The organism is Pantoea sp. RG18 (genome assembly GCF_025910075.1).
Taxonomy (GTDB): domain Bacteria; phylum Pseudomonadota; class Gammaproteobacteria; order Enterobacterales; family Enterobacteriaceae; genus Pantoea; species Pantoea agglomerans.
On record NZ_JAPCIL010000009.1, the window covers coordinates 57672 to 173014 of the forward strand.

The 115343-nt window shown below is 53.1% G+C and carries 85 protein-coding genes, 3 tRNA genes and 4 pseudogenes (2 of these 92 cut by a window edge); 50 read left to right on the forward strand and 42 right to left on the reverse strand.

Features of this window, described 5'->3' with window-relative positions:
• Positions 1-642 carry the 3' portion of an MDR efflux pump AcrAB transcriptional activator RobA gene (robA, locus tag OK409_RS11415; RefSeq protein ID WP_033756504.1) on the forward strand. 240 nt of this gene lie to the left of the window's left edge, so only the last 642 of its 882 coding nucleotides appear in the window; the start codon falls outside the window, past its left edge; it ends in the stop codon at positions 640-642.
• Between the two features lie 40 nt (positions 643-682).
• On the opposite strand, the gene gpmB is transcribed toward robA, so the two are convergent.
• Positions 683-1330 carry a 2,3-diphosphoglycerate-dependent phosphoglycerate mutase GpmB gene (gene gpmB / locus OK409_RS11420; RefSeq protein ID WP_010253664.1) on the reverse strand — a complete coding sequence of 216 codons (648 nt, stop codon included), beginning with the start codon at positions 1328-1330 and terminating at the stop codon, positions 683-685.
• Positions 1331-1536: 206 nt separating this feature from the next.
• On the opposite strand from gpmB, the gene yjjX reads away from it, so the two are divergent.
• Positions 1537-2055, forward strand: a complete 519-nt coding sequence (gene yjjX, locus OK409_RS11425; RefSeq protein WP_010253660.1) for an inosine/xanthosine triphosphatase — start codon at positions 1537-1539, stop codon at positions 2053-2055.
• On the opposite strand, the gene trpR is transcribed toward yjjX, so the two are convergent.
• Both trpR and sltY read right to left on the reverse strand, forming a co-directional pair.
• A complete protein-coding gene (gene trpR, locus OK409_RS11430) occupies positions 2056-2373 on the reverse strand; it encodes a trp operon repressor (RefSeq protein WP_010671698.1) in 318 nt (105 codons plus the stop codon). It abuts the gene before it with no gap.
• Positions 2374-2418: 45 nt separating this feature from the next.
• Positions 2419-4338 (reverse strand): murein transglycosylase, encoded by a 1920-nt coding sequence (gene sltY, locus OK409_RS11435; protein ID WP_033756501.1) that lies wholly within the window; start codon positions 4336-4338, stop codon positions 2419-2421.
• Positions 4339-4607: 269 nt separating this feature from the next.
• Here sltY and atzF point away from each other — a divergent pair, with 269 nt between their 5' ends.
• From atzF to urtE, 8 genes are all read left to right on the forward strand, one after another.
• Positions 4608-6404 carry an allophanate hydrolase gene (gene atzF, locus OK409_RS11440; protein ID WP_264367069.1) on the forward strand — a complete coding sequence of 599 codons (1797 nt, stop codon included), beginning with the start codon at positions 4608-4610 and terminating at the stop codon, positions 6402-6404.
• A gap of 2 nt (positions 6405-6406) precedes the next feature.
• Complete coding sequence (gene uca / locus OK409_RS11445; RefSeq protein ID WP_264367070.1) at positions 6407-10024, forward strand: urea carboxylase; 3618 nt, start codon at positions 6407-6409, stop codon at positions 10022-10024.
• A 9-nt stretch (positions 10025-10033) separates the two neighbouring features.
• A complete protein-coding gene (locus tag OK409_RS11450; RefSeq protein ID WP_010253646.1) occupies positions 10034-10735 on the forward strand; it encodes a GntR family transcriptional regulator in 702 nt (233 codons plus the stop codon).
• A gap of 28 nt (positions 10736-10763) precedes the next feature.
• Positions 10764-12032 carry an urea ABC transporter substrate-binding protein gene (urtA, locus tag OK409_RS11455; protein WP_033756912.1) on the forward strand — a complete coding sequence of 423 codons (1269 nt, stop codon included), beginning with the start codon at positions 10764-10766 and terminating at the stop codon, positions 12030-12032.
• A 92-nt stretch (positions 12033-12124) separates the two neighbouring features.
• The gene (urtB, locus tag OK409_RS11460; protein ID WP_182504655.1) at positions 12125-13690 is read left to right on the forward strand and encodes an urea ABC transporter permease subunit UrtB; all 1566 of its coding nucleotides are present in this window, start codon (positions 12125-12127) and stop codon (positions 13688-13690) included.
• A complete protein-coding gene (urtC, locus tag OK409_RS11465; protein ID WP_010671704.1) occupies positions 13690-14763 on the forward strand; it encodes an urea ABC transporter permease subunit UrtC in 1074 nt (357 codons plus the stop codon). Before urtB ends, urtC begins: the two co-directional genes overlap by 1 nt.
• Positions 14760-15551 carry an urea ABC transporter ATP-binding protein UrtD gene (urtD, locus tag OK409_RS11470; RefSeq protein ID WP_010671705.1) on the forward strand — a complete coding sequence of 264 codons (792 nt, stop codon included), beginning with the start codon at positions 14760-14762 and terminating at the stop codon, positions 15549-15551. The genes urtC and urtD overlap by 4 nt, the downstream gene beginning before the upstream one ends.
• A 1-nt stretch (position 15552) precedes the next feature.
• Positions 15553-16251, forward strand: coding sequence for an urea ABC transporter ATP-binding subunit UrtE (urtE, locus tag OK409_RS11475; protein ID WP_264367071.1), 699 nt, complete (start codon positions 15553-15555; stop codon positions 16249-16251).
• Positions 16252-16258: 7 nt separating this feature from the next.
• On the opposite strand, the gene OK409_RS11480 is transcribed toward urtE, so the two are convergent.
• Genes OK409_RS11480 through rbsK form a run of 3 tightly spaced genes read right to left on the reverse strand, consistent with a single transcriptional unit; the run spans position 16259 to position 19521 of the window.
• Positions 16259-17272, reverse strand: coding sequence for an aldose 1-epimerase family protein (locus OK409_RS11480; protein ID WP_062759467.1), 1014 nt, complete (start codon positions 17270-17272; stop codon positions 16259-16261).
• The gene (gene fucP / locus OK409_RS11485; RefSeq protein WP_122459301.1) at positions 17269-18594 is read right to left on the reverse strand and encodes an L-fucose:H+ symporter permease; all 1326 of its coding nucleotides are present in this window, start codon (positions 18592-18594) and stop codon (positions 17269-17271) included. The genes OK409_RS11480 and fucP overlap by 4 nt, the downstream gene beginning before the upstream one ends.
• Positions 18595-18603: 9 nt before the next feature.
• The gene (gene rbsK, locus OK409_RS11490; RefSeq protein ID WP_033787409.1) at positions 18604-19521 is read right to left on the reverse strand and encodes a ribokinase; all 918 of its coding nucleotides are present in this window, start codon (positions 19519-19521) and stop codon (positions 18604-18606) included.
• A gap of 392 nt (positions 19522-19913) precedes the next feature.
• On the opposite strand from rbsK, the gene deoR reads away from it, so the two are divergent.
• The 4 genes from deoR to OK409_RS11510 all read left to right on the forward strand — a co-directional run bounded on the left by deoR (position 19914) and on the right by OK409_RS11510 (position 23380).
• On the forward strand, positions 19914-20678 hold the full coding sequence (deoR, locus tag OK409_RS11495) for a DNA-binding transcriptional repressor DeoR (RefSeq protein WP_010253621.1): 765 nt from the start codon (positions 19914-19916) through the stop codon (positions 20676-20678).
• 190 nt (positions 20679-20868) lie between these two features.
• Positions 20869-22536, forward strand: coding sequence for an energy-dependent translational throttle protein EttA (gene ettA / locus OK409_RS11500; RefSeq protein ID WP_264367072.1), 1668 nt, complete (start codon positions 20869-20871; stop codon positions 22534-22536).
• Positions 22537-22600: 64 nt separating this feature from the next.
• Positions 22601-22765, forward strand: a complete 165-nt coding sequence (locus OK409_RS11505) for a YhfG family protein (RefSeq protein WP_109652447.1) — start codon at positions 22601-22603, stop codon at positions 22763-22765.
• 12 nt (positions 22766-22777) lie between these two features.
• Positions 22778-23380 carry a putative adenosine monophosphate-protein transferase Fic gene (locus OK409_RS11510; RefSeq protein ID WP_264367073.1) on the forward strand — a complete coding sequence of 201 codons (603 nt, stop codon included), beginning with the start codon at positions 22778-22780 and terminating at the stop codon, positions 23378-23380.
• On the opposite strand, the gene OK409_RS11515 is transcribed toward OK409_RS11510, so the two are convergent.
• The gene (locus tag OK409_RS11515) at positions 23361-24257 is read right to left on the reverse strand and encodes a LysR family transcriptional regulator (RefSeq protein WP_264367074.1); all 897 of its coding nucleotides are present in this window, start codon (positions 24255-24257) and stop codon (positions 23361-23363) included. The genes OK409_RS11510 and OK409_RS11515 overlap by 20 nt on opposite strands.
• 204 nt (positions 24258-24461) lie before the next feature.
• Here OK409_RS11515 and OK409_RS11520 point away from each other — a divergent pair, with 204 nt between their 5' ends.
• Entirely contained in the window at positions 24462-25463 is a 1002-nt protein-coding gene (locus OK409_RS11520; protein WP_045140797.1) for a zinc-binding alcohol dehydrogenase family protein, read from the forward strand.
• A gap of 45 nt (positions 25464-25508) precedes the next feature.
• On the opposite strand, the gene nadR is transcribed toward OK409_RS11520, so the two are convergent.
• The 3 genes from nadR to serB form a co-directional block, all read right to left on the reverse strand.
• Positions 25509-26750, reverse strand: a complete 1242-nt coding sequence (gene nadR, locus OK409_RS11525) for a multifunctional transcriptional regulator/nicotinamide-nucleotide adenylyltransferase/ribosylnicotinamide kinase NadR (protein ID WP_010253612.1) — start codon at positions 26748-26750, stop codon at positions 25509-25511.
• A 75-nt stretch (positions 26751-26825) separates the two neighbouring features.
• The gene (gene radA / locus OK409_RS11530; protein ID WP_010253610.1) at positions 26826-28208 is read right to left on the reverse strand and encodes a DNA repair protein RadA; all 1383 of its coding nucleotides are present in this window, start codon (positions 28206-28208) and stop codon (positions 26826-26828) included.
• 13 nt (positions 28209-28221) lie between these two features.
• Positions 28222-29199 carry a phosphoserine phosphatase gene (gene serB / locus OK409_RS11535; protein WP_010253608.1) on the reverse strand — a complete coding sequence of 326 codons (978 nt, stop codon included), beginning with the start codon at positions 29197-29199 and terminating at the stop codon, positions 28222-28224.
• A gap of 107 nt (positions 29200-29306) precedes the next feature.
• Between serB and OK409_RS11540 the strand changes: the two genes are divergently transcribed.
• Positions 29307-29957, forward strand: a complete 651-nt coding sequence (locus OK409_RS11540; RefSeq protein WP_010253606.1) for a YtjB family periplasmic protein — start codon at positions 29307-29309, stop codon at positions 29955-29957.
• Between the two features lie 664 nt (positions 29958-30621).
• On the opposite strand, the gene yjjG is transcribed toward OK409_RS11540, so the two are convergent.
• Genes yjjG through OK409_RS11555 form a run of 3 tightly spaced genes read right to left on the reverse strand, consistent with a single transcriptional unit; the run spans position 30622 to position 32143 of the window.
• Positions 30622-31302, reverse strand: coding sequence for a pyrimidine 5'-nucleotidase (gene yjjG / locus OK409_RS11545; protein ID WP_050680029.1), 681 nt, complete (start codon positions 31300-31302; stop codon positions 30622-30624).
• 18 nt (positions 31303-31320) lie between these two features.
• The gene (gene rimI / locus OK409_RS11550; RefSeq protein WP_010671713.1) at positions 31321-31761 is read right to left on the reverse strand and encodes a ribosomal protein S18-alanine N-acetyltransferase; all 441 of its coding nucleotides are present in this window, start codon (positions 31759-31761) and stop codon (positions 31321-31323) included.
• Positions 31733-32143 carry a DNA polymerase III subunit psi gene (locus tag OK409_RS11555; RefSeq protein ID WP_264367075.1) on the reverse strand — a complete coding sequence of 137 codons (411 nt, stop codon included), beginning with the start codon at positions 32141-32143 and terminating at the stop codon, positions 31733-31735. The genes rimI and OK409_RS11555 overlap by 29 nt, the downstream gene beginning before the upstream one ends.
• Before the next feature lie 106 nt (positions 32144-32249).
• Between OK409_RS11555 and rsmC the strand changes: the two genes are divergently transcribed.
• The 4 genes from rsmC to OK409_RS11575 all read left to right on the forward strand — a co-directional run bounded on the left by rsmC (position 32250) and on the right by OK409_RS11575 (position 33751).
• Positions 32250-33281, forward strand: coding sequence for a 16S rRNA (guanine(1207)-N(2))-methyltransferase RsmC (gene rsmC, locus OK409_RS11560; protein ID WP_010253598.1), 1032 nt, complete (start codon positions 32250-32252; stop codon positions 33279-33281).
• Between the two features lie 151 nt (positions 33282-33432).
• Positions 33433-33519 (forward strand) — tRNA-Leu (locus OK409_RS11565).
• 30 nt (positions 33520-33549) lie between these two features.
• Positions 33550-33636: transfer RNA gene (locus OK409_RS11570), tRNA-Leu, on the forward strand.
• A 28-nt stretch (positions 33637-33664) separates the two neighbouring features.
• A tRNA-Leu gene (locus tag OK409_RS11575) sits at positions 33665-33751 on the forward strand.
• A 162-nt stretch (positions 33752-33913) separates the two neighbouring features.
• Here OK409_RS11575 and OK409_RS11580 read toward each other — a convergent pair.
• Positions 33914-34198, reverse strand: a complete 285-nt coding sequence (locus OK409_RS11580) for a DUF1435 domain-containing protein (RefSeq protein ID WP_010251467.1) — start codon at positions 34196-34198, stop codon at positions 33914-33916.
• A gap of 231 nt (positions 34199-34429) precedes the next feature.
• Between OK409_RS11580 and OK409_RS11585 the strand changes: the two genes are divergently transcribed.
• From OK409_RS11585 to OK409_RS11595, 3 genes are all read left to right on the forward strand, one after another.
• The gene (locus OK409_RS11585) at positions 34430-35527 is read left to right on the forward strand and encodes a diguanylate cyclase (protein WP_064690539.1); all 1098 of its coding nucleotides are present in this window, start codon (positions 34430-34432) and stop codon (positions 35525-35527) included.
• 193 nt (positions 35528-35720) lie between these two features.
• Complete coding sequence (gene fhuF, locus OK409_RS11590) at positions 35721-36515, forward strand: siderophore-iron reductase FhuF (protein WP_264367076.1); 795 nt, start codon at positions 35721-35723, stop codon at positions 36513-36515.
• A 94-nt stretch (positions 36516-36609) separates the two neighbouring features.
• On the forward strand, positions 36610-37074 hold the full coding sequence (locus OK409_RS11595; protein WP_010251476.1) for a YbaK/EbsC family protein: 465 nt from the start codon (positions 36610-36612) through the stop codon (positions 37072-37074).
• A gap of 155 nt (positions 37075-37229) precedes the next feature.
• Here the strand turns inward: OK409_RS11595 and OK409_RS11600 are convergent, their stop codons facing one another.
• From OK409_RS11600 to OK409_RS11610, 3 genes are all read right to left on the reverse strand, one after another.
• Positions 37230-38216 carry a nucleoside hydrolase gene (locus tag OK409_RS11600; RefSeq protein WP_010251479.1) on the reverse strand — a complete coding sequence of 329 codons (987 nt, stop codon included), beginning with the start codon at positions 38214-38216 and terminating at the stop codon, positions 37230-37232.
• A gap of 11 nt (positions 38217-38227) precedes the next feature.
• Positions 38228-39250, reverse strand: a complete 1023-nt coding sequence (locus OK409_RS11605; protein ID WP_264367077.1) for a LacI family DNA-binding transcriptional regulator — start codon at positions 39248-39250, stop codon at positions 38228-38230.
• Between the two features lie 86 nt (positions 39251-39336).
• Positions 39337-40725 carry an MFS transporter gene (locus OK409_RS11610; RefSeq protein WP_010251485.1) on the reverse strand — a complete coding sequence of 463 codons (1389 nt, stop codon included), beginning with the start codon at positions 40723-40725 and terminating at the stop codon, positions 39337-39339.
• Positions 40726-41305: 580 nt separating this feature from the next.
• Here OK409_RS11610 and OK409_RS11615 point away from each other — a divergent pair.
• The gene (locus OK409_RS11615; RefSeq protein WP_010251487.1) at positions 41306-41860 is read left to right on the forward strand and encodes a histidine phosphatase family protein; all 555 of its coding nucleotides are present in this window, start codon (positions 41306-41308) and stop codon (positions 41858-41860) included.
• Here the strand turns inward: OK409_RS11615 and OK409_RS11620 are convergent.
• Positions 41842-42807, reverse strand: a complete 966-nt coding sequence (locus tag OK409_RS11620) for a hypothetical protein (protein WP_010251490.1) — start codon at positions 42805-42807, stop codon at positions 41842-41844. The two genes, OK409_RS11615 and OK409_RS11620, sit on opposite strands and share 19 nt — an antisense overlap.
• 504 nt (positions 42808-43311) lie before the next feature.
• Between OK409_RS11620 and OK409_RS11625 the strand changes: the two genes are divergently transcribed.
• On the forward strand, positions 43312-44325 hold the full coding sequence (locus tag OK409_RS11625) for a glycosyltransferase family 32 protein (protein WP_033759797.1): 1014 nt from the start codon (positions 43312-43314) through the stop codon (positions 44323-44325).
• On the opposite strand, the gene OK409_RS11630 is transcribed toward OK409_RS11625, so the two are convergent.
• Positions 44302-45219 (reverse strand): LysR family transcriptional regulator, encoded by a 918-nt coding sequence (locus tag OK409_RS11630; protein WP_033759795.1) that lies wholly within the window; start codon positions 45217-45219, stop codon positions 44302-44304. The two genes, OK409_RS11625 and OK409_RS11630, sit on opposite strands and share 24 nt — an antisense overlap.
• A gap of 102 nt (positions 45220-45321) precedes the next feature.
• Between OK409_RS11630 and OK409_RS11635 the strand changes: the two genes are divergently transcribed.
• The 3 genes from OK409_RS11635 to OK409_RS11645 all read left to right on the forward strand — a co-directional run bounded on the left by OK409_RS11635 (position 45322) and on the right by OK409_RS11645 (position 49367).
• Positions 45322-45711, forward strand: coding sequence for a tautomerase family protein (locus OK409_RS11635; protein WP_010251498.1), 390 nt, complete (start codon positions 45322-45324; stop codon positions 45709-45711).
• Positions 45712-45932: 221 nt separating this feature from the next.
• Positions 45933-48224, forward strand: coding sequence for a phosphatidylglycerol--membrane-oligosaccharide glycerophosphotransferase (gene opgB / locus OK409_RS11640; protein WP_089414594.1), 2292 nt, complete (start codon positions 45933-45935; stop codon positions 48222-48224).
• A 219-nt stretch (positions 48225-48443) separates the two neighbouring features.
• Positions 48444-49367: a tropomyosin gene (locus OK409_RS11645; RefSeq protein WP_264367078.1), complete on the forward strand. Its 924-nt coding sequence runs from the start codon at positions 48444-48446 to the stop codon at positions 49365-49367.
• A gap of 16 nt (positions 49368-49383) precedes the next feature.
• Here OK409_RS11645 and OK409_RS11650 read toward each other — a convergent pair whose 3' ends face one another.
• Both OK409_RS11650 and OK409_RS11655 read right to left on the reverse strand, forming a co-directional pair.
• Entirely contained in the window at positions 49384-50097 is a 714-nt protein-coding gene (locus OK409_RS11650; RefSeq protein WP_250488906.1) for a GNAT family N-acetyltransferase, read from the reverse strand.
• Positions 50098-50244: 147 nt separating this feature from the next.
• Complete coding sequence (locus OK409_RS11655) at positions 50245-51330, reverse strand: LacI family DNA-binding transcriptional regulator (RefSeq protein ID WP_050680040.1); 1086 nt, start codon at positions 51328-51330, stop codon at positions 50245-50247.
• 193 nt (positions 51331-51523) lie between these two features.
• Here OK409_RS11655 and OK409_RS11660 point away from each other — a divergent pair, with 193 nt between their 5' ends.
• The 4 genes from OK409_RS11660 (at position 51524) to OK409_RS11675 (ending at position 55090) form a co-directional block, all read left to right on the forward strand.
• Entirely contained in the window at positions 51524-52336 is an 813-nt protein-coding gene (locus OK409_RS11660) for an ABC transporter substrate-binding protein (protein WP_031593265.1), read from the forward strand.
• Positions 52337-52397: 61 nt separating this feature from the next.
• Positions 52398-53204, forward strand: coding sequence for an amino acid ABC transporter permease (locus OK409_RS11665; protein ID WP_010671730.1), 807 nt, complete (start codon positions 52398-52400; stop codon positions 53202-53204).
• Positions 53197-53958 (forward strand): amino acid ABC transporter ATP-binding protein, encoded by a 762-nt coding sequence (locus tag OK409_RS11670; RefSeq protein WP_052271138.1) that lies wholly within the window; start codon positions 53197-53199, stop codon positions 53956-53958. Before OK409_RS11665 ends, OK409_RS11670 begins: the two co-directional genes overlap by 8 nt.
• 19 nt (positions 53959-53977) lie before the next feature.
• Positions 53978-55090 (forward strand): NAD(P)/FAD-dependent oxidoreductase, encoded by a 1113-nt coding sequence (locus OK409_RS11675; RefSeq protein ID WP_031593263.1) that lies wholly within the window; start codon positions 53978-53980, stop codon positions 55088-55090.
• A gap of 58 nt (positions 55091-55148) precedes the next feature.
• Here the strand turns inward: OK409_RS11675 and OK409_RS11680 are convergent, their stop codons facing one another.
• Both OK409_RS11680 and OK409_RS11685 read right to left on the reverse strand, forming a co-directional pair.
• The gene (locus OK409_RS11680; RefSeq protein WP_033759783.1) at positions 55149-55655 is read right to left on the reverse strand and encodes an RcnB family protein; all 507 of its coding nucleotides are present in this window, start codon (positions 55653-55655) and stop codon (positions 55149-55151) included.
• Positions 55656-55787: 132 nt separating this feature from the next.
• Positions 55788-57041: a serine hydrolase domain-containing protein gene (locus tag OK409_RS11685; protein ID WP_264367079.1), complete on the reverse strand. Its 1254-nt coding sequence runs from the start codon at positions 57039-57041 to the stop codon at positions 55788-55790.
• A 240-nt stretch (positions 57042-57281) separates the two neighbouring features.
• Here OK409_RS11685 and OK409_RS11690 point away from each other — a divergent pair, with 240 nt between their 5' ends.
• From OK409_RS11690 to OK409_RS11735, 10 genes and pseudogenes are all read left to right on the forward strand, one after another.
• On the forward strand, positions 57282-57950 hold the full coding sequence (locus OK409_RS11690) for a YecA family protein (protein ID WP_033769584.1): 669 nt from the start codon (positions 57282-57284) through the stop codon (positions 57948-57950).
• 181 nt (positions 57951-58131) lie between these two features.
• Entirely contained in the window at positions 58132-58725 is a 594-nt protein-coding gene (gene uhpA, locus OK409_RS11695; RefSeq protein ID WP_010251517.1) for a transcriptional regulator UhpA, read from the forward strand.
• Entirely contained in the window at positions 58722-60221 is a 1500-nt protein-coding gene (gene uhpB, locus OK409_RS11700) for a signal transduction histidine-protein kinase/phosphatase UhpB (RefSeq protein WP_264367080.1), read from the forward strand. The genes uhpA and uhpB overlap by 4 nt, the downstream gene beginning before the upstream one ends.
• Positions 60222-60230: 9 nt before the next feature.
• Positions 60231-61559 carry an MFS transporter gene (locus tag OK409_RS11705; RefSeq protein ID WP_050679764.1) on the forward strand — a complete coding sequence of 443 codons (1329 nt, stop codon included), beginning with the start codon at positions 60231-60233 and terminating at the stop codon, positions 61557-61559.
• 152 nt (positions 61560-61711) lie between these two features.
• Complete coding sequence (uhpT, locus tag OK409_RS11710) at positions 61712-63103, forward strand: hexose-6-phosphate:phosphate antiporter (RefSeq protein WP_264367081.1); 1392 nt, start codon at positions 61712-61714, stop codon at positions 63101-63103.
• Positions 63104-63418: 315 nt separating this feature from the next.
• Positions 63419-63814: pseudogene (locus tag OK409_RS11715) on the forward strand (HTH domain-containing protein); the annotation flags it as partial.
• 51 nt (positions 63815-63865) lie between these two features.
• Positions 63866-64897, forward strand: a complete 1032-nt coding sequence (locus OK409_RS11720) for a BglG family transcription antiterminator (protein WP_230873606.1) — start codon at positions 63866-63868, stop codon at positions 64895-64897.
• 18 nt (positions 64898-64915) lie between these two features.
• The gene (locus OK409_RS11725; protein WP_050498581.1) at positions 64916-65389 is read left to right on the forward strand and encodes a PTS sugar transporter subunit IIA; all 474 of its coding nucleotides are present in this window, start codon (positions 64916-64918) and stop codon (positions 65387-65389) included.
• 106 nt (positions 65390-65495) lie between these two features.
• Entirely contained in the window at positions 65496-66920 is a 1425-nt protein-coding gene (locus tag OK409_RS11730; protein WP_264367082.1) for a PTS fructose transporter subunit IIC, read from the forward strand.
• 5 nt (positions 66921-66925) lie between these two features.
• A complete protein-coding gene (locus OK409_RS11735; protein WP_010671740.1) occupies positions 66926-67786 on the forward strand; it encodes a ketose-bisphosphate aldolase in 861 nt (286 codons plus the stop codon).
• 230 nt (positions 67787-68016) lie between these two features.
• On the opposite strand, the gene OK409_RS11740 is transcribed toward OK409_RS11735, so the two are convergent.
• Genes OK409_RS11740 through OK409_RS11750 form a run of 3 tightly spaced genes read right to left on the reverse strand, consistent with a single transcriptional unit; the run spans position 68017 to position 69521 of the window.
• Entirely contained in the window at positions 68017-68502 is a 486-nt protein-coding gene (locus OK409_RS11740; protein WP_010671741.1) for an Hcp family type VI secretion system effector, read from the reverse strand.
• 1 nt (position 68503) lies between these two features.
• Positions 68504-69025 (reverse strand): hypothetical protein, encoded by a 522-nt coding sequence (locus OK409_RS11745; protein WP_022625343.1) that lies wholly within the window; start codon positions 69023-69025, stop codon positions 68504-68506.
• A complete protein-coding gene (locus OK409_RS11750) occupies positions 69006-69521 on the reverse strand; it encodes a DUF2778 domain-containing protein (RefSeq protein WP_264367135.1) in 516 nt (171 codons plus the stop codon). The genes OK409_RS11745 and OK409_RS11750 overlap by 20 nt, the downstream gene beginning before the upstream one ends.
• 241 nt (positions 69522-69762) lie before the next feature.
• Here OK409_RS11750 and OK409_RS11755 point away from each other — a divergent pair.
• A pseudogene (locus OK409_RS11755) lies at positions 69763-70047 on the forward strand (class II fructose-bisphosphate aldolase); the annotation flags it as partial.
• On the opposite strand, the gene OK409_RS11760 reads toward OK409_RS11755, so the two are convergent.
• Positions 70048-70824 carry a CDP-diacylglycerol diphosphatase gene (locus OK409_RS11760; RefSeq protein ID WP_413629586.1) on the reverse strand — a complete coding sequence of 259 codons (777 nt, stop codon included), beginning with the start codon at positions 70822-70824 and terminating at the stop codon, positions 70048-70050.
• Positions 70825-71013: 189 nt separating this feature from the next.
• Positions 71014-71370, reverse strand: coding sequence for a putative T6SS immunity periplasmic lipoprotein (locus OK409_RS11765; protein WP_264367084.1), 357 nt, complete (start codon positions 71368-71370; stop codon positions 71014-71016).
• Between the two features lie 754 nt (positions 71371-72124).
• On the opposite strand from OK409_RS11765, the gene OK409_RS11770 reads away from it, so the two are divergent.
• Positions 72125-72817 carry a helix-turn-helix transcriptional regulator gene (locus tag OK409_RS11770; protein ID WP_264367085.1) on the forward strand — a complete coding sequence of 231 codons (693 nt, stop codon included), beginning with the start codon at positions 72125-72127 and terminating at the stop codon, positions 72815-72817.
• Between the two features lie 14 nt (positions 72818-72831).
• Here OK409_RS11770 and OK409_RS11775 read toward each other — a convergent pair whose 3' ends face one another.
• The 5 genes and pseudogenes from OK409_RS11775 to OK409_RS11795 form a co-directional block, all read right to left on the reverse strand.
• A complete protein-coding gene (locus OK409_RS11775) occupies positions 72832-73470 on the reverse strand; it encodes an acyl-homoserine-lactone synthase (protein WP_052271148.1) in 639 nt (212 codons plus the stop codon).
• 395 nt (positions 73471-73865) lie between these two features.
• Positions 73866-73973, reverse strand: a pseudogene (locus OK409_RS11780) (hypothetical protein); the annotation flags it as partial.
• Positions 73974-74076: 103 nt separating this feature from the next.
• Positions 74077-74406 (reverse strand): endoribonuclease SymE, encoded by a 330-nt coding sequence (symE, locus tag OK409_RS11785; RefSeq protein ID WP_264367087.1) that lies wholly within the window; start codon positions 74404-74406, stop codon positions 74077-74079.
• Positions 74407-74788: 382 nt separating this feature from the next.
• Positions 74789-75112, reverse strand: a complete 324-nt coding sequence (locus OK409_RS11790) for a helix-turn-helix domain-containing protein (protein WP_264367088.1) — start codon at positions 75110-75112, stop codon at positions 74789-74791.
• Positions 75096-75453, reverse strand: a pseudogene (locus OK409_RS11795) (type II toxin-antitoxin system RelE/ParE family toxin). Before OK409_RS11795 ends, OK409_RS11790 begins: the two are co-directional and overlap by 17 nt.
• A gap of 169 nt (positions 75454-75622) precedes the next feature.
• On the opposite strand from OK409_RS11795, the gene OK409_RS22540 reads away from it, so the two are divergent.
• The 5 genes from OK409_RS22540 (at position 75623) to OK409_RS11815 (ending at position 82061) form a co-directional block, all read left to right on the forward strand.
• Positions 75623-75925: a sulfatase-like hydrolase/transferase gene (locus OK409_RS22540; protein WP_413629588.1), complete on the forward strand. Its 303-nt coding sequence runs from the start codon at positions 75623-75625 to the stop codon at positions 75923-75925.
• Between the two features lie 368 nt (positions 75926-76293).
• Positions 76294-77202: a helix-turn-helix transcriptional regulator gene (locus tag OK409_RS11800; RefSeq protein WP_264367089.1), complete on the forward strand. Its 909-nt coding sequence runs from the start codon at positions 76294-76296 to the stop codon at positions 77200-77202.
• Between the two features lie 3 nt (positions 77203-77205).
• Positions 77206-78051 (forward strand): hypothetical protein, encoded by an 846-nt coding sequence (locus tag OK409_RS11805; RefSeq protein ID WP_050946000.1) that lies wholly within the window; start codon positions 77206-77208, stop codon positions 78049-78051.
• Positions 78051-79502 (forward strand): hypothetical protein, encoded by a 1452-nt coding sequence (locus OK409_RS11810; RefSeq protein ID WP_264367090.1) that lies wholly within the window; start codon positions 78051-78053, stop codon positions 79500-79502. The genes OK409_RS11805 and OK409_RS11810 overlap by 1 nt, the downstream gene beginning before the upstream one ends.
• A 39-nt stretch (positions 79503-79541) precedes the next feature.
• Positions 79542-82061 (forward strand): hypothetical protein, encoded by a 2520-nt coding sequence (locus tag OK409_RS11815; protein ID WP_264367091.1) that lies wholly within the window; start codon positions 79542-79544, stop codon positions 82059-82061.
• 149 nt (positions 82062-82210) lie between these two features.
• Here OK409_RS11815 and OK409_RS11820 read toward each other — a convergent pair whose 3' ends face one another.
• From OK409_RS11820 to OK409_RS11860, 9 genes are all read right to left on the reverse strand, one after another.
• Complete coding sequence (locus OK409_RS11820; protein ID WP_264367092.1) at positions 82211-84868, reverse strand: DEAD/DEAH box helicase; 2658 nt, start codon at positions 84866-84868, stop codon at positions 82211-82213.
• Positions 84858-86759, reverse strand: coding sequence for a hypothetical protein (locus OK409_RS11825; protein WP_264367093.1), 1902 nt, complete (start codon positions 86757-86759; stop codon positions 84858-84860). The genes OK409_RS11820 and OK409_RS11825 overlap by 11 nt, the downstream gene beginning before the upstream one ends.
• Positions 86756-88144 (reverse strand): hypothetical protein, encoded by a 1389-nt coding sequence (locus OK409_RS11830; RefSeq protein WP_264367094.1) that lies wholly within the window; start codon positions 88142-88144, stop codon positions 86756-86758. The genes OK409_RS11825 and OK409_RS11830 overlap by 4 nt, the downstream gene beginning before the upstream one ends.
• Before the next feature lie 188 nt (positions 88145-88332).
• The gene (locus OK409_RS11835; protein WP_264367095.1) at positions 88333-90456 is read right to left on the reverse strand and encodes an ATP-dependent helicase; all 2124 of its coding nucleotides are present in this window, start codon (positions 90454-90456) and stop codon (positions 88333-88335) included.
• Entirely contained in the window at positions 90453-96800 is a 6348-nt protein-coding gene (locus OK409_RS11840; RefSeq protein ID WP_264367096.1) for a DEAD/DEAH box helicase, read from the reverse strand. Before OK409_RS11840 ends, OK409_RS11835 begins: the two co-directional genes overlap by 4 nt.
• On the reverse strand, positions 96800-101722 hold the full coding sequence (locus OK409_RS11845; RefSeq protein WP_264367097.1) for a class I SAM-dependent DNA methyltransferase: 4923 nt from the start codon (positions 101720-101722) through the stop codon (positions 96800-96802). Before OK409_RS11845 ends, OK409_RS11840 begins: the two co-directional genes overlap by 1 nt.
• A 2-nt stretch (positions 101723-101724) precedes the next feature.
• Complete coding sequence (locus tag OK409_RS11850) at positions 101725-104589, reverse strand: DEAD/DEAH box helicase (RefSeq protein ID WP_264367098.1); 2865 nt, start codon at positions 104587-104589, stop codon at positions 101725-101727.
• Between the two features lie 223 nt (positions 104590-104812).
• On the reverse strand, positions 104813-111142 hold the full coding sequence (locus OK409_RS11855) for a DEAD/DEAH box helicase (protein WP_264367137.1): 6330 nt from the start codon (positions 111140-111142) through the stop codon (positions 104813-104815).
• Positions 111142-114501 carry an STY4851/ECs_5259 family protein gene (locus tag OK409_RS11860; RefSeq protein WP_264367099.1) on the reverse strand — a complete coding sequence of 1120 codons (3360 nt, stop codon included), beginning with the start codon at positions 114499-114501 and terminating at the stop codon, positions 111142-111144. Before OK409_RS11860 ends, OK409_RS11855 begins: the two co-directional genes overlap by 1 nt.
• A 214-nt stretch (positions 114502-114715) precedes the next feature.
• On the opposite strand from OK409_RS11860, the gene zorA2 reads away from it, so the two are divergent.
• A protein-coding gene (gene zorA2 / locus OK409_RS11865) for a type II Zorya anti-phage system protein ZorA2 (RefSeq protein ID WP_264367100.1) crosses the window boundary here: on the forward strand, positions 114716-115343 show its 5' end (the start). Its footprint extends 1025 nt past the window's final position; 628 of the gene's 1653 nt are visible here — the first part of the coding sequence; the start codon lies at positions 114716-114718; the stop codon falls past the right edge of the window.

Here is a 115343-nt window from a genome sequence, read left to right on the forward strand (position 1 = left end):
CGTTTTGATTCACAACAGACTTTTACTCGCGCATTCAAGAAGCAGTTTGCTCAGACACCGGCGTGGTATCGCCGCTCTTCCGACTGGAACTCATTCGGTATTCGCCCCCCTATTCGCCTGGACGATGAGACGCAGCCGGAACCGGCTTTCGTCACCTTACCGGAGACGGTGCTGGTAGGACAAACCCAGAACTACACCTGTATTCTGGAGCAGATTTCCAGCTACCGCGACGAAATGCGTATTCATTTCTGGAAGCAGTTCCTGCTGGAAACCGACACGGTGCCGCCGGTACTGTATGGCCTGCATCAGGTGCGCGCCAGCCAGGACAAAGATGATGAGCAGGAGATTCTCTACACCACGGCGGTGCCTGCTGACAGCGCGGTTAACCTGCACTCCGGCCAGAACGTGATTCTGGAAGCGGGCGACTACGTGCAGTTCACCTATACCGGCCCGCGCGTCAATCTGCAGGAATTTATCCTGCTGCTCTATGGTACCTGCATGCCGACGCTGGGGCTGACCCGCCGTCAGGGACAGGACATCGAACGCTTTTACACCGATGGCGGTAAAAAACGCGCTGAGCCACCGACCGAGATCCGTTGCGAATATCTGATTCCCATTCGCCGCCAGACCGTAGCCAGCTGACGTTAAGGCTGCCGTCATCGCGACGGCAGCCTTAAGTAAATCAGCGTTGAAGCTCGTCGAGTGCAGGCGCATCCAGATGGGAAATATCCCCCGCCGTCTCGACAATCCAGCCTTCTGCCAGCCAGGCGCTCTGCTGATAATCAACACGTGAGAGTGAGCAGTTACGCAGACGCAGACGACGTTCCGCATAGGCGGGCAGACCGAGGATCGTGCTAACCAGCGCCCCCAGCGCCATACCGTGACTGACGAGCAGTGGACGGCTTCCGGCTGGAAGATCAAGACAGGCATTCAGCGCGGCGTGCATGCGCGTCGCCATCTCAGTCATCGACTCCCCTTCAGGAATACGGCCCCCTTCGGTACCGTTGACCAGCGTGGCGCGCCACTGCTCTTCTTCCGCGGTTAAGCCATCCAGCGGACGCTTCTCCAGCACCCCCATATTCAGCTCACGCAACCGCGGATCAAGCGTGACTGAGCAACCGCAGGCATCCGCAATAATCTCCGCGGTGCGGCGCGTACGCCCCAGATCGCTGGCAATAATGTGCGTAATGCCCAGATGTTTCACGCGCTCACCCACCTGCCAGGCTTGCTGCTCACCTTTTTCCGTCAGCGGACTGTCGGACTGACCCTGAATGCGACGCTCCGCATTCCATACCGTTTCACCGTGACGAACAAGATAGACCTGTAGCATGTTAGTTTCCGTTATACTGCGACAAAAATCGCTTTAGAGCTTACCCCATCAGGCGTCATTGTTGCAGTCAGTCTGCACACGGAGAGCGCGAAACAACCGGCGCGTACGGAAAGTACGTGAGGATTGTGAGCACTGCCCGGGTTCAGAATGACAAATCAAACAGCCCGATGGGCCAGGCGCTTAATCACCTGAGGGTTCAACCAATTATGTACCATGTTGTCGCAGCCACCACCAATCCAGCGAAAATTCATGCGATTGCTCAGGCATTCAACGACGTTTTCGGCGAGGGATCCTGCCATATTGAAGGGGTCGAGGTCGATAGCGGCGTAGCAGCACAACCGTTAACCCATCTCGAAACGCGAACTGGCGCACGTCAGCGCGTGATGAATGCCCGGCAGGTCCGGCCAGAAGCGGCGTTCTGGGTAGCGATTGAGGCGGGCATTGAAGATGACAGCGCGTTTGCCTGGATGGTGGTAGAAAATCAGAAGCAGCGCGGCGAATCGCGCTCGGCCAGTTTCACCCTGCCGCCGGTGGTGCTGGCGGGTCTGCGTGAAGGCCGGGAGCTGGGTGAAGAGATGGCTCGGTTAACCGGCATCGAAAATATCAAACACCAGGGTGGCGCTATCGGGGCGTTCACAAACGGCCTGCTCAGCCGCTCCAGTGTCTATCATCAGGCACTGATTCTGGCGCTCTGCCCGTTCATCCATCCGCTTTACCAGCAGTGATCAGGCGCGTCCCAGACGCGCTTCCAGCCAGCGTTTCAGCTCCGGCGGCGCCTCTTTCAGGCTGTTCGAGCCACGGGTAATGGTCGCAATGCCAACGCCGAGCTCATTTTTCAGTTCGCGCTGGCTCATCTCGCCGTTCATTAACTCTTCGATAATCCGCAGACGGGTGCCGAACGCTTCCCGCTCGTCGGGCGTCATCATCAGTTGCATCAGTGGCAGCGCATGACCATCAGCAAAGGCCTGCTGCATCAGCACGACAAAGCGCTGCCAGCTATCTTGTGCCGGATGCGCATCGGTGGGGGAATCAGAATGGGTCATGAAGAGGCTTCCGTACTCGCTAAAGAGTACGGAAGCTTAGCACAGCTAGTAACGGCGATTCCACTCAGCATCTGACAGGATCTTGTCAGGCTTGCCCATGAAGTGACGATAGTAGGCGTCGTACGCCAGCACATTCTTCACATAGCCACGCGTTTCAGAGAACGGGATGGTCTCGATAAACGCGACGGCATCAAGATTGCCTGCACTGGTTTTCTGCCAGCTTCGCACCCGGCCCGGCCCGGCATTGTAGGCCGCCGAGGCGAAAATCCGGTTCTGATTGAACTGCTGATAGACATATTCCAGATACTGGGTGCCGATCTGAATATTGGTTTCCGGATCGAGCAGCTGGCTGGTGTTGCTGTAGCCAGGGATGTTGTACATCTTCACGGTATGCGCCGCCGTGGCAGGCATAATCTGCATCAGACCGCTGGCGCCGACCGGTGAACGCGCTTTCGGATTCCAGGCGCTCTCCTGACGCGAAATCGCCATCGCATAGCTCGGCGGGATCTGCTTCACCGCGGTGTTGCGCTCATAGACGCTCTGCCACGCCAGCGGGAAACGCTCTTTCAGGCTGTCCCACATTTTGGCCGTGATGGTCGCCTGCACGCTGAGATCCCACCAGTCCTGCTCATTGGCGTAGCGCGCCAGCATCTGCTGCTGCGTGTGCGTGCGGCTGCCGATCAGATTGCTCCACTCGCTGCGCGCCAGGTTATCCAGACCCCAGTACATCAGCTCGCGAACGCGGGCCAGCTCCGGTCCCTGCACCGTGGCACTGTCAGGCTTCGGCGCTTCATCCACCTGCAACGGGTAGTCAACGCCCAGCCGCTGTGCGGCCACCATTGGATAGAAGCCACGCGCCTGCATCAGTTTGCGCAGGATCTCTTCCGCTTCCTCTTTGCGATCTTTCTCAAACAGCAGATCGGCCTGCCAGTACTGCCATTCATCTTTCTCTTTGGCTTCCAGCGGCAGACGGGCGATCCAGGTGTTAAGGCCGCGTCGGTCATGCTGAGAGAGTGCCAGTCGTACCCGGCGTTCTACCAGCGCGGTAGACTCGCTGTTCATCACCACCGCATCGCGCCAGCGTGCCTGCTCAGAGGTGAGATCGCTGCCCATCATGCGCCAGACCACAATCTCCTTCAGCGCCTGCTCATCCTCCGGCCCCATCTTCTGCGCCCGGACCAGGATCGGAATCAGGCTGCGGGCATTTTCCATGTCCTGCCGCGCCACACGCGTAAAGGCGTAAATCGTCGCCTGGCGGGTAAAGTCGGTTGGCCCGACGGCGCTGGCGAAGGTACTGACCGTTAACGGGTCCTGCTGCAGGGCCTGTATCGCGTCAGACATGGTCTGATAGTCAGTTGGCAACGTTTTCGCCAGATAGCTCACCAGGCTGTCGTTGCCTGCTTTCATCGCCAGCCGGATACGCTCCAGGATCGTAATTGGCGAAATCTGACCGGACGCCTGCCAGACCGAAAAGAGCTTATCGCAGTCCGCGGGCAGCGCCGTGCCACGCAGCCAGATCTGCTTCGCGCCGTCAAACGCGGCCTGCTGCTGACCGGTGGCCCATTTGGCGTAATACCAGTTACAGCGTGCCTGCACCGGCTTAGGTTCGGTCGGACTGAAGTTCAGCACACCCTGCCAGTCCTGTCGGTAAGCCAGCACATTAATAAAGCGGGTGCTGAGCGAACGCGCGGGTGGCAACGTAGGATACTGGCGAATAAAGTTCTGTACCGCCAGGGTGGTCTCCTGATCGAGATCCTGTGCCAGCAGGCGATATTGCAGATAAGGATAGAGCGGATAATCCTGTAGCGTGGGCAACAGCTGATCCACGGTGGCCATCTGATTGCTGTCCCAGGCCTGTTTAATTTGTTGATAACGTTGCCGTTGTTGATCAAGCGAATCGGCCCATGCGCTGCTGGCCGTGCCGGCCATGCAGATCCCTATTATCCAGTTACGCCACTTCACCACGTAAATCTCCTCTGTTGCTGGGGCCGGCGAGTTGCCAGACAGTCTTCATGCTAACCAGGCCACCGGACTCTTGCCATGTTCTTCACAAAATTTACGCACACGAAAGGTAAACGCACCGTCATCGCTCAGCGTGCGCGCCGTAATTGTGCAAATTATCATCAGAAAATCTTATCACTGCACGCATTAAACTGTTGAATCATTGCGTTAAAAAAGTGGCACAGCCTTTGCTCTGTTGAATTCCATCTTGTATACCAGCTGGAATTCTTCGTATGACTTCAACCTTTGGCCTGACGCTTCACGCCTGGCAGCAGCGCTATCAGCAGGCGCCGCAACAGATTACTTCGCTGCTGAGCGCCCACCTGGCGGCTCTCGACACGCACGATAATGCCTGGATCTATCTGGCGACACCGGAGCAGTTAGCGGCTCAGATTGAGCCACTGCTGGCGCACTATCAGCGCGATCCCGGATCGCTGCCGCTGTTTGGTGTTCCCTTCGCCGTCAAAGACAACATTGATGTGGCGGGCTGGCCGACCAGCGCCGCCTGCCCCGCCTTTACCTATACCGCCAGCGAAGACGCGGTAGCGGTCGCCCGGCTGAAAGCCGCCGGCGCGATAGTCATCGGCAAAACCAACCTCGATCAGTTCGCTACCGGCCTGGTGGGCACCCGCTCCCCGTTTGGCGCGGTCAGTAACACCTTTGATGCCGATTACGTCAGTGGCGGCTCCAGCTCCGGCTCCGCGTCGGTGCTGGCGCGCGGGCTGGTCGCCTTTTCACTGGGCACCGATACTGCGGGATCGGGCCGCGTTCCGGCGGGCTTTAACAATATTGTCGGACTAAAACCGACCAAGGGCTGGTTCTCTGCACGCGGCGTGGTGCCCGCCTGCCGCCTCAACGACACGATTTCCGTGTTTGCGCTGACGGCAGAAGATGCCTTTAGCGTCGCCAGCGTCATGGGTGGCTATGATGCCGGTGACGCCTATTCGCGCATTAATCCGCGCACCGCCCCGGCCAGCCTGCCCGTCCATCCCCATTTTGCTGTACCTTTGAACCCGGAGTTTTTTGATGATGCCGCCGCAGAAGCCGCCTGGGACCAGGCGCTGGAGGCGTTGCAGGCGGGTGGCGTGACGCTGCACCCCATCGACTTCACCCCGTTCCGGAAGCTGGCTGAACAGCTTTACTACGGTGCCTGGGTCGCCGAACGCACGGCGGCGGTGGGCGGGATGCTCGATCGCCCGGCGGAGATGGATCCGGTGGTACACGAGATTATTGCCAGCGGCCTGAAATACAGCGCAGTCGATGCCTATAAGGCGGAGTATCTGCGGGCCGAACTGACGCGTCAGATTCAGCAGACGCTGGCACAGTTTGACGCGCTGGTGGTGCCGACCTCGCCCACGATTCATACCCTGGAGGAGATGAAGCAGGAGCCGATTCACTACAACTCGCAGTTTGGCACCTATACCAACTTTACCAACCTTGCCGACCTCGCCGCGCTGGCGCTGCCCGCACCGTTCCGCAATGACGATCTCCCGGCAGGCATCACGCTGATTGCGCCCGCCTGGCACGATCGGGCGCTGGCTGAGTTTGGCATTCGCTGGCAGCAGCAGCTTGCTCTGCCGCTGGGCGCGACCGGCCAGCCCTGCCCTGCCTGGCGCACCAGCCTGCCCGCCTCCGCCGACCATGTCCGGCTGGCGGTAGTGGGCGCACATCTCACCGGAATGCCGCTTAATTTCCAGCTCACCGATCGCCATGCCGTCTGGGTGGAAGAGACGAAGACCGCGCCACACTATCGCCTGTTTGCCCTGCTGGAGGGCGCGATCAAAAAACCCGGCCTGATGCGTGACGAACAGGGCGCCGCTATCACCGTGGAGCTGTGGGATATCCCGCTGGCGCGCTTTGGTGAGTTTGTGGCCGAGATTCCCGCACCGCTGGGCATCGGCAGTCTGACGCTGGCGGATGGGCGGATGGTGAAAGGCTTTATCTGCGAAGGCGCGGCGCTGAACAACGCGCTGGAGATTACTGAGACGGGCGGCTGGCGCAACTGGCTGGCATCACAGGGGAGTCACTGATCATGTTCACCACCGTACTGATTGCCAATCGCGGCGAAATCGCCTGCCGCGCCATTCGGACGCTGAAGCGCCTTGGCGTCAAAAGTGTCGCGGTCTATTCAGATACTGACCGCAACGCGCAGCACGTTAAGCAGGCGGATATCGCTATCGCGCTGGGCGGCGATAAAGCCAGCGACAGCTATCTGCGCATCGACAAAATTCTGGCGGCGGCTCAGCAGAGCGGCGCCCAGGCTATCTGGCCGGGCTACGGTTTTCTTTCAGAAAGCCAGCCGTTTGCCGAAGCCTGTGAAGCGGCAGGGATCGCCTTTGTCGGCCCCACCGCGCAGCAGATTGGTGAGTTCGGCCTTAAGCACCGTGCCCGTGAGCTGGCAGCCAGTGCAGGTGTACCAATGACGCCCGGCACACCGCTGCTTGCGTCGCTGGAGGAGGCGATACAGGCGGCCGATAAGATCGGCTATCCGGTGATGCTGAAAAGCACGGCGGGCGGCGGCGGTATTGGCCTGACGCGCTGCGCCGACGCCGCAGCGCTCGCCAGCGCCTGGGAGAGCGTACGCCGTCTTGGCGAGCAGTTCTTCAGTGATGCGGGCGTGTTTCTGGAGCGCTGCATCGATCGCGCCCGCCACGTAGAAGTGCAGATTTTTGGTGACGGTAACGGCACTGTGGTCGCACTGGGTGAACGCGACTGCTCACTGCAGCGCCGCAATCAAAAGGTGGTGGAAGAGACGCCCGCGCCCGGTCTTTCTCCGGCGACGCGTGATGCCCTGCTCGCCTCGGCGGTGCGGCTCGGCGAGCGGGTAAACTACCGCAGCGCAGGCACCGTGGAGTATATCTACGACGTCGATCAGCAGGCCTTTTACTTTCTGGAAGTAAACACCCGCCTGCAGGTGGAGCATCCGGTCACTGAGTGCGTCACCGGACTCGATCTGGTGGAGTGCATGTTGCAGGTGGCGGCGGGCGATGCGGTTGACTGGTCACGTCTGCAGCAGGCGCCGCAGGGCGCCGCCATTGAAGTGCGGCTCTATGCGGAAGATCCACTGAAGAACTTTCAGCCCAGCCCCGGCCTGCTAACCGGCGTAACTTTCCCTGACGGCGTGCGGGTCGACAGCGGCATTGAAACCGGCAGCGAGGTCTCCAGCTTCTACGATCCGATGATCGCCAAACTGATCGTGCATGCCGACACCCGCGATGCGGCGCTGGAAAAACTTCGCCATGCGCTGGATGCCACTCAGCTGCACAGCATCGCCACCAACCTCGACTATCTGCGCCAGATTACCGCCAGCGACGCGTTTCGCAGCGGCAACGTCTGGACGCGCTACCTCGACAGCGTGGTGCCTGCCTCCTCCGTGGTGGAAGTGCTGCAACCTGGTACCTTCAGTTCGGTTCAGGACTATCCAGGCCGCCTCGGCTACTGGGATATCGGCGTGCCGCCTTCCGGCCCGATGGATGACTTCGCTTTCCGGCTGGCTAACCGCATCGTCGGTAATCATGACGCGGCGGCGGGGCTGGAATTTACCCTGCAGGGGCCGACGCTGCGTTTCCACTGTGATGCCATCGTGGCGCTGACCGGTGCTGACTGCGACGCCACGCTGGAGGGCGAACCGGTCAGCACCTGGCAGCCGCTGGCGGTGAAAGCGGGAGAGACTCTGGCGCTGGGACGCGCCCGGACGGGCTGCCGCAGCTATCTGGCCGTACGTAACGGCTTCGACGTGCCGGAGTATCTGGGCAGCCGCAGCACCTTTTCGCTGGGCCAGTTTGGCGGTCACGCCGGACGCACCCTGCGGGTTGCCGATATGCTGGCGATCTCCCAGCCTGATCGGGCAGCCTGCACCACGCCTGCCCCGGTCAGCGATCCGCAGCCGCTCGATGCGGCGCTGATTCCGCACTACGGCAGTGAGTGGCGCATCGGCGTGCTCTACGGCCCGCACGGCGCACCGGACTTCTTCACCCAGGCCGCCATCGATGCGTTCTTTGCCAGTGACTGGCAGGTGCACTACAACTCCAACCGCCTCGGCGTGCGGCTGGTCGGCCCGAAACCGACCTGGACCCGCGCCAACGGCGGCGAAGCGGGCCTGCATCCCTCCAACGTTCACGACTGTGAATATGCCATTGGCGCGGTCAATTTCACCGGCGACTTCCCGGTGATCCTGACGCACGACGGCCCGAGTCTCGGCGGCTTTGTCTGTCCGGTGACCATCGCCAAAGCCGAGCTGTGGAAAGTAGGCCAGGTTAAACCTGGCGACACCATCCGCTTCCACCCCATCACCGCAGACGATGCGCTGGCGCGGGAAAAAGCGCAGATGCATCTGATTGAGACATTGCGCCCTGAGCATCCGCCCACGTTTGCCGTGCCGTCACTGGCCGAAACCGCCCACGGCTCCGCCACGATTCTGGCCGCTCTGGAGGCCACGACCAGCACGCCGAAAGTGGTCTATCGCCAGGCGGGCGACAAATATGTACTGATTGAGTATGGCGACAATGTACTGGATCTGGCGCTGCGTCTGCGTGTCCATCTGCTGATGAATGCGCTGACGGCGCAGGCGGAGCCTGGCGTAGAGGAGCTGTCGCCTGGCGTGCGTTCGCTGCAGGTGCGCTACGACAGCCGCATCATTCACCAGTCCGGGCTGATGTCGCTGCTGCTGGCGCTGGAAGCGACGCTGGGCGACGTCAGCACGCTGAAAGTGCCCTCCCGCGTGGTGTGGATGCCGATGGCATTTGAAGACAGCGCCACGCTGGGTGCCGTCAGCCGCTATCAGGAGACGGTGCGCGCCAGCGCCCCCTGGCTGCCCAACAACGTGGACTTTATCCAGCGGATTAATGGCTTAAGCAGCCGCGATGAGGTACGCGACACTCTGTTCGACGCCAGCTATCTGGTGCTGGGGCTGGGCGACGTCTACCTTGGCGCGCCCTGTGCCGTTCCGATCGATCCACGCCATCGCCTGCTGAGTTCCAAATACAGTCCGGCGCGCACTTTCACCGCCGAAGGCACCGTAGGGATCGGCGGCATGTACATGTGCATCTACGGCATGGATTCGCCCGGCGGCTATCAGCTGGTGGGCCGCACGCTGCCCATCTGGAACACCTTCCTGAAAAATCCGCAGTTCGCTACCGATGCGCCGTGGCTGCTGCGCTTCTTCGATCAGGTGCGCTTCTATCCGGTGAGTGAAACCGAACTGACCCAGCTGCGCGAAGATTTCCGCGAAGGCCGCGCCAGCCTGCGTATTGAAGAGACGCAGTTTGATTTTGCCGCCCACCAGCAGTTCCTCGCCGACCACGCCGCTGAAATTGCAGCGTTCCGCCAGCGCCAGGCCGCCGCCTTTGAACAGGAAGTGCAGCTATGGGCGCAGGAAGAGCAGAACGCGCCGCCGGAGGATGAAACGCGCGCCAGCGTCAGCGAAGAGGAGGAAAACGGGCTACCGGTGCAGGCGGATCTCAATGGCAACATCTGGAAAGTGCTGGTGCAGCCGGGCGACGAGGTCAGCGCCGGGCAGACGCTGATTATCGTAGAGGCGATGAAGATGGAGCTGGCGATTGTCGCCCCGCAGGCCGGTCGTGTGACGCGGATTGCCTGCCAGGCGGGCCGTCCGGTCAGTCCTGGCGATAACCTGCTGTGGCTGGAATAAGGAGCGGTAATGACAACGCAACCCCACTCCCCTAAAGCCCGCCCGGAAGCGCTGGCGGAACGGGTTTATCAGGCGCTGAAGGACGATATCTTCGCCTTTCGCCTGATGCCCGGCGATCGCTTCAGCGAAAGCGAAATCGCCGGACGGATGGCGGTCAGCCGCACCCCGGTCCGTCAGGCGCTGTTCCGGCTGGAACGCGAAGGCTTTGTCGACGTCTGGTTTCGCAGCGGCTGGCAGATTAAGAACTTCGATTTCGCCTGGTTCGAATCGCTGTATGACCTGCGCACCGTGCTGGAGTGCGAGGCGGTCAAACGCCTCTGCGCCCTGCCCGCGCCGCAGTGTGCCGCGCTGTTAAACGAACTGAACCAGTTCTGGTGCGAGGCGGAGGCGCTTACAGAGGGCCTGGTAGTGTCGCAGCATGACGAAGCGTTTCACATGACGCTGGTGGCGGCAGCGGGTAACCCGGAGATGGCACGCATTCACGCCGAACTCACCGAGAAGATCCGCATTATCCGCCGGCTCGACTTCACTCGTGACGATCGCATCTGTGCCACTTATCAGGAACATGCACAGATTTTACAGGCGATTTTTCAGCAGCAGACCGCCGGGGCGCAACGCATCCTGACCGATCACATCGCCGTGAGTAAGGCGGAGGTCAGAAAGATCACGCTGCACCGCCTTCAGCAGGCCCGGCTCCAGCTCACCGAATAACACAACAACTACTCAGGGGTTTCAGATGATGAAAAGACGTTCGTTGATCAAGGCTTTCGCCCTCTCCGCCACCGTTGTCAGCATGGGGTTCGCCTGGAGTGTGCAGGCGGCTGACACCATCAAAGTGGGGATCATGCATTCGCTCTCCGGCACCATGGCGATTTCGGAAACGCCGCTGAAGGATGTGGCGCTGATGACCATCGATGAGATCAACGCCAAAGGAGGCGTGCTGGGGAAAAAGCTGGAGCCGGTGGTGGTCGATCCCGCCTCTAACTGGCCGCTGTTTGCCGAGAAGGCGCGGCAGCTGCTGACTCAGGATAAGGCGGCGGTGGTGTTTGGCTGCTGGACCTCGGTGTCGCGCAAATCGGTGCTGCCGGTGTTTGAAGAGCTGAACGGCCTGCTGTTCTATCCGGTGCAGTATGAAGGGGAAGAGATGTCACCCAACGTCTTCTACACCGGCGCTGCGCCTAACCAGCAGGCGATTCCGGCCGTGGAGTATCTGATGAGCGAAGATGGCGGCAGCGCGAAACGCTTCTTCCTGCTTGGCACCGACTATGTCTATCCGCGCACCACCAACAAGATCCTGCGCGCCTTCCTGCACAGCAAAGGCGTGGCGGATAAAGATATCGAAGAGGTCTACACGCCGTTTGGTTACAGCGACTACCAGACCATTGTCTCCAACATCAAAAAGTTTGCGGCTGGCGGCAAAACGGCAGTGGTTTCCACGATCAACGGCGACTCCAACGTGCCGTTCTACAAAGAGCTGGCGAACCAGGGGATCAAAGCCACTGACATTCCGGTGGTCGCTTTCTCGGTGGGCGAAGAGGAGCTGCGCGGCATCGACACCAAACCGCTGGTGGGTCAGTTAGCCGCCTGGAACTATTTCGAGTCTATCGATAATCCGACCAACGCGAAGTTTGTCGCCGACTACCGCGCATATGCCAAAGCACATAACCTGCCGAACGCCGCCACCGTCGTCACCAACGACCCGATGGAAGCGACCTATGTTGGCATTCATATGTGGGCGCAGGCGGTGGAAAAAGCGGGCACCACGGATGTGGACAAAGTGCGGGCGGCGATGGCCGGTCAGACCTTTAAAGCGCCGGATGGCTTTACCCTGACCATGGATCAGACCAACCATCATCTGCATAAGCCGGTCATGATTGGCGAAGTGGAAGAGAACGGCCAGTTCAGCGTGGTGTGGCAGACCGATCAGCCGGTACGCGCGCAGCCGTGGAGCCCGTACATTGCCGGTAACGACAAAAAGCCCGACCACCCGGTGAAGACCGCGCAGTAATCGCGGGTGGCTGATAGATACGCAGCGTTACCCGCTGTGAAGCGGCAGCACGGCACCCCGCCGTGCTGCCCTCCCCTGACGAGGCTCCTTTTATGAATCTATGTCGCTGCTTTTTCAGCCTGCTGCTGCTGATGCCGCTGTTGGCCAGTGCCGGACCGGCGGCTGACTTTGCCGCCGCCAGCCGCAGTCAGCAGGCCACGCTGCTGCAACAGTGGGCCGCCGCACCGGACAGCCATCGCCTGCCGCTGCTGGAAGCGCTGCATGCCGAAACGGTGGTCATCGACCAGAATAAACAGCCGTTCAGCCAGCAGGGATCCACGCTGCAGCCGCTGGATGCGGTGGCGCAGCCCACGGGAAACCTGAAAAAGCTGTTTATGAACAATCGCCTGCGCGTGCTGGTTAACAACGCGCTGGCCGCCCACCAGCTGGTGAGCACTGATACGGCCCTGCGTCTGCGCGCAGCGCAGCAGCTGCAAAGTGAGGGCGTTGCTGACCAGTTGCCGCTGCTGGAGCAGCGTTTTGCCGCCGAGCAGGACAGCCGGGTTCATGCCGCACTGGCACTGGCGCTGGCGAACCTGCAACTGGCGGATGGCGAGCCGATGGTGCGCCTGCGGGCGGTGAAACTGCTGGGTGAGTCCAGCGATCCCAATACGCAGGCCAGCCTGCAACGCCTGACCCAGCCCGCGAATGAGCCGGACGCCACGGTGCGGTCGGCCGCGGCGGAAAGTCTGCAACAGATTCAGAAACGGCTGATGTGGGGCGATCTGCTGGGGCAGGCCTTTAGCGGCCTGTCGCTGGGTTCCATACTGCTGCTGGCCGCGCTGGGTCTGGCGATCACCTATGGCCTGCTCGGGGTGATCAACATGGCGCACGGTGAAATGCTGATGCTCGGTGCTTACGCCACCTGGTGGGTACAGAGCCTGTTTCAGCAGTTTGCGCCGCACTATTTAGCCTGGTATCCGCTGCTGGCGCTGCCGGTCGCCTTTCTGGTCACCGCCGCCATCGGCATGGCGCTGGAACGCACGGTGATCCGCCATCTCTATGGCCGTCCGCTGGAGACGCTGCTCGCCACCTGGGGGATCAGCCTGATGCTTATCCAGCTGGTGCGGGTGCTGTTCGGGGCGCAAAACCTGGAGGTGGCGAATCCGGCGTGGCTTTCGGGTGGCTTGCAGCTGCTGCCCAATCTGGTGCTGCCGTGGAACCGCATCGCGGTGATCCTGTTTGTGGTGTTTGTGCTGGCGCTCACCTGGCTGCTGCTGAACCGGACCCGCCTTGGCATGAACGTGCGCGCCGTGACCCAGAACCGCGCCATGGCGGATTGCTGCGGCGTGCCGACCGGCCGCGTCGATATGCTGGCGTTTGGGCTCGGCTCGGGCATTGCCGGGCTGGGCGGCGTGGCGCTGTCGCAGCTCGGTAACGTCGGACCGGAGCTGGGCCAGGGCTACATTATCGACTCGTTCCTGGTAGTGGTGCTGGGTGGCGTCGGTCAGCTGGCGGGCACCGTGGTTGCCGCGTTCAGCCTGGGCATTCTCAACAAAGTGCTGGAGCCGCAGATTGGCGCCGTGCTGGGCAAGATCCTGATTCTGGTGATTATCGTGCTGTTTATTCAGAAACGTCCGCAGGGGCTGTTTGCGGTAAAAGGAAGGGTGACTGACTGATGACGCAACCCATCACGCTTCGCGTGGCGCGCACCGCGCCGCGCCTGACCATCAGCATTGGCCTGGCAATTACCGTGGCGCTCCTGGTGATGCCGTTTCTGGCCCTGCTGCCCGCTACGCATCCGCTGGCGATCTCCACCTATACCCTGACGCTGGTCGGCAAAATCCTCTGCTACGCGGTGGTCGCGGTGGCGCTGGATCTGGTGTGGGGCTACGCCGGACTGCTGTCGCTGGGCCACGGCCTCTTTTTCGCCCTGGGTGGATACGCCATGGGCATGTATCTGATGCGCCAGGCCGCAGGCGAGGGTTTACCCGCCTTTATGTCCTTTCTCTCCTGGCGGGAACTGCCCTGGTTCTGGACCGGCACCGACTATTTCGCCTGGGCGCTCTGCCTGAGCATGCTGGTGCCGGGCCTGCTGGCGCTGATTTTTGGCTTCTTCGCCTTTCGCTCGAAGATTAAAGGCGTCTACTTCTCCATCATGACCCAGGCGCTGACCTACGCCGGGATGCTGCTGTTCTTCCGCAACGAAACCGGTTTTGGCGGCAACAATGGCTTTACCGGCTTTACCACCCTGCTCGGCTTTTCGGTGACGGCAACCCCCACCCGTATCGGGCTGTTTATCGCCACGGTGCTGCTGCTGCTGCTGAGCCTGGCGATCGGCTTCGCCCTGGCGCGCAGCAAATTTGGCCGGGTGCTGACTGCGGTGCGGGATGCGGAGAACCGCCTGATGTTCTGTGGTTACGACCCGCGCGGTTTCAAGCTTTTTGTCTGGACGCTCTCCGCCGTGCTGTGCGGCCTGGCCGGGGCGCTCTATGTGCCGCAGGTCGGCATTATCAATCCGGGTGAGATGTCACCGGCCAATTCGATTGAAGCGGCGATCTGGGTGGCGCTGGGCGGACGCGGCACGCTGATAGGCCCGCTGCTGGGTGCCGCGATTGTTAACGGCGCACGCAGCTTCTTCACCGTCGCCTTCCCCGAATACTGGCTCTTTTTCCTGGGGCTGATGTTTATCCTGGTCACGCTGTTTCTGCCGCACGGCGTGATTGGCCTGCTGCGCCGGAGGAAAAAATGAGTGATGCCCTGTTTACCCAAACTCAACTGGCGGATCGCCATCGGGTGCAGCGCGATCCGGTGCTGCAACTGGAGAAGATCAGCGTGTCGTTTGAAGGCTTCCGGGCGCTGACCGATCTTTCGCTGCAGATCGGCGTCGGGGAACTGCGCTGCGTGATCGGCCCCAACGGTGCGGGCAAAACCACACTGATGGATGTGATCACCGGCAAAACCCGGCCCGATGCCGGCCGGGTGATCTACGACCAGGACAGCGATCTGACCCGTCTCTCGCCGGTGGAGATCGCCCGCGCCGGGATCGGCCGCAAGTTCCAGAAGCCCACGGTGTTTGAGGCGTTAACCGTGTTCGAAAATCTGGAGATCGCGCTTAAAGCCGATAAATCGGTCTGGGCCAGTCTGCGCGCCCGCCTCAGCGGCGAACAGCGTGACCGCATTGATGAGGTGCTGAAACTGCTGCGGCTGGGCGGCGAACGCCAGCGTCGCGCGGGCCTGCTGTCGCATGGCCAGAAGCAGTTTCTGGAGATCGGCATGCTGCTGGTGCAGGAGCCGCATCTGCTGCTGCTGGATGAACCGGCCGCGGGCATGACCGATGCCGAAACGGACTACACCGCCGAGCTGTTCCGCAGCCTGGCGGGCAAGCATTCGCTGATGGTGGTGGAGCATGACATGGGCTTTGTCGAAACCATTGCCGACCACGTGACGGTGCTGCATCAGGGTCAGGTGCTGGCCGAGGGTTCGCTGCGCGACGTGCAGGCCAACGAGCAGGTTATCGACGTTTATCTGGGGCGCTGAAATGTTACAGGTTACTGAACTGAATCAATATTATGGCGGCAGTCATATTCTGCGCGGCCTGTCGTTTGAGGTAAAGATTGGCGAAATTACCTGTCTGCTGGGGCGCAATGGCGTGGGGAAGACCACGCTGCTGAAATGCCTGATGGGGCTGATCCCGGCGAAATCGGGCGAGATTCACTGGCAGCAGCAGCGCATTAATGGCCGCAAGCCGCACCAGCGGGTGCAGGCTGGCATCGCCTGGGTGCCCCAGGGGCGGGAAATCTTTCCGCGTCTGACGGTGGAAGAGAATCTGCTGATGGGGCTGTCACGCTTTCCGGCTGCGCAGGCGCGTGAAGTGCCGGAGGAGATCTACCAGCTCTTTCCGGTGCTGCTGGCGATGAAGTCACGCCGGGGCGGCGACCTCTCTGGCGGTCAGCAGCAGCAGCTGGCAATTGGCCGGGCGCTGGCCTGTCGGCCCCAGCTGTTGATCCTTGATGAGCCGACCGAAGGGATCCAGCCTTCGGTGATCAAAGAGATCGGCGCGGTGATCCGCCAGCTGGCGCAACGGGGAGATATGGCGATCCTGCTGGTGGAGCAGTTTTATGATTTCGCGGCGGAGCTGGCGGACAGCTATCTGGTGATGTCGCGCGGAGAAATTGTGCAGCGTGGCCGCGGCGACACCATGGAAGCAGAGGGTGTGCGCGGCCTGGTGGCAATTTAAACCCGGCTCAGAGTAAGCCGGTCTCGACAGAAAAGTGGCGCTGTTCACCGTGCGCCAGGATGATCAGCGTGCCAGCCTGCTGCGCGGCAAGAAAGCCCTCTGGCCGGCAGGTGGCGGGCAGAATATAGGCCGCCACCTGCTGATCGTGGTTGTGCAGCAGCCAGCGAGTGGCGTGCGGGAACTGTGCGGTAGAGAAGCGCGTCATCAGCGCATAGCCCTGCGGCGAATGCAGCTCAAACTGCACCTCATCGCCATACTGCGGCAGATCGTCCGCGAAGAAGACGATCTCCGGATCGCAAAGCTGCGGCTGATCGAGCTGCTGTAACGCCTGCGGATCGCGCGCCAGCCGATCGGTGTAATCCCCCCAGGCGGGCGTCGGTCGCAGATGCGCCGGGATCGAGCGACGCAGCTGGAATGCCTGTTCGGGGATCGACTGCCGGAAGCGGCCCTGATCGATCCACGCGCTGTTAAGGTGACACATATACTGCAACGGCATCGGCGCGCCAGCCAGATTAGTGACGGTCATTTCAATCGTCAGCCGGGGCTGATCGGCCGGAATGCGGACGGCGGGTGCGGCCAGGTAGTGATGGCCGAAGCCTTTGACATATTCACACTCCCCTTCCAGCGACAGCGTCTGATCCTCCAGCACCAGCCAGGCGCTGTCCATGCGGGCGCAGGCCATCTCACCGTGCAGCGGATGATCGTCCTCTGGTGAGGGACAGCCGTTGGCCAGCAGTCCCGAATGAAACGCGAAACAGCCATAGGTGTCGATGATCGAATTTGCGGGCAGTGGCTGCTTAAAGCTGTGGCCCATGGTCAGGTTATGATCGTCGAACTCTGCGTCCCAGATCATCTGCCCGAGAAACGGCAGCACGGTCACGCTGCCGCGTCGGTTATGAATGCGCACCGCCTCAATGCCCGCCGGATAACGAAACAGCTCAACCCGGAAATCATCGCTCTCCAGCAGCACCCAGGGTGTGGTGTGAAACTGTTCACGCGCTAAGGGTAAACGGGTTTTCATGGTAACTCCTCCGCCAGACGACCGGTCGCAACCGGCTGTTTTTTATGGCGCAGTTCGCCATAGAAGTAGAATCCGACCCAGGCGAAACAGAGCAGCGAGACGCCAAATGCCAGCTGCATAGAACCCAGTGAGTCCGAAACCAGGCCCTGCAGCGCCGGGACAAAGGCCGCACCGACAATCGCCATCACGATAAACGCGCCCGCGACTTCGGTGTATTTGTTATCGACCGTCGCCAGCGTTCCCGCGTAGATCGTCGCCCAGCAGGGACCAAACAGCACGCTGACAAAGACGGCAGCGTAGACGGCGGTAAAGTTCGGCACCAGCATCACATAAGCCAGCGTCAGCACGCCCAGCACCGAATAGGCAATCAGCACCTTCTCTGCGCGGAAACGGGTCATCAGGAAGTTCGCCACGAACTTGCCGATAAAGAAGCAGATGAAGCTGTAGATCATAAAGTTCGAGGCGTGACGTTCATTAGTCGCCCCCAGCGTCAGCGCCAGACGAATGGTAAACGACCAGACGGCCACCTGCATGCCGACATAGAGGAACTGGGTCACAATTCCGCGTTTAAAGTGTCGGTTGCCAGCCAGATAGCGGAAAGTCTCGCCCAGCGAGGGGCGCGACATCTCGCTGCTTTCGGGTTTACAGCGCGGATAGCGGGTGAACATAAACAGCAGCATCACCACCACCAGCACCATCACCAGATATTTGTAGGGCTCCAGCGTGTGTTCCAGCATCGTCAGGCGGAACGCATGCGCCTGCTCTGCCGTCATGGTCGCCATCTGACTCTCCAGGCTGTCGCCATCCTGGAACACCAGATATTTGCCCAGCACGATCCCCATCAGCGCACCGATCGGATAGAAGGTCTGGCTGACGTTGAGGCGCAGCGTGGCGTGATCACGATGGCCAATCATCGAGCTGTAGGTGTTGGCGGCGGTTTCCAGGAAACTCAGGCCGATGGCGATGGCAAATATCGCCGCCAGGAACATGGTGTAAGTCGCCATGTGCGAGGCGGGATAGAAGGCGATACAGCCGGCAATGTAGAGCGCCAGGCCGATCATGATCGCCATCTTATAACTGGTCTTGCGGATCACCAGCGACGCGGGGATCGCAATCAGAAAATAGCCGCCATAAAAGGCACTCTGCACCAGTGCACTGGCAAAGTCGCTCAGGGCAAATACGCTTTTAAACTGGGTGATCAGGATATCGTTAAGACTCGCCGCACAGCCCCAGAGCGGAAAGAGGCACGACAGCAGAATGAACTGGAACAGCGGCGTTTTATTCAGATAGCCATCAGATTGCTGAACAATTTTCTGGTGCATGGCAGAACCTCAGTTACGGTTGAGAAAACGCTGGAAACTCTCTGCGTCGGGATAGGCGCGCTGGGTGCCGCGCCCGGTGACGCTGCAGGCGGCATAGGCAGACGCCTGGGTCATGGCGGCTGCCACATCGCCGGTTTCCACCAGCAGATACGCAAAGCAGCCGATAAAGGCATCGCCCGCGCCGCTGGTGTCGACCGCCTGAACCGGTGTGGCATCCACGCGATGGATCTCGTCGCCGCTCATCCAGACCGATCCCCGGCTGCCCAGGGTGATGATCAGATTTTTAAGGCCGCGTTTCAGCAGCGACTGTCCGGCGAGGATCACCTCTTCATCGCTGCTGACCGGCAGGCCGGTGAGGATCTCCAGCTCGGTTTCGTTGGGCATAAAGAAGTCGCATTTGCAGGCGTAATCAATATCAAGCGTGGCGACGGCCGGAGCCGGATTAAGGATCACTGTGATCTGATGCTGGCGGGCAAAATCGATGGCGTAATAGACCGTCTCCAGCGGGATCTCCAGCTGCAGGATGATCAGCTGGCAGGCTTTCAGCGCCTCAGCCGCGTCGTCGATATCGGCCGGTTTCAGCTGCTGGTTAGCACCTTTGATAATCAGAATGCGGTTCTGCGACTGGTCATCGACAAAAATCGGTGCCACGCCGCTGGAGGTGCCCGGTGCGGTGGTGACGAAGCGCGTGTCCACGCCCTGCTGTTGAAGATTTGCAACGGTGTTCGGAGCAAAGAGATCGTCACCGACCTTGCTGACCATCATCACGTTGCCGCCCATTTTTGCCGCCGCGACCGCCTGGTTGGCCCCTTTACCGCCGCAGCCAATGGCAAAGTCGGGCGCTTCAAGGGTTTCGCCCGCTTTCGGCAGGCTGTTGGTATAGGTAATCAGATCGACCATGTTTGAGCCGATGACCGCAATTGTCATGACCTTTTCTCCCGGATGTTTTTTAAACTTAAAATGTTATTAAAGTAACAATAACAATTCTTAAAGGTTAAATATGTGACAAAAACCACATCCTGACACGGTGGTGATGGGCGAACAACGGCATGCAATGGGATTTTCAGTGTTATTATTATAACAATCTAACATCATTGAACGCGGATGGTGAAAGCCACAACCGCTCGCGGTGATGTGCCGATATCACCACGCGCTGACAGCACGGCGGAGGTTTGCGGCCCTCACGGAATGCGGGTAAGATTGACTGCCAGCCTGGCGGATGAGACGCAACTCATTCAAATCTGTGAGGTTTGTAGCGTATTGACGTCGATCCCGGCGTCTTTCCTCCGCACTGCAGGATAGGGAACAGAGAGATGACCATGGAAACCCGGCGCGACGAACGCATTCACAAGCTGACGCAGGCGCTGAAACGCACCGACAAACTGCATCTGAAAGATGCGGCCCAGCTGCTCGGCGTCTCAGAGATGACGGTTCGCCGCGATTTAACCGAGCCGGGCTCCAGCGTGGTCCTGCTGGGCGGCTATATCGTCAGCGATCCGAAAAGTCATGCCAGCCACTATTTTGTCAGCGATCAGCATGGCCAGAATGCCGCCAGAAAGCAGCGACTGGCACAGGCGGCCGCCAGCCTGATCAACGAGAACGATACGGTCTTTTTTGACTGCGGCACCACCCTGCCCTACATCGTGGATGCGATTCCCGACACTCTGTCGTTTACCGCCATCTGCTGCGCCATGAATACCTTTCTGACCCTGAAAGAGAAACCGGCCTGTAACGTGATTCTCAGCGGCGGTGAATTTCATGCCGACAACGCGCTGTTTACGCCGATTGGCGTGCATACCATCCTTGACGATCTCTGCCCGACGCTGGCCTTTATCTCTGCGGCGGGCATCGATAAAGATCAGGGCGCAACCTGCTACAACACCAATGAGCTGATGATGAAACATCACGCCATGCTGCGCGCCCGAAAGTCGGTGCTGGTGGCTGACAGCAGTAAATATGGCAAGGTGCTGCCTGCCCGCATCGCCGAGCTGCAGCGCTTTGATCTGCTGGTGAGTGACAGCGCGCCCGATCAGGCGTTGCAAAACTGGCTGGCCCAGCAGGCGATCCCGCTGCGTCTGCCCTGATGCCTCTTTCTGACATCCTCTCCTGACTCTGTCAGCGATTGAGTGTGGAAATCAGTCAGTTATGCCTGGATCGCCCGGCATCGGCTCCGCCACGCTAATATTCGCCGCCCCCCGGCTGGGATTAAACGGTGAAAAAGGCTAAACTTCGACATCATTCAAACGACCAACAGACCCAGAGGCTCAAACCAACGTGGCTCAATTCGTCTATAGCATGCATCGCGTCGGCAAAGTGGTTCCGCCGAAGCGACATATCCTGAAAAACATCTCGCTCAGCTTCTTCCCTGGCGCAAAAATTGGCGTACTCGGCCTGAACGGCGCGGGTAAATCTACCCTGCTGCGCATCATGGCCGGCATCGATAAAGATATCGAAGGGGAAGCGCGTCCGCAGCCAGGCCTCAAGATTGGCTACCTGCCGCAGGAACCGCAGCTTAACCTTGAACACACCGTGCGTGAGTCGGTAGAAGAAGCGCTGTCAGAAGTCGTTGGCGCACTGAAGCGTATCGACGAAGTCTATGCGCTCTATGCTGAAGAAGGTGCAGACTTCGACAAACTGGCCGCTGAACAGGGCCGTCTGGAAGAGATCATCCAGGCTCACGATGGTCACAACCTGAATACCCAGCTGGAACGTGCTGCCGATGCGCTGCGCCTGCCTGACTGGGATGCGAAAATCGCCACCCTTTCCGGTGGTGAACGTCGTCGCGTCGCCCTCTGCCGCCTGCTGCTGGAAAAACCAGACATGCTGCTGCTGGACGAACCGACGAACCACCTGGACGCCGAATCTGTCGCCTGGCTGGAGCGCTTCCTGCACGACTTCGAAGGCACCGTCGTCGCGATTACGCATGACCGTTACTTCCTGGATAACGTTGCAGGCTGGATTCTGGAACTTGACCGCGGCGAAGGGATTCCGTGGGAAGGTAACTACTCCTCCTGGCTGGAGCAGAAAGATGCGCGTCTGGCGCAGGAAGCCTCCTCTGAAGCCGCTCGTCGCAAGTCGATTGAGAAAGAGCTGGAGTGGGTGCGCAAAGGGCCAAAAGGCCAGCAGTCTAAAGGCAAAGCCCGTCTGGCACGCTTTGAAGAGCTGAACAACACCGACTACCAGAAGCGTAACGAAACCAACGAACTGTTCATTCCGCCAGGTGCCCGTCTGGGTGACAAAGTGCTGGAAGTCAGCAATCTGCGTAAGTCTTATGGCGACCGTGTGCTGATTGACGATCTCTCGTTCTCGGTACCGAAAGGTGCGATTGTCGGGATTATCGGTCCGAACGGCGCGGGTAAATCAACGCTGTTCCGCATGATGTCTGGTCAGGAACAACCTGATTCCGGTGAGATTGTACTGGGTGAAACCGTCAAGCTGGCCTCTGTGGATCAGTTCCGCGACAGCATGGATAACGCCAAAACCGTGTGGGAAGAGGTTTCCGGCGGTCAGGACATCATGCGCATCGGTAACACCGAGATGCCAAGCCGCGCCTATGTCGGCCGCTTTAACTTTAAAGGCGTCGATCAGGGCAAACGCGTAGGCGAACTGTCGGGTGGTGAGCGTGGTCGTCTGCACCTCGCGAAGCTGCTGCAGGTTGGCGGCAACATGCTGCTGCTCGATGAGCCAACCAACGACTTGGACATTGAAACCCTGCGCGCGCTGGAAAACGCCCTGCTGGAGTTCCCGGGTTGTGCCATGGTGATCTCGCATGACCGCTGGTTCCTGGACCGTATCGCCACACACATTCTGGATTATCAGGATGAGGGCAACATCGAATTCTTCGAAGGTAACTTTACCGAATATGAAGAGTACAAGAAGCGTACCCTCGGCGCCGAAGCGCTGGAGCCGAAGCGCATCAAGTACAAGCGTATGACGAAGTAACGATGTCAGGGGGAGGCTCAGGCCTCCTCCTGCTTCACCAGTGACGTTTTAAGGGCTGAACGCAATGAAGAAAAAAGCTGAGCGGCCAGTGGCTAAAAAAGCTGAAGCGATTTATGAAGCCACTAAAGTCGCAAACTTTGCCGCAAGTTCCCTGCTGGAGGGGATACGTATTTCAGCAGATGCTGAATTATCGACCCTGGAACAGGTTCGACGCCGCTATAAGCAGTAACAGGAAGCCAACGTGAATCGTTATCTTGTCTGGCGAGATCACTACTGTTATCCCGATTCCGATGTGCTGATCAATCGCTATAATATCCGCGAACAAACCCTGCTGGATCAGGCTGAGCGTGATGTTACCGCACTGACCATTCACACCATTAAGCTCTCTCATCCTCCTTTTACCCTTCAGTCACTGTGTCACATTCATTACTGCCTGTTTAACGAGCTTTATAGCTGGGCGGGGCAGATACGCGATATCTCTATCAGCAAAGGAGAGACCCGCTTTTGCCAGCCCGCTTTTATTCTGCGTGAAGCGGAGAAATTATGTGCAAAACTGGCGTGCGAAAGATGGCTTGAGCAGACTGACCATGAAGCTTTTTGTCATCAGGTTGCCTGGTATTACTGCGAGTTCAATATCCTGCATCCCTTTCGGGAAGGAAACGGTCGGGCATTACGCATTCTGTTCGAGCATATCATTCTTCACGCAGGCTATCAGGTGAACTGGGAAGGCGTGAGCCCCAGCGACTGGTTAGCGGCAAATATCGCGGGTTACCAGAGTGGCCCGGAAAAAATGGCGGCACTGTTCCTGCGCCACATTGTACCGGTCAGCGATAAAACTCCCTGAACACCGGTGACTGCAGCGCGAATTCAATAAACCGCGCCAGCGCAGGTGAATTCAGTTTACGGCCCGGATAGACCAGCCACAGCTCATTCCCCTCGATTTCCCATTCCGGCAATACCGGCACCAGCCGGGGATCCGCCATCGCCCCGTCGATCAGAAAGTGCGGCAGCAGCGTAATGCCCGCATCGCCCAGCGCAGATTCGCGCGCATAGAGTAAATTATCCGTGAGATGGCCTGGCGGCAGCAGCCAGCGGTAGAACTCGTCATCGCGCTGCAACACCCATTCATTCCAGGCGCGATGCGCTATACAGCGGTGGGCCGACAACTGCTGTGGATGAACCAGCGGCGGATGCTGATCAAGATAGCGCTGTGAAGCGACCAGCAGTCGCGGGCAGTTGCCTATCCGGCGGCCAATCAGCGAGGACTCCTGCGGCTGACCGGTGCGCAGCGCCACATCAAAGCCCTCCTGCACCAGATCACGCATCTCATCGGAGATCGAGACATCCAGCATCACATCGGGATAGAGACGTAAAAACGCCGCGTTACAGCGCGCCAGCAGCGTGGCACCAATCCCCGCCGGGCTGGTGATACGCAGACGCCCGCTGGGATTTTCACGCAGGCTGGCGATCGCCTGATCGGCGCGTTCACTGGCCTGCATCATCTCCTGGCAATGCAGCAGATAGCGCTCACCGGCAAAGGTCAGATTGAGCTGGCGGGTGGTGCGGTTCAGCAACCGAATTCCCAGCCGCTGCTCCAGCTGGCTGATGCGCTGACTGACGCTCGATTTTGGCAGCCCTGCACGTTCTGCCGCGCCGGTAAAGCTGCCGCACTCCGCCACCAGCGCAAACAGTGCCATATCCTGCCACTGACGAAATGCCATTGTTCACCTCAGACGAACACTCTATGAAAGATTGTCCATCTTATCACTGCTAAAATCAGGTTCTACACTTAAAGCCTGTTCCGAATCATCAGCCAGTCTGCCACAGACAGCGTGGCACAGCCCCTGCGGAGTGTGAGCACTCTTCAGGGCCAGAATGGCAACCACCAGATCCAGGCTTCCAGCCTGACTAAACAGGAAAAATGTATGTCTATTCGCGCTATCGCAATTAATCCGGAAAGTCCTGAAAACTTCACTGAAATTTTCCCTGAAACCCCAGCGCCAGGGGAGTATGACCTGCGGGTCGAAGTCAAAGCCGCGTCGGTCAACCCGGTCGATACCAAGGTTCACAAAGGGGCGAAGAAGAACGGATTAGAGCAGCCACGCATCCTCGGCTGGGATGCCAGCGGTGTGGTGCTGGAAGTGGGCAGCAAAGTCAGCAACTTTAAGCCAGGCGATAAAGTTTTTTATGCGGGTGACCTGACCCGTCCTGGCAGTAACAGCACCGAGCAGCTGGTTGACTCACGCATCACCGGTCACAAGCCAGAGAGCCTGGACTGGGCGCAGTCCGCCGCGATCCCGCTGACGGCCCTGACCGCCTGGGAAGGACTGTTTGAGCGACTGAACCTTGAGTCAGCAACGGAAGATCAGACGCTGCTGATCGTGGGCGGCGCAGGCGGCGTCGGATCGCTGGCGATCCCGCTGGCGAAACTGCGCAGCAAGGTGAAGATCATTGCCACCGCTTCGCGTGAAGATTCCGCGCAGTGGTGCCGCGATCGCGGCGCCGATCTGGTGATCAACTACAAAGATATGATTGGTGAGCTGGAAAAACAGGGCATTAAACAGGTCGATTATATCTTCTGCCTGAATGATACCGACGGTCACTGGGAGACCATGGCAAAGCTGATCGCCCCGCAGGGCCATATCTGCACCATCGTGGAAAACGAACATCCGCTGTCGATGGATCAGCTGAAGCTGAAGAGTGCTGCCCTGCATTTCGAGCTGATGTACACCCGCAGCATGTTTAACACGCCGGATATGGCGCGTCAGGGTGAGATTCTGGATGCCGTCTCGGCGTTGCTGGATGAAGGTAAGCTGCAAACCACACTGAGCGAGACGCTGCACGGCTTAAGCGTTGAGACCTTAACTGCTGCCCATCAGCGCGTGCTGGAAGGCCACATGCGCGGCAAAGTAGTGATGGTGTATTAATGCGCTGACCCGGCTGCCCTGCGGCAGACCGGGTCACAGCATGCGTTACGGCTGGGCGTTTTTCTCGCCCAGCATCGCTTTCACCAGTTCAATGCAGCGCAGGAACCGGGTGTCATAATCATCTTCCTGCACGTGCAGGAATTCGATGTTGTTTTCCCGCAGCATCGTCACCAGCATCGACTGAAACTCGCGTCGATCCACGGAACTGCCCAGGCTGCGCAAGCCATCCGCAACCCAGGGCACGTTGTTCTCCAGCAGAATCACCAGATCAAAGCGATATTCATCGATCAGTGCCTGCACAAACGGATGTTCACGCCCCTCATACTTCAGACAAAACGCCTGCGTGGTGACAAAGTCGGTGTCGATAAACGCCACTTTATTGGCGTATTTAACCGCGAAATCGATGTACTGCGCCTGGCCCAGCGCGATCTTGTCGTAATCTGAATATTGCAGCGCCATTTCATCACCGCCCAGGTGGGAGAAGACATAGTCGCGGCCATATTCCCAGGCACTGGTGGTATTGAAGATGTTGGCGAGTTTATTCACCAGCGTCGATTTACCGCTCGACTCCCCGCCGAGGATCGCCACGGTGCGCACAAAGAAAGGTTTCACTTCGGTCGGGATATAATCCCAGAAGCGGAACGGATCCTGACGGATCTGCGCGCCGCTGATGCTCATAAAGGATCGGCTGGGATCGACCAGTACGGTCTGAATGCCAAGATGCTGTTGATACATCTCCGCATCGGGCGCTTCGCTGGTGTAGATGCAATCCGGCGCAATACCATGCTCGCTGAGAAACGCGCTGACGCCCTTACTCCAGACATCCCAGCCGTGCGGATAGGGCTCAATCCCCTCCTCATCAAAGGCGTGAATGCGGATATTTTTCTGATACTTAAAGGTCTGCAACAGCCAGCGCAGGCGATCGCTGACCGTGGGCTGTTGTGACATCGCGCTGTTCTCAAACAGTTCGCGGTCACGTGGCTCGTCGTAGCCCATAATGATATGCAGCTCATCGACCTGGCTACAGGCGCGCTGAATCAGATAGATATGGCCGGTGTGCAGCGGATAGAATTTACCAAACACCACGCCGACCGTTTTATCGCGGCGCGGAAACTCCAGACCCAGAAAACGGTGCAGCGCCTCCAGCTTTTGCGCGCTGGGACTTTTGATTTTGGCATTGAGCAACTGGCTCAGATAGCCTTTGGTCATGCCGCTGGCATCAGCGACCTGTTGCAGCGTGTGACCCTGCTGGCGAATGGCCGTTTTCAGATAATCAAACGACGACATGTCGTGCCTCCTGCATCAATGCGGTTAAGGTGGGAGCGGCCTGCCAGCGGCTTTTCGCTGGCGGCCGCAGGCGCGTTACAGATCGTCCAGAATCGCCAGCGCATCGGCCAGCTTCTTCGCGCTGAAAACCTGCATCCCGGCAATCGGTTTTTTCGGTGCATTCCCTGCCGGCACAATGGCGCGTTTGAAGCCATGCTTCGCCGCTTCAGCGATGCGCTCCTGACCGCTGGGCACCGGACGGATTTCACCCGCCAGTCCCACTTCGCCGAAGATCACCAGATCCTGCGGCAACGGACGATCGCGCAGGCTCGACACCATCGACAGCATCAGCGCCAGGTCTGCACTGGTTTCGGTGACTTTGACGCCGCCGACCACGTTAACGAACACATCCTGATCCGCCATCTGCAATCCGCCATGACGGTGCAGCACCGCCAGCAGAATCGCCAGGCGGTTCTGCTCCAGACCTACCGCCACGCGGCGTGGATTGCCCATCATCGAGTGATCGACCAGCGCCTGAATTTCCACCAGCAGCGGTCGCGTTCCTTCCCACAGCACCATCACCGAACTGCCCGAGGTGATCTCTTCGCCGCGCGACAGGAAAATAGCTGACGGGTTGCTGACTTCACGCATGCCCTGCTCGGTCATGGCAAACACACCCAGTTCATTAACCGCGCCGAAGCGGTTTTTATGACTGCGCAGGGTGCGGAAGCGGGAATCGGCATCGCCATCCAGCAGCACCGAACAGTCGATACAGTGTTCCAGCACTTTCGGTCCGGCCAGGGAACCATCTTTGGTGACGTGACCAACCATGATGATCGCCACACCGCGCGTCTTGGCGAAGCGCGTCAGGTAAGCGGCGGTTTCACGCACCTGGGCGACGCTGCCGGGCGAGGACTGGATCTCCGCCATGTGCATCACCTGGATCGAGTCGATCACCATCAGTTGCGGCTGCTCCTGTTCGGCGATCAGGCAGATCTGCTCAATGCTGGTTTCCGACAGCATATTCACATTTTCGGTGGGTAATCCCAGACGATGGGCGCGCATCGCCACCTGCTGCAGTGACTCTTCACCGGTGACATACAGGGTTTTCATCCCCTCTGACAACCGGCACATCACCTGCAGCAGCAGCGTGGATTTGCCTGCGCCGGGGCTGCCGCCAATCAGAATGGCGCTGCCCGGCACCACCCCGCCGCCCAGCACCCGGTCAAACTCTTTGAAGCTGGTCGAGAAGCGCGGTAACGCCTCCAGGCTGATTTCAGAGAGCTTCTGCACCCGGCTGGTGCCGGCGCTGCCGGCATAGCCACTCAGGCGCTCGTTACGCGCAGCCGCGGGCGAGGCGGCAATGCGCACCTCGGTGATGGTGTTCCAGGCGTGACAGGCGCTGCACTGCCCCTGCCAGCGTGGGTAATCTGCGCCACATTCGTTACAGACAAATGCGCGTTTTGCCGCTTTGGCCAAATCAATACCTCAGTTAACGCTCTTCGTGGATCAGGCTGCCGGTGAGGATGCAGAACACCCCCATTAAATCGGCATGGCGAATGGTGACCGCAGTCTGCTCATTCACCTTAGGTTTAGCATGGAACGCAATGCCCAGTGCTGAGGCTTTGATCATCAGCAGGTCATTGGCACCATCGCCGATCGCCACCGTCTGTTCCGGCGCGATGTCAAAACGCTGCGCCAGCTTCTTCAGGGTATCGGCTTTGTATTGTGCATCGACAATTGGTCCCAGCACGTTGCCGGTCAGTTTGCCGTCGCGAATTTCGAGCTCATTAGCGACCACCGCCGACAGATGCAGCTTGTCGCGCAGGTATTCGGCGTAGTAGGTAAAGCCGCCAGACGCGATGGCAACCTGCCAGCCCAGCGCCTGCAGCTTCTGAGTCAGGGTGGTTAAGCCTGGCATCAGCGGCAGGGCATCACGCACCTGTTTCAGAATATTGGCGTCCGCGCCCTGCAGCGTGGCCACGCGCTGACGCAGGCTGGCGGTGAAGTCGAGTTCGCCGCGCATCGCGCGTTCCGTGACTTCCGCCACCTGCTCGCCGCAGCCCGCCAGTTTTGCAATCTCATCGATGCACTCGATCTGAATCGCGGTGGAGTCCATATCCATCACCAGCAGGCCTGGCGTTTTGAGATGCGGAATTCTGCCCAGCGGCGCAACATCCAGGCCAGCGTCGTGCGCCAGCTTGCTGGCAAACGGCGTCAGCGATCCCGCCAGGCGAATCACCTGATACTCATCGACGTTCCAGGCGCTGACGATCACCATGGCGGCACCCAGCTGGTGCTGGTAATCGGTCAGCCGCTGCTTATCCAGCCCGCGACCATACAGCAGCCAGCCGGTACGGCCAGCGCGATAATCCAGCGGCATCACTTCATCACCGCTAAGAGAAAGGGGCAAACCCGGCCAGAGGGAGACATCGGCGGGAAGATCGCACCAGGTTAAACGATTTGGCATCAGAGCTCCTGTAGGGACAACAAAACCACGCAAGAGGCTACCTTGTCTGCGCCGCTTCTGGCAACATAATCTCCAGGCTTTCTGTTGTGATATGACCCGGATGATTAATGGCTAAAACCGCACTGAAATTTCGCTTACATCGTACCGTGATCGTTCTCATCTCGATGGCGCTGCTGGTCGTGCTGATGCAGGGCGCATCCTGGTTCAGTCTCGGCCATCAGGCGGCACGTTCAGAACAGGTCGAGGAGCTGGCGCATACGCTGACCAGCCAGGTGGCGTTCAGCCTTAAGCCGTTGATGGACAACAGTGAAAATAACCGGACTCAGATAGAAGCCATTCTTAATCAGATGACGGCTAACAGCCGTATTCTGGATGCATCGGTCTATGACGGCGACGGCAGCCTGGTGGCGCACAGTGGTGAAAACATCAATGTCCGCGATCGGCTGGCGCTCGACGGCCAGCGCGCGGGCAGCTATTTCAACCATCAGATTGTGCAGCCGCTGGCCGGAAACGAGGGTCCGCTGGGCTTTTTGCGCGTGACGCTGGATACCCACGTACTTGTCACCGACTCGCATCAGGTCGATAACACCACCAATATTCTGCGTCTGATGATGCTGCTGGCGCTGGCAATTGGCATTATTCTCTCACGCACCCTGCTGCGCCACCGCCGCACCCGCTGGCAGCAGTCGCCGTTCCTGCTCACCGCCAGCACCCCGGTGAAAGAGGATCGGGATGAGGACGACGAGAAGAAAGAGTAACGCTCCGGCTGCGGTAAAGATAAAACAAGAAAGGCCCGCACAACGGTAATGCTGGTCAGTTAAGATTAGATTTGTAAAGGCTGTCACGGTCAGACGTGGCAGCTTTTTTTATGGGCGAGCGAGCCTCAGTGCGGGCCAGCGCACCTCTGCTGCTGCCGGGCCGTCCTCGCGCCGCTCACGCGGTACCTTCGGCTTTGACGTCTTGCCGACGAACCGTTCGGGGATCGGCCCTCCCTGGCCGGCCCCGAACTGTCCACGCTTCCCGGCGTGGACTTCTGGCCCGCCGTCACGCCTCAGCGCTGCGGATAGCCCTTTCAGCAGCAGAGGCGCTCAGGCCTCCACTCTCGTGCCCTTTTTAACAATACACACTGAAGTTTCAGAGCAGGCCGGGGCCGGGCAGGGGCAGGCAATCCGCAGCGCTGAACAGAATGAGTCTGCCAGGAGAGCCCGCAGGACGCGGGCGAAAGGCGGGGCGGCACAGGATGTGCCATCCCCGGCGGTCCGTCAGGCAGAGGAATGAAGTGAAGGAACCGCGCAGCGGCGCGAGGACCGCCAGCCCCTGCCCGGCACCAGACTGCGTTATCACCTGTCGCTTAACTGACCAGCATTACCGCTGTGCGGGCCTTTTTTATGGGAAAGATGCTGATTTGCGAGGCGTCTTGCGTTAGCCGATGAGCAGCGCTTCCAGCTGGCCCAGTGATTTGACCTGCCAGGTGGGCTTAATATGTTCCGGCAATGGCCGGGTGCCATGATCGAGCCAGCAGGTTTTAATACCGGCATTCATGCCGCCCAGAATGTCTGACTCTGGCGTATCACCCACCATCAGCACCCGCTCACGATCCGGGTTGCCCATCAGATTCAGTGCGTAATCAAAAATCTCTGGCGCCGGTTTTGGCTGGCCGACCTGCTCGGAGATTACCAGCGCCGAGAAGTAATCACGGAAACCGGTGCGCTCCAGACGCGTCTGCTGCAGCGCAGTAAAACCGTTGGTGATGATGCCCATTTTCACCCGGCCATGCAGCTGATTCATCAGGCTGACCGCGCCCGGCAACGGCGTGCAGATCTCTCCCATTGCGCTGAGGAAGCCGCTGTTGAGGATCTCCGGCGCAACGCTGAGCTTTTCGCTCCAGTGGTTGAAACGCTGAGTCTGCAGCTGTAACGCGGAGATAGCACCGTTCTGATAATCGACCCACAGCGGCTTATTTATCGCCTGGTAATCGCTGTAATCCTGGTCGGTGAACTGCACGTCATAACCGGCGAACAGGCGCTGCAAACCGGCATAGGCGTCGAAATGAAAAAGGGTATCGTCGGCATCAAACAGGATGCAATCCCAGTTATCAATCATTAAAGCTCCTTAACACCGCTACGGCGTCAGTGCCATGAGAATGGCATCTTCACGGCCGCTGGCGGTGGGATAATAGTTGGGGCGACGACTGACCTGATTGAATCCAAGCTGCTCATAGAGCGCGATGGCGGGCAGGTTCGAGGCCCGCACTTCCAGCCACAGCGTCAGCACGTCGCGTTTGATCAACTCATCGATCAAATGCTGCAACAGCTGGCGGCCCAATCCCCGGCGCTGAAAAGCGGGATCGACCGCGATGTTAAACAGCGAGGCTTCGTCCAGTACCACCTGCGTAATCGCAAAGGCGGCCATTTGGCCGTCAACGTCGAGACGTAAATTGATAAAGCGCTCGCCCTGATTGCTGGCAAACGTCTTTTCACTCCAGGGAAACGCGTGACTACGACATTCAATGGCGAAGGCCTGCGCCAGATCGTCAGGGGTGAGTAAAGAGATGGCTGTCATGGTTACACATCTGTTGCCAGAGCGCGCGTTTGGCGACGCCGCTGCTGATCAGTTCATTGAAAGAGGCGCTGGTTAATGCCACGCCATTGAAAGTCTGTTCGCTCTCTACGCCGAGCAGCCAGCCCGCGCAGTTCAGCGTCTCCGGCAGCATTTGCAGCTGATCCGGTGTCACGGTCATTACCTGAGCGGGTTGCAGATTGAGGGCATGCAGCACATCGCGCATCAGCGGTTCATGCAAACCGGGGGGCGCGTCAGCGACAATAATTAACTGCGTGTCCGGTGCCAGCGTGACGGAAATTTCGCCCTGAAGCACGCGCGGGCGGCGCAGTTGGTACTGCGTAATTCCCATTTGCTGTAAAAGCCAGTCGCGCCTGGACGTCATGGTGTTACCTGTTCTGCTGCCTGAATGCGACGCTATGCTAGCAAACCCATCGAACATGCGCCAACAAACCACTATAATCCCCGCTCAGATCTTACAGGAGCCCTACATGTCTGCTTTTACCCCGGCCAGCGAAGTCATTCTGCGCCACAGTGATGAATTTACCGCCCGCCATGTTTTATTTGCTGGCGATCTGCAGGATGACCTGCCCGCTCAGCTGGAAACCGCCTCATCGCGCGTTCACACCCAGCAATATCATCACTGGCAAAACCTGAGCCGCCGTATGGGCGAACAGGCGCGTTACGGAATGGTTGCGCAGGCCGAAGATGTGCAGGGCTGCGATACCCTGGTCTACTTCTGGACCAAGAATAAGCCGGAAGTGCAGTTCCAGCTGCAGAACCTGCTGTCGCTGCTGCCGGTGGGCTGCGACGTGTTCGTGGTCGGTGAAAACCGCAGCGGCGTGCGCAGCGCCGAAGGCATGATGGAGTCGTGGGTGAAGCTGGAGAAGATCGACAGCGCGCGTCGCTGTGGTCTCTACCACGGTCGCCTCGACAAACAGCCTGAATTCGATGCCAGCACTTTTGGTCACCAGTATCAGCTTGATGGTCTGACGATTCATACCCTGCCTGGCGTCTTCAGCCGTGACGGTCTGGATAGCGGCAGCGCACTGCTGCTGTCGACCTTTACCCCGCACACCAAAGGTAAAGTGCTGGATATGGGCTGTGGCGCGGGCGTGATTGCCGCCTCGCTGCCTGCCCGTTCGCCTAAAGTGCGTCTGTGGCTGTGTGACGTGCACGCAGCGGCGATTGAAGCGAGTAAAGCGACGCTGGCCGCCAATGGCATCGAGGGCGAAGTCTTCGCCAGCAACGTCTTCTCTGACGTGACCGGTCGTTTCGACATGATTATCTCTAATCCGCCCTTCCATGAAGGCACTCAGACCAGCCTCGACGCCGCACAGGCGCTGATTCGTGGGGCGGTGAAGCACCTGAATACCGGCGGCGAACTGCGTATCGTTGCCAACACCTTCCTGCCCTACCCGCAGGCGCTGGATGAAGCCTTCGGCAGCCATGAAGTCATCGCGCAAACCGGCCGCTTTAAAGTTTACCGTGCCGTCTATGGTCGCGGTGCCAAAACGCGCTAAGGGTTTTTCCTGCCGTTAACTGCTTTGCCGGGCTGAAAACGTTGCTTTTTACAGCGATCGTTTCAGCCCGACGAAATAGTTGTTGACGCAAAGAGTAAAATCTCTAGAATGCGCCTCCGTGGTTGTAACATTCTCAAGGTGTTACGGGTATGCGAAGGTGGCGGAATTGGTAGACGCGCTAGCTTCAGGTGTTAGTGTCCTAACGGACGTGAGGGTTCAAGTCCCTCTCTTCGCACCAAAATCACAAGTTTCATATCGCGAGCACTGCGCGAAGGTGGCGGAATTGGTAGACGCGCTAGCTTCAGGTGTTAGTGTCTTAACGGACGTGAGGGTTCAAGTCCCTCTCTTCGCACCATTGCGGTGATATGAACAGACAACTCGATGCGAAGGTGGCGGAATTGGTAGACGCGCTAGCTTCAGGTGTTAGTGTCTTAACGGACGTGAGGGTTCAAGTCCCTCTCTTCGCACCAACGTTGTCATCTTCAGGCCTTTCCCGCTCATCTCTTCTGTTCCCTCTGCAGTTTCGTTTTACCCCCTGCTCGTTTTACCTTTTCCAGTTGTTCTGTTTTCCGGTCGCTTTACCTTTTCCAGCCGCTTTACCCCGTTCGCCGGTTTTAACCACTCCGCTTATGTTAATTCAGATGAAAATTCACAGAGACAGCCGCCAGTCCGCCCGCTAACGCCAGACAGGATGGCAGCAGCAGATAGTGACGCAGCCGCTGGTTAAACAGCATCACGACTGTCAGCAGCAGTGCAACCGTCATCACCATCCGCCACTGGCTGAAGCTTGGTTCCCATAAGGCGAACAGCGGCAGCGCAATGCACGGCAGCAACACGCCCCACGCACTATCCAGCTTTTTACCCAGCGCCCAACTGACTCCCCACAGGCCGCAGGCCGCGATAATCGCTATCCCCATGACACCAACCTCAAATGATAAGCATTCCCATTATCATATGACAGTTTTGCCTGCTCTGCAGCCTGTTTTTGTCACGCCCGGCAACGAAGATGACAGACCAGTTGGAAAATGCTAGATTGCGGCCGATAACACCTTTAATAACAACAACAGCAATAATTTGCTCATTGTCTGGCAGAACCTGGTTTTGCCGGCGTGCGCTTTTGTATTTCAGGGTCGTCACGAGTACTTATAATGAAATTACAATCTTATGAAGAACTGAAACAGAGTAAATACCGGCTTTCAGTGATGCTTTTCCTGTTTCTGAATATCGCCGTTTCGCTATTTCATCTGCTGCCAATAATGAGCAGTGAGCAAAGTGAGACGACCCTGCCGGTAATGAGTGTCGCGGCCTTTAGCGGCATTATGTTAATTTCCCTTTTAATATGGCCTAAAGTAAAACTTCCCCTGTTAAATCCTGTGGCGCTGCTGCTGGGAATGCTCTGGGCCTGGCATATTAATTATCGCTTTCATCAGGTGTTCTATTTTGATGGTGGCTTTCTTATTATCAGTTTGATTAGTGTGTTATTTATCAGTGCCATCGCCCTGAGCGACTATCTGGGGGCTTTTTGTCTGCATGTCACGCCACCGGTGCTCACCGTTTTATTGCTCGACAATGCGCAGCACCTGCCGCTGATCCTGCTGACCATTACGCTGCCGCTGATTGGTTTTTCACTACAGCATCTGATGCGCCGCCGTGCCGACAACTTTACTCTGCGCCTGATGCATCAGCTCTACGAAGAGAAAGAGACATTCAGCGACCTCAGCATGCTCGACCCGCTGACCGGGCTTTATAACCGTCGTGGTCTTAAGAACCGGCTCGATAATATTCTGGAAAACCATGCTGGCAGCCACTATGTGCTGCTGCTGGATATCGATCACTTTAAGTCCTATAACGACAATTACGGGCATGCGATGGGCGATCAGGCGCTGGCGCGGGTCTCTGTCGCAATTCGTGATGCGGTGCGTTCACGCGATGTTGTCACCCGCTATGGCGGCGAAGAGTTTCTGGTATTGATGACCAATGTGAACAGTTCCATCGCCATGAAACTGGCAGAGCGAATCCGTCAGTACGTGCTGGATTTAGAAATTCCTCATCTTTTCAATGAAACCGTTTCAACCCACGTCACCATCAGTGCCGGCATCGCGCCTATTTACGATAATGAATTTGACCTGGCGGTCGCCAATGCTGACAGCGCATTATATGTGGCTAAAAATCAGGGCCGGAATACCATTCTCGCCTGGGAGGATTTACCCCGAAAACAGCATCAGACCGCCAGTGAACATGCATAATTAAGCGTAACGCCATCGGTAATAACGGAGGCTTCGGCGCGATATGCCCGGCTCTCTGCTGCTCTGTCCGATCGGATAACTGACCTCAAACCCGCCGTTTTCCCACCCGCAACGACGATTTTTTACACGACTTGTAGAGTTAATCAATAACGATTATCATTTGCTTTCTTATCTACACTTTTCGCGAGTCGTCATGGCAACCGTTTCAGCTCAGGAACAGCGTTTTAACGCTCAGTCGATGATCTTCCGGCAGAATGACCGTCCACTGGCGGAAAGTCTGCATGAGCGGCTGCAACAACAGCGCAGCTATCTGCTTGAATCGACGAAGCTCAGCCAGCCTGCTCCGCGCGACACGCTGACACTCGCCGCCTGGTCACAATCAGAAGCCTTTACCCCAATTATTCAGCGCTACAGCGATTATCTCTATCGCGATCATCCTGATGCGGTTCGTGAAGCGAAACCGGTGCTGTCACTCTGGGCGCAATGGTATTTTGGTCTGCTGCTGCCCACACTGATCATGGCGCTGTTGCAGGAGTCGCGTGCGCTGGACTGCTCGCCAGAGCATATCCGCGTCGGTTTTCATGAGAATGGTCATCCGGCCACTTTCTGGATCGATGTCCAGGAAGATGAAGAAGCGCGCTACCTCAACCCTCAGCAGCGTATCGATCGGCTGATTCAGCAGCATCTGAGCCCGGTGGTCAATGGTATTACGCAGCATGGTGATATCAACGCCCGACTCATCTGGAACAATATGGGCTACTCATTCCAGTGGTTCCTGGGTGAACTGAAAAGCCAGATCGATGAGTCGCTGGTGCTGCAACTGGAGCAGGCGCTGTTCTTCAACCAGCGGCTGCTGGATGGCAGCGAAAACCCGCTCTACCGCACCATGATCCCACGTAATGGTGAACTGGTCCGTCGCAGCTGCTGCCAGCGTTATCGCATTCCCGATGTCGAACAATGCGGCAACTGCACCCTGAGCGGCAGCTAAACAGACTTAATTACGCTGAATTCTCCGTTTATCTCGTTTACAGGCACTGAGGCTTGTGGCAATTTTTACGCCTTCGATCAGCCTGGAGAGAAAGATGAGCCTGGAGTCCGTGCGCCAGTTCTTCGCCGAACACGCCCCTGAAATTGAAATTATTGAACTGGCCGAAAGCACTGCGACGGTCGGGATGGCTGCCCGCGCCCATGGCGTGACGCCAGGAGAGATTGCCAAAACCCTGTCACTGAAAGTGAAAAACGACGTGGTGCTGATTGTGACACGAGGTGATGCCCGGCTGGATAATCGCAAGCTGAAAGCGGCGCTGGGGGCGAAAGCGCGAATGCTGAGCGTGGACGAGGTGATTAACTGGACCGGCCATCCGGTAGGCGGCGTCTGTCCTTTCGGTCTTGAGAATCCGCTGACCGTTTACTGTGATGTTTCACTGCGCAGTTTCGAGGAAGTCCTGCCCGCCGCCGGCGCTATCCACAGCGCCGTCCGCATTACCCCACAGCTGATGGCTGAACTGACTAACGCCCGCTGGATCGACGTGTGCGAAGCAATGTAATGCCGGGTATCAGCTCACACAAGCCCTGCACCTTCTGCCCGCATCCTGATGCCGCTGACAAACTGACAGATACCGTCAGCGTTTGATGGCCACAGCGCCCTTCTGGAAACCGATCCGCCGCCGCCAGCACGCGGGCGAGTTAATCGCCCACGATATCAGGATTTCAGGCGCTTAAATGCCTGCTCAATAATCGACAACAGCAGCGTGTTATCGACACGATGCAGCACATGTACCGATGCGCCGCACTGCTCAGGCACGCCGACAGTGAGCCGAAGGGGCTGACGATAACGCCAGCTTTTGCCGCGCGTCGCACCGGGACGCAGTTCGATATCCACCCGGTAATCGATGCCTGAAGCGACCCGCTGATTCAGCAACCAGGCGACCACCAGCGCATCGTGGATCCAGCATCCCGCCAGCTGCCGGGTCGCCATCGAATAGTCGATCCACGGACGCAGCGTATCGCGCACAAATTCGGTCAGTGGATGATCGACGGCGGTCAGGCGGGTCAAATCCTGCTGGGTCAGCAGCGTCTGCGTGGTGACATCCATCGGAACCAGCGTTACTGCTGCACCACTGTGCAACACCTGATGGGCCGCTTCCGGATCCAGGCCAAAATTGGTGTCTTTGATATAATCATCCAGCGTAAAAACGCCGCCCATGATGACAATTTCCGCCACAGCGTCGGCCATGGCGGGATAGCGCTGCATTGCCAGCGCCACATTCGTCAGCGGGCCAATCGCCACCAGGGTAATCTCGCCCGGATTGTCGCAAATCAGTTTGCCGATAGCGTCAGCAGCATCAAACGCATCCGCCGCTATATCCGCTGGCTGACGCACGCCCTGCCACATCTTACCCAGCGCAAGCTGATTGACCCGGTTATCCAGCGTCTCGCGCCACGGCGCAGGATCTTCCTGTAGCGCCTGCGTAGCACCCTGGATTACCGGGATAGATAATCCCAGCCGGACGATCAGATCTTTGGCGACGCGCGCGCCAACTTCACATGGCGTGTTACCGGCCACGGTGGTGATCAATTCCAGCGACAGTGCAGGTGAAGCTAAGGCCAGCGCAATCGCCAGCCCATCATCGGTGTTGGCACCCGCGATACCGTTGCCGGGATCGCAGTCAATAATAATTCTTTTCATATTTTTATAGGCTAACTCTGGCTTTGCGGCTCACAGCCGCAGGATTCACCGATTTCAAGGTAGTGTGGAAACTCCTTTAATTGCGCTTCGCTCTGTCCCTCTTTCAGCATATGAATCGCAGAGCGAGCCATCTCACGCAGTGGCTGGCGCACGGTCGTTAATGTCGGGACGTGAAACGACGAGTGATTGGTACCGTTAAAACAGACCAGCGCCACATCCTGCGGCACACGAATCTGATGTTCGGAAAAGGCGCGAAGCGCGCCAATCGCCTGACCTTCGTTGCTGGTAAACAGCGCACGAGGCACACGACCCCGGGCGATCATGGTTTGTGCCGCAGCGTATCCGCCCTGTGGGGTGTAGCTGGCGGGAAACATCAGCGATTCATCAATCGGCAGCCCGCGATCCTGCATGGCATCACGCCAGCCCTGAATACGATCCTGCGCGTTAAGCATATCGACCGGGCCGCTGATTATGCCGACCTGCTGATAACCATGACTCAACAGATGTGCCGTCACCTGCCAGGCGGCCTGACGCTCATTGACCCGCAGCATGTTAACGCCCGGCTGAGGCTCAACCCGCTCCAGCATGACCAGTGGCGTACCGCTGGCTTTAATCAGGTCAATGTAAGGATGGCGATCGACGCTGTTGTAAAAGAGTCCATCGACCTGCCGATTCAGCAGTCCCTGAATTAACTCCAGTTCGCGCTTCCGGTCATCACCTGCATCACCCAGCAGCATAACGTGGCCGTGATTCATCGACTCCTGCAACAACACGTGCGCCATTGAGGCCACAAAAGGATTGCCGATGTTGGGCACCACCAATCCGAAGGTTTTGGTGTTACCGGATGCCAGTGCGCGTGCTGCCGCATTTGGCCGGTAACCGGTGGCTTTAATCGCCTCCAGTACCCGCTGACGGGTCGTCTCGGCAACCGGGCGAGGCCCGTTATTGATGACATAACTGACAACTGCCACTGAGGTGCCTGCCGCTTTCGCAACTTCACTTCGGGTCACTTTTCCCGTTAACGACTTAGGCACATCACGTTCCTCCATAAAAAAACAGGCCGCTTTACACGGCCTGCTGCTTTTCGCGCTATCCTGGCAGATGGCATCCTCAGGCAAAGCTAGATGGCATCTTCAGGCAGATTGAGATCCCGCCCTCGCGTTTCAGGCGCGACAAAGGTGGTAAAGAACCCAATTGCGGCCATCGCCGAGAAATAAACCGCAATCGGCCACCAGTGACCGGTATAAGAAAGCATAGCAGCGGCAATAAGTGGTGCGGTTCCGCCGGACAAAATGGAACCCAGTTCTTTAGCCACTGCCATTTTGGTGTAGCGATGATGAACGCCGAACATCTCCACGCCCCATGCCGCCTGCACACCAAAAATACCCAGCGACGCCAGCGCCATACCGACCACGATAACCGGGATCACCAGCATCGGTTCACGCGTGTCGAGCAGCGTAAAGGCGGGCCAGGCGTAGAACATCAGTAACAGACAGAACACGCGATAAACCACCCGGCGACCAAAGCGGTCAGAGAGCCAGCCCGCTAAAGGAATGATCAGGAAACCCAGCAATGACGCGAGGAACACCGCAGTGGTTGGTACGGACTTGTCGACCATCAGCACCTTTGCGACGTAACCGACGATGAAGCCCTGCGCCAGATAGGAGGGGCCATTTTCGCCGATACGCAGGCCAACCATGGTCCAGAAGGCACGGGTACGCTGGAAGAAAGGCCGCTGATCCACCACCGGAGCGGCCAGCACGCCTGCACGTTCCGCTTCCATCTCCGCTTTTCTGCGCTCAAACACCGGCGTTTCGCGCAGATGACGTCGAATCCACAAGGCAACCAGCGCAATCAGTGCACTGCTGAGGAACGGAATACGCCAGCCCCACTCCAGCAGGCTCTGCTGATCCATTTGTACCACCAGCAACCAGACCAGCGAAGCCAGCAGTGTGCCGCTGTTAGAACCCAGCGCGATCACGGAGGAGATCAGTCCGCGACGCTCTGTGGGCGCATATTCGCCCAGCATCACCGTGCCGCCCGATAACTCCGCGCCAGCGCCGAAACCCTGCGTAAAGCGCAGCAGAACCAGACAGGCAGGCGCCCAGACGCCAATAGAGGCATAGCTCGGGATTAAGCCGATCAACGTCGTGGAAGCGCCCATCAGAATGATGGTGGAGATCATCACCACCTTTCGGCCTTTGCGGTCACCGAGCCAGCCGAAAAAGAGTGCGCCGATAGGCCGGGCAACAAAGCCGACTGACCAGGTAGCAAAGCTGGAGAGCAGTGCCATGGCAGGGGTTGATTCCGGAAAGAAGACGTCGCCGAAGATAATACCGGCCGCCAGACCATAGAGCGCGAAATCCGCGTACTCCATTGCCGTTCCGAGCCAGCATGAGAAAGTGGCGCGCCAGAAATCTTTGCGGCCTGAAGGGGTGTTAAACCGCTCATCGGCGGCTGAAGTGGATGACAGTGATGCCTGCTGATTAACGGAGTTGTGTGCCGTCATAACCCTATCCCTGAATGAGTATGCAGATCGATAAACGCCCGTCCATGGGTCGATTCCCTGATAAAAGCGGAAATTCCCCGGTGACGACGTTCAGTTGACTAACCATGATGAAAGGTTAAAGGATTCCCTGGTGTTGGAATCTTGTTCTTCGCCCCATTTCGCCGGTGTATTTTTCACCGGTCGCTTAAACTGAGCGAATGTAACTTAACAATCGATGGGCCTACTGTGCATCGGGCACCGTGAGCAATCACTGGGGACCTAGTGTATCTACGCGCGTAGATAAATCAATAGATCCTGATGAAAATTATTAGTAAAACTTCACTATCACATCCCGTCATCACGCATTTTTAGCGCAAATTCAGCCAGTTACCCGCAACACATCGCCTGAAAAAAATCACCATCGACTATAAGTTACCATTTTCTCTTATGATTAAGCGTTATAAGACTGACTAAAATCCTTTCATCGGGCTCTGTTGTCGCACACGCCTGTGACCATGAGATGACACGTGTATTTATTCTGAAAAATCGCTGTAAGCGCAGACAATACGTTACCCTGACAAAAAGGGCGGACAGAGATGCTATGAAAATTATCCTGATGCGACACGGTAAACCTGACCACCAGGCTGCGGGTCGCCAGAGCGTGCAGGCGCTGGCAGACTGGTGCGAAGCCTACGATCAGTCACAGGTCAGTGACGGGCCGCCGCCGCGCAGTATTGAGATTGCACGTCAGGCCGCGGTGATTGTCTGTAGTCCCCTGCCCCGCGCACAATCCTCCCTGAGCCAGCTCGGTCTGCAGCCCCATGAGGTTGATGCCGTGTTCAGCGAAGTCGCCGTGCCACTGCTGCGAACCGGCGCGGTGCAGTTGCCTACCCTGTGCTGGCTGGCCCTGTTGCGGTTATTGTGGTTCTGCGGGTATGCGGGTGAAGCGGAGTCGCTGCAACATGCGCGCAGCCGCGCCTCCGCGGCGGCAGAGAAGCTGATCGATCACTCACGGCATGGCACGGTGCTGCTGCTGGGCCACGGCATCATGAATAAGATGATTGCGCGCGAATTACGTAAACGCGGCTGGCAGGCGGAGAAGCACGCCAGCAGCCGCCACTGGAGTTCCGCGATCTATCATCGTCCGTTTATCTGACCGATCGGAAAATAACCCAGCACCTCACAGCCCGTTCCAACACGCGGCGTGGCAATCACTTTACGCTGCGCCAGATCGATGACGCTCAGCGTGCCATCATCCTGATTGGCAATCAGCAGCTGTTGCCTGTCTGGCGTAAAACAGCCATCCATCGGCATGTTACCTACCCGGATGTCGCCCAGCGGATTCAGCAGATCGTCAAACAGCGTCACCAGCGGTTCCTGATCCCCTATCGCCACCAGCTGCTCGCCATCGGCGCTGAAGCGTACCACCTGACAGGGTCGTTCATGACCCGGCAGCGTCAGGCGCTGGCGAATGCGGTGGCTTTGCCGATCAATCACATAGAGCAACGGTGCATCAGCGGCGCTGGCGACCAGATAGGGGTGCTTCGGAGAGGCAGCGATGCCCGCAATCGGCCCGGGCAGCAGGATGGTGTCGATGACCCGCCCCTCTGCTTCACAGAGATCCACCACAGTGATGGTCGCATCCTCTTCGTTATCGGTGAACAGCTTGCGGCCGCTGGGTGACAGCGTCAGGCGATGCGCGTTGTGAGAAGGAACTGGAATGATTTTTTCCACTTTGTCGGTCTGCGGATCGATCACCGCCACTGCGGCACTCTGCTCACAGCAGAGATAGACTTTGCCATCGCGGCCCAGCTGCCCGCTGTGGGGTGCCCGCAGCGGCGACAGATCGATAAAGCCGCTGATCTCCCGACGCTGTAAATCGATAATCGCCACTTTGTGACCCGGATGCGGGTTATTACCATGAACGCCGTCGCCAAAAATGGGTACATAGGCTTTACCCCAGGGGGCCAGCATCAGGAGTTCATGCGGCCGCGGTGGAAAAGCGTTCAGTTCCCGCTCGACCGCGAAGGTTTCCGGATTAAGAAACAGGACGCGATTACCCTGCTTATCAACCGCCAGTAACCCGTAAGATTCACTCTGCATGCGCGCTCCTTTCTCAGTAAGTTCTTCTTAAGCGTAGACAATCCTCTTCAGGCTGTCTGATTCCGCGGATTGATGAGCCGGGCTTACACCACCAGTTAAGTACAATAGCCACTGTTCCTGTGGCCCGGGCCGCAGGATAACGCGCAGGTTAAGAATAATATTCAGATATTCCTTAACTGCGTTTATTCCCGCATTTAAATAAATGATTAACAGTAACGACATTATTATTTTCATAACGTGACCGGATTATTTCCGTATTATCCTAAAGTCAAAAAAAGACATAGCTAATGTGTAAATAATGTTTTATTAAAAAGGTGCAGTGCAATTAAACAGCCGTGAGGAAACTATCGCGCGCTCCAGCACTGCGTCGCCACCAGGGAAAACTATTCATTAATTCCCGCACTCATCGGGATTGCAGCCAGTTTGCAATGTCGGCCGTTTCCGCCGCTGGCGGAACGGGCAGAGCCTGCACTATGACGGGAAAATAAAAATAACAGGTGTACCATGACTTTACATCGCCAACGTCCAGCGCATAAAATCTGGCGTAACTGGAAAAGAATATCGTTCAGTAGCCAGATGTTATGGAATAGAAAACAGCAGAAACTCTGTCGGGCACCGGAATATGATCCGGGTCAGGAAGATAATGTCGTATTGATCGCGCAGCAGAAAGATCTGCCGGAGATTCCAAAAATCGTCTGGATGGTCTGGCATAACGATCACCTGCCTGCCTCAATGGCGCTGAATATCAGTAAAATCCGGCGGGACAACCCCGACCACCAGGTTTATCTGATTACGCAGCGCACCCTGTCGCAGTGGTTGCCCGATCTCAACTTTATCTCTTCCGATCTGACGCTGGCACATAAAAGTGAAATCATCCGGCTTGAGCTGATTCACCGTTATGGCGGCATCGGCATTGATTGCAGCACATTGCTGTTTGAGAATCTCGCCTGGGTGCATCGCGTTCACGAAGCGCGGTCAATGGATCTCATTGGTTACTATGGCGAGCAATCGACGCTGAACCTGCTTGCGCCGATCACCGAGAGCTGGTTTCTTGCTGCCGCCCCGCAAAATCCCTTTATCCGCGAATGGCTGAAACAGCTGGCACCGGTTAAAAACGTCGGTATCCGCAACTATTTCCATGAGCTGAAGAAGCGTGATGATTTTCCGCTGATTGTGCAGAATATGGAGAATCCGTCTCGTCAGCTCCTGTCGCTGGCGCAGCAGGTTGCGATGCGGGAATACCGGCGGGCGAATCTCTATCTGCGTAAAAGTGAAGCCAGCGCCTGGTTCTATCAGCGCCTGCATGCCGACAGCAGCAGCGCCTTTGCGCAGTCAGTGATGTTTCAGCAGCGGCCACAGACGCCGCCACCCATTATAAAATTAACCGGCAACGAGCGGCTGCATCTCGACTTCAATCTGCGGCTTGGTTTATATAACCGCAGCAGCCTGATTGGCGAGATGATGCACACCACGCCACCTGCGCTGGCATTGCCTTCAACGGTCAAAGCGCGCGCGTAGCCAGTGTGTAAACGTGGTGACCGCGCGGGGCACCTGCGCCGCCCAGGGTCGTACGATCCACAGGCGAGCGGCAAAGGCCTCAACCGGCTGCCACGCAGGCAACACCTGCTGCAATGACCCTGCTGCCAGCGCCTCCCGGGCGCTGAAATCGGGCAGCATAGCGATCCCTAACCCCTGCAGGGCCGCATCGCGTATCGACTCGCTGTTGTTAGTGGCAAAGCTGCCCTGGATCCGTATCTGGACCTGTTCGCTATCCGCGGTGGTGGTAAACCGCCAGCGCGGTGATTCGACGCCGCGTGGATAGTAAAGGCAGTTATGCTGCGCCAGATCCTGCGGCGTACGCGGTATCCCCTGTTCGTTGAGATAGGCGGGTGATGCCACCAGTAATGTTCGCGTGTCACACAGCGGCAGTGCCACGTGGGTTTCCGGCAGGGTGTCGCTGTGTCGAATGGCCAGCTCAAATCCCTCGCTGCTCAGCGACACAATGCGGTCAGTCACATCCAGTTGCAGACGCACCTGCGGATAATCACGCAGAAACTCACCGATAATCGGCACCAGTTGCTGACGGGCAAACGCCACCGGTGCGGTAATGCGCACCAGGCCACGGACCGGCCCGGCGGTGTCCCGCACGCTGAAAAAACTCTGTTCAATGCGGGCAAAAGGCTCGCGTAGCTCCTCCACCAGCTTCTCACCGGCAGAGGTCAGCCGCACGCTGCGCGTAGTGCGTTGTACCAGCAACACACCGGCCATCTCCTCCAGCTCTTTGATTTTCTGACTCATCGCCGCCTTGCTGACGTCGAGCCGCTCTGCCGCGCGGGTAAAACTGCCCTGCTCTGCCAGTACGGTCAGCCAGTGCAGATGATCCCACAGCATATCCGTTTTCATCTCTTTCATCTTTATTGTTCACTATAGTGAATAATCATTTCAGGCTACGCGCTTTTTCCCGCCGGATAAAGGGGTCACCATAGGGTTCTTAATCACCGGGAGGAATCCGCTATGCCACTGCTGCAATTTGATGTTATCCAGGGTCGTTCAGAATCAGAGCTTCGTACACTGCTGGATGCGGCACACCGCGCCGTGCTCACGGCCTTTAAGGTACCGGAACGCGATCGTTACCAGATTGTTCAGGAAAACAAGCGCTATCAGATGGTATTTCAGGATACCGGACTGGGGTTCAGCCGGAGCGATAATCTGGTGATGGTGCGGGTCTATACCAGCCCACGCAGCAGTGAACAGAAACAGCTGTTCATGGCCGAGCTGGCGCGTGAGCTGCGTGAACATTGTGGTGTGCAGGGCAACGATTTAATGATCAGCTTTATCACCAACGACAAAGGTGACTGGAGTTTTGCCGACGGCGAAGCACAATATCTCACCGGCAAACTCTGAAAATCGCCCTGACTTCTGCTCTGCTGACGGTGCGCGCCAGCCACCGTCACGCCTGATAACCTCACTTCTGAAATGACAATAAACCAATCTGCTCTTCACCGCACAAATCGGGCCGGATATGTTGCAGCCGGATTACAGCCAATATAGATTGTCGAAAAACCATCCCCCGAAGGTGGCCGGTTGCGTGAAGCCTCGCGTAGCCCTGAAGAGAGGATTTGCCGTTGTCCGAATTGGTGTCCGTCGCGTTGTTTCTGGCCGCTATTGCAATCTATTCCTGTAAAGCCGGGCGTAACAAATTCTGGTTTATTGTCGTTCTTATTCTGCTGGTGCTTTTCGTTGTGCTGAACGCCACCCTCTATGCCAGCAACTATTTTACCGGTGACGGCATCAACGATGCGGTGCTCTATACGCTGACCAACAGTCTGACCGGCGCGGGTGTCAGTAAATATGTGGTGCCGGCGATTGGGCTGATCATCGTGCTGTTTCTGCTGTTCTGCCTGCTGTCGTGGATTCTGCGGCGGCGTAAGCGTCCGCATCACATGGGCTGGTCGCTGCTGGCCGCCGCCTGTGCACTCGGCTCGGTGCAGACCACCCCGGCCTTTCGCCAGGTCGCGACCCTGATTGTATCGCATACCCAACTGGCAGATTCTGACTTCGACAACTTCTATAAAGTGCCGCGTAATCGCATTGAACAGCCGCACCTCAACGTGGTTTACATCTATGGTGAAAGCTTAGAGCGCACCTATTTTGACCCTATCGCCTTTCCCGGCTTAGCGCCGGAGCTGAGCCGGCAGAAAGAGCAGAGCATCGACTTCAGCGAAACCGAACAGCTGCCAGGTACCGATTACACCATTGCGGGCATGGTCGCCTCACAGTGTGGCATTCCGCTGTTTGCCCCATTTGATGGCAATGCGTCCGCGTCGCTCTCCAGCTTCTATCCACAGAACGTCTGTCTGGGCGACATCCTGAAGAACTCCGGCTACCAGAACTGGTTTATTCAGGGTGCCGATCTGCGTTTCGCCGGGAAAGATGTCTTCCTGAAATCACACGGTTTTGATCCCGCTAACCTTTATGGTTCGCAGGAGCTGAAAAGCCGCGTCGCCGATCCCACCTACCGTAATAACTGGGGTTATTACGACGATACGGTAATGGATGAGGTGTTTGAGAAGTATCAGGAACTCTCTCAGGCCGGTAAACCTTTTGCGCTATTTACGCTGACCGTCGACACCCATCATCCTGACGGATTTATCTCACGCAGCTGCGATCGCAGGAGCTACAGCATTGAGGGCAAACCGAATCAGTCATTCAGTGCGGTCGCCTGCTCGCAGGAGCATGTGGCGCGCCTGATTGCGCGCATTAAAGCGTCGCCGTGGTTCAAAAACACCGTGATTGTGGTGAGCTCGGATCATCTGGCGATGAACAACACTGCGCATCCGTGGCTGGTCAAACAGCCCCGTCGCAATCTTTTCATGGTGATCCGTGGTGACAAGCCGCAGGCGGAATTGATGGAGGCGAAGCGCAGCACGCTGGATAACGGCGCCACGCTGCTCGATATTCTCGGCGGCGATAACGCGATTGGCCTGGGCCGCAGCAGCCTCTCATCGCTTTCACTCTCCACCCAGTTCGACGATATGAAGAGTAAGGTGACGAGCTGGAAGCCCGACATTATCCAGCTGTGGAACTTCCCGAAGAAGATAGACAACTTCACGGTGGATCAGGCGAAGAATATCTTCAGCTTCTCGGGAACCACCTTCAAATTGCCGATTCTGTTCCGCATCAGTGATAAGCACGTTGAGCCGATGCCGGAGGGGGAATATTCGGCACCGCTGCGCTATCAGCTGGCGGATTTCGCCTCAGCCGATAAATTCCTCTGGGTGGATCGCTGTTTTAAGATGGCGCGACTCTGGCAGCCTTCGCTGGCACTTTCCGGCGATCTCTGTGTGGCGATGGGACAGCTCGGCGGCACGCCGTCGGTGACGCATGTCGACAAACCACAGTGGAAAGGCAAAGTCCGTTTCCCCGAGGGCGCTATCAGCGATGCGCGTTACCAGCAGAACCTCGCGCAGATCCGTATTGAAGATAACAACATTCGCTACAGCGCTGACAGCTTCCGGCTTGACGTGCCTGGCGCACCGGAGAGTGTTAAAAGCTTCAGCGGCATCTCACGGCCAGAGAGCTGGGGACGCTGGTCTAACGCTAATCTCGCGCCCGAGGTTCATATCGACTATATCGATGCGCTGCCCGCGAAGTTCGATCTGGTGATCACCGCGCGTGCGTATGGCCCCAACGCGCACCGGGCGATTCCGGTTCGGGTGGGCGATCAGCAGCAACTGCTGTCACTGAGTGAAGAGATATCGACACATACCCTGCATTTTGATAACCCAGGCGCCAGCCATCGTCTGGTGATTGCACCACCTGAACCACAGCTGAGTAACACCGGCAATATCACCGGTCAGGATCCGCGCAAACTGGGCATCGGCATGGTTGAAATTAAAATCGTGCCACAGCCCTGACGCCCGCTTTTTCCCTTTCCGACTCTGCGGATTTCCGCAGAGTCGCCTCATCCTGCCATCAGCTAAATGTTGCGAGACAGCCCGCACTCTGTTGCACGTTACTTGTTGTACTAATTGATATTTTTCGGCGATACGCGCAAAATATAACCGGCTTAGTGGCGATACGTCTTTTGCCTGTCATGATGCCGTTATCGCTGAAGTGCACAGGGAGGTGTCGTGATGACAAGCACAATGATGAGTACCCACAAAGCCTTTAAAGCGCTGCAACAGGCAGGGATCGACGATCAGCAAGCGGAGGCGATGGTGGAGGTGTTTACTGATATGCAGCAGAGGCAGCCAGGCGGACAGATTGGAAAGCAACTCGGTCAGATTCAGACCAAAGCCAACCATATAGATATTCGGCTCGGGCAGCTTCAGGCAAAAGCCGACCAGACAGACGATCGGGTCAGTCAGCTCAGGACCAACGTCGACGAAACAAACGATCGGGTCAGACACCTTACAACAAAAGTCGACGAAACAAACGATCGGGTCAGTCACCTTACGACCAAATTCGACGAAACAAACGATCGGGTTAGCCACCTTACAACCAAAATCGACGAAACAAACGATCGAGTCAGTCACCTTACGACTAAAATCGACGAAACAAACGATCTGGTCAGCCATCTTACGACCAGAGTCGACGAGACAAACGATCGGGTCAGTCACCTTACGACCAAAGTCGACCTGATGGATGATCGACTCGGCAATCTTACATTGAAAGTCGACCAGACAGACAGCCGGGTCAGCCAGCTTTCAATAAAAGTTGATCAGATAGACATTCGGCTCGGCCAGCTTACAACCAAAGTCGATCAGATAGATGAGCGGCTTGGTCAGCTCACAACAAAAGTACATCAGATAGACGAGCGGCTTGGCCATGTTGAAAGAAAAACGGACAAACTGGCCATCCGTTTTAATCAGTTAGAAGCCAAAGTGGATAAGCTGGATGTCGCTCTCAGTGAAATGAATTTCCGATTAACTTCGGCTGTGGACAGCCTCAGAAATGACGTTGTTACCCTGACCACCGATATACGCTGGATCAAACGGTTATCTATTCTCATGACCACCACCCTGCTGGCGGCGGTCCTGAAAGATATTTTAATGTGATCCCGTTATCACCCTGTCAGGGTCTGTCGCGCAGCGCCTCCAGCTTTTCGCGCTGCTGACCGTCGGCGGTAAAGTTATCCTCCGCCAGCCAGCGCTTCAGGCCCTTTTTCACCTGCGGCCATTCGCTATCGATAAGCGAGAACCAGCTGGTGTCACGTGAACGTCCTTTGTAGACGATCGCCTGACGGAAATCGCCTTCATACCGAAAACCGAGACGTGCCGCCGCCTTACGGGAAGGGGCGTTACAGCTATCACATTTCCATTCATAACGGCGATAACCCAGCGTCTCAAAGGCGTAACGCATCAGCAGGAAATGCGCCTCCGTTGCCATGCGGGTCTGTTTCAGCCGGGCCGAAAACATGACATGCCCGACTTCCATTACGCCATGTTCAGGCTGAATGCGCATTAACGACAGGCTACCCACCGCCTGGTCGGTGGCGAGATCGATCACGGCAAAATGCAGCGGATCGCGGCTCACTTCAAGCTGTGCGGCATACGCCTGCCATGCCGGACGTTCGGTAAAGGGACCGGCAGGCAGGTAAGTCCAGTCACGCCCATCCTCAGCCAGCGCCCATGCCTCAAACAGTGCCTCAGCATGACGCGCCACACTGAACGGCTCCAGCCGACAAACTTCGCCAGTAAAAACCTGATGCTGGGGCAGAGGTCGGGGCTGCCAGTCTGGCATTGGCCCACCGACCGGCTGTCCGTACTGATTGGTATGTTGTGGCATGTTGCCTCCTGGCTACAGAATATCTCTGCAGATTGCCACGACCATTGTTGATTAAAAAGGTCCAAAACTGGCGAAAATGATAGACCCATTGCCTGCGAACGCATCAGCCAGGCGATATCGGTTACCGGGCTGGCCGGGTTAACCGCATCATTCCGCACTGATGAGGCTGGCCGGTGCGGCAATGGACTGGCGAATCATAAGACGGGCATCAAAGCGCGGCATCGGTCCGACGGCTTCGCCGCGTATCTCCGCGATCAGGCGTCGTGCCGCTTCACGGCCCATCTCATACACCGGTTGCGCTACCACCGTCAGCGGTGGCGTGACAATCTCACTCCACGGAAAATTGTCATACATCACGAATGAGAGATCGGCAGGGATTCGCAGTCCGCGCTGCGTCACTTCGCGCAGCAGCCACATCGCCACCACGCTGTCAGAAGCCACCAGCGCAGTGGGCGGCTGCGGACGCTGCCACAGCTCGGCCACGATACGGGCAATCTCCGCTTCGTCCAGCGCATTCACTTTCACCATCGTCGGATCAAATTCCACGCCCGCGGCAGCAAATGCCTGCATCATGCCGCCCACGCGCTGGGCGACCGGCGTCAGGCCAAAATCCCCTGGCGTGCTGTAGTCGGTTGCCAGTGCCATGCTGGTGATATAAGCGATGTGGCGATGGCCCGCTTCCAGTAACTGCGAGGTTGCTTCTGCAGCCACTTCGGTAAATTCGCAGCAGATCGCCTCCACATCAAGGTCAGTCACTGCGCGATCAAATAATTTCAGCGCTCTGCCCTCTTCCAGTACCTGAGTCAGGTGACTGTTGTGATGGTGTTCTGAACAGCAGGGCGCAACGATGATGCCGTCGACCCGCTTTTCCAGCATCACCCGCACCGCATCCTGCTCAGCCTGCAACTTCTCATCGCTGTTACTGAGCAGCAGATGGTAACCGGCAGTGCGCGCCACATCCGCCATGCCGCGCAGCGCGAGACCGAAATGGGGATTCTCAATGTCGCCGACAATCACACCAATGGTATTGGAACGTCCGGTGTTCATACTGCGGGCCAGGGCATTCAGACGGTAGCCCAGCGCGGAGGCCGCGCTGTTGACCCGCTCCTGCACCTCATCACTGACCGCTCCATAGCCACCCAGCGCACGCGCCGCCTGGGCTTTGGATACTTTTGCTGCGCGCGCCACATCCGCCACGGTGGGCGCTTTAGATTGTCGTTTCTGGCTGGTCATAATTATTTTGAATCACAGGTTGATGACAGGAATATTGACGCCGAAAAAAGGCTGTGCTTAAACTCATTGTAACCCCTTGAGACCGGTCTCACAACACCAGCGTCTTAAGGTGCCACCTGTGTTGAGACCGGTCTCAATTATAACCGCTGGCTCAACAGTCTCTGATGTTTAAACCTGCAAAAACGGATGAGCTATGAAATCGCAAACCACCCTGGGCAAACTGCTAGGCACCACGCTCGCACTCTGTTCACTGTCGTTCTGTACGCTGGCTGCCAGCGATAACAATCCCTATGGGCTGATCGAACCGGGTCAGCTACGCATCGCCAGCGTCGGCGACTCAAAACCTTACACCTTCACGGATGCCAGCGGTCAGTTCACCGGCTTTGACGTCGAATTCTTCAAAGATGTCGCCCATCGTATCGGGATCGATAAGGTCGATTTTATTGGACAGGACTTCTCGGCCATCATGCCGGCGGTGGCCAACGGTCAGTATGACGCGGCGGTAGCGGCTATCGGCATCACCCCTGCGCGTGAAAAGACGGTGGATTTTTCAACCGGCTATCTGGCGGGATTTCTCACCGTGCTGACCCGCCACGACAGCGGCGTGAAGAATGTCGCCAGCCTGGCAAAACACCGGCTCGGGGTGGTTCAGGGCACGCTGCAGGAGAGCTATGCCGTCGAACACTTCACCCAGACCGATCTCGTGCGCTTCCCGGATAACAACAGCGCAGTTTCTGCGCTCAACAACGGTACGCTCGACGCAATCTTCCTCGACTACGAGGCGGCAAAAAGCTACGCCGACCGCTTTAAGCTGGTCTCTGCCGCCGACATCCCCTCGTTTGATGCACCGGCCGGCATTGCCATTGCCAAAGGCAAACCCGCCTTCAAGGCCGCGCTGGACAGTGCCATCAAAGCAGCCATGCAGGATGGCACCTGGCAACGGCTCTATCAGAAGTGGTTTCCCGGATCGCCGATGCCAAAACAGTATCTGCCTGGCGGGCAGTAAAGATGCGGACGTTCGCGTCCTGAGTTAACCGGGGGATCCCCCACCCTGCATGGAGACGGCGATGGACTTGCTCACGATTCTTTCCCGCACCTTCTTTGATTTTCCATCAATGATGGAAGTACTGCCGCAGATGCTGACCACCGGGCTGGTCAACACGGTGATTATCTCGCTGGCGGCAACGCTGCTCGGCACGCTATTCGGCCTTCTGCTGGCGCTGATGGGCATCTCGCCCTCACGCTGGCTGCGTCTGCCTGCCCGGCTCTATACCGATCTGTTCCGCGGTCTGCCATCGATTCTGACCATTCTGCTGATTGGTCAGGGCCTGGCGCGCTTTAGCTATCAGCTGTTCGGTCCTACGCCCTATCCGCTGGGGATCTTCGCACTTAGCCTGATCGCCAGCGCCTACATGGGCGAGATTTTCCGCGCCGGTATTCAGAGTGTTGAACGCGGCCAGATGGAAGCCTGCCGTGCGCTGGGGATGAGTTATGGCCGGGCAATGCGACTGGTGGTGATCCCGCAGGGGATTCGCCGCGTACTGCCCGCCATCGTTAACCAGTTCATCGCCATCATTAAAGATTCCTCGCTGGTTTACCTGCTGGGCCTGATGACACAACAACGGGAACTGTTTCGCGTGGGCCAGGATGCAGCGGTGCTCACCGGCAATCTCTCGCCCCTGATGCTGGCAGGGCTGTTCTATCTGATTATCACTGTGCCGCTGACGCACATGGTCAACTATGTCGATGTGCGTTATCGCACCGGCCGACGTCGCCTGACTGCCCCGCAAAGTGGCTTAAAAGAGGTGGAGGAAGTCAGAGCGCCCGGCGGCGCACTGGTCACTCATCCCCGGATCGGAGGCAACCATGAATAACCTGAACAGCACCACTGCCGCGAGCTGGCACGGTGCCAGCCTGGAGCTGCGCGATCTGACTCTGGCTTATGGCCCGATTGAGGTGTTGCGTAACGTCTCGCTGCGGGTCGCGCCCGGCAGTACCACTTGCATTATCGGGCCATCCGGTTCGGGTAAGTCGACGTTGCTGCGCGGCATCAACCGGCTGCATGAACCGCAATCGGGGGATGTACTTCTGGCTAATCGGTCAGTGTTGCGCGACAAGCCAGATGCGCTGCGGTTACGGATCGGCATGGTGTTTCAGCATTTCAATCTCTTCCCCGATCACAGCGCGCTGGAGAACGTGGCGCTGGCACCGTGGCGGGTTAAAGGCCTGCCCAAAGCGCAGGCGATGGCGATTGCGCGTCAGCGGCTGGAAGAAGTGGGTCTGGGTCAGCGCGCCGATCACCGGCCACGCGATCTCTCCGGCGGCCAGCAGCAGCGTGTCGCGATTGCCCGCGCGCTGGCGATGGATCCCGAGGTCATGCTGTTTGATGAGGCGACCTCCGCGCTCGATCCCGAACTGGTGAAGGGTGTCCTGACGCTGATGGCGGATCTCTGTCGTCGCGGCATGACGATGGTTGTGGTGACACATGAAATGGGCTTTGCGCGCAAAGTGGCGGATCAGGTGGTGTTTATGGACGAAGGCGAGATTGTTGAAGCCGGGCCGCCGGGCGCCATTTTTGATACGCCACAGTCGCCGCGACTGCAACGTTTTCTCTCTGAAGTGCTGTAACTGAGCAAGGAACCTCATAATGGCGGTAAAAACTGAAATGAAAGTAGTTGTACTGGGCGGTGGCGTAATAGGTGTCTCGACGGCGCTGGAGCTGACAAAACGGGGAGCGGCGGTAACGCTGGTGACCGAAGCCGCGCTCTGTTCTGGCGCATCGGGACGTTCTCTCTCCTGGCTCAACTCGGCGGGCGAACGCTCCCGCCCCTATCACGCGCTGCGCATGGCGGGCATTGATCGCTATCGCACCCTGTTTGCTCAACAACCTACCCTCGACTGGCTGCGTTTTGATGGCGGGGTCTGCTGGTTCAGCAATGATGCAGCCGGAACGCAGGCGCGGCACGCCTATGAGAAAGCACACGGCTACGACTCACAACTCATGACACCTGATAACGTGGCGCAGGCGGATGCGACGATCGATCCTGACGCGCTGCCGTCGCAGGCGATATTTAACCCCGGTGAAGGCTGGGTCAGCCTGCCGCACCTGTCAGAGTATCTGGTGAATCAGTTCCGGGCACGCGGTGGTGAAGTGATTGAACACGCCGGTAAAGCCAGTGTGATCACAGTGAATGGCCGGGCCTGCGGCATTCGCAGTGAGCTGGGTGAACTGCGGGCAGATGCGGTGGTGGTCGCCTGCGGGCCCTGGACACCGGATGTGATTGCGCCACTGGGCGTGACGATTCCCAACGGATCGCCCGTCTCCATGCTGGTGATCACTGAGCCGGGCAAACATGAACTCAAAGCGGTGCTGAACACGCCCCGCGCCGCCATCCGGCCAAACCCCGGCAACCGTTACGCCCTGGATCATGACTGGTACGAGGCTGATATCCAGAAGCTGGCCGGAGGCGATTACCATATTGATAAGCAGGTTGTAGCAAAGCTGGCCGAGGAAGCGAGTCAGCTGTTACGGGGTGACGAGCCGCTCAGCGTCCAGAGCTGGAAAATTGGCCTGAAGCCGATTCCGGGCGATGGCGATCCGGTACTGGGGCAACTGCAGAAGGTGCCGGGCTGTTATGTGGCGTTCACGCATTCGGGCGCAACCCTGGCGCTGATTGTCGGTGAATTACTGGCTGAGGAAATTGTAAGCGGTGAAAAGCATCCGATGCTGGCAAGCTTTGGTGCTGAGCGTTTCAGCTAAAAAAAAGCCGGTCATCACGACCGGCTGATTTTTACCGCTTATTTTAACCGCGCTTATTTTAACCGCGGAAGAAGATATCGCCCGATTTACCCATGACGATTTTGCCGGTGTCATTGGTAATAAGAATGTAGTTGGCGTTGATATAGGCCCAGTGGGTATTTTCCTGCGGAGCAGGCAGATTACGCTTTTGCCACTCATTGATGGTGTACGTTTTATCGGTGTACTTCTCTGGCACTGTGTCACCGATTTGGTACTGTTTGTAGTCGATGATGATGGTGCTGAGGTCGTAATTAGGGTGCGCGCCGTTGGAAGGTGCCGGCGTGGTCGGCGTAATACCATCATTAGATTGTGAGCTGGTCGGTGCCTGGCTTTGCGCGCCACCGGCATCCGGCTGAACGCTGCCCGTATCAGGCGTAGCGGGCTGCGCATCCGGATTAGCAGGCTGAATCTGCGGCGGTGGCGGAACGGTATCCGTTGCTTCGCCAGCGGCTTGTACAGCGGGGATCAGGCTCAGCGAGCCAACCAGTAATCCCATTGATAAAAGTACACGTTGAGTCCTGCGCATAATGATTTCCACGTTGAATTTTGACAGTCAGGCTAAAGACAATGTTTATCGCACTTCAGTTCCGGCGCACTGACGCTATGTGTAAGGAAAAACAGCGCTATTCACTTTACTGCACACAGGCCAGGTAGCGGATCACTGTCCGACCACTTTATCCTGAGTTGCCAGATCGACCAACAACGCAATGCCTAAATAGTTACTCCAGTTAAAGCCGTTCTGCAGCACCACAATCGCATTGCCGTTACGTTTATCGTAGCCGATAAAACTGGCATAGCCGCCGATATAGCCCACCTGATAGGTGATCTGCTGCCCTTCGAAAGTGTCGGTCACCCAGGCGATATTCTGCGCCTGCGCGCCCTGCTGATACCACGCCTGATCTACCGCCGCGAAAGCCCGGTCCCGCGCAGCATCACCGGTAGCGCTGAGATGTGCGCGCAAATAAGCACTCAGATCGCGCGCATTACTGTAGAGACTGGCCGCGGCCACCATGTTGCCGTGAAAATGCCAATCAGGCGTCAGCGTGCCGCGGCGAATAAATTTCGGCTGATCGCCTGCATGGCCCAGCGCACGCAATGGATAGCCCGCCAGCGTTTCCGGTACAAAACTGCTTTGGTTCATCTTTAACGGTGTGAAGATAAGCTGTGACGCCAGCGTCTGAATGCCCTGATGACAACGCGTGCGCAGGATATAACCGAGCAGCGCATAGCCGAGGTTGGAGTAGTGTGGCATGCGTACCGCAGGTGCAGAGAAGTCCGCCAGATAACTCAGCAGCTTGTCGCTATCAAGATTGCCATAGAAGTTCTCGCCGGTGTCCAGATAACGTACGAACTGCTGCAGCATCGTCAGATCCATATCCTGTCGCGGCAGACCCGAGGTGTGCGTCACCAGCTGCAGCAGCGTGATGCGCCGCGCGTCAGCGCTGAGGCGAACGCCTTCCGGCAGAAGATCCGCCAGTGTATCGCTCCAGCGCAGCTTACCCTGATCAACCAGCTGGATAATCACTTCTGCCGTCACGCCTTTACTCAGCGATCCCAGCGCAAACAGGGTATCGGGCGTGATCGGATAGCGATGCACACGATCGGTGACGCCAAAAGCGTAATAGCGGGTCGGCCCACCGCGATGAATGACCGCAATGCTGATGCCGGGAACCTGCTTCTGTTGCATGTAATGCTGCACGATGTCGTCGACATTTTCATGAAAGGTGGCGTGTGTCAGATAAACGCGATCGCCCACCGGGGCGGAGGTTTGCGACAGGGTTCCACATCCCGCCAGCAGGAAGATAAAGGCTGGCATGAATCGCGTCATTAATCTGCTGATCCACTGGCCGCCAGGGGTCAGCCGTGCAAGGGAGACTGCAACAGCCGGCCTGCCAGTAAATCCATTTTTCATATATTAATCATTTACTTATTATTATTTAACACGCAACTGTCTGGCTGGAGCGCAAAAATGTACCATAAAGTGCTGTGGGCTATCGCCTGCACAACGGGGTGAAAGTGGTGCTAAACGCAGTTTAATCACCGCAGCATGCCCGAACAGGGTTAGCTGTGTTGCAGTCCACAAGGGTGTACACTGCTGCGGTTTTAAGGCTCAACGCCGCTGAAATTTTTGAAATGCCCGGGAGGCAACCGCATGAAAGAAGGCCCACTGTCCGAAAAAGAGCTGCAATGGCTGGAAGATATGCTGGAAAAATATGGCAGCGAAGCATCGATTATTGATGTCTCCGAGCTCGACGGCCTGCTGACTGCCGTTCTCTCCGGTCCCGTCACCGTCGAGCCAAGCCAGTGGCTGGTGGCACTGTGGGGTGGCGAGAAGCAGATCCCAAAATGGAGCAACGAGCGTGAAATGACGCGCTTTATGTCGCTTTGCTTCCAGCATATGAATGATGTGGCTGACCGCTTATCTGAATTCCCTGAGCAGTTCGAACCGCTGTTTGGCATCCGTGAAATGGAAGGTCTGGAATTTACCGTGGTGGAAGAGTGGTGCTTCGGTTACATGCGCGGTGTCGCGCTGACCGACTGGTCTGCCCTGCCGCAGGATCTGCAACCCGCGCTGGACGCCATCGCTCTGCACGGCGTGGAAGAGAATCTTGAAAAGATCGATGCCATGACGCCGGACGAGATGGAAGCCAGCATTGAAGCTATCCGTCCTGCTGCGCTGGCGCTGCACGATCACTGGATCTCCCAGCCTGAAGCGATTCCCGTTCCCCAGAAGCCTGTCGCGGCAGAGAAACTGCCTGGCCGCAACGATCCCTGCCCGTGCGGCAGCGGCAAAAAATATAAGCAGTGCTGTCTGCACTGATCGGCTGCTTAGCCTCACGATCTGCCGGGCGGCGATTCAGTCCGGCATGCTTCTCTCACGATCCACGACAGTTTGACCTGCATCACTCTACCCACTCCCTTACCTGAATAGACTGCTCACGACTTGAACAGCTTCGTGCTTATCGCTAAGGTAAGCGCGATTTTACCCGCCAGGAATAAACATGATCACCATCGCGCTTATTGACGATCACCTTATCGTCCGCTCCGGCTTTGCCCAGTTGCTGGGCCTGGAATCGGATTTCCAGGTCGTAGCGGAATTTGGTTCTGGCCGTGAGGCGCTGGCAGGTTTACCGGGCCGGGGCGTTCAGGTCTGTATCTGCGATATTTCGATGCCGGATCTCTCCGGGCTGGAGTTGCTGAGCAAGCTGCCGACGGGCCTGGCCACCATCATGCTGTCAGTCCATGACAGTCCGGCCCTGGTGGAGCAGGCGCTTAATGCCGGTGCGCGCGGATTCCTCTCTAAACGCTGTCGTCCCGATGAGCTGATCGCGGCGGTGCGCACCGTCTCCACAGGCGGTTGTTATCTGACACCAGAGATTGCGATCAAGCTGGCCGCTGGTCGGCAGGACCCGCTGACCCGACGCGAACGTCAGGTGGCGGAAAAACTGTCACAGGGCATGGCGGTAAAGGAAATTGCCGTTGAGCTGGCGCTGTCACCGAAAACCGTACATGTCCATCGCGCGAATCTGATGGAGAAGCTCGGCGTCAGCAATGATGTGGAGCTGGCGCGCCGCATGTTTGATGGCTGGCAATGAGCCCCTGTGTTTCGCGGCTGATCTCCATTGTCGCCAGCTTTTTCATCTTCTCGGCGGCCTGGTTCTGCCTGTGGAGTATCAGCCTGCACCTGGTGGAACGCCCGGAGCTGGCGGTGCTGCTTTTCCCGTTTGGCCTGCGTCTGGGGCTGATGCTGCAATGTCCACGCGCTTACTGGCCGGTGTTGCTGGCAGCTGAGTGGATCATGCTGATCTGGCTGGTGAAGGTGGTCGCGCTGGCGCATCTGCCGCTGTTAATGGCGGGCAGTGTACTGACGCTGCTGCCGGTGGCGCTGATCTCCCATTACCGCCATCAGCGTGACTGGCGCACGCTGCTGAGCCAGGGCGCGGCTCTGATCGCCGCAGCGCTGCTGCAGTCCCTGGCGTGGGCGGGACAGCAGGAGATGCTGAACGCCCTGCTGCTGACGCTCACCGGTGGTCTGACGCTGGCCCCGACCTGCCTGGTCATCTGGCACTACCTCACCAGCACCCGCTGGCAGCCGCTGGGACCGGCGCTGGTCTCGCAACCGGTCAACTGGCGCGCCCGGCATCTTATCTGGTATCTGCTGCTGTTTGTCATCAGTCTCTGGTTGCAGCTTGGCCTGCCCGCTGAACTGTCACGCTTTACGCCATTCTGTCTGGCGCTGCCGATTATTGCGCTGGCCTGGCACTACGGCTGGCAGGGTGCGCTGATTGCTACGCTGATGAACGCAATCGCGCTGATCGCCAGCCAGACCTGGCACGATCATCCGGTCGATCTCCTGCTTTCGCTACTGGCACAAAGCCTGACCGGCCTGCTGCTGGGTGCCGGTATCCAGCGGTTGCGCGAGCTGAATCAGTCGCTGCAGAGTGAGCTGGCACGCAACCGGCGCCTGGCGGAACGGCTGGTCGAGACAGAAGAGAACGTGCGCCAGGAGGTGGCGCGCGAACTGCACGATGATATCGGTCAGACGATTACGGCAATCCGCACCCAGGCGGGCATTGTGCAGCGCCTTGCGCCGGATAATGGCCGGGTGATCCAGAGCGGCGTCCATATTGAGCAGCTCTCTCTTGGCGTCTATGACTCAGTGCGGCGACTGCTGGGACGTCTGCGACCCCGCCAGCTAGATGACCTGTCACTTGAACAGGCAGTTCGCTCCCTGATGCGTGAGATGGAGCTGGAGGATTGCGGCATCGTCAGTCACCTTGAGTGGCGTATTGATGAGACGCTGCTGAGCGAAGCGCAGCGCGTCACGCTGTTTCGCGTCTGTCAGGAGGGGCTGAACAACATTGTGAAACACGCCAGCGCCAGCGCCGTGACGCTCAAAGGCTGGCAACAGGATGGTCGCGTTTTGCTGGTGATTGAAGATGATGGCTGCGGTCTGCCGCCAGGTTCCGGTCAGCAGAGCTTTGGTCTGGTCGGGATGCGCGAACGCGTGAGTGCGCTGGGTGGATCGCTGACTATCTCCTGCACCCATGGAACCCGCGTCAGCGTGCATCTGCCGCTGCGTACGGCCTGAGGAACCACCGTGTTTAACTTTCTGAAAACGCCCGCTAACGCCGCTCCGCTGCAGGACAAAAGTGAGATTGACAGCCGCTATCGCTACTGGCGGCGGCACATCATGTCGACCATCTGGATCGGCTATGCCCTGTTCTACTTTACCCGCAAAAGCTTCAATGCGGCAGCGCCGGAAGTGATCGCCAGCGGCGTGATGATGCGCACTGATATCGGCCTGCTGGCGACGCTATTTTACATCACCTACGGCCTGTCGAAGTTCTTCTCCGGCATCGTCAGTGACCGTTCCAACGCCCGTTACTTTATGGGGCTGGGGCTGATCGCTACCGGCGTGGTCAATATCCTGTTTGGCTTTTCCACCTCACTGTGGGCCTTTGCGCTGCTGTGGACCATCAACGCCTTTTTCCAGGGCTGGGGCGCGCCGGTCTGCGCGCGCCTGCTGACAAGCTGGTATTCACGTAACGAGCGCGGCGGCTGGTGGGCACTATGGAACACCGCGCACAACGTTGGCGGTGCGGTTATCCCGATCGTTATCGGTGCGGTGGCGCTGCACTATGGCTGGCGAATCGGAATGATGATTGCGGGCAGTTTAGCGATACTCGCCGGACTGTTTCTCTGCTGGCGTCTGCGCGACCGGCCTCAGACTGTCGGCCTGCCCGCGGTAGGCGACTGGCGACAGGATGAAATGGAGATGGCGCAGCAGCAGGAAGGCGCAGGTCTGAGTCGCAAGGCGATCCTGACCCGCTATGTGCTATTCAATCCCTATATCTGGCTGCTGTCACTCTGTTACGTGCTGGTCTATGTGGTTCGCGCTGCGCTCAATGACTGGGGAAATCTCTACATCTCCGACACGCTGGGGGTGGATCTGGTGACGGCCAACTCGGTAGTCACCCTGTTTGAGCTGGGCGGTGTGATAGGCGCACTGGTCGCGGGCTGGGGCTCGGACAAGCTGTTTAACGGCAACCGTGGGCCGATGAACCTGATTTTTGCAGCCGGGATTTTGCTTTCCGTCGGCTCACTGTGGCTGATGCCCTTTACCAGTTACGTGATGCAGGCAGCCTGCTTTTTTACTACCGGTTTCTTTGTCTTTGGCCCGCAGATGCTGATTGGTATGGCGGCAGCCGAGTGTTCCCATAAAGATGCGGCAGGCGCGGCAACCGGCTTCGTCGGCCTTTTCGCCTATCTTGGCGCGTCCCTCTCCGGCTGGCCGCTGGCGTGGGTTATCGACGTCTGGCACTGGAGCGGCTTCTTTGCAGTGATTGCCACGGCGGCGGGGATATCCGCCCTGCTTCTGCTGCCGTTTTTAAATGCTCAGGCGCCGCGCGCCCTGCCTGAAGCGTGATACGCCTCTCCTTTTTGCCCCGAGTGGGGCAAAACTAAGAAATTTTCCTGGTTTCGCCTGGATGCTGTCTCAGGCCAGTCTGGCGGCAGGTTTTTACAATGCCAGCCATTCGCTGCCTATTGCAGCTATTCCAACCAGGAGAATCCCCTTCCATGCTGGCATTCCTCAAACAGGTGCGCAGACCGACGCTGGATCTGCCCATCGAACTGCGGCGCAAGATGTGGTTCAAGCCGTTTATGCAGTCCTATCTGGTGGTCTTTATCGGCTACCTGACCATGTATCTGATCCGCAAAAACTTCAATATCGCGCAGAACGATATGATCACCACCTACGGACTGAGCATGACGCAGCTGGGAATGATCGGTCTGGGCTTCTCCATCACCTATGGCGTCGGGAAAACCCTGGTCTCCTATTATGCTGATGGCAAAAACACCAAGCAGTTCCTGCCGTTTATGCTGATCCTCTCGGCCATCTGTATGCTGGGTTTCAGCGCCAGCATGGGCACCGGATCCGTCAGCCTGTTTCTGATGATCGCCTTCTATGCCTTAAGCGGATTCTTCCAGAGTACCGGCGGCTCCTGTAGCTACTCCACCATCACTAAGTGGACGCCGCGCCGCAAACGGGGTACTTATCTTGGCATGTGGAATATCTCGCATAACCTCGGCGGTGCCGGTGCGGCAGGCGTTGCGCTGTTTGGCGCCAATGTGCTGTTCGACGGCCACGTGATTGGGATGTTTATCTTTCCGTCTATTATCGCGCTGATTGTTGGTTTTATCGGCCTGCGCTACGGCAGCGACTCCCCGGAGTCTTATGGCCTGGGCAAGGCCGAAGAGTTGTTTGACGAAGAGCTGAGCGATGAGGACAAAGAAGCCGAAGATGAGTCGATGACCAAATGGCAGATCTTTGTTGAGTACGTACTGAAGAACAAGGTGATCTGGCTGCTCTGCTTCGCCAACATCTTCCTCTATGTGGTGCGCATCGGGATCGATCAGTGGTCAACGGTTTATGCCTTCCAGGAGCTGAAACTCTCTAAAGAGGTGGCGATTCAGGGCTTTACCCTGTTTGAAGTCGGCGCACTGGTGGGCACGCTGATGTGGGGCTGGTTATCCGATCTGGCCAATGGCCGCCGTGCGCTGGTCGCCTGCGTTGCATTAGCACTGATTATTGCCACGCTCGGGATCTATCAGCATGCCAGCAACCAGTATGTCTATCTGGCGTCGCTGTTCGCTCTGGGCTTCCTGGTGTTTGGCCCGCAACTGTTAATCGGCGTCGCCGCGGTCGGCTTTGTACCGAAAAAGGCAATTGGCGCAGCGGATGGTATCAAAGGCACTTTCGCCTATCTGATTGGTGACAGCTTCGCCAAACTGGGCCTGGGCATGATTGCCGACGGCACGCCGATATTTGGCCTGACCGGCTGGGCAGGCACCTTTGCCGCACTGGATGCCGCTGCTATCGCCTGTATCTGCCTGATGGCGCTGGTTGCGGTGATGGAAGAGCGCAAGATTCGCCGCGAGAAACGGCTACAGCGTTTAAAGATGGTGTAAAGATAAAATCTGGCCCGGCGTAAGCCGGGCTTTCCCGCCAGATTCCGCCCTCAGCCATTGTTGTAGCCCCACCAATCGGATCACTGCCAGTCAGCCCGCCAAACCCTAACATCCCCTTTCACTTATTCTTGCACCTCGTCCCCGATTATTTAAGAAATTCACGGTCAGGTGGTCAGCCTGACCACCAGGTTGTGGCCATGTTTTAATATTTACATGGCATAGTGCCTTTGCTTAGATGATAACTGACAAGGCGAATAACGGATTAAGCGGAACCTGATGATGATGAAGGCGCTGACTGAACGGCAACTGACGATTATGCGACAGCTTATTTCTCATAACAGTTATGTGAGCCTGCACGCTATTTCAGAAAAAACAGCAATCACCACCCGAACCTTACGCCGCGACATCGCCGATATTAACGAAAAACTTTCTGACCAGGGAATCAATCTCAGCGGAAAAAGTGGGAGAGGGATCACAATTAAATTCGCTGATGCGCAGTCGGAAATAGCCGCGCGCCGGATTTTCTCTGTCGAGGTGGATGATTTCAGCAGCAACTTCAGGATGCTGAAAATAGCATCGGATTTATTAATGCTTTCACCAAAAAGTTCCTCCATCAGTGAACTGGCGGATAAATATTTTATCAGCCGCGCTTCGATAGTGAATGATTTAAAAACATTAGAAGCATGGTTACATCAGTTTGATTTAACCTTATTAAAAAGCCGTGTCGGAACCAGCATAAAAGGCAGTGACCATAATATTCGCATGGCGATGAAAGCGCTGGTGTTAAAATCGATTTATAACCGTCAGGACATGATGGAAAGCCGTCTGGATGAAAGCACGCTGCAGGAGCTTTCAGAGAAGTTTGGTCAGCAGGCTGTCCATTTTACCCTGCAATTAATTAATTTTATTGAACAGCAACTGCAATATACGATAAGCGATCCTTACTACATCAATTTATTTACGCATATTCTGGTGCTGATCCACCGCAGTCACTCGCCGATGCACAGGACCGACGCCCGCGCGGTGTCGATGAACCGGGTCAGCGACCATCACGCCTGGCAGGTATCACTGGCGGTGATAGAGCGCATAGAGACCGCCTACAACACGGTACTGGTGGCCGAGGAGTCTCACTCCATCTATCAGTATCTGGTCTCCTCCGGTAAGGCGGGCGGTGAATCACCACAGCACGATGACTCGCTGATTTCAGAGCGTGAGACCCGCTTTGCTGAGGCGCTGATCGCCCGGGTGGCGCAGCGCATCAACATTGAAATCACCACCGACCAGAACCTGCAGGCGTCATTGTCCTCACATATCAAGCCGATGCTGAACCGCCTCAGATATCACATCCGGATTAAAAATCCGCTGCTGCATGATATCCAGACCGAGCTGGGCACGGTGTTCGCCGCCGTTAAAGCGGTAATCAGCCAGCTGACGCAGGAGTACAGCCTGGATGAGATCAGTGACGATGAGGTGGCTTACCTGACGGTGCATATTCAGGCGGCCATCGAAAACAGCATCAAGGTAAAACGGGTCTTGCTGGTCTGCTCCAGCGGCCTGGGTACCTCGCAGCTGCTTTACGGACGGATCATCCGTGCCTTTCCCGACTGGAAAATTATCGACATCGTGCCAGGGAAAAATATTGCTGACTCCCTGAAACGACATGAGTGTGACGTGGTGATTTCCACTATCCGGCTGGAGCCGCTGGAAAAACCGGTGGTGTATGTCTCTGCCCTGTTCTCGGCGAAAGATATCGCAAGAGTAACGGAGTGTCTGGTATCGAATTCGATTAATTAATGATAATGGAGAAGCAAAATGACGACAGCTGTGGCTATTAACGAAGTATTAAAAGAAGAGTGCATTATTCTCGATGTCGATTGCCAGACCAAAGAGCAGATTATTTCTCAGCTGACCGACCTGCTCTGCCAGACCGGGGCCGTCACCGATAAAGCCGCTTTCCTGAAAGATGTCTATCTGCGTGAGGAATTAGGCTCTACCGGATTTGAAAACCATATTGCTATTCCACACGGTAAATCTGCTGCCGTCGCCAAAACCCGCATTGCCGTGGGTCGTTTACGCAAGGACATTCCGTGGGAGACCATCGACGGTACTAAAGTCCGGCTGGTGATTCTGTTCGCGGTAAAAGAGTCCGATAAAGATGTAGGCCATATCAAAATGCTCGCCAAAATATCTATTGCGTTAGGCGATGAGGATGTCGTCGAGCAATTACTTAATGTCCCGCATCGCGAAGAGATGTTTCATTTACTGTTATCCCGATCGGGAGCCTGAATAAACCGGAGAGCAGCATGAATTAAAAATAAAGGAGGTATTCCAGGTTGTAGCCATCCCTTCAGACCGAAAAACATAAATATAAAATTTTCACTGGAGAACATTTATGAACATTATTGCCATTACCGCCTGTCCTACAGGCGTCGCCCACACCTACCTTGCCGAAAGTAATTTAAAAAAAGCGGCTAAAAAACTGGGCCTGAATGTATTAGTTGAAACCCAGGGCGCGATTGAAAGCGAATATATTTTCAGCGAAGACGATATTCATCGGGCGGACGTCGTGTTAATCGCCGCAGATAAAAAAGTTGAGATGGCGCGCTTCCAGCATAAAAACGTGATTGAGGTGCCCGTTACCCGTGCCGCGAAGGATGCTGAAGGCCTGTTAAACGCCATTGTTAACGGCGAGCTGGCTCCCAGGCTGGCCAACTCCGCTCCGCAGGCCAGTGCATTTGAACCGGCTAACAGTGCCCGCGAGGCGTCGGGTTCCCGCTCCTGGATTTCAGAGATTTATGTGCACCTGATCACCGGCGTGAACCTGATGATCCCCTTTGTGGTGGCGGGCGGCATTCTGATCGCGCTGAGTTTTTCATTCGGCATTACGGCGGCCACACCAGGGGACGCTAATTTCAGCCCGATAGCGAAGATGCTCTCTGACATCGGTGGCGGTTCCGCGTTTGCCCTGATGCTGCCGATTCTGGCGCTGGGGATCAGCCAGTCTGTCAGCGGCAAAGCGGGCATCGTGGCGGGCGCCGTGGGTGGGATGATGGCGATCCACACCGGCTCCGGCTTTCTCGGCGCGCTGATTGCCGGCTTCCTGGCCGGATACATCACGCTGTTGATCAACAACCATATCCATCTGCCCAAAGCGGTTGCCGGGCTGAAACCTATTTTAATCGTGCCTCTGTTAAGCGTGCTGCTGACCGGCGCACTGATGTCGCTGCTGATTGGTGAGCCGATCAAAATGCTGCTCGGCTGGCTGACCGACTTCCTCAGTTCGCTGGGTAACACCAATGCGGCCATTCTCGGCCTGCTGTTCGGCATGATGGTGGCCTTTGATATGGGTGGCCCGCTGAATAAAACCGTCTGTATGTTTGCGATTGGCCTGATGTCGAGCGGGGTTTACGGACCGATTGCCGCCTGTATGGCGGCGGGCATGGTGCCACCACTGGGCATCGCGCTGGCGACCACCCTCTTCCGCCGCAAGTTTACCGAGCAGGAGCGCGAGACCGGCAAGGTCACCTACATTCTCGGTCTGTCATTCATTACCGAAGGCGCGATCCCATACGCGGTCGCCGATCCGCTGCGTGTCATCCCGGCCATTGTGGCGGGCTCCGGGTTAGCGGGCGCACTCTCAATGATGCTGGGCTGTGCCTCCCGCGCCCCGCACGGCGGCATTTTTGTCATCTTCATTCCTAACGTGATCAGCAATGTCATGGGTTATCTGTTTGCGATTGCCGCAGGCAGTCTGCTGACGGCGCTGATCCTGCTGTTCCTGAAAAAAGATATCTCCGTTCCTGCAAAACAAGGATAAAACCTATGCTTTACAACATGAAAGATCTGCTCAGCGTTGCCCGACAGCATCAGTTTGGCGTTGGTGCGTTTAACATCGCCAGCGCGGAGTTTGGACGTGTGGCGGTTGAGACTGCCGAGCGACTGGATTCACCGCTGATTCTGGAGATCCATCCTGAAGAGATGGCGTTTACCGGCCCGGAGTTTATTGGCTATCTGCGGACGCTGGCAATTCAGGCACGTGTGCCGGTAGTGATCCATCTGGACCATGGCCGCTCGCTGGAAGAGGTGATGAAAGCGATCTACGCCGGTTTTACCTCGGTGATGATTGACGCCTCGTCTCACCCTTTTGAGCAGAACATTGCGCTGACGAAGAAGATTGTCGAGATAGCGCACACGATTAATGTCTCTGTGGAGGCGGAGCTGGGCACCATCGGTGTAGCAGAAGGCAGCGGCGAAGGTGGCAGTAACGAGATTCTCTATACCGATCCGCAGCAGGCCGAGACCTTTGTGCGCGAGACCGGCACCGACACGCTGGCGGTCGCCATCGGCACCTCGCATGGCCTTTACCCCAAAGGGAAGCAGCCGAAGCTGGATATCGAGCGCCTGCAGCAGATCCGTAAGGTGGTTGATATTCCGCTGGTGCTGCATGGTGGTTCGGGCAACAAAGACAGCGAGGTCGCGGAATCAATTCGTTATGGCGTCGGTAAAATCAATATCTCCAGCGATATGAAGAAGGCGTTTTTCGTGGCGCTGGAGCAGGAACTGAAGCTAGGGGGTCACGAGCCTAATTCCCTCTTTGTTAAACCGATGCAGGCGGCGAGTGAAGTGGTCGCGGCGAAGATGGCGCTGTTTAGTTCGGTGGGGAAAGCGGCGTTGTATCGGTAAGGGGTTGGTGGCGTGGATGGTGGCTTGAAGACTGCCAGGGAGGCTGGGAAAAGGCACCGATGAATAGGTGCCTTTTTTAAATGTTGTACAACCGGATAACGCGGTCGTAACGTTTTTCGAGCATGCATGGAGGTCGTCACTAAATCCCCCATTACACCCCGGTAACGTTTTAATTAGTGCTTCACTGCCAAGGAGAACTTAGCTATACCACAGGAAACAGGATTTTAATCTCAGGACCGAACATTCCAGTCATCCGTATACTGCACATTACCATCAACGTAACGCCAGGTGATTTTGTCGTACATCAGGGAAAGGCTTTCCATATGGTTGATCTGCGAGTTTCCTGCCATTTTAGCATTTGGCATCCCCGGATTAATGCCAGTCACCTTCACCCCTTCGATAGTCATAACAAAATAGCATTCCTCTTGCCCGGCATGGTTAATGCGATACCAGCGAATCTCCGCACTTTTCAGCGTCTGACCAGTAGCAACGGCTTTGTATAAGTATGGGCTGGCGCTATCAAACTCTTTTTCAATCATAATGGGAGAGTGTGATCGCTTGCCGGTGATTTTACCGTTGGCACTATCCACTGGAATATTTAAACCGTGACTGAAGCCAACAATTTCGATAGAACCATCACGATCCTGAACGTCTACAGATCCCTTAATATCTGCACCGCCGTCATCTTTAAGCCACATGTAAGCTGGAATAGGCATTTTACAAACTCCTTTTGAATGTGCATTTCTTCATAATAAAGTAATAGCAGAAAATGGCTAAAATCAGGTTGAAAGCCATAAGTGCAGCCATAGCAACATCTGAAAATTTTTCTATGTCCGGAAAAACAGCCTGGTAAGGTACAAAGCGGACGAATAACCAAAGCAGCATTACAAAAATGATTATTTTTATCAATCGTCGCACGGTAGAGAAAGCCCACTCTTTAGGGAGGCAAGATGGGGTCACTTTGTGAGTAAGGCCGTTAAAAAGGGTGATAATCGCACTCATAACCGGAATGCTGATTAGAGTATTAATTAAAATAGAAAAGTAATCCCGCAACGACTCCCAGGCCTCTAAGTCAGGTTCACCCAGAATGAAATGGGTAACGTTCAGAGCGCTTTGGAAATCAAATAAGGCTGTTATAGAGTCAACTAATCCATCATAGGGAACTTCTTTAGCAACGAACAGCATAATCACAGTAAAGAGCGCCAATTTTATAAAGAGACTAAGGACATGTTTTGCCATTGGCAATTACCTCAATCGTTCCATAGGCCTTTAACTTCCTCATACAATGAACCTCTATTTTCTGGGTCCTTAATAATGCATTGCGTAACAGGGAAAAATCAGAATCATGCGGAAGTGTGATACAACCCTCAGAAAGAACGCCGGGGTGCAAACGAAAGTTACCACGCTTAACGCTATCAACCCAGGTGTAATCATCAATTGCCCAATCATCCCGCCATATTGCAAACCATTCGGAATGCCTGAACGTAGCACCGCTGGCAAAATGATTATAAATATCCCTTACACCGGCATTTAGTTGTGATCGGAGGCCTCCCTCAGGACGGTCAACAATCCAGTATTTACCCGCTGGTACAGGCCCCTCTTTAGGAATCATTCCACAGGCACCACGATTACGATAAGCACCATTGCCAGAGAACGCTAAAAACGTTCCCACCCCCGGAAAGGATAACGGTGAGTAGTCAGCATCATTAATAACAAACTTTCCATGTAGAGCCATTGATAATCCTTGCATCTATAATCCTTTGTGCGCTTATCCTACGCTGGTGAAAAGAATATGAGCAATAATTTTTCCTGGAAAAAGTCTGACTTTAATAAATAGGATGATTATGTTAGCAATAAGTCACTTAACAGATGTAATTAATATGCGTTTATGGCTTGTTATTTAACCTGAGAGTAACAGAGATGTTATAGCTCAACAACCATGTATAAATCACAAGCTTGTAACAAGCTTACTATTAATTAATATTCCACGTGTACTGCATGGCGGTTCGGGCAACAAAGACAGCGAGGTGGCGGAATCAATTCGTTATGGTGTCGGTAAAATCAATATCTTCAGCGACATGAAGAAGGCATTTTTCGTGGCATTGGAGCAGGAACTGAAACAGGGCGGACACGAACCTAATTCAATGTTTACGAAACCGATGCACGGGCGATCGTCCTCGTCAGCCGGGTTCTTGCTGGCAGAGCGTTTGATTACAGCAGAGTGGCTGGGTCGGTGGAGGATTAAGGGTGATAAGGTTTAGTTACTTCGCGACTGAAACGTCAGCTGGCGGTGTTGAAAGAATTGCGCAGCGTTTATCGAGTAGCGACTCAACGGACGCCCGATTGCCCTTATCCCAGCCGCGCCGGGTAGTTAGCAGGATAAACCCTTTCTCTCCCGAAAACGTCGCCGGAATGAGCGCCACACCAGACTCTGCCAGCTGCGACGGCGACAGCCGGAAATGGCGTGCCACGGAGGCAACAGGATAGATCCCCATCGCCGTCGGCTGCATAACGCGACGGGCATAGTAGGTGTGATTCAGCAAACGGTCGGGCAAGGGTCGCCAGTCATTATTAATATAGGGGCGCTCGGCCTGAAGCTGGCGATAGACATCCTCCCGCAGGCAGGTCAGATGAATATGCAGTTGATTCTGGCTGCGGCCATAAGCGGAATTCAGCGCCATGCCGAGCCGATCCTCAGGCACTTCAGCACCATAGGCCGACATCAGACGATAGCGCATTAACCAGGCGTAGCCGAAATAGTCGGGACGTCCGGGGCGCGACAGCGCAATGCTCTCAATGCCGGACATCGCCACCGTAGGCACCAGAATAAAGTGCAGCCTGTGGCGAGGATTCTGGATGATGCTGTAGCCCTGTGTGCTGTCCTGCGGCAGATAGATTTGCTGGCAGGGAGACGGATCCCGACGGTAGTGATAGTTATTCATGCAGAAGTCATGCGTGACCGTCCACAGCGCGTCAGAGCGGGCGCATCCTGTCAGCAGCAGCACGATGACCAGCGGCAGAGAACGGCATCGCCACAATAATTTCCCGTTCAGCGGATGGCGTCCGGTCAGGCGACTCAATGCAGGTACAACCTCATCAACAAGGGTTCATATTGGGGGAGCGTTTATCCAGTTTAGCACGGAGCCAGTGGTAACCAGCTTCGGGTTGGTTAGTATAGCGCTGGTGTTGCAGGGTGGTTAGGGCAACTGAGTGAATGTTCTGCCTCCTTATTCTTTGGAATAAGAAAAATCAGCCGTGACTAAATGCGACGCTGATTTATCAGATTGAACATCATAGGCGAAATAGTAACGCTCTCCAGTTGTGAACTTAAACCCGAATACAGGAAGGCACTCACCTTTTGGAACATAAACAGGTTTGTCATCAAAAATTTTGTGAAGAGAGTTGCTTTTATCACTGTTGATTTGAATGGCAGTAATCCTTTCTTGTGGCTCCAGTGGCGACACCACACAAACTTGCTTGTCTTTGATAAATGCCGTTGTAGATTCGCGCTCCACCATTCGGTCGCCAGGCCCAGGGCATCCCGTTAAAAGAAATACGACACCCAGCATCATCTTGTTTTTCATGATTAACGCCCCTTCCCTGTTACGATTTTCTGAGAAAGCGTGGGGACATCCTGCAACATATCATTGCCCCTGTACATCCCCATGCGCCCTGGCCTCTGATAGAAAAACCACTTATCAATCCCATAAACCAGTAGTAACCAATAGTGAGCTAAAATAGAGGCTTGCTGTTCAGGAGAGTAATCAGATTACTGGCCTACTTACACGACCTGATGTGCCTCATGCTGATTAACACTCGCTTGTCATCATCTATATGGCCAGTGAAAGCGCAGGCGTTAAGCCGGCTGCAGGGTTGACCTGAACGTTTGCCATCAGGCCTTATGTCCGAAACCCACAGGGGTTAGCGCAGCAGAACTGACGACCCGGTAACGCTGGGTAGCCGAAGGGGAGCATGAGCATCAGGATTTAAAAACCATCTGCAGTCAGATACTGACTCGGTGTCTGTTTAATTACGCCTGCCAGCATGAGTTTTGTTATGAAAAATGCTGATGTCGGTTCACTCCAGTCAGCAATAACTTAAAATCGCGAATCATTATTCTAATGTTCCTGCTGCCCCCGCAGATTTTTGTGAATCCCGATAATTCATCTGTAATCTTGTAAACTGCTCTTTCCATCCGTTTTGTAAAGCAAAAATATTCAGGATATTTCTGGCAGATGTCGTTTGCACTGTCCTTTAACTGGATTAAAATACGATTAGCAACAGCTAACGAAGCGGATTATACTGGTTTATCCACTCATCCCGGAGGTAGATACTGACGTGAAGGATACATACTACAACGATACAAGAATCAATTTGTTAATCCAGAGTGAACTGAATGCGTTCTTTGAGGATTACAAGGGTATTATCTATGCCTACGCCATTATGAACAAGAAAGACCCTTCACAGATGCGTATTATTAATAACAACCCTGAGTGGTTCGATATATACCTTGAAAGAAAATATCAATTTATTGATCCTGTAATCATTCAGAGTTTACGTTGTGTTGAAGATTTTTTTTGGGAAAACAATGTCATTCTGTCAGGCGGCTACAATCTCACGCGAATTTTCAATGAAAGTTTTCAATATAATATTTTCCAGGGGCAGACATTCCCTCTGCATGACTACCTGAACAACCTGGCTGTGCTATCCATTATCAGTCAGAAAGATTCTGGTATTGACATGGAAAAAAATCGTTCAAAAATAGTTAGCTTTCTTATTAAATTGCATCAGAAGACGCTTAACTTATACAGTCAACACCATCAGAAAAAAAACGTTTTTTTGTCACCGCGTGAGCGGCAAATACTTAAGTGGGTCGGCGCCGGGAAAACATACGCCGAAGTTGCGGTCATTTTATCTATTGCGGAACGCACCGTAAAATTTCATATGGGCAACGTCATGAAAAAGCTCGGAGTGAATAACGCCACACATGCGGTAAAACTTGGAACGGAGCTCCGGCTGCTGGACAACTGAGCCAGCGTTACTGGTTAAAGATGGCGTAAATGCCGGGACATCTCACGAAGCCAGCCACTGGCTTTGTCCCTGGTGATAATATCTTCCACGATGCTCATGCTGGCAGGCATGAAAATGTAGTAGATAACTTCCCCTTTTTCAGAAAGGCCTTTTTGAATAACTTCTATTTTCCAGTTTGCATGGCGAAATATTGCATACATGCCGCGACTTGCCACAGCGTACATCCCCCGATAGTTTCTCTTCATGCAATAAAAAATCATTGCAAGGAATAACACTTTACTGGCGGGCAAGCCATGAAGGCCTGCAGAGTCACGTCTATCTTTATCTAAAAACAGCCGGCTAATCTCACAACAGGGGATATCTGTGGGGAGACCACTTATACCCTCGAAATATTCATGAAAAATTTCGCTCATCATCGTCGGCTGCGTTGAATCTATAAACCGTGCACCACATAGCAACTTCCCGTTATGCATGCCCAGCAGGTAAGTCGTATTTTCGTTGTCAAATTGATCCTTTTCCATGCCGTTAATGCATTCGACTTTCCAGTCGAGCCTCTCACGAAATGTTTTTCTTCTGAGCCGGTAGAGTTCGGTTGCTAATTCTGGCGGAAATTCATCGTAATCACGCAAAAAAAACTCAATAGCAGAATTCATTCATTCATTCCTGATAATCACACATGGGAACCATTACCCCCTGTCTTTTAAGACAGCTTTTATTACACCTGCGCAGACCCTATACTTAAAAAAGTACCTGACCACCGGGCACTCACCATGCTTAGAGGTCAGGAGGTCAAAGACCAAGTCAACACCAGGGAAAACCCACCCGCGATTATCTGATATTTCAGGTACCGGGTACAGAGTGCAATAAGCGCTCAAACGATAATTATATTAAAATACGAAAAACATCAATTAACTATAGTTTAATTATTGCCCTTTATAATTTTAAGGGGCAAGCTTTCCTGTTGCATTGACTAAAACAACTGTTATCTAATCTGTGATACAGGTTAACCGGTGGTTTCCCCGCCTGACACTAATCAGTTGCTGAAGACATCGCCACCAAACTGTTCAGCCGTTATACGAAACCCCTCACTATTATCGTTACAGATACCGCCAGCAGCGAGTAACCGGCCGACGTTTTTGATGTTAAGCGTTCCGTAGGTTAAAGAGGCTCGCGAGGATGTAGTCTGAAATTCCATCGTTCTACATTACGCGTCCTGATATTTAACCGCTCCCGATGCGATGTCGGGAGCGGCTTTCCATTCAGACGACTTTCTGTTTACCGGCAATAACCTGAATAAACTCCTGCACCTGCTTTTGTTTCCGCGCCGACAACTTGCATACCTGGCGCAGAGCCTGCATCAATTCGCTCTCCTGCCGGGCGGTGAGCACGATACAACCTTCCATTACCTTTACATCTACTGCTGTGCCCGTGGCAAAACCGGCAGCTTCCAGCCATTGTCCTTTCATGGTGATGGCGGGTATCCGGCTGTAATCCGGATAGCGGCTTGCATAGCTAACCGTTAATTGCCGGTTATTTGCAGGAGAGACTTCTGGTTCAGACAGTTGTGCAATAGAATGGGCGTCAGTCATGATTACTATTCCTTCTAAATAGTGATTGTGATTAGCGGCGCGGGTGTGTTGGCGCACATCCGCGCCGCGCTAAATACCTGTATATATCATCAGGAAAGAGAAGAAAAGTCCAGCTAAAAACAGCGGAAAATACGCCATTTATAAAACCATTTGAATATAAAGCGTAAGATTTATCTCGCAGTAAATAATAATAACCGCACCAGAAAGGTGCGCAGAAAAATAAGAATTAATATTTTTTACGCGTGACTTTTTTAACTGTACTGACTGCACGTTTGGATTTAATTTTTCCAGCAACGCGGCGGCGCTGCTGTCAGCCAGTCAGGTCGATATTGGGCTTATTTTCCTGAAATAATCAGCGCGGAAATAAGCCAGTTCAATCAATTCAAACCAATACCTTCAACCCATGCTTCTGCACCACTTTAAGCAATTTCAGCGATAATCCACCTGGACGCTTTACCCCACTTTCCCATTTCTGCACCGTTGACACACTGGTGTTCAGATAGCTGGCAAAAACGGGCTGGCTGACGTTCAGCTTCTCACGCAACGCTTTAATCTCGATGGGTTGCAGCTCATCCACATTGTTGAGGCACGCTTTATCAAAGTTGCGCATCGTTTCCTGCGGGATAGCATCGACGCTTAATAATTCAGAAGCCGCGCTGTGGATGGCCTCAAATGCAGGACTCTTAAATTTACTTTTTGCAGTCATGGCAAATCTCCACCAGTTCGTTACTCTTAATCAGTGCCGTGATCTTTTCATCGCTTAGAGCAGCATAGTGCTTTGCTAACTTGCGAAATCCGGCCAGCTCGCGATTATCAATATTTGCCATATTCTGTTTGGCTTAAAGGAACGTGTAAAACCAGTGCTCCCCACCTTTCGCCAGGATAATGGCGCGATCGCGATTCTGGTTCAGGCGCTTCTTGTAAACACCACCACCAGGATCGTCAGCCTTCCCCCTGCACTACTGCCTCTATAGTCCGACATAACTCACTATATTTAATGGCGTGAGATTTCGCCACGTGCCGGATTTGAAACCTGGTGGATTTCAAATCCGGGCAGGAAAGGTCATTTTGACTCACCCGTGGCATTAATAGGAGAAAGTGCAGACCATCCTTATTTTACTAAATCAGCCAGCTCTGTTGACAGGACGTATTCCCCGGATGATCAGTTGTTGCCGCAACTCAAAACCGCACTGAAACAGGGCGATGGAAAAAATTCATCGTACTGCACCTGACGGGGTCACATCCGCAGGCCTGTGTGAGAACACGAGATCAGTATGATATCGATGCGGGTGCCAAAGAAATATCATGCTATATCAAATCCATCGCTATGACTGACAAGCTGCTGGGACAGATCCATGACATGGCAGAGCATCACGGCGGCGACTGGTCCATGATGTATTTTTCGGATCACGGACTGTCATACATCAACAAAGACACGGCAAGTGCTTACTTAACGCACGGAGATAAACCCGCGAGAATTACGTCGTGCCATTTTTCACCGTCGACAGAAATCAAATAGAAAGAGTTATCATCCCGGTACAACACAGCGGCTTACGTTTTCTGGAAACATTTTCAGAATGGATGAAAATTAGCGACCCGTCGATTGCCCGTTGCGATGAGTCGCTCTCCGATGTGGACTACACACCATCCAATCAGGTCCTTAATTTTAAAGGACAATTTGTCAATTATGATGGATTATCCGCAGAGAGCAATTAGTCTCATGCTTACCGGGTTGTATCGGGTGCAACATTGATACATGAAATTTTTAAGAAAAACTGTTTTTGTGCCGATATAGAAAGAGGAGGCTCTCCATTTTTCTGTCGCTTACTGACATAACCTGTCAGTAAGTAAGATTACCATCAGGGAAAAGCTATCAAGGGAAGACTTATGAGCGGGCATGAAGTCATGGTACAGAGAATAACCGTCATTATCTCAGAACTTTATCAATACGGTTTTGTGTCTCGCCAAAAGTTGATGAACGAATTCAAAATAAGCGAACGCACCTTGTATCGGGATCTTAACCGCTTGGGCGATCGTATTATCCATAATGGAGAGGGTATTTACAGGCTGGCGCCTGCTTATGCCAAACCTCAATCACTAAAAGAACTGCAAAATCTCGTCCGTATTTTAGGTATGGAAACGTTATTTCCCGCAAAAAAACTCTTTTCCCAGCCTGATTTAGCGTCGTTAAGTATCCGTGCTTTACCGAGCGATCCTAAGGCTCAACGAGTACTTGAGAATAACTTTAGTCTTTTTGATAAAGCGATTCGCGAAAACAACATTTGCGAATTTCACTATAAAGACAAACTCCGTACCGTTGCCCCTTATAAGCTCATTAACATAAAAGGTGTCTGGTATCTCGGTGCTGTGGATAGAGGAAATGTGAAGGGTTATCAGCTCATTAAAATTCGCTGGCTGAATCTTACTCCCGTACATTTCACGCCAGAGCGGCACATAACCCAGTACTTTGCTGAAGAAGATGATGTCTGGTTTTCTCTGAATAAGCAGACGGTACACGTCAAAATCGCAGCCGAGGTTAGCTACTACTTTCAGCGGCGCAACTTATTATCTGCGCAGAAATTAATACGACAAGAATCAAACGGTGATTTGATTGTGCAAACCGAAATGGCGCACGAAAACCAGCTCTTCCCTCTATTACGATACTGGTTATCCAATCTCATTATTATTTCCCCTATTAGCCTGCAACATCGTTTTCAGCAGAAGCTCAATCAACAGATGGCTGAAATGGAAACAAAATACGGCATGGCTATTTTTGACGACATGCAACAGGAGTAAATCATGCTACGCGGTTCAGAAAGAAAAGAAGCATTAGCCAGTCTCACCAGAGCAACTAACCAATATGAAGCACAGGCAAAAGATACTCAGGAGGAGATCACTGCGCTCTTTTTGCTGCGCCAAAAGTGCAGTAAAAATTTGATTACTCGTGGTGAAAGCTTTGTAAACCGACTGGCGAATAAACCCAAAGAATTTGATAAATCCTGGAGCGAACTGAAAGCGGAAATTGCTGAATTCGATAACGTCGTCGAAAAACTGGAAGAAGAATACCGAACATCACACGTTGGAAAAGGGACCGCTGCCGCAGGGGTTGCAGTCGGAGCGGGAGTCGCAGCATTTGCCCCCACGGCAGCCTTAGCCATTGCAACGACTTTTGGTACGGCCTCAACGGGTACCGCAATTGCAACTTTAAGCGGCGCTGCGGCAACGAATGCTGCACTGGCATGGCTTGGTGGTGGTGCACTGGCAGCTGGCGGCGGAGGCATGTCCGCCGGAGGCGCATTGCTGGCGTTAGCGGGTCCAGTCGGTTGGGGAATTGGTGCCGTAGGTATTGCGGGAGGAACCTTACTGGCTCGTCGTAAGAATGGAAAAATCATTGACGAAGCTCAGCGCGAAGATCGCCAGGTTCGCGCCAAAACCAGCGAATTGAGAGTGATGGAACGCGGAGCTCAGGAACTAAAGGTGTTAACGTCAGAGCATTATCATGGCACTGAAAGCATCGTCGATGCACTGGAAAAGACCGCACCGCGAGACTATAGCCAGTTCAATGCGCATCAGAAAGATCAGCTAGGGGCGTTGATTAACCATATCAATGCGTTGTCAAAACTGATCAACAAGAAAATCCAGTAATGAATAGTTTAAATAGTCATGATGCGGGTGGCGACCAAGTTATCGGCAGTGCAGTTGATGCCCTCAATCAGGCCCGCATCAAGGATGAATTGTTTAAGTTGGCGCAGCAGGATAGCGCCTTTACTTTTGCGGGCGAACAGATGCAGAAGGTGCGTGATTTTATTGCGTCACCGAATAACATTCTGGGTTCGATGAGTACCAAGCACGGTGAGATTGCTGAACAACTTGAGGTGGGCGTGCGCAATGCACGCCAGGCGATCGATGAGGGATTGGTTGATGAGTCGGCTTTAGGTGCAACATTTAACGGGGTGGGTCGCACCGCCCCTGCGGACTACAAGATTGATGGTACTGAAGTACAGTCAAAATTTATAAATGGCATTAATAACAATCTAACGCATGTCCTGAAGCACATGGAAACCTATCCTGACTTCACAAAGGGTGAGCCATTTTACCATATCCCGAAAGATACCTGGCAGACCATCCAGGACGTCATTGACGGGAAGCCGGTAGAGGGATTGAGCGAAAAAACATTACAGGCTATTAAGGATAAAGTTGCCGATATTGAAAGCGCGACGGGGCGACCATTTGCCGATGTCGTGCGCCCAGGTGTTTCCGATTACAAAGACGTTCAATGGGGGAAAATCGACGAAACACTTGATAAGCATGATCAGGAATTAGGTAAGCAGAACGAGACTAAAAAAGCTGAAATTATCGAGGATCACCAGCCTTCGCTGAACGAAGCCATGCGGGCGACAGCGATGGGGGGAGCTTTCGGGGGGGCTTTTGCTCTCGGAACGGGGATATACCGCAAGTATCGTGACGGTAAAAATATATTTTGTGGTGAGTTCGATACACAAGACTGGCAGGACGTGGGGCTGGATACGCTAAAAGGTGCTGCCATTGGAGGTGTATCCGCTGGAGCGATTTATACCCTTACCAACTATGCCTCGATGGGAGCACCATTCGCCAGCGCACTGGTCACTGCCGCCAAAGGGGTTGGAAGCCTTGCCCTATCTTACCAGAAGGGTGAAATAGATCTTGATGAGTTTACCGAGCTCGGGCTCATTGTTTGTGCCGAGTCCGCCATTGTCGGTGCAATGGCCATTGCAGGACAGGCGTTAATCCCTGTTCCTGTGCTGGGGGCTGTTATTGGCTCTCTCTCTGGGAAGTTCATGGTCACCGTCGCCAAAAATCTGGACAGTAAAGCCCGTAAGGCACTGCAAGCCAGAATGGACCATTTTACTCTTCTGCTGAATGATATAGAGCAGCAGGCGCTCAAGCGAATCTTGTCCGAATTCACGGCATTAGGTGAACTGACAGCAGCAGCTTTCAATGTTGAAAATAACCGTAAATTACTCGAAGTGAGCATTACACTTGCTCAGGCCTATGGAGTAGAGAAAAACAAAATCATTAAAAATGCGGATGATTTGGACATCTTTATGATGGCGTGATGCCAGGATGAAACAGTTAAAACAAGGATAAAAATAATAATGCTACAGATAATTGGTGCATTAATTCTTCTGGTTATAGGGTTTGTAATTCTTAAGGCGTTATTTCGGGCATCCCTCAATATTCTGGGTGTGATATTAGGCCTCGTAGCACTGATCGTTGCAGGCCCACCGTTATTAGCAGGTTATATGGTGGAGCGCATAACCTTTACGCTTCGCCTACGCTGGTTGTTGGGTGTTTCTTTTGTCATTTCTGGCATGATCATTAGCTTTATGTGGGGGCTTGACGGCAAGCATATCGCCTATGAAGCCCATACCTTTGACTCAATGAAGTTCATTTTAACTGCTGCATTTGCTGGAGGCATGCTAGCGCTGCCCGTGCAAACCAAAGCGATTCTGAGAAATGGGCTCACATCAGCCGACATTGCCGGAAAAATTAAAGAGTATTACTGTTGTTTTTATACGTCTTATTTTTTGATGGCCTGTTCTGCTGCAACTCCATTTATCGCATGGCAATACGATATCTCCTTTTCGCTGATGTGGTGGGCTGGTTTGCTTTACTGGATATCGGCCTTACTGACGCAGTTCTATGCGACAAACCAGATTCAGGAAATTAAAAAATTAACGATTACTATCAACGAAGGATTGAAGGAAAAAAAAGCAATCAATAGCCGAGGATGGCTGGCAGAGCTAAAACAAGGAAGTAACCTCTCAGCAGAATTAATCGAAAGTATTTATCTGAAGCTGGTCTCGCAATATATTTTGCAGGGCGATACGCGTGAACAAGAATTGGCGGGCGAAAACTGGTTGTTGAATGATGCCTGGTATGAAACAAAAATGGCTGAATTCAATGAACGATTAAACAGCAAGCTAACCCATTCTTCCGATGAGCTGAAAAGACTTTTCGCCAATCGATTGAATTTACCATCTGCTGCTAACGATGACCTCCTGAATCGTTATCTCGATTGTGGAAGTTATTATTCGTTTTCAGATGGACGCAAATTTGTCTCATTCCACTATATAGATGAACTTTGTACCTGCACGACATGCGGTTTGAGTGACATTAAAAGTGTCAATGGTACTGAGCATGTAAACCATGAATGGTATTGCTCTGATGTCTGCCGGGAAACAGAAAAACTGTGTCTAGAAATCCATGAGAGACCACAAGCTGAATTTATTTCCAGCGCAGCGACGAATGGCCTGATCCTCATTACGTTGCCAGAAGCCTGGAATACAAATGAAAAAATGTTTGCTACGGGTGGACAGGGGCATGGTTTTGCAGCTGAACGAGGAAACCATCTGGTCGACAAAGTTCAGCTGAAAGACGCACATATTCTCGGTGACAATAATGCAAAAAACGGAGCCGACAGGCTGGTTAATGGAACTGAGATCCAAACAAAGTATTGTGCAACTGCAGCGCGCAACGTAGGTGCGGGCTTTGACGGGCAAAATGGTCACTATCGTTATTATGATAGTAACGGCGCACCGATGCAGCTTGAAGTGCCAAAAGACCAGTACGCAAAAGCACTGGAGACTATGCAAAACAAAATTCGCGATGGAAAAGTGCCAGGGGTTAACGACCCTGCTGAAGCGACAAAACTAGTGCGTCAGGGCCATCTTACCTATACCCAAGCCCAGAATATTACTAAGTTTGGCACATTCGAATCCATTACTTACGATCTTGCAGAAGGGTCTATTGTCAGCCTTGCTGCAGGCGGGCTCAGCTTTGGCCTGACGGCTTCTATTTTCTATCTCAATACCGGTGATCGTAAGGCCGCGCTACAAATAGCTGCGATTCAGGCAGGGAAAACCTTTGCCCGTACGCTGACAGTTTATGTGACGGTTCAGCAGTTACACCGCATTGGCGCCGTTCAGGGGTTGCTTAAAAATATTGATTTCGCGGCAGCCAGCCCAACTGTAAGGAATGCGCTTCAGCAGGGAGTCGGTGCCAATAACCTGAATTCTCTGAATAAAATGATGCGTGGTACTCTTATAACCTCTTTTGCGTTGGTCGCCGTGACCACTGGCCCGGATATGATCAAGATGATACGTGGTCATATTTCTGGAGCTCAGTTTATAAAAAATCTGGCTGTAACCTCTTCCGGCGTGGCAGGAGGAGCTATCGGTTCCATTGCTGGCGGAGTAATGCTTAGCCCATTAGGTCCGTTTGGCGCTTTAGCTGGGCGCGCAGCAGGCGGCTTACTAGGTGGGATGATTGCTACAGCTATTTCCAAAAAAATTGCGGGTGCTCTGGTTGAAGACGATCGGGTTAAGGTGCTGACGCTCATTCAGGAGCAAGTAACATGGCTTGCGACAAGCTTCATTCTTACAGAGCATGAGCTAGAAAATCTTAATGCGAATCTGGCAGCAGTGCTCGACCCAAAAACGCTGGAGATCATCTTCGCTGCTAAAGAGCAAGGCCGTGCAACAGCCAATATGTTGATCAAGCCGCTGGTAGTCAGTGTGGTTAAGCAAAGGCCGATTCTAACCTATGGCCATGCGCAAATTAGCGAGATAGTTGATCAACTGGAGACTGCAGCGCCGATTTCTGCTGCTGCATGACCGAAATAATATAGGGACAAATTTTTAAGACAATATAGCGTCTGGGCCAGTGTGTAGTGGCTCCAGCCACTACACACTGGTCCCCTTCTTTGATAATCCGTTGATATACGAGGGTGATTATCGTATGTGTGGGAATCACCAAGAGTAGATCACTGCTGATCAAACCTTGCTGGATAAGGATCTTCTTTATCCTTTTCCTTACAAGGCTGTCGTAGCCATCGTTGCCAATCCTGAGTGTCCTCCTGGAGATCAATTGCACTATCGAAATCCTGGGGTTCACAACTGTCAAGCTTCTCTTCAACACTATGTTTATGGCGAATAAATGATGCCAACTGATCCTGGTCAAATGAACCTTCAAGGTAAGGATAATTTATTATCATCTCGGCTTCTCCCTGGACCTTGAGCATGGTATTGATACGGCCAAAGAGGCGGTCAACTCGCCCATTCCGCTGTTCATTATCACCAGGCGTCCAGGCAATGCCGTAATGGTGCACCTGATGACATTGAAGATGGAGGTTCACACCTTCCTGCAATACAGAAGTCGCTACCAAGACATTCGGGAAGAAGGGCGAGTTAAATCCGCGAATCAAGCGTTCACGGTTGTGGGATTGCCCGCTAGCGTACCAGCCAGGGCTGTTCAGGCTGGTAAACTCGCGCCAGCTGTACTGATTACTATCCAGCTTTTGGCCAACAATTTTCACGCATAGTGTTTCGAAAGTTTCGATGGCAGCCACAAAGTAACGCTGCATCAGCGATCTCTTCAGTTTGGGAGTCACCCACTCAACAAAATGTTCATAGCGCTGCTGAACTTCGTTCTTTTGAGGTTTACGCCTGAACTCAGTAAACCAGCAATAGAGCTCAATCATCACCGGGCTGGCAAATAGGTAACCAGTGCGCAGATAGTTGGCAAAGTTTTCAATGATTGCCATGCCGTTAGGCTGGTCGAGCCACTTTATCAGTTGCTCTTTTGCCGGTTGCGGGAGCTCATTGAACATCAGTCCCCAGGCGGTAGGTAATGCCTTGGTATATTCAATCCCCGCCGCTAATGGGGTTTGCGACCACCGGGCATCGCGCGCGGCATCACCATAGCTGTCACGCTGACGTTCACCAGACTCTTTTCGGTAATGATAACGATAGGTGCCAGTTGTGCCGTCCAGTGCGGGTTCCAGAAACAGAGAGAAAAGACTTTCCGGGCGGCGGAAACGCAAACTGACGTTGGCACAGTCAGTGCGACGCAGGCCGGTTTTCTTCGTTACAAACAACTCAGCTATTTTACTGGAAAGCTTCAGCTCATTATCTGCTTCGGGTTCATCTGCCGCGCTCTCTTCCTGCATATGCTCTTCCAGATCCGGCTCCCCGCTGGATTTTCCCGATAAAAGATCAACGAAGATTTCCCGCGACCAACCCGATTCTCGCCATTTTTCCCGTGCATCAGCGGGTAGATGCCAGACATCCATCAACCGCTTAGCCATCATTTCGTCATAACGGGCGTTGATGCGCTGGGTAATTTCGCGCACCGACGGAATGCGGCGCACAAAGACCAGATGCTTTCTGCTGTGTAGCGGCTGCAACTGCTCGAATGGATCGCTGGTAACGCAGGCATCCACCAGCGCATCGTATTTCGGGTGATCTGGAAAGCGGTGATAGATATCGTTAAACTGCCGGGTAAGCCTGTTGAGCAGAGAAGAATCCGGGGCTTGGTTGAAGTCGTTATGGATATGTTCTTCTTCATCGCCACCATTGTCCCGCTCACTGGCTGTGCTACCCGTTGATTCAAACCCTTCAAGATAGCCATAGAGCATACGTCTGCCGCCACCCGACTTTTTCTCTTTATCCAGCTGGACAACCAGTTGTTTCTGATAAAGAGCAAAGAACAGCTCTGCATCCAGCCGGTCAGTAAAGTTGGAAACGCTGGCGCGCTCATGACGATATTCATATTTGCTGTGACTGCCCTCCCTGCCCTGCATTTTGCGCAGGCGACGGATGGCAAAATCATTCATCAGAGCGCTGACATCATCCACTGCGTACCGCTTTGGCAAGTCACTGAAGTAGCTAAAAATGTCATAAATATTTCGCGGTGATGAGTGATTGGGGGTTCCCGTCAACAGTAGTACGTTGCTACCCAGCCGATCCTGCGCATCACCAAAGAAGGCCTGAGCGGCAGCAGCGCGCTGTGAGCCGCTTCGGTTACGAAAGTAGTGCGCCTCATCAATGATAATTAAGTCAAAGCCTCCTTTTCCCAGAGCTTGCTTAATCTGCTGACGATACGACGCGCCATAGGCTTCTGCAGCGTTCAGAGCATCTTCTTTTTCAGACTGGGGCACCAGGCCGCTTAATGAGTGGATGGTAGTGAGGTAGAAATGGTGTGCCTTTTTCTCCACAGCTGCCGCCAGATCTGCCAGCCTGCCTTGAATTTGCGGAGCATATTTTTCCTTCCCCTCTGCTGAGGTAAACGCATTATTCGCTGCCCGGTAGTGCTTCTGGGTGAAGGTGCCGAATTCCTTTTCCCAGTTGTCGCAGAGCGTCCTGTTAGGTGCCATCACCAGAATGCGCGCATCGGGTTTTGCCTCCCATAACAGCAGCATTATACCCATCGCCTGATAGGTCTTGCCCATGCCGACTTCATCGGCGAGAAGCGCCAGTCGTTGTTTACTCAGCAAATTCCACAATCCAGCCACACCCTCAGCCTGCTTCGCCGCCATGCTGGACGCACCGGATTGATACTGCCAGTGCATATCAGTCGCATCGAAATTCATCACGGCTGAAACCTCAACCGGGGTAATGATCTGTTTTAACTTATTCGCCATAACTACAGTCTTCCCTGATGGCAGCGAGATAACGCAGGCTAGCGGCATCGCTAGTTAGAGGTGGAATGGCAACCTGTAGAGACTCCCACAAGTGCGCTGCGACAAATATGGCTTCAGCCCCCCGTTTGCGTCGGATACTTTTAACACGCTTTATTGCCAGAGCTGCCAGACTATTAACTTCCTGCGCCAGGAACCAGTTAAATACCGGATGGGTTGGTTGCTTCACCCGCTCTCTGGCTATTTCTGCCAGTTCCTGCAGACAGCCAGGTTCGCTGAACAGACGACGATAAAGCAGGGTGCCATCTTCCACCTCTACCAGCCAGTTGCGACGTTGTTGGATGGCCTGAAACAGGCGGAAATAGCTGGTGACTTCTAACCTAACGATTTCTGCCTCTACCTCACTTTGCACTTCGTCTTGCGCCCCAACGCCCCGCAGCATAAGGCGATCGCTCAAACCGGGATCTGCAGAACTCAGATAACTGTTAAGCAGATCATCGAGCGATGTAAAGCTCAGCGCGCGCCGGTGTTCAGTACCAGTTTCGACGATCATACCCTGCCAGTCTGTTTTTCCTGCTCTACGCAGGGTATAAAAAGGGTTATCCAACACGGCATCGCTCTTCAATACTGCCAATTGCTGTGGTGACTTCAGAACTTTACCATTAGCTTTCCATACCAGTTCATTCGACCCATTGATACCCGGCAGTATCAAGTGGTAACCCGACTCTGGCTTGCCACTGAACCATTGCCCGACAATCTGATATTCGCAGCGGGTCCAGTCAAAAATAACGGTGAGATCGAAAGGAGGGAGTTCGCCCAGCTCCAGCACCTCTTCCTTCAACAGTGCTTCACTGGCGAAATCCTCCTCATTAACATCATCCCATTCTTTGCCGCAAATCGTGATGTTACGAGAGACCGGATGCACAATTCCCGCTTCTACATTCCAGTTTTTCTCCATGAGGCTGCTGCAACCGGGAGAAGTGAAATTCCAGGAACCCACTGCCAGTTGCGTGCTTTTGCTGCTTTTCGCCAGCCAGAGCTTGGCATGGGTCATCAACGCACGATCGTCTTTGGGAGCAGGCGAGTCGTGAAGGGTCAGCGCTTTACTTGTTATTAGCTCCTGAATACTTTCACTCCAGCGAGTGCGTATATAGCTTCCTTCGACCAAGTCAGGAACTAATTCTACGTGTAATTCCGGCCCTAACCTGCCAATAAAACCTGCCAGATCCGCAGCAAGATAAGGTGACCAGACGCTCAGCGTTTTCAACTCAACACCCTGTTTCAGGGTATCCAGCAGCGTGGCGCCAGCCAGACTGTGAATAAATGACCAGTCATGATCATCGCCAAGAAACTTACGGCGTATGGGGAAGAACGCTTCTTTATTCAAACTGTTGTCGATAGAGGTAAAAAACTGTTTTACCTGTTGGTACTGGGTATTACTGGCAACGCAACGAAAAACTACTGCTTCCTGATTTCGCCCCCATCCAATCAGCGTAAGGTTGGCACTGCCCGCACCCACAATAATCTTTCTGTTGTGATCTTCGAGATAAAACACTTTCGGGTGAAACAGACCGCGATCCTTGTCCAGATAAGAGTCTTCGCCTTGAGCCAGCCTACGCACCGAAACCGGATACACCGCTATCGAGGTTCTTTTCGGCTTATCTTTCGCCATCATGTGCGGATCGCAATAAATGCGGAAATCAATGCCGCTCTCGTTCAGCGCTCGTTGCAGGCCTTCATAGTCCATACGACTCGCAGGCACATCCATTCCCAGTACAGCAGGTAGCACCCAAGTCTCAACAAAAGAGATATCCAGATTAAAGGTGGTAAGCCAAACGCGCTTTAGATCGCCCATTTCAGCAATCTGCTTTTTAAAAGTTTCTAGCAGTTTCATGCCGCGCTTCCCCATAAGCCATTCAGCATGTGCCTTAACTGTGGCAAATAGTAACGGTTTACCCAGTCGCTATTCCGGCGTTCTTCACGAAGCGAATACGGCGGCACTTGCAACACAATCTCGTCGCCTTCCAGCATTAGCCACGGAATTTGCCCTCGAGCTTCCATTAGCTTGTGATGATAGGCCAGCAGACCCCGTACCTGTTCTTCCAGCAATGTCTCGCTGGCCAGCGTTAATAACTGCTGAAAACGTCTAGCGGGAGTTCCGGAAAGGGAGGAAAGTAGTGCACCATTTTGTTGAAGCTGAGCCGCCATTTGAGGCAGATGTAGTTCCGTGAGACCGCGCGACTGCCAGAATTGACGGAACTCTGCCAGTGTTTGACTACCCTGTCGGCGTAGACCAGAAAACATCAGATCGATCAACGACAAAAACGGCTCAGCCTGGCAGATATTCTGTAACGCCATGAGATCGTTTTCATTCATTTCAGGCACGCTTTTAGCCTGTTGTACGGCTCGTTTGAAAACCTCAGCGACTGTGAGCTCCGGTTCGTCCGAACGTTCACGTTCCTGCTCAAGTACCAGATAAATCGCCCCAGCCGCGTGTTTATCCAAACCTGTTCTTTGCAGCCAGAATTCACGGGAGTAATCACCCACCATTTTGGGGTCGCGGAATGCCGTCACATAAGCCTTTTTAAGGCTGGCAGGAATGTCTTCGTAAACCGGGCTGAGATCGCGCTTATGTGATACCTGCATTAGTGACTGCAAGTGGGTCAGAGCCGCTGCACGTAATTTATTCAGCTCTGGCACATGCTGGATAAATGCCTCTGCAGCCTGCCACACAGGCTTATTACCCGGCAGATCGTAGCGGTAATCAGTAGTGAAAAACTGCATATTCATCATTGGCGATTTGTAGCGCCCATTGGTGCCAAGCGCAATCTGATTGGTCAGCAGCTCACTGCCCTTCTCATGACCAAAATGTAACGGAGGATTTTTGTCTGCGGCATTCCATCTTGGCCGGGCTTTATTGATACCCTGCACACCGGTGAGCGTGACGCCCCTTTTTTCAGCCGCCAGCATGGAGTAGATATATATATTTTCAAGATGGATCAGACAGGCTGCGCTGAACTCGCGCGCCTGCTTTTTATGATAGAGGCTTTTCATCGCGCCAGCAGTTTGCTGCTTGTCATCTGCCAGCAGCTGGCGCAGTACGCTGTGATGTATCAGATTCAGCGTGTATTGCCGCACATCATTTGCGATAGAAGTAATGCGGCTATGAAAGATGTCCTGTCCCCAGGACGACCAGATGACTAATTGCCCAAGTGGATCAACATTCAATTCACCTGTTAGCGAGTCATCGTATTCAGTCAGAAATTTTTCTATGTACATTTCGTTGCGTCAGTCCTTTATGCCCACAGGGCTAACAACACGCAATTTGTGCACTGCGAAAGCCCTTCCATGTGCCACTTGATTTCCTAATCCTTACCAAATCAGCAAATCAGTGGCCGATATTGATAAGGGCTAAAATGCAGATAACCAGAAGCTGTAGCTTCTGGTTATCTGGTTATCTGGTTGTGTTACTCGCTTTCAGGCTCCAGTAAGAAACTAGGTTTACCGTATGATGAAACAAATAAACCTTTTACCGCACGCGTTGCTGCCACGTGAAGCAATGCTCGTTCATTGAACAACGCATCACGTTTCTCTACAGGATCATCTGAAGTTATTGCTTTCACCTCAGGTACAACACCATCGTTAATCCCGGCAAGGAAGACATACTGGAACTCAAGTCCTTTGATGCGATGCATCGTTGCCATACGCACCCCAGAACGTTGATCAGTATCACCGCTGTCCTGGCCTAAAGAATAAGTTTCAATTCCAGCATCATCTAACGCAGAAGCATAACGGTCATAGGCGTGCTTGGTACGGGCCGTTATACAAATATCCTGGGAACGCACATTATTAGCCAGTAACGCCTGAATCTGTTTAACGATGGTGCCTGCTTCTTCTTTAAAATCGGTAGCATGCGTTATGGTTGGTAAATCACCATGCAGCAATGACAAATAATCATTGCTGGCATCTGCTTCACCATCCAGGTTATCTACCTTAACTCCAGTCAACAACCCAACGGCAAACCGACGAGTTTCTTCGGTTGTACGGTAGTTAATTTTTAGTTTCTTACTTCGGCGGCCACGGACATTAATGCCACATTGCCCCAGGACAACCTTATTGCGATAGATCCTCTGATGCCCATCACCGACAATAAACAGATCATTAGGTGACTCAGGTACCAGACTACGAATTAGAGTAAAGGCCGGAGCACCAATATCCTGGGCTTCATCGACCACAATGCTGCTATAAGGTAACTGAACCTGTTTTTCTTTAAACAGGACAATCGCTTCATGCATCGCATCCCCCATTTCACGCAACTTTGCGCGTGCCATTTGGGAACGAAACTCTTCAAATACAGGCCATATTTTGGCTCGCTGAATACGTGACAATGCCGTTCCTCGCCCTAGCCGACTAACTTTAAGGTAGTCTTCACGACTGTAGACCGCATTAGGTTGCACTACCCGAGCCCATTCTTCCGCGTAAAAATTATCAGATAAACCGAGCTCTGCTGGGGCTTGCTGCAAGGCATAACTCCAGCATTTACGTCGACCTTCATCGCTTTCATAAACTACACGGAAATCATAACCATGACGTTTAAGTTGTTCACTCATCCAGGCATCAATATTAATAACTTCGATGCGAGCCATTTCTTCACGAGAACAAAGACGCTGTAAATTGGCGCGAATATCTGCAGCAAGGTTACGAGTAAAAGTCGTAAACAGAATTTTCTTGCCAGGTTGATCACCCAAACGTTGAGCAAGCCATCTTGCACGATGCATAGCGACTACTGTTTTCCCTGTACCTGCTCCACCCAATACACGAACAGGTCCGGTCGCTGGATTTTCTACCAACTTACGCTGGCTGGGGTGCAAAAAGATTCGCCACTTTTCTAGTGGTGCATTAAGCATTTGGAGCAGTTCTTGCTCATTTTCCACTACATGGAATCGACGCTTACTGCGTTCAATAGCTTCGATGAAGTCGTTAGTATCGACAAGCACATCTTTGCGGTCGTTAAACTCTTCCAGAACCTCTTGGTAATCCAATCCTTCAGACAACCAATGAAGTGGCTCCCAGGCCTCTGCAGGCATAACGTTTTCAAGCTGGTTAAGCCCATAGACATCCGTAAGAACCATAACCTGATCGATAAATACAGGAGGAACACCTAGTGCCAGGATCTGATCGGCTGAATATGCAGCAAACAGCTTAGATTTATCAGGTGCAACAGGTTCAGGCGCAGCCTTGATATAACTAATATCAATAACCTGAATCGCCCCAGTTAATGGGTGAATCGAACAGTCATGACGGCGCGCCCATTCATAGGCTTCGTCATGCTTGTCCACCCACATCAGCATATATATCGCGCCTTGTTCTGGTTTAAGCACGATACCGCGGTAAGTTTGATCAATGCGTACCGAATGAACATTGGCACTTCGAGCATCGTGAATCTTTTCGTAGTTCAGCCCATTACTGGTGGGATCCTGGCGAAACTTAGAAATAAACTCCTGAACTTTCTTCTGCTGCACTTTTGGGATACGCGCAAACGCCCCCAAAAAGCCATCAGAAAGTGCCACTTTTGGCGACTGAACCGTCATTTATCACCTCCTGACAGATGTTGTAAGGTTTCTTCGCTGATTGGGCCTAAAGCGACCTGCCAGCCATTTGTTGTGAAATGAGAAGCGAAGTTCTCATCTTCGAAAATGATGACCTGTTTCCGTTCAGGCCAGGCAAGATCGGCTTCTGCAATAATCTCACCCAGATCGTTTTGTAAGGCGTAGCCAGGAACAGGTGCTCCAAGGTCATGAGCCTGAAGCAAAGCAATTTCTTCACTGGTGAGTAATTCAAACTCAATAATTTCTGCCCAACTGGCATCTGACTGCACTTCTTGAGCTGCTTTTATCGGCACAACTACTAATTTTTCTTGTGGCTGGTGTATTGCTTTACGACTGGTAAACGACATATCAGGCAAAAATTGCAGCAGGTTCACCAAGCGCCAGAAACCATAAAATCCAGCTTCATAACCGCTATCTTCTGAATGGCGGTCATCAAAACAGAGATGTAGTCGTAATGCCTCACACAGCTGATCAGCAGTTGGCGTGATCTTGAGATAGCTCTGAAGTAGTACTGATGCCAACTCAATAAATGGTTGAGATGAACCGCAACTGTCCAGAAGCCCGCCAAAAACAAAAGGTTCATCGGGTGAGATTTGCTTCTGGCGTACTGGTGAGGCATTTTCCTGCATTTCATAAGCATATTTTTGCTGAACGCCAGGCTCTTGCGAACACTTAACGTCCAGCCATACCCAAGCGTGTGCAGCAGCTAACTTTTTCCAAAGTGTCGCTTTTTTCTCAGATTCAGACAGATAATCAAGCAACAAATCAAAGCTATTTTTGTCCTGCACAGAGCTATGCAAAGTAACAAAATTGATATCGTGGAATCGGTTATAAATTGTTGGATTCTTCATTGCCGGGTTGTGCCCAAGACCAAGCACGTCCTGCAGATGCTTACAGCCCGCTTCGTTGAGGTCACGCCAACCGATAGTCCAGACATGATAATGCCCGCTATCTTTAATTGCTTGCCGTTTCTGTACGTCGTCAGATATAGAATCTTTATGGAATGCATAACCATCAAGAAAAATCGCTACTGGTTTTATATCTGCTGATTGCGCAATAGGGTAAAGAACAAAATCAGGACGTGATGGAATACCCACTCCCTCTTTAACGCCTAAATCGACCTGCGCTTTTAAATGCCAACTGGAAGAAGACTCTACTCTGGTGCTGATAACCCAACCTGCGCTTTGGTGCGCGTAACTGCGGCTAACAACTAAGCTTTTTTGCTCCTGCAGGCAGCTGATAAATCGCTTCTCAAGCTCAGACCCCATCATTGCATCGAGCGAAATACTATTAATGGTTTTAATTTGGCGAATTTTATCGCTGGCTTTAAGAATTTGCGCCAATAGGACGCGCGACTGGTCACGTGAAACAAACTTCATGCGTCCACGATCACGATAGGCGTACACACAGCGATAGCAGCCATCTTTGCTGGTATCGTGATTACAGCTACATTCCACTAATGCCTGATAGGCCTGCTGCAATAATTTCAGCAGGTTGTCTGGCGTTCTCATCAACTCTTTGAGAGAGCCCGTTCCTCCCGGTACCGTGTCGTAGATAACCAGATATTGCCGCCAAGATTCACCTTCATTTTCAGGTTCGCGATATACAACGCCCTTAAGATGATCAACATTTCCCCTGAAGTAGTGTTTCAACCCAAGCTGGATGGCCGCAGCAAGGGAGGACTCAACAATACGGTCATTACTGTAACTGGTTACAGGTAATAAAACACGCAGCGCTTCGGATTCCAGCTGGCGATAAAGATAGAGGTAATCTTCAAACTTCGCTTTTTCTGGCTCACTGCGATACTTGCAGCTCAGATCATGATCTCGCCGCGGATCATTATTACGCGGGCGTTTAACCATTCCACAGCTCAGGCATACCCGGAAACCAGTACGTCGTTTTTTGTCACCCGCAATCATTAACTCGCTGGCATCATCAGCCATCTTGCCGAAGTTAATATCGCGCAGAGTCACTTTACTCAAGAACTCAAAGCCAAACGGGACTTCGCCTTCGTCAATGGCATAGGCCGCCGTGACATCCTGAGGTTCATAACTCACCAGTAACTGCCGCTGGAAGAAAGTCGGTTCGCGGCTATCACTTTCATCGCTGATTTGGCTATCGCGTGCACTGGCACGAGCATAGACCTGACGCAATTTCAGTAAGGTCGTTTTCTGCCCTGCATCAGCCCAAACAGGCGTGCCACATTTTGGACAGTATTTATGCTGGTCACCAGTTTGATCGATATTTTCGCTATAGTTGCAGTGGCTACATATCCGCCAGTTTTCAGGCTTCGAGACGTTAAGATCGATTTGTTCGATCTCTACTTTATGCCCACCAGCATAAAAGTTATTCAAGGGGGCTAGCTCAGCCAGCGCTGTGGCGGCTGGGCGTTCATACTCATAGGTTGTGTTTTGGGATTCGCGCTCTGGGCCCCCTTCTTTACGTCGCCACAAAACTGAACGCAAAGTCACACCGGCTTCCGGGAAAGCATAGTTAGGCAGTAACCCTTCATCAGTGAGGAAATTCAGGGTCTGCTTGTCATTTATCTGACGTACTAATGACTGCAATGCTGAACGCTCAGAAGTAAGTTCACGCAAATCAGCTTCGTAATTTTGATCTTGCGGCACCGCCCTCAACTTCTCGATGCTGTATTTCAATTTATCAATACGTGCACGCAGTGACTTGCGATCTTCGAGTAATTGCGCCAGTGCTGTATCTATTCTTTGTTCAAGCGAACGATAGCTTTGTTCACCGGTGAGGTAATGGGTCAGTTGCAGCAGAGTATCAGCTTCCAGTTGCGGGAAAATCCCGGCAAAACGTTCAGCAATCGCCACACGATGTTCCTGCACATAGCGCAGGAAATTGTATGGGAAACCGCCCTTACGGCCAGTATCCAATTCATCGAGCATCTGCTTCACGTTTTTACTGATGGCGGAACCCGGCACACCGGTTTTTACCCAGTTATCCAGGCAGAACGCGGCGAGTTGTCGTTCGAGAATCGCCACCGCATTGAGAAATACACCGGGAGCCTGAACCTGCCCCTGCATCATCTCCAGCGGTTCTTCAAAGAAGAACTGATCGTGTGGATTCCCTTCGGCAACAGTAATGTTTAATGCATTCCCGTCTTTACGCCCGGCACGCCCGATACGCTGTAAATAATTCGCCTGAGCTGGCGGCACGGAACAAAGCAGAACCGAAGAAAGATCGCCAACATCGATCCCCATCTCCAGCGTAGGCGTCGCTGATAATAAATTGATGTTCCAGGGCTTAGTGCCGCGATAGAACGATTTTTCCGTCGCCTCGCGATCTTCACGGGTAAGTAAGCCGGTATGCTCAGCTCCCATGACACGAGCAATATCCATATTGTCCCAACGCAGCGTCGGCTTGCTATCTGTAATCTGGTAGCGACCTTCATCACAGCGCAGTGACATACAGGGGGCATTTTCCCAAAGCCACGCCTGCTCAGTTGGAGCGCGAACGATTTCCCGACAGCACGTACAGCTAAGTTGAGTGACATCGCGGCTGACAACCAGTGCCGAAGTACTCAACCCCCAAGCTTCACGACCTTTGGTATCGAAAGATGTCACCATTCCTGCACGTTGCAGCGCCGTATAAAGCAGCCGCAATATCGTTTCCGAAGTACTACTGATGAAAATATTATCACCGCTGTTTAATGAGCGCGTCAACCAACGCTGATACCAGCTTGGGTTGTCCTTAGATCCGATAAGACGGTGGAAGCCGGTGATTTTTTCAAAGGAGGCGTAGACGGGTTTGCGGGTTTTAGGCCCGATAGATGGCATATAGCGTGATGTACGCTCTTTTTGCGTCATCATAAAGGTCGTGCCATCCCGGCGATAACTTTCAAATGCCGGATGCATCACCGCACCAGCATGGCGCTGATACCACAAAATCCCTAAAGCCAGATGTGTGACTTGTTCAACCGTCACACCGTTCATCAGGTCACCCAACTCTTCACAAAGCTGCTGATGTAGCGCTTTAATTGCTGGGTTAAGCCGTTCAGTATCCACGCCGGTAGCAGCAAAACCCGTGGTCTCTAACGTTCGTCCTATGCTGGCGCGAAGAGTAAACTCGCTCCACACCTCCCAGTCGAGACGTAACCGAACCAACTCAGGGAGATCCGAGTTTTCAGTAAGCTGGCCTTCAATTTTTAACGTCTGATAATCGTTGAGCCACTGCATATTTGGCGCGATGAAATTCGCCACAAAATGTGCGTCATCGGTCGAGGTCTCACGCGTTTGCTGGCAAACCTTCTGGGCGAATTCGTCAAGCCGTAAGGTTTCACCCACATTGAGTAAACGGGCAATCTGCCCACGCACCATTAATGGCCACGTACGAGCAGTAAAGAAACTGGCGCGGTGGGCAGCGTCTTGTACGGAGTCTGAAAAAGTGATCAGCTTTTTATGTTCGTTAAACTTACTGCCATAGAGCTGGTGGATCATCACCGCCGATAAGCTGGCCGCACGGGAACCGAGGATCGAGATACCATTTTTGCTGTTGCAATAAGGGCATTCGTTGGCGAACTCAAGCTGGTCTTTGCGCTCTTTGAGCATATCTGGGATCAGTACCCGAACCATTTCGCTGTACCCACAGTGCCCACACTGCACGTTGGATTGCTTATTAAGCTTCAGGCAAGCCGGGCATAATTTTTGATGCATACCGCTAACGGCTTTTTCACTCTTATCCGGGAAGGCCAGCACAATCGAGCGGCCCTTTTCAAAGAACTGGCGATAAATCCCATCAAGATCGGTTTCCAGCTGCACATTTTGCCCGTGGCGCATACTCACCCAACCGGTGGCATGGCAGTCACGGCAGTGGATGACTGGCAGGTGATGTTCTCGGTCTTCAACGGTCAGGTCATCGGCAAAAACCAGTTGCGGTGTTTTTGAAACGCTGGCCACCAGGCGGCGCATTTCACGTAACCATAATTGTGAACGCAGCTGTACAAAGGGTAAGACCGGGCGTGGTTTACCTGCTGCAATTCGCTGCTGATGGTCGCCTGGGTTTTCCGGTACTTCCAGCCTGGCCTGAGCAATCAGCGCCAGAATACTTTGCAACACCAGAGCAGCGTGCTCCGCGCTTTCAGAAAGCATGACCTGTAAGTTTTCAAGGCACTGCTGTTCGGAAAGAATACCGCCTTGTAAATCACGCAGTAACACATGCAATACGCTGTGACGACGTAGCATTTCACCGAGTGCTACGCGTTTTTCACGCCCGTTATCGTCTTCCAGATTCTCAGGAAGACGCAATGTACTTTCCGGGAACCAAAGAGGTATTTGCCCGTTTAGATAGTCAACTGGCGTGGCATAACGATGAGGTTCAAGCGCCGTTTTATCTTCTGGCGCGGGATACTGGCTGTTAGTAATTTCAAAGCCTTGTAGGTACTCGGCTGCGCTATAACGATCTTCGCGGATCACCGCAGCATCAGTGAACGGCTGATCAAAAATAGTTTGCGCGTAATCCAGCAGTTGCCCCAGCTCATCTCCCACTGTCGCGGAAGTGCCAACGCAAGCAAAACGTCCGTTATCGACACCGACATGGTATTTAAGCCGGCGCACCAGACAGGCCAAATCGGAGCCTTGCGCACCATCAAAAGTATGCAGTTCATCCACCACCAGATAGCGCAACATACCGGGCTTATTGTGCCTCCACAGCTTTTGGTCGCCGGGACGCATCAGCAGGTAGTCGAGCATTTTATAGTTAGTCAGCAGGATATCTGGCGGGCTGTCGCGCAGCGTATGTTTGCAGGTAATCACCTTATCGGCAGACATTTTTTTGCTTGGGTGTTCTTCGCTATCACCAACAAACAAGCCTACGGTGACTTTACCGTGCAGGCGTGGATCGCCACTGATAGTTTGAGCAAAGCGGCTGGCCTGATCGGTCGCTAGGGCGTTCATGGGATAGATGACTATCGCTTTCACCCCGGCACCCGGCGTTCCCGCGCAGTAGTTAAGCAGCGGGAACATAAAGCATTCTGTCTTACCGGAACCCGTGCCGGTTGCCACTAATGTGGGCTGAGGCTCGTCATTCCCCAGCCGTTCAAAAGCCTGTGCCTGATGGGCATGCGGCGGAAATGGCAGCGACAGATGGGGGAAGAAATCCAACGGTAACAAACTTTTACGAAACGGCAACTGAGCGGAGAGATACGGCCCTTTCAGTAACGCTTCCGGCTGGCGTAAAAACTGCTCCAGCATATTGATATCTTCGTTCTCTTCGCCATTGAAGAGAGGGCTATTGAGCGGAAAGGCCGCGCGTAAAAACTCGGCAACGCTGTCGGCTACCTGCCGACTGACAACGGAAGGCAGCATCAGATGCTCTCCTTATCACTTTCAAAGAATGCCCAAGCGACTTTATAGTCGTCTTCGCGGTCTGGCTTGATAAACGGTGCCTGCCAGGTCACAGTGCGGCGCTCGCCCTCATCGCTGCGGGTGTAGTCATCAAAAGTCACGCTGACGGTGCCGCTTTGCAGGTGTTTAACATCATCCCAACCGATAGCCAATTCCTCGCCATCACCGCCCTTCCAGTCCGGGCTATCAACTGAGAACCTATAACCATTTTTCAGATCGGGTTTACGCGCGGTGCGCGGCAGGCCTACGCCCACCAGCCCTTTGCTTGGAGTAAAGATAATGCGGCCGATTTGATCGTACCAGGTGTCAGCTTCGTTTTGACGCATGACCGGGAACTGAACGCGGTAGATAGTCAGCAACTCTTCGAGTGTTAAACCAAGAGCCTGAGCGACAAGAACGTCGATTTCCACCAGCGCCTGACGGCGGGAGTAATCAGTACGTAGCGCACAGTTACGGTTCCATTCAGGAGTCAGATTGGTGAAGAAATCCTGTGGAAGCTGGGGGAGGTTACGGCTCCAACTAAGTCGATTGAAAGAATAGGTGAAAAAATTCAGCCACAGTTTTTCAAAATGTTTTGTTAAGCTACTTAAAGCGAGTAATCGCAGAGATGTATGCCCAACTAAGCCGACTAAAGGAAAATTGGCCCAACTGGCCATTAAGTTACTTCTACCAGTACTCTTAATGAAAAAATCACCCACTAATGAAACACTCATTAAAAATTGTTGTAAAAGCAATTCTTCTGATTTGAACGAGGTACTTTGCACTCCATGAATGTGTGCAATGGCCGGAGGTAAAATGGATGCAATAAGAGTCCGTTCACCTGATTGAGATAACATTCCTCGATAGCCTAATCTAAAATAATCCGTCACCTTTCTCGGTTCATCTTCGCCCGGCTCTGTCCAGGTTACTCGCGGTGTACGTCTGGCATATTCCTGCTCATCACATGCTGGAATGTAGTTGGTACGCGGCAGGTAATCGTCTGGCAGAGTCAACAGATCGAGATTGTCATATGCTTTATTCGTATCACAGACTGTTTTTGGCGTATTGTAGAATGGATTGCCAACAAAAAAGTGCGGTCCTGATAAAACCCATTGTGAGGCATCTTCTGGAAACTGTGTTTGCCGTTTTGTTGTCCCGTCACGTTGAGCGTAGGTTTCATCAAACATTACGGTCGAATAATACTCACCCTGCAAATCCCCCAAACGCTTCGGCTGATCAGCAAACTTCTCAAGTACTGCAACAAGTGGTGTTGCATGTAAAGCAGGCAGGCGAGCTTCTAATGCAGGAGTTCCAGCTGAATCATAGAGACGAGAGAAAAGATTTAATTGCTTTTGATCAATGTTTAGGATCCGTTCCTTATGCCCCTGGAAGTTCCACTTAACCTTTACTTTCCCATCCATTTCACTTTCTTCTTTGATACCAGGGACAATACCCTCACCCTTATGTTCAAAGCTTGCATCAATTGTTTGGGGAATAAATAAATTCGACACATGAGAAAATTCAGGGCTAAAACAAAACGGGCCGTAGACATTAATACTAAACAATGTCTGGTTATGGACTTCAGAGAAGAGTTTCGTTTCATTAATAAATTGAAAATGCGCTCTTAACCTCGGATACACAGCAGCACGCAACTGCCCGCCTTTCGGATCGTCATATATCCCTTCAGGGTGCAGGAAGCCCGCCACACCGCTTTTTGCTCCCAAACGCCATGCTTGGGGTAAGAAACATTTATACAGGTTGGTTTGCACACCACGCAGCACAGTATAGTTCTGCTGCGCATTGAGGAAATTCTGCATCCCTTCACAGCCTTCGTATTCACTGCGCCAGGCATCTTCCAGCGCAGGGATGTGATTGAAGATTTGATCGCGTAGCGTTACCAGTTTTGACGCACTCAATTTACGCAGCACAAACTCCGGCTCGTAATCACCCAGCACGCCCGCTTCCTGCCATTCCACTTTCAGCCATGGCGGGTTACCCAGCATCAGGTCAAAACCGTCACGTTCGGCAAACAGATCGCTGAACTCTAAATCCCAGTGGAAGAAACGGTGTTGTTTACGCAATGCGTCTACCACTTTCAGGCGCGGTAAATGGCGGAATAACACATCGGTTTTCAGGCGACCGGTACCGGAGAACAACGATGCTTCTTCACGAATGCTTTCTTCTTCATCAAACAAACCGGCCATGATGTTTGATTCAGCAGCTGTCACTTCTTCCGTCACCACAATACCGTCGAGCAGGGTCTCCAGATCAAACAGCCAGTCACTGCGATCCGGCAGTTCATCGGCTTTATCAATCGGCCAGAACCACAACGCACACCAGTAGTCCATCACCCAGCGCAATTTTTGATAGTCGCTATTGTCCTGATGGCGTTTGCTGAACGTCTCGTCTTTGCTGCGCATACTGGAGTGACGCTGCGCATCGGAAGGCAACGGCCAGACTGCATAGCCATCCGCGGTGGCTTCGCGTTCTGCTTTAAGCTGCTGGCGATATGCACTCCACAACGCTTCTAATTTGCTGCTGATACGCTGCAAATCATTAATTTCATGAGGCTCAAAGCTTGCGGTAAACCCTTTTCGCCATGCATCTAACAGCTTGTATTCATCCGGGTAACGCTGCTTAACCGTTTTATCGCTGTAGTTTGCCATGCCGCCATCCGGCAGCAGGAAGTGGAAAATCTGTTTTTCGTCACGCGGCGTGTTCATTGCCAGCTCAGCAGGTTCACTGTTAAGCCAGCTTGGGTCTTTAGCCTTTTTATAAGCCAGTTCGCTCTTATTAAATACCTGACGCCGGGTGCCGACCAGCGAGTTACCGCAGTGCAGCTGGTAACCGAACCAGGGCACAAAGGTGTCACCGCTGATGGCGTTCAGCCACAGGGAGACTTCCGCCAGCTCCACCGCCACCGGGTTTAAGTCCACGCCGAAGACATTGTTATCTGCGATGTACATTTTCACCCGTTGTAATTCCTGGGTGTACTGATCCTGTGGAATGCGTCGCCCTTCAGCCTGCTGCTTATGGAACAGATAGGCTTCCGCTAACTGGTTGATGGCTTCGTTAAGGAACGCAGCACTTCCCATTGCTGGTTCACAGACGGTGAGTTTTAAAATCGCATCGGCTTTAGCATGCGGGTCGGCTATCGGCTCAATTTGCTCTTTAAACAGCTCTTTAAGTGCGTATTTAACTAACGATCGAGTGAGTACTTCCGGGGTGTAGTAAGACGCCGATTTCTCACGGTCACGCCCGGCCATGCGATAGATAAAGCTGCCACGGCGGTGAATACGCAGACTGCCATCTTTCTTGTAGACCTTTTCGTCGTCTTGATATTTGGCTATCTCATCGGCACTGACGAAGTAGCCGGTTTCCAGCTCGTTAAACTCTTCCCCGGCTTTTTTCACTTCATAGAGATCGTGGCTGGCAAAGAATCCACGATAAGAGAGCAGTGCTTCATACACCGCACCTAATTGGTTAATCCCTAACTGGCGATAAGAAATACGCCCACGACGCGCAAAACGTCCTTTGCCTGGACGGCTAAGGGACATCGCCTGAATAACCTGTTGCAGCGTTTCGTTGCGGAACACAACACGGTTTAAATAAGGCGTGTTTTCTGCCGCGAAAAGATGGCTTTCCAGACGAGGGATTTTGAACTGGTTGCTGTGGACGCTGATCTGCTCGCCGCTGATCCAGTCACTCTGGATCTTCTCGCCGCCTTTGTAGCCTTCACGCACCAGTTTGAACAGCATATTCAGGCTGTCATGCAGGTAGCGGCCATTTCTGTCCTCTTCGCTGGTAAGCGGGATCATTTCCAGTTCACGCAGCGTTTCCAGGCTGTAACCTTGCAGATAGGTCCGCGCCTGCATTGGCGCATAGCCCAGTTCTGGACGTGCTTCGATATAGAAGAGGAACAGCAGACGGTACATATAGCGCAGGCATTCACGGCTGAGATCTTCCGGGTTAACGGCACGATTACCCGTATAGTTTGCCAGCCCTCGCTCAATGAGGTAACGCATCGCTTCGTTGCCGAGTAATTCGATACTTTCACGCAGCGCATATTTCAGATCTTCAGATACACCAAACGCATGTTTGTGGGAATTTTCATCAAGTGAATCGAGATAAGGTGCGCCACTGCCAGGCATGAGCGAATCTTTGTGCAGTAACACCGCCGTCGCTTTCAGCGTTTCCGTTTCACGGCGGCTTAAAATTTCTTCGAAATCAAAGCGTAGCAGGCGGTTTTGCGCCCACTTGGTGCGGTCCAGCAGCAGCAACTGGCGGTTGCCAAGCAGCAAGACAAATCGCGGTGGTTCTGGCTGAGTGAAGACTTCTGTCGAAATCAGATCCTGCCAGGAACGGTATTCACCACGGGCATTTTTACGCAGATTATCACGGTGCTTTTTATCTACATCAGCCGGGAACTGAGCCTTTAGCAAGGATAACGCCAGTGGATCGAGTGTGCCCTCTTCCACATCATGGGCTTCAACGATCCATAACCACGGGCTGCCATCCAAGCTGTTATAACGCGCCAGTACAGGAAGAGGAGAACCGTCCTCCAGCACCTGAATTTTCGGGTTCAGTTCGTAACCCAAAGCTTGTAACAGTGGCTGCCAGCGGCTGCGTTGATCCGTCAGACGTTGCGGGATCTGGCGCTGTTTTTCCTGTTCAGATAACTGGCGGAAGAAGGTTGTTGCCAGGCTATTTAGCTGATTCCAGGGTGCCCGGTAGCCCGGTGTAAACTCTTCGCCCTGTTCTCTGGCAGCACGCTCTACTTCACGAGCGGCATTTTCCTGTTCGTTCCACGGCTCCAGAGCTTCGCGGATATCGCTGGTAAATACTTCGCCCAGATAATGGTTGGAGTAAAATTCGTTTTCGTTATTAATACCGACCAGCGCCATGATTAACCCTCCGCTCCAGTGATAACAGCAATGACCTGAATGTAGGGTTCTTTTTCTGTCGTCATCGTGTCCTCGATCCATTCGATATAGCTGTTAAAGTTGTGTTCAATTTCACGCTGACGCTGCTCTTTTCGGCTCTGTTTAACGGATTCTTGCTGTTTGTTTTCAGCAAAATCCAACTCCAACTGGCCTATCTGGCGTTTTCTGAGTACATCCAGCTTTTCCAGATGTTCAGTGAGCTGTTGGTTAATTTTGTCTTCGAACGCCTGACGATCATGAGCAAAAACATCGCGAGCATGATCAATCGCTTTTTCCAGTAGCTGCTGCTGGCGCTGATGGTTACGTTGCTCGCCACCAGCATTGGTCAGCTTTTTGCCAAGCTGCGGGTTGTTTGCCAGGAATTCAGCAAACGGCAAACTCCCGGTTAGCTGGTCAAGATTAAAACTCACCACCAGCCATGAATTCACCATCGGGTGGGATTTACGATTCGGGAACAAACCCGAGAGAATAAAATGGTCTTCATCTGGCGAAAATAGATGCGGCAGGCGAATCACGGGTGCCTGATGGCGACCAAAGGCAGACTGCATTTTGTCATCTAACCACTGCACCACTGGGTTGATTTGCCAGAGATAATGAATATCTGGCCAGGCGTGTTGCTCCCCACGGGAACGGATAATGGAATCAGTGATGACCTTTTTGTCCTGGCTTAGGTAAAGCTGGCCATTTTCCGGGGTGATTTCTGGAGGAAGCTGATTAAAGCGTCGGCGTAACTCTTCCGGGGCCACCAGCGACAGAGTGTTATCAGGCAAGGTTTCGTATTGAATACGTTGACCACTGGCCTTCAGATAACCCAGGGCTTTTTCGCAGTAGGTCTGTTCATCAGCGAAGAGGCTGGTATCCGTGGCAGTTAACGACTGTATGTCGTCGGAAACCACATTACTCAGTTCGCTGAATAAATCGTGTTCAGCACTTTCCCCGACGTTACTGTTCAATAGCTCATCAAAGAGGCTGGCACCGTTATCGCTACCTTGCATCATGTAGCCTGCGACCTGCTCTTCTTCCTCTTCCTGGGTAAACTTACCCGTGAATTCTGAACTGTCACCGATATTTTTCTGCGCTTGCTCATCTTTGTTGATCAGCACTTCCAGAACGCGCATATCGCCATTGATTTGCGGCTCATTCGCCTCAGTTAACAGGTAACGAATTTGTGGAACGTGCTTTTGGCCGTAGCGGTCGATACGCCCGTTACGTTGCTGGAATACCATCAACGACCAGGGAATATCGAAGTGAACCATTTTGTGGCTCAGGTGGTGCAAGTTGATACCTTCCGATGCCACATCAGAGCAAATCAGCAAACGCAATGGTGACTGTTGCTTACCGAAGGCTTCAACAGTTTCCATCAGCACGGTATCACCCTGATCTCCACGTAATGTAGCGACTTGCTCTGGTTTGATTTTGAGATCAGCAAGCAGTTGCTGATGCAAGAATTCCAGCGTTTTTATGCTCTCGGTAAAGATCACCAGACGATCGTTAGAATTATTCGCTTTCCATTTGAGATCGTTGCGGATGGTTTCCAGCAATAGCTGGTATTTGCTGAACTGACTGGCATCAACATTATTCAAAGCCAGCAGCAGAGAATGCAGTTCATTATTTTGGCTCTGGCTATTAACTTCTTTTCGACTTTCCAGGCGCTTTAAACGGTTCGCAACCACACTGGCACAAGCCATAGGGCTTGAGAACAAGGCTTTCTCCAGCGTGATTTTAAACAGATGACCTTTGTTGGTAGAAGTATCTTCATCGTCGTCATCGCGGAATTTACTTTCAAGCAGACGGCGATAAACTTCTTCTTCTGCAGATGTCGCATCACGTTTCAAGGCCTTGATTTCACGCTCCGGGAATTCGCCAGCCATTTGGTCTTTCACGTCTTTCTTGAAGCGACGCACAACCAAATTTTTATCCGCGAAATCTGCGTACTCATACTCTTTAGGATTGGCAATCGCAGTGGGATCAAGCATGTTCATCAGGCTGGCAAAACTTTCAGCTTTACCATCGTGAGGGGTCGCAGAGAGCATAATTAACGTATCGCTTCGCCCGGCCAACAATTTCGCCAGTTTGCTACGTAATGAACTGGTGCCACGCTCGGCTACATTATGGGCTTCATCAATAACGATAATGTCCCACCAAGCATTTTCCAGATGGTGGCGGTATTCAATGTCTTGTTTCAGGGTATCGATGGAAATAATTGTTTTATCGAAATAGTGAAACGGGTTGTGATTCGTTGGGATGCGGTTACGTACTTTTTGCAGGCCAGCAGAGTCCAGACGGGTTAAAGGAATGGCAAAACGACTCCAGAACTCTTTCTGAAACTGGGTCAGCATCGATTTAACCGCCAGCACCAGAATACGTTTACCACGGCCACGACGGATTAATTCAGAAACCAGAATACCTGCTTCGAGCGTTTTACCCAAGCCTACCGCATCAGCAATCAATATACGTTGGCGTGGCTGCGCCAACGCCATTAGCGTTGGATCAAGCTGGAAAGGCATCGAATCCATCGCTGCGTTATGCCCGAAGTGAACCAGATTATCCGTCGGCACTCGCTGACGCAGCTGGCTTTCGATATACAGTTGTGATGCCTGATAGTTGGCGGAGTCGTCCTCTACCAGCTTAGTTTTTGCAGGATCCAGGATTTCAATATTTTCTTCCAACCCTGTCAGAAACAACCCTTCTTTACCGCGTACCATTTCCGAAATGCCGTCACAAATCAGCAAATGACCGCCATCACCACTGTTGTCTGCACGACGAATACGCCACTCTGCGTCACGAATAACGACCCGCATCCCGGGTGCATAATTTTGTTCGTTCATCGGTTTTTCTGTCTATTGTGGCAGCAATGCTAATCGGCGGCTTATCGGTGCCCGCACGGCATACTGCGATAAAAAAGAGGGAGTTAAAGGGTATCACGATGACTGATGAATGTGATGGCTTAATGGGAGATGTCTCGCAATAATTGAGTACATTTATTAAACAGGCACATGGGAATAGTGCGCTTCGTCAACCCCCTGCCCTGAACAGGCAGGGGGGCTTCAATTACCCGACAATAATATAGCTATGCAAACCGCTATCCGGAGCAATGAGATTGGCTCGGCTGGAAGCAACGATTTCGACTTGCCGGGAAGGATGCTCTTCGAAGTCAAAGAATGAATCCCCCTGGCAGCGCCAGTAGCCAAGCCCCATATCCAGCAATAGATAACCTGTGCTGCCATCTTTGAATGATACGGTTAACTCACGGCCATGGTCAGTCGTTCGGTTATCACCAACAAACCATGAAATATTCCCGGACCAGGCAGGGCCAAGATACCCTTCCTCCAGCAATGTCCTCACCACCTGTTCCCTGTCTTCCTCGTTGAGCCATGCGTTAAATAACGAGTCATGTTGGCGCGAACTGTAGTCGAGTTTTTTCACTGATATCGAGAGTGCCGCTCGTTCTGCTAGCCCCTGTTCGACCAATTCAGTCAGCAGTTCAGCCAGCAAACGTGCCGTGAAAGGACTGTTAACGTAACGATCTCTGTATTGCACCTGAGCTATCTCACGCTTTTCGGCGAAAACACGCTTCCAGAATGGGTGTTGACTGCTTATAAGCGCCCAGAAACGTGACCCGAAACCTTCCAATGGGCCATCAAGTTGGTGGGACAAATTGATTCGAACCGCTCCTGCAGGCAATTCAGGTAACAGTTCTTCCGCAGAGAGTGTATTTCCAGGAAGTACCTTAGCAGCAGATACCAGGCAAGACACAACAGGAGACGTGGCACTTTGCCCCCAGCTATCACCAGGAATAGTTATTGCATCATTGCCTGCGGCCCATTGCAGGCAATGGTCGTCACCAACGATTTGTGCCAACCAGCGACCCTGTCCCTGAGCAAGCAGGCTCTCAGGGACAGGATGGATGCATAACGTGTTACCCGGCATCGCTGACAATGCCGACAACTGATGGCGTATTTTCTCAGGTAACTCAGCTAATGTGGTGGTGATTAGCAGTTCAACCTTGCCTCCCGAGGATGCAAACCGCAGTACATCCTTCAATAATGGCCACTGCGCAAAATCCCACTCCTCTGTCACTCCGGATATTACCAATGAGAGAGTGCCGTAACGCCCTGAGCTAAGATGCTGTGATAAACGCAGCATTAGAGGGATAGTTTCAACCCGGCTGCCCGGCCCGAAGAATTGATATTCCGGTGCAAGTTTCAACATCTGCAAACGCGTACTGGTGAGCAATGGTAAGGCACGATGGCGATCCAACTTACTGACATAGTGCTGACTGTCGTAACTGAGTAAGCAGTGATGACAGAATTTATCGCATGAGCAATCAAGTAACTTTTTGGCGTAGTTAAACACTTCGCTAAAAATATCAATTATTTGAACTGCATAACCTGCCCCGCCTGCATTATTGTCATAGATGAAAATCGAGTATCCATAAGCATTGTTACTATCGCGGGATTGCTGAATAGTGACGCCCAGCTCGGTATTTTCAATACCTAATTTATGCGCCAACCCTTCACGTGATGCGACAGCCAGGGAACGTGCAGCAACATCATCAGTAATCAGCAAACCGTTTTCGTCATTAAGCTGCAGTTCAACCATGTCTGTACGGCTGCTGTAACCTAACCACAAATCTTTATGAACATGACCATGGCACAGCTTGCTGCTGCCTTGCCGATCATTACTGCCGCCACGCAACAGAAGATGCGTATTTTCTAGTGCAGGATTTTTGAGTGTTGCCGGTGTGCGTTCAGCTTCTGTTTGTGACTCGGTGCGCCCACAAGACAAGCAAATGGCATAGCCTTTCCCGAACTCACCATCGCTGAAATGGAATAACTCACCACTATTGCTGAAGCGGTAACGCCCCAGTGATGTATCTGGCAGAGAAACCCATACAGCTGAAGGCACCAGAACCCGAGGGTCCTGATAAGGCAATTGTGCGGGCATAGACACATCGTTATGGGCCTGATAACGGATATCTGTTGCAAAACCAACCGGTTGCAAATAGCGCCTCACGGTGAGTAGTGATTTTTCTGCACCACAATGGCTACAACCTGCAGGATATGTTGCGCTGGTAGACCCCGCACCACATTGGCGGCAGTGCCAGAACCACGGAATATGATGGTCGCCTTTTAGCTCCTGGCCACTCCCCAATACTTTACCGAGCATAATTCCTGCGGACCGGTAGACTTTTCCCCCTAAAACCACATCGGCACCCGGTGCATATTCACGCAATGCTGTAGGCAAGTCACGACTTGGCAGTTTTTCGAGACTACGTGAAAAGTTCTCAATGCCCTCTTTCTGATCCAGTTGACTGGCTTTTAACGCTTTACGCTTTTCAAGTTCATCAGCTGTCAGGAAGTTAAAATTAACGACCCCAACAGGGAAACCGTGTCCAGGAAGAAAAGCTTCACTGATCAATTTTGAAAATAGATATGCACTACGATAATCACGTAATTGATAGGCAATGGCTTTACCCGCAGGAGTTTCTTCCCAGCCGGTATTGTCTGCTTTCAACGATTCAATATTTTGTAGCAAAATAGCGAGTTGATTACGCCAGTGAAGCTCTGCTTTCTGCATCATTGCATTGGTACGCGAAAGCAACTGGGAAGCAGTCAGAGACGTTAATACCGTTCCCTGAACCAGCCGTTTCAACTTGTTGGCCAATACTTCTGATTGGCCATTCATCCAATTCAAGAAACGTTGACACTGGCTATCTTCACCCTCAAAAAACCATTTACAACTCAGCTTGGTCGCATCCGGCACTTCCGCCCTTAAAAACAGACCAAGTACCAGCGCATTGACGTGGCGCTGGACAATGCTTTCGCTCTCAAAGCGTACCTGTGGAGCCTTGGAACTACTGTTAAATGGCCAAAGCGGATCTTTGAAAACTTCCATACCATGGGCGGTATTTTTGCATAAGGTAATTGCTGCTGAAGCTGATTCACCTCGACGCCCTGCACGGCCTGCACGCTGCAGATAGTTAGCTGGAGCAGGAGGGACGTTATTCATCGCAACCAAGCTCATACCGCCAATGTCTACGCCCATTTCCATCGTCGTAGAGCAGTTCAACACGTTTACTTTCCCAGCCTTAAACAGTTTTTCGTTAAACTGGTTTTGTTGAGGTGTGCGCTGTGCAGAATGCTCTTCCAGGCGATACCAGCCATCCTTCAGTGCCAGCCTGTCGCTACGGGTAGACCACACACCTTCACGTCGAGCGCTCTTGATTTGCGGGTCATCTTCCAGCCATTGTAACCGCTCATCTCTTGGCAACTCACCGCCACCCGACAGCCGCCAGTGGCGCATTGGCAATTCAGGCATTTCAACCAATGCGGCCTTCTCAGGAGCAATGCCTTCACTTCCAGGTAAATAAGGTGAATAACCGAGCAGGGTTACATCAAGTGCGCGCCGGGTATAAGGGCAACGCCAGATCTGTTTGGGGCTAAAGAAATAAGCTTGTTCTTTAATATCAAATTGATAACCAGACTCAAACTGACGTAGATTTGGCCTGAGGGCATCCCAAGCCTCTTTCATTAAATTATTAACTAAATCTTTCCAGTAAGTTTGATCTGGCTGAATCGCTGGGAATACAGCCACCAGTAACTTAATGACCCGGTTGTAATGACGATCGCGAATTTGTGGCCAAAGCTGATCACGCTTCTGTTCTTTATATTTTTTATCCGGACCTTGTAGCATTTTTACCGGGAAACGCGTTCCCATCCAACGGGGATAATGCTCATTCTCGTAAAAAACAGCACTGTTTTCACGGATAAAGAAATCAAGGGTAATTTTCAGTAGATTACGCCATTCAGCAAGTTGCTTATCTGGATCTGGCAGAAGGCTTTTCCAATCCTGAGGACAACGATTCACGTTATCAATAAAAGGATAATGAATAGCAACAAGACCCAAATTTTCTAACGTCCATGCATTTTTAGGGCGGCGTCCAAATTCACTGTACAGACAAAAATCAGCAAACTGTTGTTTGGTTAAATCAAGCCCAGATATTTCTTTGAAACTACCTCGCATTCGGTCAGCCAGATCAACGCTACCGGATAGCTGCTCGACCAATGTTTGCCAGGAAACAGATTTCACCTTCTGACAACCCGAGCCAGAAAGTAACATTTCCATTGCCTGAGCATGTGCTTCGCTTTGTGAACTGATGGCTGCCGCAATGGTATTCACAGCGAGAATTTCATTTGGGCTTAACACTTCATGTGAGGTTATCGCCTTACTTAAAGCCTCGACTGCACTCTTAAATATTGGAACTACAGAGAATTGGGCAATATAAGGTTTGAGCAATTCTTTCTGCTCGTCGCTCAAACCAGCAGAATCCTCTGTTATGTTCGCTAACTCTTGATAGCAAAGGGTTCTGAGGGTTGATTTATCTGCATCTTGCTGTAAGCGTGCAGAAATTCGTGCCGTACCCTGACGGGAATCGGTAAATGTCAGTAACCGACGACCATTGAAAGGCCCTTGCTGTTCTTCCAGGTTTTTTGGTAATGGGGAGAATTCAAGTAACGTTGGAATAATGTCACTTAGAAAGAAAGGTGCCCCCAAACGCAGTGGGCGAAATAAAGGATTATTTTTCCGCTCAGCATCACCACAGCAAATACAAGTAAAAAACGTCGATTTCCCTGCATCACGGTTTTCCGGTCTCAGCAAATTTACTTCATAACCAACTGCGGAATTACTGACTATTTTCCCTTGGTTGTTCTCTTCGAGTGAGACAAATGTTTTCTCACCGGTATCAGCTAAAAGACGATCAAACTGGTGACCGCTCTCTTCGCTGTCTTCATCTTCATCATCACGATATAAGTCTACTTCAAGAGCAAACTCGTCTTCATCGGCAACAGTAGGTTGTGCAGACAACCATGTAGTGCCATCATTTTTTAATTCTTCCTTTGCCGATAAATAAGCTGTGCCACAGCCGGAACAACGGAGTACTTCGAAAACAGGTGCACCACAATCACAAAACAGGCGTTGCTCAGACCAAACTTGTCCAAATGACCAATCTTTATTCTGTAATTCATGAGATTTATGGGCACATTGCCGATTTGAACAAGCCCATAGCCCAGCCAGAGTTCGAATAAACCCGTGCATACGTAAAGGGGTAAAAGCCAGCGAATTATCTGATGTATCTGCACGTGCTTTAGCCATCAGATCAAGTATTTGCAATAATTCCCTGTTGGAAATTTCAGGCCAAATATGCCGAGCAATCGCCAGTAATTCACTTAAACGCACTGCTGGGTTCTTTTGCTGAGTTAAGGCTCGCCGTAGTTCTTGTGTCACTCGGTACTGACAAAGCTGCTGATAAAGTTCTGTCGGGGTAAGATTATTAAGTGAAGTTAATGACAATGGAAATTCAGCTCGAATATGCGTATCAGATATAGGTGGGATCTGACGATAACCACGTACTACTTTTACATTCCGCTCAGTCACACCGGCCAAATCAGCAACAAATTTTGCCAATTCTTGATTGCCCTCGACTGAATCTTCACCAATCGTGGCCGATGTTGCAATGACCTGAACAGGATTATCGGTCCCTGGACCGACATTAAAGGCCTGCATGACACGGCGCAGTAATAATGCCAGCTCTGCCGCCTGGGAACCAATATAGCTATGCGCCTCATCAAGAACGATATATTTCAACATCCCCTGTGATTTATCAACGATAGGAGCATCTTTACGTCGAATAAGCATATATTCCAGCATGGTGGTATTAGTTACCATAATAGAAGGTGGGGACTCGTATATTTCCTCTCTACTCAAAGCTTGTTCTGGAATTTTTTTCTGCTCTTCCTGAACCTCATATTTCGTGTGTTTTGTTTCACCGTTATAAAGCGCAAAACGAATTTTTCCTTTAAACCCTTTTGTCCAGTCACGTAACCGTTCCTGTTGGCTGTTAATTAGGGCATTAAGCGGGTACAAAAAAATAGCCTGAGTCCCCGTCAGTGGCTGCCTGTGCACTTCTTGCTGCCGAATCAGATCCTCCAGTACAGGGACCATGAAACATTCTGTTTTTCCTGACCCAGTACCACTGCTCACTAATAAGGACTGTTTATCTTCAAGAATAGTACGCCAGGCTGTTAGCTGGTGGGAAAAAGGCACCGGTGCATGACCAAGTGCATTAACCAAATGGTTAGAAATGAGTTTGCCTCTAAGGGCATCCATTGTTTCACTGGCAGGCATCCAACCAAAAGTACTTTCAAATACGGGATCGGCAAGCAGAGAACCTTGTTGTCCTGGTGTTCTGAAATACTGAGATTCCAGATATTCGGTCAGCGATTTGCTACGCAATGCTAATTGACTCACCACCGAACGCACTGCTCGCTGATGCAGCTGATCTAAAAGCGGTGCATAATGAAGCTGCTGGACTTTCATCAATGACAAACTCCTACTTGCTCAAAATAATACTGATAAATGATACCCAATTGTTGCGGGGCTTGTTGATAGTGAATTTCGAATAGTGATGAAAGCTGGTACATTACATTATTATCTTTATGAGATAACAACGAGGAGACCAACATCAAATTAAATAGTTTTTCAAATTTCGAGTGATACCTATCTTCATTCCAAAATTTTTTAAATATAGGAATCAGGTCAGGTGATATGGCCGACAACCATTGGTCCTTAGTAAAGGTCCCAACACGACCAAAACTATCTGGATTGCGTACCAGCATTTGTTTCGCTTCATTAAACTGCTCACGGTTCACTGATGGAACTCCAGAACACAATGATTGTGATAATTTAAATTTTAGTTTAAGCATATTGACAACCACTGCGAATCGACGGTCAATGGCCGCTCTATTACTAATAAACACAACAAATGGCTGTAATATATTTAACGCCAGAGTTTCATCACCGATCTGAGCTGCAAGAGAAACATAACTATCATGAAACGACTTACTCCAATGCTCAAATGGAATCCAACCCCATGAGAATGGCAATTCATTTTGCATATCGTAAATAAGCTCACTATCACCAGACAAACATGATGCGATTAAGAGCTGAATTAGAGCCAGTGGATCCCTGGCGAACTTGTTAAACAAATCGTGCACATGCAAAGGTAAATCGCCTGAGCTTTTATATTTTTTTAAATATTCAACTACTGAGTAAGCAGACTGCTGCAATGGATTGTTTTTTATATCGGACAGAAGTAATTTAATCTCATTTTTACGCTTTGATTGCTCCGGCTCACAAAGTGATTTTATTAACAATTCATCGTGTACGGGTAATTTATCGCTCCATCTTAATAATGGTTCAACCCGAATACAGTTATCTAGCTTGCCAATTATTAACCAAGGCCCACTGCTATCACTCGTTGACGAAAAATCATAACCTAATGCATCTTTCTGTAAGGTCATAACGCATGAAGCAGGATCTGTAAGTGAAAATGCTTGTACAATTATTTCACTAGCTCGATCTTGTGGAAAGCTAATTGCATCCTGAACATCAATATGTAGACGGTCATCTCGTTCAATAAACTTACCATCATATCGTTTTACGTTTAGCGTTGAACCGACTTTTCCTAATTTCTCAGCGTAGAAATCAAGATGTAATGAGCTATTATTCGCCCATGAGCACGCCAGAAGTGATTTTAATAGGTAATATTTCTCATATAGCGAAACTTGTTGTAAGTTTTCATTGCGCCCAGTTAATAATGGAATATCCATGGATAAAAAATGATATTTTTTAGAAAGTGGGTTCTCATCTTTTAACTCTATATTTAGAAAACCTTTTCCCACTGAAGATATAGTTAGCAAGTCTGCATTCACCCCATGTAAATGTTCTACTGATGCAATACCTTCAGAAAATGTCTCACCTTCATGATTAACAAATCGACCCCCTGCCACAGGAGAGGGTAATAACAGCTTAAGATTACAACCATCACGCCAGGTAACACGCAGGTCTATTGTAATATTTTTGGAAACATTACTATCGAAAGGAACGATACACTCTTGAGCCAGATAGTCAGTTTTTAATAAATAATTTTCATTATTTGTGTAACGTTCTACCCGCGTTTCAGCAATCCCGGAAAGAGTAATAATTCCTTTTTGGGCTGAGTCGGGAACAATTTTAATATCAAAATCTGCTGGTAGAACAACCATTCGGCCACTGAATAACACTTCATTATTAACCATATGCCGTACTTCAATTTGCCCTTTGGGTATTGCAGCTGAGACTGGGGACCATGTAGCGTTCCCTGAACGTATTGAACGCCAGTAAAGCTCGTGCTCAGGAACAATTCCATGCTGAAGTTCCTTTTTCCAGGCTATTTTAGGCTTGGCCCGATGAACAGGATAGTCAGACTTAACCAGATCGACCTCTGACGGTTTAATGAAATATTCAGTAGATGAATCAAATGGTTGGAGAGTACGAACTGTACAAATCGCGCCATCATGTAAAATAACACTAAATACCCCACTGACTTTCGTTAAACTACGAGCACTGTTCTTCAAAACCCGTGGAATATCAAACTCGCCATCCCCACTAATATCCAGATGACTATTTGTAGGCAACGAAACAAATAGAGATTCTTGAACCGAACTTACAGATCCCATGCCGAATAATTTTAGTTGTGACTCACTCTCGTTCATTGCTTCAAAAAACCATGGAAGATCTTCTGTCAGCTCATATCCCCCTTTCGGAATTCCCCTGCCTATAAGTGCCGGTCCTTCAAACAACATTAATGATATTTCTCCCATCGCCTCCATGCCTGAGATTTTTTGTGTCGCAGCTGGCAACAACTCAATCCGCCAATCTTGATGTTCATGACGGCTTAGCATTGCCAGACGTGCTCCACCATTTATCCATTGTGCAGAAATAATCAGTCGCGATTGATCCTGTTGTATTTCACACTCAAATAAGGCTTTAAGCTGTTCAGTACGTAGCATCCCAGGAAAACGGAAGCGTGCATCACAGAACCAACTGTCATCGACATCGATCCAAATTCTTTCTATTAAGATGCCAGAAGCGGCGCGGGTTTCTGATGTTTGTGAAAGTAAACGTCTGACTATTTCTGCAGCATTTTCTTCCAGGAGAACGAGAGGTAGCTGGTGATGCCAGTTTGGTAATCTCTTGCGCAGTGAGTCAATAGGATCTCCCCCGTGATGACCACTTTCGTTAAGAAGTTTAGAAAGCGTCCAGCAAAATTCACCCGCTACTTCATAGACAAGCTCGTTTTGCATTGTACCAGGAATAGTGTCACTCAAGTCTTCCGCAATCTTAACTGCTGAGACATTACCTTGTGACCCTCTTAAAGCCCGATAAATCCGCCTGAAGTAGTTTATTAAATAACCACTCTCGTTTTCTATCATACGCACTGGCAATCCACCTTCGCAGGCCAGTGTATGTAAGTAACCTGAAGCTTGCCCCAGACTCCTCACTTCTCTTTTCCAGTAGCGTATACCTTCACTGACAAGCTTCTGGCGATGCTGATATGGAATTTGCCAGTTTATGGACTGTAAAATAGCATCCCATTTGGGATGGCCAGCAGTGTGATTCCGACGAATAAATTCGGCTGCATAAAGACAGAACAAAGCATCGCTGTAAGAAATAAAGACCGTTTTGGGATAGCTCCGAGGGACATGACTGCTAAGAATCTGAGCCAGTTTCGCGAATTCGACATCTTCGCATCGATAGGCATAGAGAGCTCTTCCATCTGCTACTGTTAGCTGGCGTTTTTTAAGAAAATGTTTAAGCCACAGCAAAAGAGGGTTAGTTGGCGTCTTCACAAGCATCCTTTTTGTCCGAAATCAGGTTTCTTAACACATTACTATCATGAATGAAAAGCTCAATGGATAACCACCATCAAGACTGATTAATGTGATTTATTATTAGATTATTTTTGCTACAATGATCATAAAAATCAGGTTTGTCCGCAGCACTTTGGAAGATTTTCCATTGTCCTGCCGCTAAGCTTAAAAATTACAATTACGTAACACAGGAATCGTCATGTTAGCCCAGCTTTTTGAACATTTGTTTCACTCTGTTGATTCAATGCTTGTAACCAATATTTTTATTTGGGCCGTAATTTTAATCTTCTTTAGTGCCTGGTGGTGTGACTATAAAAATATCCATAGTAAATTCAGGGAGTATGCGCCGACACTAATGGGTGCGTTAGGTATATTAGGTACCTTTATAGGCATAATTATTGGCTTATTGAATTTTAATACAGAAAGTATTGATACTAGTATTCCCATATTGCTTGGTGGTTTAAAAACAGCTTTCATCACAAGTATTGTCGGTATGTTTTTCGCTATTGCATTTAATGCACTTGATGCATTTTTCTTTGCGAATAAACGAAATAAATCGGCAACTAATGAACCAGAAATTATCACTCCAGATCATATACACCATGAATTGAAAGAACAAAACCTATTTTTGGAAAAGTTAGTATCGGGAATGAGTGGCAGCGAAGAAGGTTCGTTGGTTGCACAGATAAAATTATTACGTAATGAAATAAATGATACATCTCGCACCCAACTTTCTCATCATAATGAATTTAGTAATAAACTATGGGAACAACTTCAACAATTTGCAGATTTGATGGCCAAGGGCGCAACTGAGCAAATAATTGATG

Excerpts from the sequence above, each read along its gene's own strand:
- OK409_RS11745 (WP_022625343.1), bottom strand. The coding sequence starts at position 69,025 with ATGGCAAAACATGTCCTTAGTCTCTTTATAAAATTGGCGCTCTTTACT.
- trpR (WP_010671698.1), bottom strand. The coding sequence starts at position 2,373 with ATGACCCATTCTGATTCCCCCACCGATGCGCATCCGGCACAAGATAGC.
- OK409_RS11740 (WP_010671741.1), bottom strand. The coding sequence starts at position 68,502 with ATGCCTATTCCAGCTTACATGTGGCTTAAAGATGACGGCGGTGCAGAT.
- OK409_RS11620 (WP_010251490.1), bottom strand. The coding sequence starts at position 42,807 with ATGCAGAGTGAATCTTACGGGTTACTGGCGGTTGATAAGCAGGGTAAT.
- rimI (WP_010671713.1), bottom strand. The coding sequence starts at position 31,761 with ATGACAGCCATCTCTTTACTCACCCCTGACGATCTGGCGCAGGCCTTC.
- urtB (WP_182504655.1), top strand. The coding sequence starts at position 12,125 with ATGAATCTATGTCGCTGCTTTTTCAGCCTGCTGCTGCTGATGCCGCTG.
- OK409_RS11775 (WP_052271148.1), bottom strand. The coding sequence starts at position 73,470 with ATGAATTCTGCTATTGAGTTTTTTTTGCGTGATTACGATGAATTTCCG.
- OK409_RS11660 (WP_031593265.1), top strand. The coding sequence starts at position 51,524 with ATGAAATCGCAAACCACCCTGGGCAAACTGCTAGGCACCACGCTCGCA.
- OK409_RS11655 (WP_050680040.1), bottom strand. The coding sequence starts at position 51,330 with ATGACCAGCCAGAAACGACAATCTAAAGCGCCCACCGTGGCGGATGTG.
- fhuF (WP_264367076.1), top strand. The coding sequence starts at position 35,721 with ATGGCAACCGTTTCAGCTCAGGAACAGCGTTTTAACGCTCAGTCGATG.
- OK409_RS11725 (WP_050498581.1), top strand. The coding sequence starts at position 64,916 with ATGACGACAGCTGTGGCTATTAACGAAGTATTAAAAGAAGAGTGCATT.
- OK409_RS11580 (WP_010251467.1), bottom strand. The coding sequence starts at position 34,198 with ATGGGGATAGCGATTATCGCGGCCTGCGGCCTGTGGGGAGTCAGTTGG.
- yjjG (WP_050680029.1), bottom strand. The coding sequence starts at position 31,302 with ATGATTGATAACTGGGATTGCATCCTGTTTGATGCCGACGATACCCTT.
- OK409_RS11835 (WP_264367095.1), bottom strand. The coding sequence starts at position 90,456 with ATGACGGTTCAGTCGCCAAAAGTGGCACTTTCTGATGGCTTTTTGGGG.
- OK409_RS11520 (WP_045140797.1), top strand. The coding sequence starts at position 24,462 with ATGTCTATTCGCGCTATCGCAATTAATCCGGAAAGTCCTGAAAACTTC.
- OK409_RS11815 (WP_264367091.1), top strand. The coding sequence starts at position 79,542 with ATGCTACAGATAATTGGTGCATTAATTCTTCTGGTTATAGGGTTTGTA.
- OK409_RS11735 (WP_010671740.1), top strand. The coding sequence starts at position 66,926 with ATGCTTTACAACATGAAAGATCTGCTCAGCGTTGCCCGACAGCATCAG.
- OK409_RS11675 (WP_031593263.1), top strand. The coding sequence starts at position 53,978 with ATGGCGGTAAAAACTGAAATGAAAGTAGTTGTACTGGGCGGTGGCGTA.
- OK409_RS11680 (WP_033759783.1), bottom strand. The coding sequence starts at position 55,655 with ATGCGCAGGACTCAACGTGTACTTTTATCAATGGGATTACTGGTTGGC.
- OK409_RS11690 (WP_033769584.1), top strand. The coding sequence starts at position 57,282 with ATGAAAGAAGGCCCACTGTCCGAAAAAGAGCTGCAATGGCTGGAAGAT.
- OK409_RS11650 (WP_250488906.1), bottom strand. The coding sequence starts at position 50,097 with ATGCCACAACATACCAATCAGTACGGACAGCCGGTCGGTGGGCCAATG.
- serB (WP_010253608.1), bottom strand. The coding sequence starts at position 29,199 with ATGCCAAATCGTTTAACCTGGTGCGATCTTCCCGCCGATGTCTCCCTC.
- OK409_RS11750 (WP_264367135.1), bottom strand. The coding sequence starts at position 69,521 with ATGGCTCTACATGGAAAGTTTGTTATTAATGATGCTGACTACTCACCG.
- urtE (WP_264367071.1), top strand. The coding sequence starts at position 15,553 with ATGTTACAGGTTACTGAACTGAATCAATATTATGGCGGCAGTCATATT.
- nadR (WP_010253612.1), bottom strand. The coding sequence starts at position 26,750 with ATGTCGTCGTTTGATTATCTGAAAACGGCCATTCGCCAGCAGGGTCAC.
- atzF (WP_264367069.1), top strand. The coding sequence starts at position 4,608 with ATGACTTCAACCTTTGGCCTGACGCTTCACGCCTGGCAGCAGCGCTAT.
- OK409_RS11625 (WP_033759797.1), top strand. The coding sequence starts at position 43,312 with ATGACTTTACATCGCCAACGTCCAGCGCATAAAATCTGGCGTAACTGG.
- uhpA (WP_010251517.1), top strand. The coding sequence starts at position 58,132 with ATGATCACCATCGCGCTTATTGACGATCACCTTATCGTCCGCTCCGGC.
- rsmC (WP_010253598.1), top strand. The coding sequence starts at position 32,250 with ATGTCTGCTTTTACCCCGGCCAGCGAAGTCATTCTGCGCCACAGTGAT.
- urtC (WP_010671704.1), top strand. The coding sequence starts at position 13,690 with ATGACGCAACCCATCACGCTTCGCGTGGCGCGCACCGCGCCGCGCCTG.
- OK409_RS11615 (WP_010251487.1), top strand. The coding sequence starts at position 41,306 with ATGAAAATTATCCTGATGCGACACGGTAAACCTGACCACCAGGCTGCG.
- OK409_RS11450 (WP_010253646.1), top strand. The coding sequence starts at position 10,034 with ATGACAACGCAACCCCACTCCCCTAAAGCCCGCCCGGAAGCGCTGGCG.
- urtA (WP_033756912.1), top strand. The coding sequence starts at position 10,764 with ATGAAAAGACGTTCGTTGATCAAGGCTTTCGCCCTCTCCGCCACCGTT.
- OK409_RS11645 (WP_264367078.1), top strand. The coding sequence starts at position 48,444 with ATGACAAGCACAATGATGAGTACCCACAAAGCCTTTAAAGCGCTGCAA.
- OK409_RS11730 (WP_264367082.1), top strand. The coding sequence starts at position 65,496 with ATGAACATTATTGCCATTACCGCCTGTCCTACAGGCGTCGCCCACACC.
- OK409_RS11825 (WP_264367093.1), bottom strand. The coding sequence starts at position 86,759 with ATGAAACTGCTAGAAACTTTTAAAAAGCAGATTGCTGAAATGGGCGAT.
- OK409_RS11635 (WP_010251498.1), top strand. The coding sequence starts at position 45,322 with ATGCCACTGCTGCAATTTGATGTTATCCAGGGTCGTTCAGAATCAGAG.
- OK409_RS11610 (WP_010251485.1), bottom strand. The coding sequence starts at position 40,725 with ATGACGGCACACAACTCCGTTAATCAGCAGGCATCACTGTCATCCACT.
- OK409_RS11630 (WP_033759795.1), bottom strand. The coding sequence starts at position 45,219 with ATGAAAGAGATGAAAACGGATATGCTGTGGGATCATCTGCACTGGCTG.
- OK409_RS11810 (WP_264367090.1), top strand. The coding sequence starts at position 78,051 with ATGAATAGTTTAAATAGTCATGATGCGGGTGGCGACCAAGTTATCGGC.
- OK409_RS11515 (WP_264367074.1), bottom strand. The coding sequence starts at position 24,257 with ATGGCATTTCGTCAGTGGCAGGATATGGCACTGTTTGCGCTGGTGGCG.
- OK409_RS11805 (WP_050946000.1), top strand. The coding sequence starts at position 77,206 with ATGCTACGCGGTTCAGAAAGAAAAGAAGCATTAGCCAGTCTCACCAGA.
- OK409_RS11685 (WP_264367079.1), bottom strand. The coding sequence starts at position 57,041 with ATGAAAAATGGATTTACTGGCAGGCCGGCTGTTGCAGTCTCCCTTGCA.
- OK409_RS11665 (WP_010671730.1), top strand. The coding sequence starts at position 52,398 with ATGGACTTGCTCACGATTCTTTCCCGCACCTTCTTTGATTTTCCATCA.
- rbsK (WP_033787409.1), bottom strand. The coding sequence starts at position 19,521 with ATGACAATTGCGGTCATCGGCTCAAACATGGTCGATCTGATTACCTAT.
- uhpT (WP_264367081.1), top strand. The coding sequence starts at position 61,712 with ATGCTGGCATTCCTCAAACAGGTGCGCAGACCGACGCTGGATCTGCCC.
- OK409_RS11860 (WP_264367099.1), bottom strand. The coding sequence starts at position 114,501 with ATGCTTGTGAAGACGCCAACTAACCCTCTTTTGCTGTGGCTTAAACAT.
- OK409_RS11600 (WP_010251479.1), bottom strand. The coding sequence starts at position 38,216 with ATGAAAAGAATTATTATTGACTGCGATCCCGGCAACGGTATCGCGGGT.
- gpmB (WP_010253664.1), bottom strand. The coding sequence starts at position 1,330 with ATGCTACAGGTCTATCTTGTTCGTCACGGTGAAACGGTATGGAATGCG.
- OK409_RS11850 (WP_264367098.1), bottom strand. The coding sequence starts at position 104,589 with ATGAACGAACAAAATTATGCACCCGGGATGCGGGTCGTTATTCGTGAC.
- OK409_RS11555 (WP_264367075.1), bottom strand. The coding sequence starts at position 32,143 with ATGACGTCCAGGCGCGACTGGCTTTTACAGCAAATGGGAATTACGCAG.
- OK409_RS11765 (WP_264367084.1), bottom strand. The coding sequence starts at position 71,370 with ATGAAAAACAAGATGATGCTGGGTGTCGTATTTCTTTTAACGGGATGC.
- uca (WP_264367070.1), top strand. The coding sequence starts at position 6,407 with ATGTTCACCACCGTACTGATTGCCAATCGCGGCGAAATCGCCTGCCGC.
- OK409_RS11830 (WP_264367094.1), bottom strand. The coding sequence starts at position 88,144 with ATGTACATAGAAAAATTTCTGACTGAATACGATGACTCGCTAACAGGT.
- OK409_RS11800 (WP_264367089.1), top strand. The coding sequence starts at position 76,294 with ATGAGCGGGCATGAAGTCATGGTACAGAGAATAACCGTCATTATCTCA.
- OK409_RS11505 (WP_109652447.1), top strand. The coding sequence starts at position 22,601 with ATGAAGAAAAAAGCTGAGCGGCCAGTGGCTAAAAAAGCTGAAGCGATT.
- OK409_RS11720 (WP_230873606.1), top strand. The coding sequence starts at position 63,866 with ATGGCGATGAAAGCGCTGGTGTTAAAATCGATTTATAACCGTCAGGAC.
- OK409_RS11585 (WP_064690539.1), top strand. The coding sequence starts at position 34,430 with ATGAAATTACAATCTTATGAAGAACTGAAACAGAGTAAATACCGGCTT.
- OK409_RS11855 (WP_264367137.1), bottom strand. The coding sequence starts at position 111,142 with ATGAAAGTCCAGCAGCTTCATTATGCACCGCTTTTAGATCAGCTGCAT.
- OK409_RS11820 (WP_264367092.1), bottom strand. The coding sequence starts at position 84,868 with ATGGCGAATAAGTTAAAACAGATCATTACCCCGGTTGAGGTTTCAGCC.
- OK409_RS11480 (WP_062759467.1), bottom strand. The coding sequence starts at position 17,272 with ATGAAAACCCGTTTACCCTTAGCGCGTGAACAGTTTCACACCACACCC.
- symE (WP_264367087.1), bottom strand. The coding sequence starts at position 74,406 with ATGACTGACGCCCATTCTATTGCACAACTGTCTGAACCAGAAGTCTCT.
- uhpB (WP_264367080.1), top strand. The coding sequence starts at position 58,722 with ATGAGCCCCTGTGTTTCGCGGCTGATCTCCATTGTCGCCAGCTTTTTC.
- deoR (WP_010253621.1), top strand. The coding sequence starts at position 19,914 with ATGGAAACCCGGCGCGACGAACGCATTCACAAGCTGACGCAGGCGCTG.
- yjjX (WP_010253660.1), top strand. The coding sequence starts at position 1,537 with ATGTACCATGTTGTCGCAGCCACCACCAATCCAGCGAAAATTCATGCG.
- OK409_RS11840 (WP_264367096.1), bottom strand. The coding sequence starts at position 96,800 with ATGCTGCCTTCCGTTGTCAGTCGGCAGGTAGCCGACAGCGTTGCCGAG.
- OK409_RS11595 (WP_010251476.1), top strand. The coding sequence starts at position 36,610 with ATGAGCCTGGAGTCCGTGCGCCAGTTCTTCGCCGAACACGCCCCTGAA.
- urtD (WP_010671705.1), top strand. The coding sequence starts at position 14,760 with ATGAGTGATGCCCTGTTTACCCAAACTCAACTGGCGGATCGCCATCGG.
- OK409_RS11540 (WP_010253606.1), top strand. The coding sequence starts at position 29,307 with ATGGCTAAAACCGCACTGAAATTTCGCTTACATCGTACCGTGATCGTT.
- OK409_RS11790 (WP_264367088.1), bottom strand. The coding sequence starts at position 75,112 with ATGACTGCAAAAAGTAAATTTAAGAGTCCTGCATTTGAGGCCATCCAC.
- fucP (WP_122459301.1), bottom strand. The coding sequence starts at position 18,594 with ATGCACCAGAAAATTGTTCAGCAATCTGATGGCTATCTGAATAAAACG.
- OK409_RS11845 (WP_264367097.1), bottom strand. The coding sequence starts at position 101,722 with ATGGCGCTGGTCGGTATTAATAACGAAAACGAATTTTACTCCAACCAT.
- OK409_RS11670 (WP_052271138.1), top strand. The coding sequence starts at position 53,197 with ATGAATAACCTGAACAGCACCACTGCCGCGAGCTGGCACGGTGCCAGC.